Genomic DNA, 83028 nt, shown 5'->3' with positions numbered 1-83028 from the left:
ATCACTTACACCGTGCTGGTAACACCAACCGCAGATGGCGCAGTAACCCTGCAAGTTCCTGCCGATGTAGCCGTGAACGTGGGTAACAATAACAACACGGCTTCTAATACATTAAACATCGTATACGCTGGCACAGCGCCGGTGATCACCGCTGTAGATGTACCAGCTAACGGCATTTATCACACCGGACAGGTGCTCAGCTTCACCGTACACTTCAGCGAAAATGTAATTGCTACAGGCACGCCGTCGTTAGATGTACTCATCGGTGCTAGCACTAAACAAGCTACACTTGTGAGCGGCAGCGGCACCAACGCATTCGTGTTCAGCTACACCGTGCAAAACGGCGATATGGATATGGATGGCATTACCCTCGGCACCACCCTCTCCGGCACCATCCGCAACACCGCCGGTAAAGACGCTGTACTGACACTTAACAACGTTGGCAACACCAGCGGCGTATTGGTGAACACAGCGCATCCGGGTGTAGTAATCAGTACTTCCGCCACTTCACCGGTGATAGCGCCATTTACTGCTACCATCACCTTCTCTGAAGCGGTGACCGGATTTGTCCTGAGTGATATTACAGTAACTAATGCAACACTCAGCAACTTCCAGACTACTGACAATATCACTTACACCGTGCTGGTAACACCAACCGCAGACGGCGCAGTAACCCTGCAAGTTCCTGCCGATGTAGCCGTGAACGTGGGTAACAATAACAACACGGCTTCTAATACATTAAACATCGTATACGCTGGCACAGCGCCGGTGATCACCGCTGTAGACGTACCAGCTAATGGCATTTATCACACCGGACAGGTGCTCAGCTTCACCGTACACTTCAGCGAAAATGTAATTGCTACAGGCACGCCGTCGTTAGATGTACTCATCGGTGCTAGCACTAAACAAGCTACACTTGTGAGCGGCAGCGGCACCAACGCATTCGTGTTCAGCTACACCGTGCAAAACGGCGATATGGATATGGATGGCATTACACTCGCCACCACCCTTTCCGGCACCATCCGCAACACCGCCGGTAAAGACGCTGTACTGACACTTAACAACGTTGGCAACACCAGCGGCGTATTGGTGAACACCGCGCATCCGGGTGTGGTAATTGCAACCAGCGCCCCTTCTCGGGTAAATACCCCGGTAACGATCACCATCACCTTCAGCGAAAAAGTGAATGGATTCACTACCACCGGTATCCTCGCCACCAATGCTACTGTCAGCAATCTGCAAACAACAGATCATATCAGTTATACTGCTGTGATCACCCCACTCACAGATGGTGTTGTTAATGTCAGCATACCAGCAGGAGCTGCCACCAATGCCGGTGGTAATGATAATACCACCTCTAACGCTATTCAGTTTACCTACGATGCAACGCCGCCGGTGATCACCGCCCAAACGTTGAATGTCGACTTCAACAGCCCGGCAGGCACCGTGGCAGGAACCCTCACCGCTACTGACGCAAGCGGCATCATCCAAAACTGGATGATTACCGCAGATGAAAGCGGCGGCGCCTTTGCCATAGATGCCCAAGGTAAGATTACCGTGAAAGATGCAGCGATACTCAGCAGTAAAGCCGGTACCACCGTACGTGTAACCGTTACAGTGAGTGACGGACTGAATACCAGCACACCAACGGTAATTAATATCAATATCTCCCAGGCCTTCGTCAACCAGGCGCCTACCCTGGATCCTGTTCCAGATGCAGGCAATTGCGCCGGTACCACTGAGCATACCATCCAATTAACTGGTATATCGGCAATAGAACCAGGACAAACCTACCATCTCACTGTGGCGGCAGATCAGGCCGACTTTGATGTGCTCAGTGTAGATGATAATACGGGCACCCTGCGCTATCAACTGAAGAGCAGTGTTACCAGTGGCAGCGTGAACGTTACCGTAACCATCAAAGACAACGGCGGCACCGCCAATGGCGGCATAGATACCAGGCAGCGCACCTTCCGCATTACCATTCATCCGCTGCCGGAAGTGAACATCAGCAGCAACAAAGGCAGTACGGTATCTAAAGGAGACATCATTCAGCTCACCGCCACTGGCGGCACCAGCTATAATTGGGCTACCGTAGATGGTATCATCAGCGGACAACAAAGCGCAGTATTGCAAGCCAGGATTATGACAAATACTACTTACCAGGTAACAGTAACCAATACCGCCGGATGCAGCAATACCAACAGCATCAATATCGCAGTGGTAGCCGACTTCAAAGTAGCATCCAACAATATCCTGACACCAAACGGCGATGGCAAAAACGATAAATGGATCATTCACAACATCGACAGCTACCCCAATAATGAAGTGAAAGTATACGACCGCACCGGCAGAATAGTATTCCAGCGCAGAAACTATAACAACGACTGGGATGGCACCATAAACGGACATCCGTTGGCAGAAGGCACTTACTACTTTATTTTGACCATCAGCGGCGATACGAAAACAGCGAAAGGATATATTACCATCATCCGGGACCAGCAATGACCCGATTAAATTATGACACTATGCGTTTTTCATCCGGCATACGCTTTTATAGCAAATACATAAGCCTGCTAGTGCTGGCAATGGCTGGCTTTCTGGCAGGCGGCGCGCAATCACTCAGTAACACGCCCGCCTTATTGGAGCCTTCTGCTACGCAATATTTCCAAAATCAATACCTGGCCAACCCGGCAATGGCAGGTATTGATAGCGGCCTTCATTTAAACGCCGCCTACCGCCGGCAAATGAATGGGATTGATGGCGCCCCCATCTCCAAATTCTTTACGGCAGATGGTTACATCGGCGCCCGTGTGGGCGGTGGCGTGCATATTTTTAATGATCAGGCCGGGTTAATGAACCGTACCCGTGTAGCGCTTTCCTACGCCTACCATCTCCCTTTAGGAGATCGCGGACAGACGCTCCATTTAGGTCTTTCCCTGGCCATGAACTTCCAGCGCATCGATTATAAAGCAGTAAATGGAGATGGCTCCGATCCTTCTATCGGTGCATTCAACCGCCGCGACAACTACTTCGAAGGAGAATTTGGTATGGCTTATACCAACACCCACTGGAATATCCAGGGATCTTTACCGAATATCCGGACCCTTTTCACCGGCGATAATAAGGCGGTAGATGGCGGTACTATTTATTTCACCGCCATCTCCTATAAATTCCTCCCGGAAGGCGCCATCAGCAGCATCATCCCCAAAGTATGCTACCGTGGCGTAAGAGGGTATGATAATATATTTGATTTTGGCCTTCATGCAGGCTTCCTTCACGAAGTAGCGAATGTAATGGCCCTCTATCATACCTCCGGTAGCTTTACCGGAGGTCTCGGCGTTAACATCCTGCAAACGGTAACGCTGCAGGCCATGTACACCACACAAACCAATGGTATGAAAACCTATGTAGATGGTGGTTATGAAATAGGACTTACCGTGAATTTATTCAGGCGGTAACAGCAGAAATTTGTCGCAATTGCCCCGCAAATATACGCACGTACCCCTCCTGCAATCCGCGTATAGGGAATACCTTTGGTATACATTACAGTCATCATTAAATCAATTGCTATGACACCTGCAACTGCGTCTCACAAAAACAAACCGTTAAACAAACAGTTTACGGCCACCCTGTTAAAAAGCCCTGCTAAAGGCGGCTGGACTTACGTCATCTGGCCGGAATCTGTTACTTTCTTTGGTACCAGGGGATTAGTAAAGGTTAGAGGCCTGGTAGATAACTTTCCATTCGAAAGTTCCTTCATGGCCCTGGGCGATGGCACCCATAAACTGCCCATTAAAGCGGATCTGCGGAAAGCCATCGGGAAGGACGCCGGTGATACCGTTATTATCCAGTTAAAAGAACGTATCTAACTGTATTTCTTTTGCAAGAAATTAATGTTAATTTGTTACTATGAACCCGTTCCCCGTAGTAGCAAAAATTTCCCTGCTCCTGGTAAGCGTATGCTGCCTGCTGAGTATCACTGCTTCGGGGCAAAAAAATCCAATGGTCTATCAACATATATTTCAGACCGATCCCTGGCTGAAATACTGGGCCGGCAAGTTGCCGCATTTTGACTTATCTGCATTTCAATATATCCGCACCAGCGATTTTGAAAACAGATTAGAAGACGACCACCTTTCCGATAATGATCGTGAATTCCAACAAACTTTTGGGAAGCTGATCAGTTACACACCTGATAAAAAAATGTACCTGGATTTTTACAGTGCAATGATGGTTTTTGATACGGTTCGTGCAAAAGGAAAGATAACTGTTACCCCTGTTTTTGATGTGGACCAATACCTGTTCATCGGTGACTACCGCCGTCATACGCTGAAACGCCTCATGGTCATGGAATTTTCAGACGGCCTGGAAGAAGCTGCCTGGCTATCTGATAGTACCTTTATTTTGGTGGGCACAAAACATGATGGCGATTACTGTTATCCGTTTATTTATATCGGGAATTTAAAAAGACAAAAATTTGATTATTATCTCCTGAAAAGTAAAAATCATATACCCAATCGTATTTATCGTTCCTTAAAGTGGAACAGGTTGAAAAACGTTAAATTTGAGGAATAGGCGCCACCGCATTTCACCCAGCTATTTTTGTCATGAGAACGCAATTGATTTTACCTCCTGCTCCTATTGCTGATTACATCAGTAGTATCGTCGTAATAGAAAATAATAATATTTTCCGGGAAACAATTTTGCCGCTCATTGCCAAAGGCTATCCCAGCATTGTTTTCCAACTGACAAATCCCTGCCTGACCGCCGGCACGAAAACAGATCACCTGGTATTATACGGACAGAATATAAAGCCTATTCCCTTGCATGTATCCGGGCATGTGACCGTGATTGCGTACTTTCTTTATCCGCACATGCTGAAATTTCTTTTTGAAGCCGATGCCAAAGAGCTGACAGATCTCAGTATAGACCTCAGCCTAACGCCTGTTGCGCGGGCGATGAGCCTGCAGGAACAATTACTCAACGCAAGGGACCTTCATACCCGTTTAAAATTACTGGATAACTATGTGCTAAAGCTGGCGGCCTCCCGGAAGGCTACATCTCCGGAAGCTATTGCCTATGCTACCCGAATTATACAAAACAACCATGGCATCATTTCCCTGCCGGCGCTGCAAAAGGAATTATATGTGACAGAGCGGACATTGCAGCGATTATTTGAATCCCATGTAGGGCTATCTCCCAAAACCTTTAGCCGGATTTGCCAGTTTCATTCCGCCTTGCAACACCTCGAACAAAATCAATTCACAGACATGATCAGCGTGGCTTACGCCAACGGCTATGCCGATCAGAGTCACCTGATCCGCGCTTTTAAAGAATTTACCAACTACTCCCCGCTGGAATACCTGAAAGCAGCCAATGATTTCCCGCGTTAACAGCCTCCCGGAAGATTGTCGGGTTTGTTCTATCATTTGGCTGGGCGCCGCCGTTACTTTGTATCATAAAATCAACAACATATGAGAAAGATAATCGTTTCTGCCTGGGTAACACTGGATGGCGTTTTTGACGCAGACACCATGGGCCAATGGTTCGCCCCTTATGATAGCGAAGACAGAAGAACGTATATCCGTGACGGTATCCTGGATTCCGGCGCCTTCCTGTTCGGACGCAAAACCTACGAAATGCTGGCCCCTTATTGGTCGTCGCTGAAGAACAATGAAATGGGTGTTGCAGATCAACTCAACAATTCGCCTAAATATGTAGTATCTGCTACCCTGCAACAGGCGGATTGGAATAATACCACCATCATCAGCGGCGATATCGCTACCTCCCTAACGCAGCTAAAACAAGCACCCGGCAAAGACATCCAGGTAGAAGGCAGCGCGGCGCTTATCCAATCCCTGTCTGGTTTACAGCTGATTGATGAATATCGTTTCCTGGTACATCCGGTAATTATGGGTAGTGGAAAACGTTTCTTTGGAGAGGGCTTCCAGGTACCAGGATTGGTGTTAACAAAGAGCCAAACGCTTGAGCACGGCGTAGTGGCACTGTATTATACTGCCCCGAAACCAGCATAAAAAAGGAGGAGACACCGGCGATCCGGTGTCTCCTTTTTAATGATCCATCTGACAAGCATGCAGCATGGTTGCTGTGCTTGGTTTTTGCATACGTAAATTATATTAAAAGAAATGTATCACGGAAGTATGCAGTATCTGGCCAGCGGCTGTACCTTCCTTCTTCACTTCTCCATCTACTACAATTTGTACCTTCATCGTAGCTGAAGCATTAGGGCCAACACCACCAATGCTGATGCCTACACTTCTGGCTCCGGCAGGTTGGGTCAGTTCCGGGCTTGTCCACGTAGCACCGCTGAGGTTAGTAGCAGTGGTTATTTCGTTGTCAAATCCGTAACCTACATCCGATAAATTCACACCACTGGAAGCGGTGACCTTCAATACTACTTTGTGGGTTTTTGCGGGTGCATTATCTTTGTCTTTCTTACAGGCTGTAAACAATGCGGCCACCAGTAAAGCGGGGATTAAAATTTTTGTCAGTAATTTCATGATTCAATATTAATAGTATGCCTACTCTTTAATACTACAGTTTTCGGCTTCCCTGTTTATTGACATTTCCGGTTTTGGCTAACAATCAACAGTACATGCACAAAATTAAAATGCTGTATTACAGCCAACAATACCCGGTTACAAGGTTTTCCACCTACCTGTTTCCAGGTATTTTTCACTGCAGATAGGTGGTATCCGCAATAGTTATTATTTTGCTTACATGAGAAAACTGCTTTTCTTCTTATTCTTACTGACAGCAAATCCCTGGTGCCTGGCACAGGTACATTTAAGTGGCCCATCACCAGCAGACAGCCTCGAGAAAATATTAATACAACCCGGACCCGATAGTCTCCGTGCCAGGGCCAGCTTTGCGCTGAGCGACTACTGGACAGCGAAGGATACCCTCAAGGCCATGAAATTCCTCCGGGAAGGCGCGCCATATATCAAAAAACATCCTTACCTGCAGGCACTGTACTACTTTTATGAAGGCCGCCTCCTCAATAAAAGCAACCCGGACAAAAGCCAGCAAAATTATATGCTGACAGATTCCTTACTCCAACACATTAAAACACAGGAATCCTACTTTTTCAGGGCACAAGCCTGGTACGAATACGGACGCATACAGCAACGGAAAGATGATTACAAGGCTTTCGCCGATATTATTCTCAATAGATCTATTCCCCTTGCAGAGCAATCCGGTAACCAGGTACTGGTTGGTAAAAACTACCTGGCACTCGCTATTGTATTTAAAAATGCCAGCCAGTTCGACAAAGCAGAAACCTATTGTTTAAAAACGATCGACATCCTGAAACCCCTTACACCACCAGCTAAGGAACTCATAGATGCCTATCATACCATTGCAGAAAACTATTCCCTGTCCGGGCAGAATGTAAAGGCCAAAGCCGCACTGGATAGCATGTATCCCCTGCTAAAGGCTTATCCCGATTCAGAATATTACCTCGATTACTACGCCGCCGAAGGCATGTACTTTACCATCGAAGGAAAGTTTAACGACGCACTGGCCAGCCTGGATAAAGGCGTGGCACTCGCGCAAAAGCTCGGGTTAAAATATGAGGAACAACGACTGCTGCTACAAAAATTTTATGCCTATTACAACGCCAAAAATTTTGTATCCGCGAAAGATGTACTCACCTACCTGATGAAACAGGAACAGATGATGAGTCTGTCCAGCAATCGTTTACAGCTGTATTATGGTATGGCCGTGACTTACGAAGGCCTGAAGCAATGGGCTCCCGCCTTTGAATGGATGAAACGCTACAGTGAGTTCAGTGATAGCGTAGCGCAAAGTCAGCTAAAAAATGATGTACACGCCCTGGAAATAAAGTTCAGGGATGCTGAAAAAGAAAAAGAAATCACCGCCCTGAAAGCCCAGCGTATGGAGCAATCCCTTGCCGCAAGCAACGGCCGGCTTGTCAACTGGCTACTGGGATGCGCCAGCCTGTTCCTGCTCATTATCCTGGTATTTGCGTTGATCCTTTACCGTAGCAAGAAAAAGCTGATGATACAAAAAGAATTGAGCTATCAGCAACACCTGCACGAAATTGAGCAGCAACAACAATTACAATTCAGCCAGGCCGTATTACAGGGAGAAGAGCAGGAACGCCGCCGCCTGGCGCGCGATTTGCACGATGGCCTCGGCGGGATGCTGGCAGGTGCCAAAATAAATTTGTCGGCCCAGATTGAAGATACCTTCTCTCCCAATCAACGCCAGGAACTCACAAAAATCACCGCGCAACTGGATCATTCCGTCACAGAACTCAGACGCATTGCCCATAACATGATGCCTGTAAACCTGTTGAAATTCGGGTTAACCACCGCGCTGAAAGATCTTTGTGAATCACTGATGACCGACAGCACACAAATCGATTTCCAGGCCCTGGGTATACAAGATAGCCTGAAGGAGGAAGTGCAGCTACATATTTACCGCATTGTACAGGAGCTCTTATCCAATGCTATCCGCCATGCTGCGGCTTCACATATTATATTGCAATGCAGCCAGGATGAAGATCTCTTTTTTATTACCCAGGAAGACAATGGAAAAGGATTTGATCCAACAGTAAATGGCCCTGCGTCCGGCATCGGTCTTAGTAATATCAAAAACAGGGTGGGTTTTCTAAAAGGAAAAATTGACATAGATTCGGCGCCAGATCAGGGTACCACCATAAATATTGAATTGCATGTTAACTAAAAATACCACACTGGCTATCGTAGACGATCATCCGATTGTACTGGAAGGATTGCAACGCCTGCTGGCCAATGTATCCAATATTACCATCAGCGGTTGCTTTACTACAGGAGCTGACTGTATGGCCTTCCTGGAGCAGCACCCGGTTGATATCATTTTACTGGATATCACGCTACCCGATGTAAATGGGATAGAATTATGTAAGGTAATTAAGGAGATGTCACCCGGCACACATGTGCTGGCGCTGAGTAATCATTCCGAACGCAGCATGATCTTACAAATGATTCAAAATGGAGCTACCGGCTATCTGCTGAAAAATATTTCTGCAGAAGAATTAATTGCCTGCATCAGGGAAGCCCTCAGTGGGCTGATTACCTTCAGCAAAGCCGCCAGGGAAATAATGGCACGTCCTTCTTTAGGAGAGCTGAAAGACACCCCGCAATTAACTAAAAGGGAAAAGGAGATTTTGCATTTAATCGCAGAAGGGAAAACCACGCCGGATATGGCGGCCCAGCTCAACCTGAGTCCACTCACCATAGAAACGCATCGCAAAAACCTGATACAGAAATTCCAGGTAAGAAATGTGGCAGCATTGATTAAAACCGCCACACAACAGGGGTTGGTATAAGCGATTTATTTAACGTAAATGTCAGATAATTCGTTGGTCGCATAGCCTTTCTGTTCCCAGCTTCCTTTTATCTTTAGGAGCATAATGATGTAAGGAATGTCTATTAATAACCAAAAAGCTGTTATCACAACAACACTCAGATTTGAAACACCGCTGGCATAGAGTGTGTACATTGAAAATGCCTGGAAGGAAATAAAAACAAAATCAACCACCAATGCAACCAGGATGGCCCATCGTTTTTCCAGCCAGATAAAAAGATTAGCTGCGATCCGCATTATCGGAAAAAGGATTGCCAATACAAGATTTATTATATACCATAGGTCACTCATAAGTTCCGGCGTAAAAGCCCTGAACCTCCAACGGGCATATAGCGTAGCAGCCAACATTAACACTGGCAATACCATAAATACCCACACATAAACCTTCAATGCCTTCGGCATCAGCTTGCGGCGGCGTACCCTGGTTTCCTGTATAAAAACCTGGTCAAAAATAGAGGTAGGTACTTCTGGCATAACTATATAGGTAGATAGTAATCGTATAGGGTATTACGCGCAGCGGAATAACAGGCTGCCCGTGCAAAGCGGCTTTCAGCTATTAATTCAACACATAAAATGCGAGTACCTTCTGTACTTCATACACATTCACTGACTTCGTGAACTGCTTTACAATACTGGGCGCAGCCTCACTGGAAATCCAGATCTTCAGTTCTGCATCCAGGTCAAAAGTCCCTGTTGACTCCACACTAAACCTTGAAATGCTTTTATAGGAAATGCTGCGATATTCCGTTTTACTACCGGTAATTCCCTGTTTATCAATGAGAATTAAACGCTTATTGGTAAAAATAAAGGTATCTCTGATCAGCTTAAATCCGAGTTCAATTTTTTCTGTCTCGATCAACAGCTTTCCATAATCTTTCATTAACTGCTCCTGGCTTACTTCGCCAGCATTGCCCAACAGGCCTGAAAAAAATCCCATATTGAAAAATTGCGTTTAAATGCAACACGCGCAAAGCTATGAAATATGTTCATTTTTCATATAATGACCTGGGAAATTATCTGCCAGCTATTCAAGTATCAGCCTCACTTCATTATTCCTGCGCATATCCGTGCTCAGATTGAATGTTTGAGACTTACGTCCATAGCGGATTCGCAGGGCGGCCGTATTAGGAGGAATTGATCCCAGGTTATCCGCCGTGAACAATAAAATATTCTCGCCGCGCTGTAGCTGAATACGGATTTCCTGCGGTGCCGTTTTTACGGGGAAGCCCGTTACCACCCATTTTCCGTTCAGCGACAGGGAGATGCTGTCGCCATCCTGCACCTTCGTATCCCTCAACTCCAAAATGATGTCCGCTGTATGTACCGGTATAGTGGCTACCGGCACGTTCTCCCGCTGTATAACGGGGTTGTTGGTAGTAGCAGGGCGACGGGCAGGATGATAGATATTCGCTACCAGGAAGGTAGCGTAGGCGTTAGGGCGACTGCTAAAATTGAAGCCATAGGGTCGCTGATCAATTGTAGCCTCCAGCAGTCCTGTGTTAGGCGGCAGATGACCATAATTGTCGGCGAAAAAGATAAAGCAGTTTTTCCCCGTGTCCAGCGGTATAGTTAGTTGACGATTATGATCATTGATTTGTTCCCGGCTAAAAAGGGTACGGCTATTATGCAACAGGGTAACGGTATCTTTATCATACTGCTCCTGGTCTACCACCTTTAGTACCAGCGTACTATCATACGAAATAATGCTATCATAAATGCCGAAGTATACCTGGCTGCGTTCCGGGTGCAGTATCCGTTGCACGCTGGAATCGGCCAGGGGTTTATTGCCGGCTTTAGTAAGCCTGGCAGCGCCCCGGTACAGGAAATCACGCAGCGAAACTTTGGATTGCTGGTAAATTTCATCGTCTTCATCCAGCCCCCACATCCAGATATCAAATTTATCGATCCACATGCGGTTCAATACCAGCGCACCGTCTTTATAGTCCAGTGTACCATTCAGGTACCACATCCAGGGGCCCAGCTTATAAGGCGTTTGCTGCAATGGATATTTATTACGCCCGATGCCAAGCTGTTGTGCATTCTTTTTTGCAAGCAGCAATTCATACCGGCCGGTAAATTCTCCGTATTGCAATTTGATGGTGGCGGGATACAACAAGCCCGCTTCCGGTTCGCCGATATGCAGCTCCATAGTAATAGGCTGCGACATGCCCGGCGGTTTAACAGCCGTACGCCAAATGCCCGTCCATTGATCCGTTTGAGCAATTGCGGGCTGAATAATAATAAGTAAACAGGCTAACAATACAAAACAGTGGTGTTTCACGAAAGATATTTTTTGATATGCTTATTTGACCTTCTTCCCTACTCTCTCTTCCATACCGGCAACGAGATGAATACATTCCTCCAAACGGGTAAAACATACGCTGCCATCTAAGGCCAGGTCTTTTTTGGTGACGTCCACACCGGCCAGGAAAGCTTCCAGGTGCGACAAATACCGGCCCTGCTCTTCATACAGCACTTTATATATCTGTTCGTTCAGCTTATCGCCTTCCTGTTGTACGGGTTCGCTCACCAGGTCGTTTACCCCACGCATGCCTTCCATCACCTTACTCATTTTTTCTTTCAGCAGATCCAGGTTATCGGGATCCTTTTTTCCCGGCGCGATGTTGTGTCGAAACAGGCTATCAGCCAATACTTTCCGGGTTTTCTTGTATACGGTCAGGTCTTCTTTCAGGGCTTCCAGTCCTTGTTTGAGCTGTTCCAGCTTTTCGCTGGAAAAAGATTGTTTGTCTACGTCGTTGCTCACATGTTTGATCCAGGTCAGCAGATCAAAGGTCACATCTGTTACCATGGTATTGGCAGTTTGCGCGAATACAGCTGAAGAAAAGATCAGCAAAAAAACGAACAGGGAACAACCTGCAACTTTCCTGGAAATCATTTTTTTATTCTTTGAAGTGTCTGTAAGAAAATACATTATCTGCCGGAATTATTGAAAATACATAATTTATCAGAGAGCAGAAAATATCCCCGCTGTTTCATCAACAACTAAATACTTCCTATATTTAACCTGCCCGAAGCATCTCCTTACATCAGATTGCTAAACCCTTATTGTCATGAAAATAGCCACGTATAATGTTAATGGCGTAAACGGCCGTCTCCCTGTATTACTTCGCTGGCTGGAAGAAACGGCGCCCGATGTAGCTTGTTTGCAGGAACTGAAAGCCCCGCAGGAAAAATTTCCGGAGCAGGCGATCCGCGATGCCGGCTACCACGCTATCTGGCATGGGCAGAAAAGCTGGAATGGAGTAGCTATTCTGTCGCGCACCGCCGACATAAAAGAACTCCGCCGTGTATTACCAGGCGACCCGGAAGATAGCCACAGCCGCTATATTGAGGCCGAGATCAACGGCCTTATCATTGGCTGTTTGTATTTACCAAATGGGAATCCTGCGCCGGGTCCAAAATTCGACTACAAGCTAAGCTGGTTCAAACGGCTCACCCAACATGCGCTCACCCTGATGGAACAAAACGTGCCCGTGATCTTAACAGGCGATTTCAACGTGATGCCCACAGACCTGGATGTATATAAGCCTGAACGCTGGGTGAATGACGCCCTGTTCCGCCCCGAAACCAGGGAAGCCTTTCATCAGCTGGTAGCGCAAGGCTGGACAGACGCCATCCGGCACCTGTACCCCACCGAAAAAATTTATACCTTCTGGGACTATTTCCGCGATGCCTATGGCCGGAATGCCGGTTTACGCATAGATCATTTTTTGCTGAGTCCGGCGGTGGCGCCGTTGCTCGTAGCTGCGGGAGTAGACAGAGACGTACGTGGCTGGGAAAAAAGCAGTGATCACGGACCCGTTTGGATTGAAATAAAAAATCCTGCTGCACGCTAAGCGCGCAGCAGGATCACAACTATCTGTAATAACCGTGATAATAATGGTGGTGATGGTAAGGGCGGTAATACCCGGTCCTGTCGCGGACTACAAGGCAACTACTTAATCCGGCTATCAATACTACGGAAACAATGAAATATTTAAACGCTCTCATGATTGTCAGGTTTGAAGATACGTGATGAATAATGTAAGGTTAAACATCTGCAGACTGTTTAATTTTTTCGTTGTTATAGTAAATGATAAAACTGTGCCAGACTGAGGCTGCTTCTGTTATCTAATGTTAACGCTTTTTCTCCTCCAACATCGCCACTACGCGGTGTATTTGCAGTTTCATTGATTATTTTCTTATCATTGCAACATGACCTTTTCAGACGCATTGATGACAGCGGCCCGCCGCTATTGTATGGAGCATATTACTTACTGGACGAACCGGTATCAACAGGAACGCACGGGTGAAGATTTTCCGGAGTATACGTATACCGATAATGACTACAACTTATTCCCCCGCTATAATATACTGCAGGCCATACTCGGCGAAATAGAATTGCTGACCGGTCAAAATGATGTGTCACGTGATACCTTAGCAGAAATTGGAAGGACTGCACAACTTCCATTTTCAGCAGAAATAGAACACCCTGTAGAAGCAGCTGCCATCGCGGAAGAGCGGGCTAAATTCATTGATTTCATACACCACATCACCACTGAAGCGCTGGCACAAACGCCACCGCTTCCCTACCGTCGCCGGCTAAACGAAGAAGACAAACAGGCAGTAGATCAGCAATTACTGGAACGCTGGAATTATGATGGTAACTACTGGGATCCGGTTGATCCCAAGTGTCCTACAGGCGTTATCTATCTCCATACCACCCACCTTACTGCCAATGACTATGCGGCACTCACCCATTTTATCAGTGCTTACGCCGCGCCTTATGTATTGGAGATAACAGAAGAAGGTATCATCACAGCTATTCCCTCCGGCGATTTCCGGCCGGAAAAAGAAGAATGTGCTTATTGTGATGAGGATTATAACTGGGTAATTTACTGCTCCCATGAATCAACGATTACTTTTGCGGGAGAACAGCTACAGGCTTTTATCAGGGAATTATTTGCGGGGCGGGAAAACTTATTGCTGGAATAAAAAGAGGGAAATTCTTCCCGGATCATTTTGAATAAATGACGCGGTTTTCGAATTCCCCGGTGACTACCTTTCCATAGATGACTTTCGTCCAGCCATTTTCATAGCCGTGATTATTCGCAATCAGGTAGCCTTTGTGCTGATCTTTTTTAGTGATCTTATGTGCATCAATATAGCGGCCTTTGACTTTGCAGAATACGATATCGCCAATGGCATATTCGCTTGCTTTGATAAAAGTCAGCAGGGTGCCGCTTTTCAGGATGGGCAACATAGAGGTGCCGAAGGCTTTCATTTTTCCGGTACCGATGGCTTCGAGTTCATTTTTTAATCTTTCGTACTTGTTCATTTTGATTTAATTTTTTGGGGATGCATTAAATAAGGGTGATTCCTGTTGTTTTAAAGGGTTAAAAAATAAGCGTACAGCTAATTACTCAGCATGTGCGCCAGTATAGGTCCGCATTTTTCGCGGCAGGGGGCATAAAAATGTCCGTGTTGCCAGTAGGCGGATTTCGGCGATAGTCCCCACCAGAATTCAGCCAGTGCCAGGGGTTCCATTTCATGCTGAAATGCATATTGGAGCAGCTTGGGTGCAGCGCATTCTCCTGCGCCTGCAGGCGGCCTCTTATGGCCGGTAGCGGCAAAAATATCCACCAGGCTTTTTGACTTTCCCGATTTATTCAAAAAATGGTACTGGTCAAAAATTTTATTTTGCAGAGAGATAGAATGATGTTTACGTAAATTTTTCAGGAGATGGATTTCCGCGGCGTTGCCTTGGGGGTCAAACAATTCCAGGGCGGTAATTTCCTCGCTCATTTGCGTTAGTTGGGTCATTCCCGTATTCACGAAACCTCCTTCTGCCAGCGTGTCAAATATGGGCGGTACAAAGCCTGCATGGTGATTAGCACCTGCCAGTTTACCTGAAAATGCCGCCAGGTATCCCAGCTCATCTTCTTTTGTACGAACGGCCAATACACCGAACATCTTTCCTATAATCACCCCTTCTGCATCAGATGACAACCCGAAATTATGCGTCCATTCCTCCTGATACTGCAGATGTGACTGTAGTTTGTCTGCCGCCAGCTGGCATAGCGGGTGCAGGGCATTGTCTATTGAAAAGGTAAGGCCTTCGGCCAGTGCATGAATAGTTGTTGATTCGTCATACGTGCAAAACGCGGATGGTTCCTTTACCACGCTGTGCATTACTATTTTCTCTTAAAATAATGCGCAAATTTAACAAAATTTTCAGAAAATCACTGGCCAGTTCCTTTTTCTTTATAAAGTGAAGCGTATGCCGGCAGAAAGATTCAGGTGAGTCAGGTTCTCTTTTTCATCATCTTTCAGATCAACACTGCTGGTGCCGTTAGACTGTTCTATTTTGATGCTGCTCAACGTTCCTGTGATCAATGATGCCTGGGCGCCTGCAGAGAGATAACGTGTAATGCGGAAATCATAGCCCAAATCCAGGCTAGTGCCAGCCGTACCACCTTTTAAAATCATTTTGTTGATGGCTACTGCTGAGTTATTACGGAATCCCAGATACCCCAGGCCTACATTAGCATAAAAGGCATTGGTTTTGGCTTTGTTATACAAACGGGTACCGAAAATGGCGCCGATAAAGTTGATACTGATATTATCCGAGGTGCTTACGTTACCGCCTGGAATAGGAAATACCCCGCTATTGGAGGCATGAAAACGGCTATACTTCAGCCCTACTCCCATTTTCTCTTGAAAATAATAGGTGGCATCTGCGCCAATGTTAAAGCCAGACTTCAATTTCTTTAGATAATCCCTGGCTTCTCCATTAAACTGCGAACCAATCTTACCAAGCCGGTAACTATAGCCGCCATTCACCGAAATACGAAAGGCAGGGAAGTCCTTTGTTTGCGCTGATACACCCTGCATCAGGGCAGCGCTACATACTACTAATAATAACTTTTTCATACAGTATAGATTAAATAGTAACTAGGTGGTGGCCATGAAAATACGGTATAAATCGTATGCCTGAAGACTTCCCATACTTAATGAACTGATTACCAGAACCACATAACAATCTTTAAGTTGTCAAGCCGCCATCATTGGACCTCAAAACACCTTTCCTGTTAAAAAATAAAATGTTCAATGTATCTTACCCGCTTTTTCAGGCAACCCCGTTGTGGACGCATTAAACTAAACAGTGATCAATGATGGCGAACGAATCTTTATTAAAAACGAAACAACACTTTGAAATTTCAGATGGGTTAAGGGGAATTGCTGCCATCTCTGTAGTCGTATTTCACTTCATGGAAATCATCATTACCGATTATAGCAAAAACTTTATCGGACACGGCTTCCTGGCAGTAGATTTCTTTTTCTGCTTATCCGGGTTTGTGATTGGCTATGCGTACGATAACCGAATAGGTAAAATGGGCATACGTGAATTCTTTATATCCCGTATGATCCGTTTGCATCCGCTGGTCATAGCAGGTAGTGTGTTAGGCTTACTGGGCTTCCTGATCAATCCGTTCGGATTGCCGCCAGCTATTTATTCTGTTGGTGAAATAAGCCTGTTTTTTATCTGCTCCCTGTTGCTGATCCCCTACCCGTTTATGCCTGACCGTTACTTTAACCTGTTTGGATTGAATGCACCGGCCTGGTCTTTATTCTGGGAGTATGTGGCGAATATTTTCTATGCCCTGGTACTTTGCCGGCTACCCCGCCGCTACCTGGTAATATTGACTATCATAGCCGCAGCGGCCATTTCGTATGTAGCTTTTCATACCGGTAACCTGATGGGTGGATGGAGTAAAGATACTTTCTGGCAAGGTTGCGCACGTATCTCTTATTCTTTCCTCGCCGGATTAATTGTGTTCCGTTTTAACTTAATTATCAAAAACAGGTTAGGTTTTATTGGTCTTACCGTACTGCTGCTGGCAGCATTTCTTCAACCCTACTTTACATGGAACTGGCTGGCGGAACTGCTCACAGTACTGGTGTACTTCCCATTGCTCATCGCGCTGGGTGCAGGTGCGCAATTAGCTCCTTCATTGAAAAAGCTTTGTGTTTTTTCAGGGAAAATATCTTACCCGCTATATATGAGCCACTATGCTGCTATGTGGATATTTGCCAACTGGTTCAATGCATATCATCCCAATGCTACACAACTGTCGCTGGTTATTGTCCTGGGAACACTGCTCCTGGTTGGCTTTGGCTGGCTGGTGATGGTGGTATATGATACACCGGTGAGAAGATATTTAACGGCGGGAAGGAAATGATATTAAGGAGCAGAAAGCGTAAAGCAGAAAGCAAAAAGCAAAAAGCAAAAAGCTATTGTAGCGATTGACCATAGCGGATCTTTATACGCACTAGTCACTCGCTACAATAGCTTTTTGCTTTTTGCTTTCTGCATTAGGCTTTCCCAATCACTTCTTTGCGGTGCTTTAATCCCCGGTAATGTAATGCATTAAACATACTGCATCAGCCATTCCCGGGCGACGGCATCATCCGTAAATGATTTCATGGGAATAGGTGGCGTTTTCATAGCGAATACCAACTTCATAATTAAAGCAGATAATCCCGGCTTGGACACCATGGCCATAGCCGTATATACTTCCGGCACCTGTTCACCGGAAAATTGCCGCGTGGCTTTGTCTGGCACCGGGGATTTAGCCAGGTAAATCAATAGCGGCACTTTACGGTTGCCCGTGATCTGTTTCACCAGGGCAATATTGCCGGTAATATTTTCCACTGTTCTTTTAATATTTTTAGAATAAGAATAGAGGATACCAACAGGATCATAATAGTAATCTGCTATTTCACCTTTGATCAGTGGGAGGTGCTCCGGAGGATTCATGTCATGCTATTTTTGTAATGGCTATGCCACCATGATTTTTACTGCGATAAATGTAACGTATAAAAATGGGAACTCCATTGCTACCGCTATTCTGGCCGATAAAGAAAATGTACGCCGGGAATAATCAGATGAGTTGACCTTCCTCTCAACAAAATAATTTCTCTCTATCTTTACTTTGTATATTTTCGCTTTACTGCTAACTTTGCAGGCATATAAACCTATACTGCGACTAATACCAGTATGCCAAACATTTATTTATACCCCAAAAAACTAAAACAATGAGGAAACTCATATTGGGCTTTGCTGCCCTGACCATGCTTATAAGCAGCTGCAAAAAAAAGGACAAAAAAGAAACTGTTACGCCTGCCAATGATTGGTATATTACCACGTCAATAGCTACGCAGGTAAGAGATGGTATAGTGACAAAGAACCAGGACAGCGTTTTGTACACATATAACGCTGATAAAACCCTGCATACGGCCGAAGAGTTTTCTGTCGACAACGGACTAACCTATTATGATTTGCTGACGTTCGTTTATGATAACGGAAAGCTGGTAAAACTGAACCGGCAAAACGGCAGAGTAGAATCGCCTGCCACCATCCTGGAATTCCGGTATGCCGGCAATTTGCTCACCCGTTCCTATGCACCCGGACAAGCTACCACCAACTACGACTCCCTGGTGTATGAGAATAATAAAGTGGTGGCCTTGGTAAAAGTCAGATCAGGGAAAATCGACAAAATACTGGAGTATACCTGGGACGGGAATAGCGTGGCCACTGAGAAGCAATTCAATTGGGATGTGGCTAACCATCTAAAAGTACTTTCACTGAGCCACCAGTATGGCTATAATGATGTGGCGAATGCACGCAAAACACTGGCATTTCCTTATTATTTGCTGGGCGACCAGGGCGGCAGCGCGCACCTGCTTTCTGCACGTGAAATAACCAACCGGTCTACCATCAATACCCTTGGTGCGGAAACAGATTTCATTTCGTATACCCGTGACCGGGATAATCAACAACTGACCGTTGCAGATACCAGCTGGTACAAGGCTACAGCGGGAGGCACCAAAACAGCCGGGTACATTACACGGTATAAGTATACCGACCTCAGTAAATAATCGCATTCCCTATAAAGATGAGGCCATCCTGTTACGCGGGATGGCCTCCTGCTTTATTCCCTTTTCCTGAAAAAAATTTGGGTAACTCAAAAGTTACATATATCTTTAGGTAACTTAAAAGTTACATATCATGGCAAACACAATTAAACATCAATTCTTTTTTCCGCACCCTGCACAGATGGTATGGGACTACCTGACCAAACCGGAACTAATGGAACAATGGTTGATGAAAAACGATTTCCAGCCTGTTGTGGGCCTCGACTTTCAATTCAGAACAGGGCCTATACCCAGCCTGGACTTCGACGGCATTTTCTACTGCAAAGTATTGGAGATCGTTCCCCTGAAAAGGCTGACATATTCCTGGAAATGTGGTCCCGGCGAAGGCAAAATTGCTATTGATTCGGTAGTGAGGTGGCGACTGGAGCCCAAAGACAAAGGCACTGAATTATTTTTAGAACATAGCGGTTTCTCTGAAACTGAAAACCTCAGCATGTTTGCTGCATTGAAAGATGGCTGGTTGAAGAATCTGCATAAAATTGCCGACCGCATAAACACCCTCCAACATGGCCACACCAACGCTTGATGCCTTCCAGGTAATCAGTGATCCCAGCAGGAGAAAAATGCTGATGCTGCTGTCGGAAGATAGTTTAACGATCAATAGCCTGGCCGACAACTTTGATATGAGTCGCCCTGCAGTTTCGAAACATATCAAAATATTGCATACCGCAGGATTTATCTCCATCCGGGATATCGGGCGGGAACGCTACTGTACATTGAAGCCCGATGGGTTCCGTGAATTACAGAACTGGCTCTCTTACTTCGATAATTTCTGGGCATCCAAACTGAAAAAACTGGAAACCTTACTGAATAACAAATTACCTAATTAAAAAACATCCAAATGGCAACTCCTGATTTCAACACTACCTTTGTGGTACCACAAGCACCACATGACGTATTCCAGGCTATCACGAATATTCGTGGCTGGTGGTCCGAAAACATTACTGGTGGCACCACGCAGCTCCATGATGAGTTTTTCTATGAAGTGACTGGTCTTCATACCTGCAGAATGAAACTGGTAGAAATAGTGCCGGACAAAAAAGTGGTATGGCAGGTACTGGAAAATGATTTCACTTTTACAAAAGATAAAACTGAGTGGATTAACACTCATCTCGAATTTGATATCACTCAAAAAGGAAATCAGACAGCCGTTCATTTCACCCATCGCGGGTTGGTACCTGCTTATGAATGTTATGATATATGCCATAACGCCTGGAGTGGCTATATCAACAACAGCCTGCGTGACCTGATCACCACCGGTAAAGGGCAACCCAATCCTAAAGGCGGAGGACTTCCTAAATAACGCATCTAAAAAATTGCACCATGGAAACAGGTATTATCGGTGCCGGCCCTATTGGGACCGGTCTTGCAGCACACCTGGTTAAACTGGCCTCGATAACCTGTGGGTACAGGAGCAACTGGGGTTTCCAGTAGTCAAAGTATTCAATTCCATCTTCGCTGAAAGCCTGCGTGACAAGGGCCCGCCGGCTGGCGATAAAAATCGTATAGCCCTCTACCTGCGCAAAATGCGGGATAAAAAATAATGATGCAGGATGCTGCAAATGCAGATTACTTGTGCGTCCACCTGGCTGGTGGACGCATTTTTTTCAATGCCCTCCTTCCTCCGGAAAAACAAGATTATCAAGTGAAGGAAGATTTTCGGAGTAAGGCGCTACATTCACATTTTTTTATTTACTTTGAAGAAATAGCATACATGAAGCTCCCTTACCTTGTACTAGCCTTCCTGGTATTCTGCTGTGGCCATGTATACAGCCAGAAAGTAGAGATACTGAAAAAATCTGACACCTTTCAACGCAAAAAAAAATCGCGCGAGATAGTTTATTGGAGCAACACCGCTGATACATCAGGGCTGGAATATGTGGCTACCATTTCTTCCACGGCTGTTGCCATGGAAAGCAAAGCGCTTTCAAGGCTGTGCGCTTTAGCGGTACATCGCGGTATGAAATCAGGCGCCAACACATTTATGTTCCACTCCTACACGGACACAGATTCAACGAGGCCGGCATTAACACTCGATTTCTTCTTTGCAGATGACTCGGCACTCCAGCGGAATACAGACCGCGAGGAAAAGAACGTGGTATATATTTTCGGCAACAACGGAAAAGCCATGCCCTTACAAATAAATGGCAAAGATGTAACAATTCCGGCCGATAGTTTTCTCCGTTATGAAACAACCTTTGGCACAGCGCTGAATATCAGCAAAGGCGGTAGTTTCGGCGCATCCATTGGAAATATCCAGGCGGCAGTAGGAAAACCTGCCCTGTATTATGCTGTATCAGGCTTTGGTCTGGGCGGGATGGTACCACCTCCGGGAAGCATAGGCATCTCTTTCACTACCGGGCGAATTACCCCAATGGATCCGCACTTCGCGCGTATGCTGATGGATATGCAAAAACAAAGGAAATACTGATCTTCATTCCTGGTACAATTGTTTATTATTGTAGCTTTCTATCCTGCTACATCCAAAATAATGAATAACGCTGCTTATCATGAGAAAGATAGTTTACCTCATCCTCTCTTTTGTTCTTACCAGTCCGGCCTGGGGACAATCTTCGAAAGTGAATCATTTCATTGACTCCTTTGTAGTTAAAAATAATTTTAACGGTACTATACTGCTGGCAAAAGCGCATAAATGCGGGTATAAAAAAAGCTTTGGGATGGCCAATTTTCAAATGAGTGTCCCCAATACCGTTGATACCAGGTATAAAATTGCTTCCATCACCAAAGCCTTTACTGCTGTATTAATCCTGCAACTCTATGAACAGGGTAAAATTGATTTGAATAAGTCAATCGATACTTATTTGCCGGAGTATAAAGGAGATGCAGCCAATAAAGTAACGGTCGCCCAGCTGTTGAATATGACTTCAGGCATCCGGAATATGGATGATGGCCTAACACTGGAATCAGCACTTAAAAATGGTATGCCTCAATATCAAATACCACATACCACCGATGAAATGCTGTCTCTTTTTAGCAGTGGCAAGCTGGTAAATGAACCAGGCAAAAAGTGGGATTACAACAATGCTGATTATATCATCCTGGGGAAAATAATTGAGCATATTACCGGGAAAACTTTTGAGCAGTATCTCCAGGTGAATATACTGGACTCTTTATTAATGAATAATACCGGTATAGCCTATCAGCAAAAAATTATTCCCAGGCTTGCAGCTACCTATTTCTACCGGGATGATATTAAAACAATGGTAAACGACCTCCCGGTGTACCCGGAAAACTGGTACGCTGCCGGTGCAATGTATTCCACTGCTGATGATATCTTTAAGTTTACCCGTGCACTGTTTGAAAAGAAATTATTGAAACAGTCAACACTCGACCTGATGTTCACCTCAGGACCAGATGAATATGGTTATGGTGTTTGGGTTTACAAAGATTATGACATTCACCATAAACACTATACGATCATAAAGCGGCCAGGCAGTATTATGGGAGCACAGGCCATGCTATTTCATGTATTGGAAAATCAAGCTACCATTATTATCCTGAGTAATACCGGAACAATCAGTTTGGATGACTTTGCAGCAAAAATTGCGGAGCAGATGATTGATTGATATATACAACAACCAAAGCAATAACTGCTATATCACATCTATCCCTACCGGATCAATATATTAGATGCTACCAGGCTATCTACGTATAGCCGTTACTGATGTTCAAGTATTTCTTCCCTGGATGGTTATACAGTTTCAGGTGAACCGGAAGCTTGGAGCGCTGGCATTACTCTCTTCAAATGCTTTGCGGTATTCGCGGGGCGACTGGTCCTGGTAAATTTTGAACTGCCGGTTAAAATAGGAAATATTATCAAACCCGCAGGCATAGCAGATGTCAGCGATTCCCTGATCTGTGCCGATCAACAGTTTGGTAGCATGACTTATCCTTGTTTCATTCACAAATTGCGAAAAAGTTTTGCCTGTTCTTCTTTTGAAGTAGCGGCAAAAGGCCGCTTCACTCATGCAAGCCAATGATGCCGCTGATTTGCTATCTACCTGCTGCTGATAATTTTCCAGTACATATTTAAAGATGCCCGTCAGTTTCTTAGAGTCGGCATCCTTGTAATGCACTTTCCGGGGATCTTCTGTCAATAGCGACAGATGATCTCTATCCTGCAGGGAAAGCTCATCCAGCAATTGTAGCAGCAGGATCAGGTTTTTCATTTGCTGGTTGGGTTGAAACTCGAAAAAAAGATGACGGAGCGCAGCAGGTATTTTCCGGAATTGCAGCCCATGTTCCGAGAGCTGCATCAGGTCTTTTATTTTTTTCAATTCCAGTTTTTCAAAGAATTCTTTACCAAGAAAATCTTCAGAAAATTGTACAATGATAGCGTGGGCCATGTCCTCATTGTTGCCATCAACTGCATTGTCGTTACAAAAACAATGCACCAGCCCGGGCCCAAACATATAAATCTCTCCTTCATTAAAATTTACCACCTTATTTCCTGCATACACCTTTCCAGAACTGCTTACCACCAGGATTAATTCGTATCCATGGTGAAAGTGAAAGGTATTGGTGAAGCGCGGCTGGCAAAACTCCTTGATCACAAAACTGGCATCTTCCGGTGTGGAAATACGCCGGTAGGGCAAGGTGGCAGCGCTGCTTTTCTCAGGTGCTGAGATATGTCTGTAAGCCACTTTCATAACGCTAAATTTGGTACACTATTTATTTTACTACCATCAAAATTGGGATTATGGTAAATATAGTATCAATATCTTGCAAATGAAGTACTTTTATTTCAACTGTAAGCTGAATAAGTTTGCAATACAGTGATGATCTTAAAAATTCCCGTTATAAGCCCACGTAGATAACGCTGTACTGTTGAACGGATATAATAATATCCATACTTACATGTATTTTAAACCCATTCTGACTTATAAACCTGATACGTTATGGAATTAGCGATACACAATTGGATGAGAGCCGAATCGATTGAAACCACCATGCAACGCGTAGCATCGCTTGGATATACCCGGCTTGAAATTGCCGGCGTTCCTGAGCAATATGATACCCAACACATCAGGAAGTTGATGAAGCACCATGGTTTATCCTGCTGGGGTGCGGTCACATTAATGCTGGGAGAGCGCAACCTGCTTGCCCGGGATGAAGCGCAGCGCGGGAGGTCTATACAGTATGTGAAAGATGTAGTGAAGATGGTAAAAGAGCTGGATGGTCATATGGTATCAGTAGTACCGGGAACAGTTGGGAAAATTATCCCTGATGGAAGACCTGACGAAGAATGGAAATGGGCAGTGGAGGCGCTGAAAGAAATTTACAGCTATAGTGAGGCAGCAGGCATATTACTGGGCATTGAGCCAATTAACCGCTTTGAAACTTATTTCATCAACAGGGCTGAACAGGCGTTGGCGCTGGCAGCAGCAGTGGGTCCAAATTGTGGTGTTTGCCTGGATACCTTTCACATGAATATGGAGGAAGAAGACATGTTTGCGGCTATCAGGAAAGCCAAAGGCAAACTGGTAGGCTTTCATGTGGCAGACAATAACAGGATGGCACCCGGTATGGGACATCTTAACTGGGAAAAGATTGTGGCTACTTTAAAAGAGATTAACTACAACGATGTGCTTTCAGTAGAGTTCTGCGCCCCATTGGATCGTACTCCTGCCAACCCATACCCGGATGCGATTGATAACAACCCGGAAAATCTTTCCCCGGAACAGGAAAAATTCCTCGTGGACCATGGCAGTAGTGCCGTTACAGAAGCGTTTTATACCATGCTAACAGCAAAGTCATTTAATACATTATCAAAACTTATTTAAAGAAGCGATGAAAATAGCTAATGTAGAGGCATTTTGGTTACGCTGTCCCGTTCCAAAGGAAAAACAACACACGTCGGACTACGGATTACTGGCAAACTTTGATATGACTTTGGTGGTAGTTACCACAGAAGATGGCTTACAGGGATTTGGTGAAGCCAAGGCTGCTGTGGGATCTTCAGGAGTGTGCGCTTCCATTGTGAATTGTATAGAAAACGAATTAAAACCAATTCTGCTGGGCAAACCTGTCAAAGATATTACCCGTTGCTGGGAAGAAATGTATAACGGTACACGTGATCATTATGCATTGTCGAGGGGCCGCAAATTCCCGGTCCTGGGCAGAAGAGGACTCATGATATCCGCCATGAGCGGTATTGATACGGCGTTGTGGGACCTGAAAGGGAAAATGCTGAATGTTCCTGTAATGGATTTGCTGGGAGGTGCCTGCCGGGATACGATGCCTGCCTATGCCAGTGGCGGCTGGGCTGATGCGGCCAACATTGGCGCACAATTAACCGGCTATACCAGCAAAGGATTCCGCGGTGTTAAAATGCGTGTAGGCATCATGGATAATACGGTACAAAATAGCATAGAAAGAGTGAAAGCTGCAAGAGCCGCACTGGGACCGGATATTAAATTAATGGCGGATGCACACGGCACCTTTAGTGTGCCGGAAGCGAAACAATTCTGTCGCGGCGTACGGGATTGCAACCTTCACTGGTTTGAAGAACCTATTAATCCGGATAACCGGATAGGGACTGCCGAAGTGAGAGCTGCCACAGATATTCCTATTGCGGCAGGAGAAAGTGAGTATACCAGCTTTGATATCAGGGAGCTGGTGGATATCAGGGCCATTGATATCATACAACCGGATGCGGCTATCATTGGCGGTATTTCAGAAGCGGCCCGCGTATCACATATGGCGGGTATACATCAACTGGAATTAGCGCCGCATTGCTGGGGATCGGGATTCTCTTTTATGGCAGGACTCAACGTTGCATTTGCCTCTCCTTCCGCCACTATCATCGAGTTTTCTCTCGGGGGAAATCCTATGATGCATGATTTGATAAACGAAAAAATTACGGTAACAGATGGCGTTATTGTGGCGCCCACCGCCCCTGGACTGGGAGTAAGCCCCAATTGGAGTTTTGTACGGGAGTTTACACAAAAAGTTTAGATTAGAAGATCTCTGAAAATAATTATATGGCTAAAGCACTTAAAATTAACCACGTTACGCTGATCGTCGACAACCTGGAAAAAGCAGGTGCATTCTACCAGCATGAATTAGGTCTGGAACCGCTGGCTGCCTTTAGGTTTGATTACCCGGTGATGTTTTTCAAATTTAATGAAGAACAACAACTGCATATTTCCGAGTGGGAAGATAAAACCTCCTTCCGTGGACATATCTGTGTACAGATAGACGATTTTAACAGCATCTTTTTCCGCATGAAAGAACTGAATGTAATTGATATCCATCCCTGGGGAAAGGTGAGAAAGCTACCCGATGGCGCCATGCAGATGTTTGTACGTGATCCTGCCGGTAACCTGGTGGAAATTTCTTCCAAACCGGGACAGGACATAGACCCGAGGATATTAACCGATGAGTTGTATGAAGAAGGGTTGTATGTTTCCAACAGGAATGATTTCAGGGGATACCGGTCAGATGATGCTACTTTATATCACAAATAACAGATGAAAAAAAACGTATTGTTACTGGAAACAATTGCGGAGGAAGCTTTGCAGGAGTTGCATGCCGCCGTAAATGTATTTACAGGATATGAGGATACCGGTTTGCAGGTAGCATTGGCGCATGGGAATATTCATGCTATCATCACCCGTGGGAAAGGACTTATCAATCAACCATTGATAGATGCCTGCCCGCAACTGGAAGTCGTGGCCCGCTGTGGCATAGGGCTGGATAACGTAGATGTGGCCGCTGCCACTGCGCGAAATGTGTTAGTGATCAATGCGCCCGGCAGTAATGCCGCCACCATGGCAGAACATACATTGAGCCTGATGCTGATGGGCATGCGTAATATGTATACTGCTGTTTTCGAAGTAAAGCAAAACAACTGGAGCTGGCGCAATCAATATACCGGTGATGAGTTAAATGGCAAAACGCTTGGCATATTAGGGATGGGCAACATCGGTCAGCGTGTAGCCCGGCTCGCTGAAGCCTTTGGTATGAGGGTATTATACTGGAACCGATCTGCACGGGATGTGCCATATAAACAAATGGAAATAGAAGAACTGTTGCAGCAGTCAGATGTAGTGAGCCTGCACCTCCCCTTCAATAACGACACCAACGGTATCATAGGCGCAGAACAGTTACATCAGATGAAAGCCAATGCCTGGCTGATAAACACGGCAAGAGGAGCTCTGGTGGATCATGCCGCATTACTACATGCATTGAACACGCAAAAAATTTCAGGTTATGCCGCTGACGTATTGCCAGAAGAACCGCCGGTGCAGTCGCTCCCGGTAGTACAACATCCAAGGGCTATTATTACACCGCATTCCGGAAGTTTAACGATAGAAACGTATAAAAAAATCTGCCTGCTTACGGTGGGAAATGTGATTGCCGCGTTAACAAACAATCATCCCGATCCCAACAGTATATATAATCGCCACGCGCTAACAACTAATAAAAAACTATAGCCAATAAACGCCGTACAATGAGAAAAATTTGCTTTTGTTTATTGTTCCTGTTATGTGCCAACCTGATATTGTCGGCGCAATCTGCACAGAAGAAGCAGCCACTGGTGGTTTTCGTTACCGGTGATCATGAGTACAGCAGTGAGGAAACCTTGCCACTGATAGCCGCTGCACTGGAGAAAGATTATGGCATGAAAACAATTGTGCTCAAAGCGGCACCGGATTATAACAGTGAAGAAAATATTCCAGGGCTGGAAGCACTGGATCAGGCAGACCTGGCGGTTTTCTTTTTGCGTTGGCGCAGGCTGCCACCTGGTCAGCTGGCGCATATTGAAGCCTATCTGAAAACAGGAAAGCCTGTTATGGCATTCCGTACCACCACACATGCCTTTCATTTCCCGGCAGGACATGCCAGCGAGAAATGGAATGCCTTTGGAGAATTTGCTTTAAATGCGCCTCCGGGCTGGGGTGGCGCAGCCCAACATACACATTACGGTCATGAAAGCAGCACTGATGTAAGTATTATTCCCAACCAGGCAAATAACCCAATCTTAACTGGTGTTGCCAAACACTTTCATGTTCGCTCGTGGCTGTACCGCGTATTGCCTGACTACCCTACCAAAGGCTCTACCTGGCTGCTGATGGGCAAAGCAGTGAACCCGGATAAAGCAGCCATAGAAAACCCGGTGGCATGGACCGGTACCAATAGTTTCGGCGGCCGCGTATTTATGACCACCATGGGCCATCCGGAAGACTTCCGGCAGGAACCCTTCCAACGGCTGGTGATAAACGCTATCCATTATGAACTGGGACTTAAAGTACCGCGAAAATGGAAAGGCAAAATTGATATACAGGTACCTTACCGCGTGGCTAAATAAGTAGAGAACATTTTCTGATTCCTGTAAAAATTATTCAAGATGCTGAGCACATGTAAGATCGGTACCCGCGTACCGCTGATGTCCATTCTATTGCTAATAATGATACTGGATGCCTGTAAACCCGAGGCACATGCGCCGCTGACGGTTTCCAAAGATCTACATATTTCCCTGATTGGAGGCAACCTGGGATCAAGAATGACCTACTATGATAATTTTGAAACGGAATTATACATTCGTTATCCGGACTATCAACTCCACATCCGCAATATGTGCGATGGTGGAGAAACTCCTGGCTTTCGGCCACATGCAGGCAGAAATACGCCATGGGCATTTCCCGGTGCAGATAAATTCCGCCCGGAACTGGCAAAAGAAGTGTCCGGTATGGATAATCCCAGCCAGGGCCGTTTTGAAACACCCGATCAATGGCTCACCCGTCTTAAAACAGATGTGATTGTTGCCTTTTTCGGCTACAGCGAATCGTTTGAGGGAAAAGAAGGACTGGATAATTACAAAGCAGAATTAGATGCCTTTATAAAATGGACGCTGCAACAAAAGTATAACGGCACCAGCGCTCCTAAGCTGGCCCTGGTTTCACCGATTGCGTTTGAAAATCTTTCTGATAAATATGATCTCCCGGATGGACGCAGAGAAAATGAAAACCTGGCTTTATATACCGCTGCAATGAAAAAAGTAGCTGCTGCCAACAAAGTATTGTTTGTAGACGCTTTTACCCCATCGTTGCAATGGTATAAGGATACTAAAGAAGAACTGACTGTTGATGGTTCGCAATTGAACGCAGCCGGTTATAAAAAACTCGGCCTGTTACTGGTTGATCAAATTTTCGGCAAAGTAGCTCCCAAAGCGGAAGCCAACAGGGCGTTAGTGCATGATGCGGTGAAAGAAAAAAACTGGATGTGGCTCAATGATTACAAAATTCCTAACGGTGTACATGTCTTTGGACGCCGTTATGATCCTTATGGACCAGATAACTACCCGGCAGAAATAGAGAAGATCCGGCAAATGACGGCGATCAGGGATACCGCTGTTTGGCAAGCTGCGACTAAAGGAACAAAAATGGATATCGCCGCCGCAGATAAAAATACCAAAGTATTGCCGGCCGTTAAAACCAACTACCATCCCGCTAATCCGAAGGATGGCAACCTGCGGTATCTTAGTGGTGCAGAAGCAGAACGCCAGCTTAAAGTACCTCCGGGATACAAAGTGGAGCTCTTCGCTTCTGAAGAACAATTCCCTGACCTGGCTAAACCTATGCAGATGTCTTTTGATAACAAAGGCAGGCTATGGGTAGCAGTAATGCCGAGTTATCCGCACTATAAACCAGGAGATCCCAAACCCAATGATAAAATTATCATCCTGGAAGATACTGACAATGATGGGAAGGCCGACAAAGAAACGATTTTCGCGCAGGGGCTGCACCTGCCTATCGGATTTGAAATTGCACCGGAAGGTGTATACGTGGCACAGGGAACTAATCTTAAAATATTAACCGATACCGATGGTGATGATAAAGCAGATAAAGAAGAAATACTGCTGAGTGGATTTGATGATCATGACACTCATCATAGCAGCCATGCTTTCACGGCTGATCCATCAGGCGCCATTTATTCCGGAGAAGGCGTTTTCCTGCATACGCATGTAGAAACATCTTACGGTACCATCCGCGCCTCCAACGGCGGCTTTTACCGGTATGATCCCCGCCGTCATCAGCTGGAACGCACGGCGCAATTACAGATTCCCAATCCATGGGGCATCGCTTTCGATGACTGGGGGCAACCTTTTTTTGCGGAAACATCCAGTCCGGATATGCGCTGGATGCTGCCCGGAACGGTGCTGCCAAAGTATGGCCAACATACACATAAGTCGGTTCAGTTGATAGAAGAGAAACATAAAGTACGGCCTACCTCCGGCCTGGAATTCGTATCCAGCCGGCATTTCCCGGATTCATTGCAGGGCGATTTCCTGATCAATAATACCATCGGTTTCCTGGGTACCAAAGAGCATACGCTCACCGACGATGGAACCGGCTACAAAAGCCATCATCGCATGGACCTGCTGGTGAGTAGCGATCCCAACTTTCGCCCGGTAGACCTGGAGTTTGCGCCCGACGGTTCTTTATACGTCATCGACTGGCACAACATCCTCATTGGCCACATGCAGCACAATGCCCGTGACCCGCTGAGAGATCACTCACATGGAAGAATATACCGCATCACCTACCCGGCAAGGCCGCTGGTAAAACCGGCACATATCGCCGGCGCCGGTATAGATGAACTATTGGATAATCTTAAAGTACCGGAATACAGAACCCGCTACAGAACCCGCCGCGAACTCAGAGGACGCGACAGTGCACAGGTACTTGCTCACTTGAAAAGCTGGGTGGCACAACTGGATAAAAATGATCCGCGATATGAGCATCACCTGCTGGAAGGTCTTTGGGTAAGCTGGGGACTGGATCGTGTAGATCAGGACCTGTTAAGGCAATTACTCAAAGCCAGGGATTATCATGTGCGGGCAGCCGCGGTGGAAGTAGTACGCTACACCGGCCACCAGGTGAAAGACCAGGCCAACCTGCTGATGCAGGCCGCACAGGATGAAAATAGCCGTGTACGACTCATGGCCATAGTGGCCGCCTCGTGGATAGGCAAAGAAAAAGGTCTCCCTATTTTAGCAGCCGCTAAAAAATTGCCATTAGATGAATGGATGATCCATGCCTATGAAACTGCCGTCGCTCACCTGAAAGGAGAAAAAGTAAAAGAAGCAGCAGAGAACGGCGCTAATACCCGGTTAAAAGGCAAAGAACTGGCATTGTTTAATCAGGGCCAAAAAATTTATGCAATAGAAGGCTATTGCAGGACCTGTCATCAGCCGGATGGCAAAGGGCTGCCCGATTCCGGATTTCCCCCGCTTGCCGGCTCTGCATGGGTAACCGGCAGCGATGAACGATTAATCAAACTGGTGATGAAAGGCATCATGGGGCCTATTGAAGTAAATAATAAAACATACCCCGGACAAGTACCCATGACACCTTTTGGCAGCTTGCTAAAAGATGAAGAAATAGCTGCCGTGTTAACCTATGTCCGAAACTCTTTCGGAAATACCGCAGCAGCTGTTTCTCCTGAAAAAGTAAAACAAGTAAGAAAGGATATAATCAACAAGAAAGATTTCTATTCTCCCCAGGAACTGCTGAAAATACATCCTATGGAAAAGAAATAGCTACATCCCTGTACTGGCGCTAAAACGCGGGCGTCAGTACAGGGAATCATCATACATAACCAGACCCGCATAGCATGTAGCATTTTCCCATTTTAATAAGTTAGGATTCATTATTTATTTAAAACAAAATCACAATCATCAACCAGAAAATCTTCAGCAGCAACACCATTGTATGTTCATTTATTCAAAGCATCTTTCTCAATCATGTATATGGAATAACATTTTCACCTGTTAACTTTTAAATTATGAAACACTTTTCTACGGTAACATTCAAACAGATGGCATTACGCCAGAAAATTATTCATATAGTCCTGTTCCTCTTGCTGGGGGTGGTCACACCAATCCACGCACAAAACGCAACGCTGATGGACGTTCATGGCCGCGTGCTGGAAGAGAGCGGCGCAGGCGTACCCGGTGTGAGCATAAAAGTAAAGAACGTTAACAAAGCCACTACTACAGATGCTGACGGCAGGTTTACCATTAAGGGGGTGCCCGATAATGCGGTACTGATTACTTCCTATATAGGTTACGTTACACAGGAGGTAAAAGTAACGACAGATATGGTGATCACCCTGGTACCGCAGGTAAAAAAAATTGATGAGGTAGTAGTAGTGGGATATGGTACCACCAGGAAATCGGATCTCACTGGTGCAGTAGGTACCGTAAAGGCGGAAACGCTGCAGGAACGCCCCGCTTCATCGTTGAATCAAAGTTTATCCGGCCGCGTTACCGGCGTAAATGTATCCTCTAACTCCGGGCGCCCGGGCGGCAGAACCAATATCCGTATCCGTGGGTCCAGTTCTCTCAGTGTATCTAATAATCCGTTGTATGTAATAGATGGGGTAATACTGAACCCGGTGGATTTACGTAATGGAAGTACGCCTATTGACTATCTTAATCCTAATGATATTGCCTCTATTGAAGTATTGAAAGATGCTTCGTCTACCGCTATCTATGGTGCGCGCGGTGCCAACGGGGTGATTCTTGTTACCACCAAAAGAGGGACTTCCAATGGTGGCAGAATTACCTATGATCCCGACTTTAGTATAGGTGTGCTGCCCCGGAAACTGGCGTTACTCAATTCGAAAGAGTTCTTAGCGGTAGAAGATCTCGCCTATGCCAATGCACAAAAATATGATCCCGTTGGATGGGCCACCGGTACGAAATACACCGACCCCAGGAAAAAACGTACTAATCCAAAATTATTTGATTCGCAGGGAAATCCGCTATACGACACCGATTGGCAGGATCAATCCTTTCAAAAAGCCTTCACCCAAAATCATCAGCTTGGATTTACCGACGGCGATGAAAAAAGAAGTATCGGCGCATTTCTGAATTACCGCACCCAGGAGGGATTGGCAAAAGGATCGTGGCAAGACAGGTATGCCGGTCGCGTTGTTTTCGACAGTAAAATTAAAGAATGGCTGAAAATTGGCGGAACACTGAGCTATACCGATCAACGGGAAAAACAGGTGGACCAGTTAGACGGCGGGGGTATTACCATGATGCGGCAGGTATTGGAAGCACTTCCTATCATCCCTGTAAAATATTCTGACGGATCATGGGCCAGCAACCGGGATTACCCGGGAATGGAAGGCGGCGACAACCCGCTGAGAGTGGCAGCCGACAGGATCTCTATACTGCACACGCAAACGCTGTTGGGAAATATGTTTGCCAATGTACACCTAGCACCTGGACTGGAATTGAAATCTACCGTTGGGGTAAACATCATTAACCAACGGGAAGATTACTTTGCCGCCAAAGGCATGCAGTATATTTCTGATAACGGAAATGCCTCTGTCAATAACAACCGTTATAACTCGTGGCAGTTTGAAAACTACCTGACATACACGCGCGACTTTGCCAAAATACATTCGTTAAATGCCATGGCAGGGGTATCCTGGCAACATATCGACCGTTTTGAAAACCAGGCCAACACAGAAGGCTTTACGGACTCTTATTATCAATACTATAACCTCGGCGCAGGTTCCAGCCCACAGCCCCCCTCGTCTGTAGGTACCGCTAACGGGTTGAATTCTTACTTTGGCCGTGTTAACTATGGCTTCCGCAACAGGTATTTAGTCACCTTTACCGGTCGTATGGATGGCTCCTCAAAATTCGGACGCGATAACCAGTTTGCTTTCTTTCCCTCTGCTGCTCTGGCATGGAGGGTAACAGAAGAAAATTTTATGAAGAATATCCCGGCCATCTCTAACCTAAAACTGCGTGCCAGCTATGGTGCTACGGGGAATTCCGAAATACCACCTTACCGTGCATTGGCAGGACTGGGTAACTATAGCGTGGTTTTTAATGGTGCACGTAATTCCGGTGTGGGAGTAGATCGTATTGCTAACCCGGGACTGCAGTGGGAGAAAACCCAACAGATTGACTTCGGTATGGAGCTGGGATTATTTAAAAACCGGCTGAACCTGGAACTGGATCTCTATCGCAGAAAAGTAGATGGTATGCTGCTGGATGCTCCCCTGCCCTATACTACCGGGCGCGACAAAATTTTCTCTAACGTAGGTAGTATGGAGAATAAAGGAATTGAATTTGGTATCAACTCCACGAACATCCAAACGGAGCACTTCTCCTGGAGTACCACTTTTAATATTTCTGTAAATAAAAATAAAGTACTGGCACTGGCAAATGGAGATATTCTGATGGGCAATGGCGTGGTACGTGTAGGCGAACCCGTTGGCTCTTTCTTTGGAAGAGTAACCCTTGGAACCTGGGGCAGCAAGGAAGCCGACGAAGCCAGGAAATATAATATGTTGCCCGGCGACATCAAATACAAAGACATCAACAATGATGGGATCATCAATGACCTTGACCGAGTTATCATCGGAAAAGGTATCCCCGACGGATACGGCACGTTCCTGAATACCTTCCAGTATAAAGCCTGGTCGCTCACGGTGGATTTACAATTTATGTATGGCAACGATGTACTCGACCGGAGTATACATTCTGCGGAAGACCGCCAGGGCATTGCCAATAGTTATAAAACAGTGCTGAATGCCTGGACAGAAACAAATCAGAACACACAGATAGCGCAGATACGTCCTATCAATGCGTATTATACCACCAATAACGATAGCCATAAAGTAACAGGTGGTTCGTTTATCCGTGGCCGTAATTTGCTGCTCTCCTATGTATTCCCGTCGAAAACTGTATCTGCCATGAAACTCAGCCGCCTTAGGGTATATGCGGCAGTACAGAACTTTTTCCTGGTTACCAAATTCAAAGGGTATGATCCTGAGGTGTCCAATTCCAGCTCACCTTTCGACCAGGGGCTGACGTTGTACGATTACCCCAAACCACGGGTATTTATGCTGGGATTGAATGTTGGATTATAATATTACGCCACCACTTAATTGAAAATCATGAAATCAACAATCATAAAATACGGACTGCTGGTAGTGACAACAGGGGCCTTGTTCCTGACAGGTTGCCGGAAATTCCTGGATGAATCAGATCCCAGCAATTATACTGAAGATACTTATTTTACAAAGCCTGAACATGCCAGGAGCTCTGTAAATGCGGTCTACGCCAGCTTACGGGATCCGATGAGCGGAGATTTTGGCGGTGCAGCCTGGACCATGACAGAATTTGCCACCGGCCAAGCCGCCACCGACCTGGGACAAGCAGTGAACAGCTATTACATAAAAGACCTGCATAATACCGCTGATAACGGTTATGGAGAAAACTACTGGAGAAATTACTACAAAGGTATTGCCAATGCCAATCTCTCCATAGCCAAAATACCAGGTATTAAAATGGATCCGGCAGAGGCTAAACGGTTGCTGGGAGAAGCTTATTTCCTGCGGGCCTGGTATTATTTCAACCTGGTACAAATGTTCGGTAACATCCCTTTAATTACGCAACCTGTTGATTTGAAATCAGACCAGTTACGTCCTAAACAGGCGGCCCCGGAGGAGGTATATAAATTAATTGTAGACGACCTTACCACTGCAGAAAATGCCGGACTACCCTGGACAGATGTGAGTGGCAAAGCCTCCCTGGGTGCAGTGAAATCGCTGTTATCAAAAGTATACCTCACCATGGCCGGATATCCACTGCAAAAAGGAGCCGCCTATTTCGATCTGGCCGCAAAGAAAGCAGGTGAAGTGCTGGACTCCAAACAGTTTAAGTTATTCGATACTTATTACGATTTACATAACCCGGCAAAGAAAAATATAGAAGAGAATATTTTCATGATCCAGTATAAAACACAGGTCATTCCCGGTAGCTGGCAGTCGTTGATTATTCCTTATAATAAAAATATCTCGGCGTATTCTGCGGAAACTGGTGGTATCTATGCTACGGCCGACTTTGTAAAATCATATGACCCGGCCGATTTGCGTGCAAAAGAAGGACAGTTCTTTTTTACTGAATTCACCAACCAGGATGACAGGAATCAAAAAGTAGACCTGGGAGGATTTTTCCTGTATAAACTTTTTGATGTAACCGCACAAACCACTACGGCTAACAGTGATCTGAACTGGTCGTTGATACGCTACGCAGATATCCTGCTGGTGTATGCAGAAGCTTCCAATGAAGTGAATGGACCGGGAGCTGCGGTGTACGATGCAGTAAACCAGGTGCGGAAAAGAGCCAGGATGGCCAATCTTGCAGGACTCACCAAAGAACAGCTGCGGGAAGCCATATGGCGGGAACGCTGGTATGAATTGTGTTTTGAAAACGTTACCTGGTTTGATATGGTCCGCCTTCGCAAAGCATTTAACCTCACTACAAAGGGATTCGACAACTATGTAGGGCATAAATTTTCCTATGGTCCTGTGTTAACAGAAAGAGAGTTGTTGTTCCCCATACCCAGCCGGGAGCTACGGAACAATCCTAACCTGGTACCTACCAAAGGATATTAACGGTGAAAGTGATGTAACCCCAAAAAATGCAGCGAATGACCAGGGCGGATGTTGTCTTTGAACAGGATTAAACTGATTATATTTTTATGATTTAATAAGATGATAGGAAATTGAACAGAAATACATCTGTTGGTATTCTATATCTTTCTTAATCCAGAAAATCTAAATAAAAAATCAGTTTAATCCTGTTCAAAGACAACATCCGCCCTGGTCATTCGCTGCAATAGCTTTCCGCTTTCCGCTTTCCGCTCCATTGAACTTTTCCCTACCACATTTGTTATTCAATACGCCGATGCCAAATCAGCCCGGATAGATTTAAACTATTAAATTATCAAATTAATTGATTATCATTATAACTACAATAGCATAATTTTAGGCCCTGACATATAGGTAAAGTATTTCTTCAATACCCTAAACTCGTACACATGGGACAAGAATCTAACGACATCAGTAAATGCCCGTTTCATAATGGTAGTATGAAACAAAATGTTGGCGGTGGTGGCACCAGGAATCGTGATTGGTGGCCCAATCAGTTAAAGGTGAGCATCCTGCGCCAGCATGCTGCAGAATCCAGCCCGATGAATGCCGACTTCAATTACGCAGCAGCGTTTAAAACGCTGGACCTGGAAGCAGTGAAAAAAGATTTACATGCCCTTATGACGGATTCACAGGACTGGTGGCCGGCAGATTTCGGGCATTATGGTCCTTTGTTTATCCGTATGGCCTGGCACAGTGCAGGCACCTATCGTGTGGGAGATGGCCGCGGCGGCGCCGGTTCAGGACAGCAACGTTTTGCACCGCTGAACAGCTGGCCCGATAACGTGAGCCTGGACAAGGCGCGCAGGTTGCTTTGGCCCATTAAACAAAAATATGGAAACAAAATTTCCTGGGCCGACTTATTAATTCTAACAGGCAACGTAGCACTGGAATCCATGGGCTTTAAAACCTTTGGTTTTGCCGGCGGACGCGCAGACGTATGGGAACCCGATGAAGATGTGTACTGGGGCTCAGAAACCACCTGGCTGGGCGGTGATATACGCTATGCACACGGTTCACCGGGTGTAATAGAAAATCATGGCGTATTAAACACTGATGAGAAAGCAGATGGCGATATTCATAGCCGCAACCTGGAAAATCCACTGGCGGCTGTGCAAATGGGATTGATCTATGTGAATCCCGAAGGACCGGACGGTAACCCGGACCCTATTGCCGCTGCAAAAGATATCCGCGATACTTTTGGCCGCATGGCCATGAATGATGAGGAAACCGTAGCATTGATTGCCGGTGGCCACAGCTTTGGTAAAACACATGGCGCTGCACCTGCTACCCACGTAGGCAAAGAACCTGAGGGCGCCGACCTGGAATTGCAGGGATTAGGCTGGGCCAATAGTTATGGCTCCGGTAAAGGCGCGGATACCATTACCAGCGGACTGGAAGTCATCTGGACAAAAACACCTACCAAATGGAGTAATAACTTCTTTGAAAATCTCTTCGGCTTTGAATGGGAACTGTCTAAAAGCCCTGCCGGCGCCCATCAATGGCGTGCTAAAAATGCAGAGGCATTTATACCTGATGCATTTGACAGTGGTAAAAAGCATATTCCAACTATGCTGACTACCGACCTTTCTTTAAGGTTTGATCCCATTTATGAAAAAATATCCCGGCGCTTCCTGGAACACCCGGAAGAACTGGCCGACGCCTTTGCCCGTGCATGGTTTAAATTAACCCATCGTGATATGGGACCACGTGCACGCTACCTTGGACCCGATGTACCATCAGAAGTATTGATCTGGCAGGATCCTATTCCTGCAGTAAACCACCCACTGGCAGATGCCAATGATATTGCAGATCTGAAAACCAAAATACTGGGATCGGGGTTAAGCGTATCAGAACTGGTTTCCACTGCATGGGCTTCTGCATCTACGTTCCGTGGTTCCGACAAACGTGGCGGCGCCAACGGTGCACGCATTCGTTTGGCACCTCAGAAATACTGGCAGGTAAATAATCCTGCGCAACTGCAAAAAGTATTGGATAAATTAACGGCTATTCAAACCGCGTTTAACAGCTCCGCTGCCGGTGGCAAGAAAATATCACTCGCTGACTTGATCGTACTGGCAGGTGTAGCTGCAGTAGAAAAAGCCGCAAAAGATGGCGGTCATGCAGTGAGCGTTCCTTTCACACCTGGCCGCATGGATGCTTCCCAGGAAGAAACGGACGTAGAATCTGTCGGTCACCTGGAACCTTTTGCAGATGGATTCCGGAACTACCGCAAAGGAAGATCCGGTGTATCCACAGAAGCGTTGCTCATCGACAAAGCACAGCAACTCACGCTGACAGCGCCTGAACTAACCGTATTGATCGGTGGTTTGCGCGCATTGAATGCTAATTTTGATGGCTCCGCACACGGCGTATTCACGGCACGTCCAGGGCAGCTCACCAATGATTTCTTTGTGAACCTGCTCGATATGAATACGGCGTGGAAAGCAATATCGCAGGATAAAGAACTGTATGAAGGCAGTGACCGTAGCAGTGGCGCCAAAAAATGGACCGCTACCCGCGCTGACCTGGTGTTTGGTTCCAACTCAGAACTGAGGGCCGTTGCAGAAGTATATGGCAGCTCCGATGCAGGCGAAAAATTTGCGAAAGACTTTGCCGCCGCGTGGAACAAAGTGATGAACCTGGACAGATTTGATATTGCCCGATAATAAAATAAAAAAAGAAAAAGAGCCTCCATTTTTAAGTGCCCAAAAGTTTAGACACTTTTGGGCACTTAAAAATGGAGGCTCTTTTTTAATGCAGTAATGTTATCATTACAAATATATTTTCCCTTCCATCACTATTACAGATGAACCACTCACCCATATTCCATCCTCCTCTACCACAACAGCAAGGGTAGATGGCTGTGCAACAAATTTGCCCTGCAGAAAAATATAATCTTTGTATTTCTCTATATAACCCAGTTTTTCCAGGTAGCCCGCAAGTGGCCCTGCTGCTGTACCTGTAGCCGGATCTTCATCTATCCCGATGCCGGGGTTGAAAAATCTCGATTCTACAGTGACGCCATCGGCTACACCGTTAGTCGTAAAAAGATAAAATCCTTCAAAACCATATTGCTGTGAGATACGCTTTAACAACCGTTTATTCACGGTCGCATTTTCTAATACAGCCGTATCCCTGACAGGTACCATGAGATGCGCTACTTCCGTTCTGACGATCTGCACCGGCCAATCGTACAATACCAAATCGTCCCGCTGTAATCCAATGGCTGCTGCAATGATATCTTCCGGTACCCCTCCCGCCATGACAGCCGGCTTTTGTTTCATGCCAACATAAGGCAGTTCGTTCCTTGTAGCTATCCGCAATGAAACCGGTATGTCTTTTACTTTCACCCGGGGAGATTGCCCCTGATGAGAGAAAACGTTCCATTGTTTTATCAGTGCCAGGCACACGGCTCCCAGTAAGTTGTGGCCGGCGCCGGCCACCTCATATTTAGCAGGGGTAAAAGACCGTACTTTGAATACTTTTTCTGTTTCTGAATAATATACAAAAGAGGTTTCCGAATAACCAAACTCCCGCGATATGTTGTGATACTGGTCTATCTCCAGTTCATGATCTATACAAACTACAGAAAGCTGGTTTCCTTTGTACGGCTGATCCGTAAATACATCCAATACGTAATAATCAAGTTGTTTCATTTTTGTAAGTGACTGTTTGATTTTCAAAATTAGATAGCAATCCATTATTTTCGCTATGAGTTAACCCGAAGTAACCGGTTACCTCGGGTTAACTATCACATACTTACAATATGAAACAACCAGATCAACAACATACCATCTGCGAACAGGAACTGGCCGCTATCCGCGACAGCCTGGAAGTACTCGGTGGCAAATGGAAGCTAAGGATCATGCGTCATCTCAGGATCCATGCGGCGGAAGGCAACACCTTCAAAAAAATTCAACGGGAAGTGGAAGGTATTTCGGCAAAAATGCTAACCAAAGAATTACAGGACCTTGAATTGAACCTGCTGATCACCCGAACTGTAAGAGATACGAAGCCTGTGAGCGTGAGCTATGCTATCACGCCATATGGACTCAGCGTTTTTACGGTAAATGACAGCCTGGTGGAATGGGGATTAAATCACCGGCAGAAAATCAGGTAAGCATCTATTGAAAAATAACAGCCACCTTCTGCATACTCTGCTCCAGTCCTAATTGCGCAAAATGACTCATACTGCCAAATTCCGCATATTCCGTGACTGTCATCTCGGTGCTGTCATCCCCCAAAGGCCTGAACACTACTACCGTTCTGATATCTGTAGGGAAATCAGCTGGCATGCCTACTTTGGTGGGCTCCGTTTTATTTCCGTCTTTATCCGCCAGGTTCTGAATGAATTCTATCTTTTCAAAAGGAATTATTTTTACATACTCCCAGATAGAATACCATTCCTTCTCTCCCATTTCTTTTGGCGCTCTCATACTCACCAATGATTTACCGCCTTCACGAAAATCGATATCAGCTACCGGTGAAATAAAATCTTTTGGCCCCCACCAACGCTTTACCAGTTCAGGATCTACCCAAACCTGCCAAACCATATCAATAGGTGCATGGAATACTTTTGTTACTTCAATTTGCTTCGCCATATAGATGCGGTATTAAGCATTTTGTAATGCGCCGATATCAAATTTCTTCATCTTCATAAATGCCTGTACTACCCGTTGCCCCTTCTGTGGATCAGACAATAGTGTACCTAATACTTTGGGCACTACCTGCCACGACAATCCGAACTTATCTTTACACCAGCCGCAGTTACCTTCCTTGCCGCCGTCAGCAATGAGTTTGTACCAATAGTGATCAATTTCCGCCTGATCATCACAGGTAATTACAAAAGAAACGGCCTCATTGAAATGAAAGTTATCTCCGCCGTTCAATCCCATAAAAAATTGCCCGTTTAATTCGAAGTTAACCACCATTCCATTATCATTCACAATTTTCGAATTCGGGAAAATAGTACAGTAAAAATCTGCTGCTGCCCTGGCCTGACCATCAAACCATAAGCAGGGATACAATTGTTTTTCCATGAAATTTGATTTTAAGTTATGAGTGAATTATTTTTTCTTCTTTGCTTTCATCTCTCCCAACAGCTCATCCATGGCGGTTAAGCGATTGTCCCACAGCTTTTGATACGGCGCTATCCAGTCTGCTATTTCCTTCATCTTCCGCGGATTTAACTGGTAATGAATTTCGCGCCCCGTTTGGTGCTGATGCAACAATTCACATTCCGTCAGAATCTGAATATGCTTCGATATCGTTTGCCGGGATGAATTAAAATTTTCGGCAATTGCCCCCGGCGTCATTGCCTGTAATGCCACCAAAGCCAGTATAGCCCTACGTGTAGGGTCGGCGATAGCCTGAAAAACATCTCTACGGATTTCCATTATTTGCAGCCATTTGACTGCAATATAATGCAGCTATTTGACTGCGCAAAATTATTTTTTGGGGAGATGAGAAAATGCGGGGCATCTGCTGACTACATCAGTCAAAAAAAGAGTATGTTTACTTATACCTAAACACTACCTATGAATATTGTGAAACTCAAACCGGATGATCAGGACAGAAACAGTGAAGCATGGAAAATGCTTTGTGAATACGTAGACATCTGCGCACGGGAGCATCGCACAGAATTTGCACCACGAGAGTATTTGGGGGACGAGCATTTTCAACGGATCTATACACTGCCCACGACAATCGGGACACTGACAAGCGTAAAAAAAATGCGTTTATATGGTAGCAAGCTGAAAAGAATACCGCCGGAAATAGGTATGATGGCGGCACTGGAAGATTTTGACCCTTATACCTCCCGCGATCTGCACTGGTTTCCGTACGAGATCACCCGCTGCAAACACCTTAAAAAAACCAGAGTGAGCATCCGGAAATTATACGGCAATTTTAAAAATAAAAAACCGTTCCCGGATTTGAATGATTTTCATATCCGATATGATGGGGATCATATGAAGTGCAGTGTATGTGATAAAACAATGCACGATAACCAGGCTAACCAGGTTTGGATAACGTTACAGATAGGCCATGATGACGCCCCATTGCTGGCCAGTCTTTGTTCAAATGAATGCGCACAACAACTGCCAACTCCCCCGCCAGGATATATTCCACACGCACATAAGGGAGGTAACACAGTTGTTTTTCCCAAACATGGTCCGCTTTATTATATGGGAAAATAATCTCAACATCATTTGACCGCGCCTAACCACCCCCCTTCCTGCATCCAATAGGCACAACGCCCAAACCACTCCTCAAACGGGGGTTTACCGAGAAAACCATGTTCGCCTTTTTCATACAAATGAATGGCAGCAGCTACTTTATTCCGTTGTAATGCCTCATAAAACAATAAACTATTCCGCACCAGCACCACCGTATCATCACCGGCATGTACCAGCCATGCTGGCGGTGTTTTATTAGTCACCTGCAACTCATTGGAGAACCATTTTATTTGCGCGGCTGTGGGTGTGGCGCCGAGTAAATTGTTACGACAACCGATATGTCCTACACTATCAGTACAACTGATGACGGGGTATACCAGCAACAAGAAATCCGGGCGCAAACTGATGCCATCCGGATTATTAATCAATGCCTGATCAAAGTGTGTTCCGGCGGTAGCAGCCACATGTCCGCCGGCGGAGAAGCCCATTAACCCAATGCGATGCGGATCTATTTGCCACTGCGCCGCCTGTTGCCGCACTGTTTTAATGGCCTGTTGTGCATCCTGCAAAGGCCCAATGGATGGCTCCCGCATAGTATGCCGGTTGGGCAACCGGTATTTTAATACGAAAGCGGTTACACCCATTTGCGCGAATGCTTTAGCCACCTTCTCTCCTTCCATTTTAATACAAAGCACGTGATAACCACCACCGGGGCAAATAATCACGGCAGCGCCATTTGCTTTACCGGCCGGCGGCCGGTAAATGGTCAGCGTTGGCCGTGACACATGATCTACCAATGTATCCACTACCGGATCTGCCCGCCGCCGTTCTTCATCCGCTACACCGGTAGCATTGGGAATACTGTCGGGGTATAACGGCCACTGTTGCTGTGCATACCCCGCCATTACTTTTAAGCAGAGGAGCAGTAATATTCCTTTCTTTTTCATCAGGTTGTTTTCTAAAGATGAATCTGTTGGCTTCCTGCGTGTAATACAATTTCTTTGCCCTCCCAACTAAATCTGCCGGTAATACCTGCTGGCAGTACCACTGACCCGGTTACACCATGTGCCTTGTTTCGTGTAAGCGACACCGTTATATCCCCCGCCGGATGCGGCAACACCCCTTTCACTTCCTGCAATGCACCCATGGCCGGCGCTATGAGTACCTTTTTAAAACCGGGGGCATCCGGCACAATGCCGCAGATGGTAGCCAGAAAGTCATAATTGGGGCTGGCTGCCCAGGCATGGCAATCGGAACGGGTGGGTTCCGGCTTCTCTGCAAAAGTAGTTAATCCCAGCTGCAGCATATCACGCCAGGGGCCCAGCTGATCGTAATACACATCTGCCATATGCGCTTTTTTCAACGCCTGTGTAAGATAAAAACGATAATAAAAAGTAGCCTGGCTCAATGTTTTATCGGTCAGCACTTTTTGTAATACCTGCGGCAATTCTTTGGATGATAATGCACCGCTGAGCGCCGCCATGATATTGGCATGCTGGCTGTAGCTTTTCCTGGATGGCGCATCAGCCATCACACCCCTGGTGGCATCGAAACAAAGGGAATAGGTATGTGTATTCAGTAATTTGGCCAGTTGCCGCCAGTGCGTTGCATTTTCGGTCTGACCAAAATAAGCCGCCAGCTCCGCTGCCTGTGCTAACGTATACGCATAATGGAGAGTACGGATGGCACTGTTGTGTTCTGCACCACCACTGAAATTCTCGAGGCCAGGTACCCAATCTATAAAACTCCACCAGCTCAATGGCCCCAGCATGCCTGTTTTCGGGTCTATGCCGCGCTCATGCCAGTCGAGCACATCTTTCATGGCAGATAAAAATTGTTTAACAAATGCGTCATCGGGCCTATGCATCCAGTAGTCGTGAATCATCGTGATCCAGAACAGGGAGAAGGTAGGAATCACCTGTAGCCGGTTGCTGGGATAGCGCCCCTGTGGCTGACCTTCAGGCGTGCGGGAATGATAGAAATCCATCAGTGCCTTTCGAACAAGACGGTCATCACCGCTGGTATACAAGGATATCAATGCCTGGATGCGGGTATCGCCTTCATATTGCAACTGCTCATAGTAGGGGCAATCGAAATAGGTTTCACCTGCACATAGTTTCGCGGTGCGCCAGCCCGTTTGCCAGATCTGCAACAGGCTGCTGTCGTTGCAGCTAAAGGCTGCTTTCAGTTGTAACGGATACCCGGTGCGCATACCGTAAATATCTGTAATCACCAGTGGCTCACCAGCGGTGGTCACCTCCAGTTGCAGGTAGCGATACGTGCGGAGCCACAGTGGACGGAACTTCCGGTCAGCTCCGCCATCCGGATGAAAAATATCTGTGTTGCCTTTTATTTCCTTTCCGTTGATGTCATTGCGATTACCTTTTTGCCCGTTCTTATCAAACAGGGCTTCTGCATAGGTCAGTTTTACAACAGCATCTTTACCGCCACTCACCTGTAGTTCAGGATAGGCCACGGTATTATAGGTCTGGTCCAGCAAGAGATGCACCGTGCTATTTGCGGGTACGGTCAACGGATGCTGTCCGTCAGGAAATCCTGTTGGTGGCTGGGCCAGGTCACTGCGCCTGAGTGCGGGTATCCGTTGCCGTGTTTCTTCAAACAACGGGATGCTGCGTGGCGCAAGGGTCCAGTAATTATCCGTGCCGTAGCCTACCGGCGTAGCGCCGGTAGGAATGGTGATGGCATTGGCCCACTGGCTGTCGTCATAGCCGGGTTGTTCCCACCCCCACGGATATACGTTACCACGCACCTCATCACCAGGGCCTACTACGATATAGGCTTGCAGCCGTTCGCTGTTATCTGTAGAACAGGGCGTGTAGGCGCTGTCGTGCAGCACTTTCCAGTCCCTGCCGGTATTCACGGCGGCTTCTTTTGCTGTATTACCCTGCAGCAGGAAAGCGGTGCGGTTAGAGATCTGTGCTACCGGCGCCAGGGTCCCCATATTCCATACCAGGGCAGCGATGGTGTTGTTACCGGAACGGAGATAAGGAGCGATATCAACAGTTTCATAGTACCAGTTGTAGAGGTCGCCCCGTGCGGGACCGCTGCTCACGGGGGTACCATTTACCAGCAAACGGTAACGGTTATCCGCAGTTACGTTTACCACGAAATGGTCCGGCTTTTCGGAAAGCGACCATGTTTTCCTGAAATGGTATACCCCGTATTCCCGGGCGGGTGCACCGGGACAGGCAATCCATGCGGCCGGCCAGATGCCGGTTAAGAGCGATGGGTTAATGGCGGTTGACTGGGCCTGCAACTGTAGCTGGGCTACCAGCGCCATTAACACGGCGAAGAGCGTTTTCATTTTTACCATCCGGTGTTCTGTTCAAGTTTTTTATTCTTGCTGATCTCATCAAAAGGAATAGGCATAAAATACATTTTTTCTGAGAATACTGCAGCCTGTGGATCTACCGGCTGGGTAGTGTAAGAAAAAGTGCCATTGGGTTGTTTGGTGATCACCATGCCGGTTCCCTTTTTGCCATTAAGGGTGCTCACCGCTGTTTTCCATCGGCGCAGATCCCAGTAGCGCTGATTTTCGAAACAAAATTCCACGTAGCGTTCGTTCACAATCAGGTCACGCATGGCATTCTTATCGAGTGTGCCAGGTACCAGGTTGTTTTGAATACCGGCGCGTTTCCGAAGCGTATTCAGGGCATCGTACACACTGGCATCCGGTGTGGAGAGCGCTTCGTTTTGCGCTTCCGCATAGTTGAGCAATATTTCAGCATAACGGATTTCCAGCCATGGCTGCACGCTTCCATAGCCCCAGGTATAGATGGTATTGGATTGATCTGCCATCTTCAGGGTATAATAACCGGTAATGGTATTATATACCTGTGAAGAGGCTACAGAATCATAATCACGGCCGCCTTTGTAGATGAGCAGGGTGATCTCTGTGAGAGTACCACCCAGCATACCCTTTCTTTTCGCACCATTATAGCCTATATCCGCATAAAAGCGATCGTCCCTGCCAACGTATGGGTTAGCGGCGTCAAAGCCGCTGCCGGCGTCTGTAATGCGTTTCCCGTTTTTCATGGGAAACGCGTTGATCAGTTCCTGCAGGGGCGACACATGACCGGCGTCTCCGTTGGCAATGACCAATGGCGATAACATCGCATCCCAGCCATGGTATTTCTCCGGCATTTTATATTGTACTTCAAAGATGGGTTCTTTGTTGTTGGCAGACATATCCTGCCACAGCTGTTTTATATCCGGATACAGGCTATATTGATCCAGGTTCATAACAGCCTTTGCTGCATCAGCGGCTTGTTTCCACAGGGAAGCATCCTTTTTTTCATTGTATAGCGGGCTTGCCTCATACAGCAGCGTCCTGGCTTTCAGCGCCAGTGCGGCACCTTTACCGGCTTTTCCCCGGGGTGCCTGCCCCGGAAGATCCGCAGCAGCTGCGTCTAATTCTGTGGTAATAAAAGTGAAGCATTCAGTCAGGCTATTCCGGCTTACCTGCAGGTCGTCAGTTAAACTTTGTGGTTTCGTGATCAGTGGCACGCCGCCATATCTTTTCACCAGGTTAAAATACTGGAAGGCTCTCAGGAAGCGTACTTCTGCTTTAAGTCGCCTGCGGTTGGCATCGTCAATGGTGGCGCCATCTATCTTCGATAAAAACTCGTTGGCTTTCCGGATGCTGGCGTACAGGTTGCCCCATACGTCCATCGGATTACTGGTGGCATCCCAGTCGCCCCTTAGTACCTGCCACGCTGCTTCGCTGGGATAGTTCGTTCTTGCTTCATCGGTAGCATCCGTGGTGGCGATGTACAAATTGCGGTTCCAGCCCAACAGGTCGTTGTAAATGCCGTTCACAATCAGCTCTGTTAGTCCCGCATCATGCAATGCTTCTTCAGGCGTAATGGCATCCGGGTTGCGCGGATCGAGGAAGTTTTTGCCACAGGCCATACAAGCCAGTGATAACAAAATATATAGATAGTGAAGATGATAACGTTTCATGGCACTCAGTTTAAAAAGTAAGGTCAATACCTGCGTTAAAATTCTTTTGCTGTGGATAGTAGCCACCGGCGCCCCTGGTCACCGCTTCCGGATCAAATTCTTTCAACTGGCTCCAGGTAAACAGGTTAAAGGCAGATACGTATAACCGTAACCGTTGTATGCCTGTTTGTTTCAGCAAAGTATGGGCGAAGTTGTAGCCGAGATCGATGGATTTCAACCGGGCATAGCCGGCTTTACGCAGCCATATTTCCGAATCGCGGTTATTCATAGAGCGGCCACCAATCCATGCCAGTGGGAACCTGGCATTGGGATTATCCGCCGTCCAGCTGTCGGCCAGGTAGGCGAAGCTGTTGCCTTCACTGTTGGTGAACATGGTTCTGGCATCGCCCTGCAGCATGAAGGTGCGCTGCGCAGCGCCCTGTATCAGCAGGTGAAGATCAAATCCTTTATAGCCCAGGCCTGCTGCAAGACCGTACATGATGCGCGGGGTATTGCCATAGGGAGAAAGAATTTCCTGGTCTTTGGCATCTATCTTTCCATCATTATTCAAATCCGCATATTGAATATCGCCGGCTAAGGTATGCTGGCCAAACTGCGTACCCCCGTACCAGTTATCTGCATCTTTTTGGCTTTTAAAAATGCCGAGGGCATGGTATCCCGCCACAAAACCCAGCGGGCGGTTCATTTGTTTCTGGAAATCCAGGGCATTGGCCGGGTCATCGATTTGTGTGACTTTATTGGTGGCAAAACTGCCGGAAAGGCGGATATCATAGTTCACCGGGCCAATGTTGTTATGGTGATACAAACTCAGTTCCCAGCCGTGGCTTTTCATTTGTGCATAATTTTCTGCCGGCAGGCTACGGCCAAAAGTGGCAGGCACCGAGCGCACGCGGCTCCAGAGGATATCTTTTGTTACACGGGAAAAATAATCGAACTCAATGCCCAGCAGTCCTTTCCATAACTCCGCATCCAGGCCGATATTGTTGTTATCCTGCTTTTCCCAGGTGATACCGGTATTAGGATATACGCCATAATTCAGGGAAGACACCGCCTTTCCATCCATAACAGGGCCGCTGCTGGAATTGATATTATAGATATCCTGGAACTGGAAGGCACTGACCCGGTCGTTACCTATAACGCCCCTGGATACACGCAGTTTCAGGTTATTAACGAAACTGAGTGCACTGGCATTTTTAAAGAAGGATTCTTCAGAGATTCTCCAGCCGGCAGATATGCCCGGGAAGAAGCCGAAACGATGGTCAGCCGGGAAGCGGTAAGAACCATCATATCGGAAAGAGCCTTCCAGCAGGTACTTGTCGTGGTAAGCATAGTTTACACGACCTACCACGCTTCGGCGGGCATCCTGCAAAATACCGGTGCCGGTGATGCTCTGGTTAGCCGGACCGCTGTAATACAATTCATCCCGCAGCGTATTGGGGAAGTCTGCTTTCGTAGCCTGCAACTGATCTCCCTGGATGCCGTATTGCTCGTATAACAGCAACGCACCTACGGTGTGACGGTCAAATGTCCTTGCATAATTTAAGGAGATATTATAGTTGGTAGTTGTCATCGGTGTATACGTTTCCGTTAGTGCGGGTGGTTGGCCTACGGCTTTGGTACCGGTAACGTTACCCTGGTTATCTTCGTTATACAACAGGTAAGGGATGGAAAAATACTTATCGAACAGGTGGTCTTTAATTACGGCGGCCATTCCTTTCAGTGATAATCCTTTCGTGATAAAAGGCAGTTGCTGTTCAAAAGAAATCGTACCTGCGTACTGGTTATCCGTGGTATGCCGGTAGCCGGAGCCGTCTACAATCTGCACCGGATGGGGACCATTGGCATTAAAGGGGCGGCCATGTGGTGTATAGGCCGGCACATCTGGCCGGGTACGCAGCGCTTCGGCAAAAATGAAAAACTCATCATAACCGGGTGTGGAGGTCATTCCCTGTTCTCCGGAAAGATTGATGGATACGGTCAGTGTTTTGGTGATATCCGCATCCATATTTGCGCGGAAGTTGTAGCGCCGGTAGTTGATATGTCTGTACATCCCTTCCTGGTCGGTATAACCGAGTGAAGCGAAATAACGCACCGCGCCGGATCCGCCGTTGACCGACAAATGATGTTTGGTTTGCGGGCTGTTTTTCCGGAACGTTTCCTTGTACCAGTCGGTGCCTGTTTTTCCGGATTTAAAATCTGCCAGTTCTGCATCCGTAAACACAGGCTGACTGCCCTGGTTTTTCAATGCCTGGTTGCGGAAAAGCGCATAGTCGTAAGGGCTCATAATCTTTGGATACCCGGTAGGCTGCTGGATGCCGGCCATACCGGAATAGCTGATGGTGGGCTTTCCTGTTCTGCCGCGTTTGGTGGTGATGAGGAATACCCCGTTGGCTGCGCGGGCGCCATATACAGCGGCAGCGGAAGCATCTTTCAATACAGAAAAGCTGGCTACATCTGCCGGATCAATATCCTCCATGGTATTGCGTACCACGCCATCTACCACAATGAGTGGCGTATTGTCGTTCAGCGTACTGAGTCCACGGATCTGCAGGATGGAACCGCTGCCGGGTTTTCCGCTGGGATTGGTGGCAATAACGCCGGGTAAGCGGCCTGCGATGCTGTTGGTCAGGTTGGCAACCGGTTGCTTTTCCAGCTCCCTGCCATTAATGGTGGCCACTGCGCCGGTAAGGTTCACTCTCTTTTGTGTACCATACCCTACTACCACTACTTCTCCCAGCGCAGTGGATACCTCTGCTAATGAAACATTGACCACTGTTCTTCCGCCACATCGTATTTCCTGAGTGGTATACCCGATAGCGGAAAAGAGGAGCACACTTTCGGTGCCCGGAACTTTTAAAACATACTGCCCTTCGGCGTTTGTCTGAACGCCGGTGGTGGTGCCTTTTACCGTTACGGTAACACCGGGCAGCGGATTATTTTTCTCGTCATTCACTCTACCGGATATGGTACCGGTTTGCGCCGCCAATGGGATCGCAAATAGTAGCATACCCATCAACAGTAATAAACAGCAATGTGATACATGCAGGTACAGTGCCCGCCTGGTGTGGATCCTGGTCATAACATAGTAATTAATAACGGTGGTTGTTGCGCTTTGCGTAATGCTTGAAATACAGGTGATGTCTTACTCAGAGCCGATAAATGCGTTGCGCATTTTCATGAAATAAGCCAGCCAGTTCTTTTCGTGTGCCCGTGTTGGTTAGCACTGTGAGTAGTGCATCCAGCCATTGATGATATGTACCAGCCAGCAATACTACGGGCCAGTCGCTGCCAAACAGCAGCCGTTCATACCCGAAGCAGCTGATGGCATGGTTGATATATGGTGCTAATAGTGTTGGTGTCCAGTGAATAGGATCCGCTTCTGTGATCAGCCCGGATAATTTGGCGTACACATTTGGGAAAGCGGCCAGTTGATCTATATTTCTTTTGAATGCATCCAGTCCATTGCCTTTGATATCCGGTTTTCCGAGATGATCCAGTATAAAAACGGTGTCCGGGCAGGCGGCCGTCATTTTTGCTGTAGCGGGCAATGATGCCGGCTTTGCGCTGATATCGAGCGACCAGCCATATTCCGGCAACAATTGCACCGCATCCAGGTAAGCACTGCTACAACACAGGGAGGGATCGTCATCGTACATCCTCCTGATACCTTTTACCAGCGGATTGGCGGCCAGCAACGTAAAGACGTTTCGCACAGAGCGGCCTTGTTCCAATGGCGCATAAGCTACGATGCCCCGGATCCGCTCATCGGTTTGCGCCTGTTGCATCACGAAATCTATTTCACGCAGGTATTGGTCCGGGCGGCAGGCCGCCTGCACAAATACTACGCTGCTAACATTGACTCCCTCTGTGGCCTGCCGGTAATCGGCCATGGTATAACGGCGGTGGATATACGGGAATTCCTGCAGCCATGGATACTCCAACTGCTGCGGATCCCACAGATGCACATGGCTGTCTGTAATGGGTATGTCAGTCAATGGGTGTATCATGAGACGATTGTTTTGCATGCCAGGCTTCCAGTATACGCAGCCAGGGTCCTTCATCAGTTACACAGCCTTCTGTGGCCGATGAAACCGTCAGGCTGTATTTATACAGGATCCCTTTGCAATACTTCAGTGCCGGCGGCTGCCATTCAGATTTCCGCTGCAGGATCTCGGCTTCACCCAACGCTACATTAATCTCATTGCGGATGGCATCTATTGAAATAATATCTCCATCCTGTATTAATGCAATCAGCCCGCCATCATAGGCTTCAGGCGTAATATGCCCGATAACAAATCCATGCGTGCCGCCGGAAAAACGACCGTCGGTAATCACCGCCACACTTTTGCTCAGTCCCGCACCTACCAGTGCGGCAGTTACTTTCAGCATTTCCGGCATCCCCGGGCCTCCCCTGGGGCCTTCGTAACGAATTACTACCACTGCGCCGGGCGCTACTTCCTGCTGCTCTATCGCGGCAATAGCCGCAAACTCCCCATCAAAAACTTTGGCGGGGCCTTCAAATGTTTCGCCTTCTTTGCCGGTAATTTTAGCAACTGCGCCCTGCGGCGCCAGGTTACCATATAATATTTGTAAATGACCGTTACGTTTCAGCGGCTGGCTCATGGGATAAAGGATGCCCTGCGTAGCCCCCAATGGGGCCACATCCCGTAAGTTTTCTGCCAACGTGGCGCCGGTCACAGTGAGGCAGCTACCATCGAGTAATCCATCTTCCAATAACGTTTTCATGATAGCGGGAATTCCCCCTGCCAGGTGTACATCTTCCATCAGGTATTTTCCACTGGGCTTCAAATCTGCCAGCAACGGCGTTTCATCGCTGATGCGCTGAAAATCTGATAACTCCAGCGCTATTTCTGCGGCACGCGCAATGGCAATCAGGTGTAGTACCGCGTTGGTAGAGCCTCCCAACACCATCACCAACCGGATAGCATTTTCAAAAGAGGCTTTCGTTAAAATATCCCGTGGCTTCAGATCCTTTTCCAGCAGGCGATACAGCGCAGCACCCACAGCCAGGCATTCCTTTTTCTTTTCAGCGCTGAGAGCAGGATTGGAAGCACTGTAAGGCAAACTAAGCCCCATGGCTTCTATGGCGGCCGACATGGTATTGGCGGTATACATGCCACCACAGGCGCCTGCGCCGGGACAAGCATTCTGTACAATTCCCTCAAAATCAGCAGGCGATAACTTACCTGCCAACTGTTCGCCATAGGCCTCTAAAGTAGAAAGCACATTGATTTTCCTGTCTTTATAAATACCAGATCCGATGGTACCGCCATACACCAGTATAGACGGGCGGTTCAGGCGACACATGGCCATCACGGCGCCAGGCATATTTTTATCGCATCCCATCACCGTTACCAGTCCGTCATACCACTGCGCACTTACCACCGTTTCTATGGAATCTGCAATGATATCCCTCGAAGGCAGCGAAAAGCGCATACCAGGAGTCCCCATCGTTAACGCATCACTCACCCCGATGGTGTTAAAAATGAGTCCTACCAATCCGGCTTCCGTGATGCCTTGTTTTACCAGGCCTGCCAACTCATTCAGATGAAGGTTACACGGGTTCCCTTCAAACCCCGCGCTGGCAATGCCTACCTGGGCTTTCTCCAGGTCTGCCCGGGTAAGCCCCGCCCCATGCAGCATGGCACGGGAGGAAGGCTGGCTGATATCCTGTGTAAGCACCCGGCTATACCTGTTCAACTGGTGATTCATATGATCCGTTTTTTAAGTGAAAGCAAAGGAATGCCTGCAGTTGTGCAAACAACTGTTACAACGACATCCATAAAGTAGCTGTTATCCGACCAATGTACCTCCTGCATCACTGGAAGCATAGGCTGCTTCCACTACCTGCATGGTCTTATAGGCACTGTTAATATGATTGATTAAAACCGGCGCCGATCCTTCTGCATAACACATCAGGTTGGCCATAGACGCCCCGAAAGCATCGGGCATCCAGGTGCCTTCCAGTTGCACCGATTGCCATTCCGGCGTTTTATTTCCATCCAGCAACACGTATTCAAATGTATCCGGCACCCCGTGCGGGTAATCGATGTTCAGTCCAAGCGTAGTCCTGATCGCACCTTTGGTACCTTCCCATTTAATAAACGAATCCTGGTATTTCAAGCCAAACTCGTGGCCATGATTGGTATTAATAAACGCCCTTACAGCTTCATCATATTCCAGCATAATCACAGAACGCGTAGATGCCAGCTGCATCATTTTGGGATGCTTTACCGTCTTCGCATATACGCTTTTCGGTTCTCCCAAAAAGTAACGCAGGAGATCCATGTAGTGGATACTGTGATACAACATTTCCATGCGGGGGATACCGAATAAAAACTCCCAGAGATGCCAGGGATGGTAGATGTTCATCCGGATTTCCATATCGTGGAGGGTGCCAATGAGCCCCTGGTTGATCATGTCTTTTGCCGCCATCACAGCAGGTATAAAGCGCATCTGGAAATTAACGGCGGCGGTAAATTCTTTTTCACGGCATAGTTGCAGGATGCGGTCGGCGCCTGCAATGTCTTCTCCCATGGGCTTTTGCATGAGCACTACCGCCCGTGGAGGCAGTTGTTCGAGAATACCCGGCAACACCGATGCAGGAACCGCAATATCAAAGATCACCTCCTCCAGCGCCTGTGCTACCAGTTGTGCCACATTATCGTATACCTGTGAAATATGAAACGTATCGGCCAGTTGCTGCGCTTTCTCTATCATGGGATCACAAATGGCCACCACCTGCCAGCCGGCTTTCTGATAGGCGGGCAAATGGGCGCCTCCTACAATGCCTCCTGCCCCGATAATAGCGATGGGCCTGGGATGTATCGGTAACTGCGGTTGATAGTGAATGGTGATCCCTTTTTCCATGGTTCAAATTTCTTCCAAATTAAGCGATCAAACCAACACTTTAAAGGACATTACCTGCACTATTTTGATCATTCTGATATTAATAGCGGGCAAATAGATTATATTAGTACTACCACGGCATTTAAAACCGCCAACGTTATGAAAGCTATTTTGCAGAAAGTCCCCGTTTCCACAGATGCCTCCTTTGCGGTACAGGTATTTTGCTCTCCTTATTTCGATACCCCCTGGCATTTTCACCCGGAGTATGAGCTGGTATTGGTATTACAGGGAGATGGCACCCGCTTTGTGGGCGACAGCATCGCAGACTTTGCCCCTGGCGACCTGGTATTATTAGGTACCAATCTCCCGCACTGGTACAGGAACAGCGCGGCTTATTACACCAATGATCCTGCCCTGCAGGCTAAATCTATTGTGATCCAGTTTAACCGGGAATTCCTGGGGCCTGCTTTTTTTCACCTGCCTGAAACCGCGGCTATCCGCAAGCTGCTGGATAAAGCAGTGCAAGGTATCAGCATTAACGGGAACACCCGTACGCTGTTAGCAGATAAGATGCAGCAAATGGTGCACAGCACCGGGATGGATCGCCTGCTGCAATTATTATCGATGTTGCACATCGCTGCAGGAGCGACCGACAGCCATTTGCTGTCCAGTCGCGGCGCCAGCGGCATCAACGTAAAAGATGCCGAACGCATGAATCGCATTTACGAATTTGTGATGCAACATTTTACGGATCCTATTTCTACCAACGAAGTATCGCAGGCCGTGAACATGAGTCCTTCTGCTTTTTGCCGTTATTTTAAGAAACGGACCCGTAAACATTTCACTTATTTTCTGAATGAATTGCGGATTGGCCATGCCTGTAAATTGTTACAGGAAGATGACCTGAGTATTACTGAGATCTGTTTTATGAGTGGCTATAATAACATCTCATATTTTAACCGCCAGTTTAAAACGTTTAAGAAGAAGACTCCGCAGGCGTTTAAACAGGAGTTTGCGCCGGCGCAGCGGTATGCGTAGCCGCTATTGCTCCTTGTTATATACCGTTATCACGTCCTGAGCAGTAAGAAAATCTGTTTCGGGATGGAGCGACATCAATTTATTTTTTACATACAGCAACTTAAAATGTCCTCTTGAGAACCAATGCGAATTTTCATACCGCACATAATCGAGCAGTGGATCCAAATATATTTTAAATGCATTGGCATTATCCGTATTCACGCGAACAGGCCTTCCCAATAATCTCTCCAATTTTGTTATTACTATAACACTACCTTTCCTTTTAAAATCTTTGCGTATTGTCTGGGTGCTATCCAGGTCTATATTATACACGCCCATCCCTTCTAACAACTGACCAACCGGGTATCTGGCAGTGATATTATTACCGGCTGTATCAAATAGTTGTACAGTTATCTGCGGTGTTCCGGTGTTGGAGGCCACTACATTCCTGATAACACTAAAACTGCTGTCCAGCTCATGAAACAAAATCGTGTCTTTCTTTTTCGTCCAGCTGCCCATTGCAAAGCTTGAATGATTTTCACAACCAGATTCTATATTGTAAATACCATTGGGGAATAAGATAATAGTTGTACTACAAAGGGCATCCGCTTTCGAATAGCGACCAGCTATCTGCCCCCACGTAGTAATTGAAATAAGTAAAGCGCCTGCTAACAGTATAAAAGCATGTTTCATGAGGCAAACGGGATTTTGTTTTCTTACGGAGGAAGATAGTCTTTAATCCGTAAATAAGAAAACCTGTCAAATGAAACTATTCCTCATTTGCATTTATCAATGCTGCCTCCCGAACAAACCAACGATCCATTGTCCGTTGCAATTCCTCCATATCCGGCGTACCATCTGCAGCCCAGGCTACAATGCCATCCGGGCGGATCAATACAACGCTCAGGCCTAAACGATTTTTCACATTACCGGCCATATACTTTACCTGGTGAGCATAAGCGGCTGTTAGTTTTTCCAGGGAGACATTTACTTCAAAGTCGAGCAGTATGGCACGGCCTTCGCGCAGATGTTCTCCTATATCAGTACCATCTTCAAAGGTAAAATTGGGCACGCTGTAACCCGCCAGTGGATGATTTCCATCCATAGTATAATGCGTGGTAATACCCCATATCCGGCCTGCCATGTAGGTCACACCATCGCGGGTATGCATGAGGTCCCGGATAATGGCATATAACGCGCGGGCATGCGGATCCGGATGCATGATGGCAATTTGCGCGCGGGACCAATCCAGTACCTTCTCTCCCACCGGGTATCGTTCGGTATAATAACTATCGAGCAATCCTTCCGGTGCCTGGTGATGAATAGTGGCGGCCAGCTTCCAGCCCAGGTTCATGGCGTCTCCCAGGCCGAGGTTGAGGCCTTGTCCACCTAATGGCGAGTGGATATGCGCAGCATCGCCTGCCAGTAAAATACGGCCATTGCGGTACGCAGTGGCTTGCCGCGACCGGTCCGTCCACGTAGTAGCTACATGTACAGCGGTTATGGTGACGTCGGTATTTGAAATGCGGCGTAATAATGCCTGTACATGCTCTCGGGTAATCGGTTGGGCAGCCTTATGAAAGGCGCCACCATCAAAGTCCTGCAGGATCAGGTAATTGGGTTGCGATAATAAGTACATCCCCGTTTCCGTGACATTACGGCCGGGACGCAGTTTCTCTACATCGGCAATATCCAGCCCTACGGAGTAACCGGTGAAGGTGGGTTCTGTACCGGCAAATTCAAAACCGCCTTTCTTACGTACCGTACTACGGCCGCCATCGCAGCCTACCAGCCATTTAGCATTGAAAGATTGATCGCCTGCCTGCACGGTGACACCATCGGCAGTTTGTCGTATATCCGTTACAGTGATGCCCCTGCGAATGTCTACACCGAGAGCTACTGCACGGCGGGTTAGCACGGTTTCCAGCTCCATCATCCCGGACATTAAATTGGCAGGTGTAGATTCGGGCAAACGATATTTCCATTGGGAAGTATCTACCTGCTGCTGGTGAAAGGTAATACCGGCAAAATGGCCGCCGGGGCCGGTAGCAGGCGGAGCCTGTGCCGTTCTTACGGAATGACTGTGCGGATACTTTGTACGTTTGTGGATCTCCAGCTCATCGAGTAATCCACGACGATATAGTGCTTCTATACTGGGTGCAGAAAGCCCCCGCATACCAAAAGGCAATTGCTTTAACGGGGAAACAGGATCTGCGGCCTTCTCCAATATGAGTACGGAGCAATTGGCCTGCGCCAGTTCAGCAGCCAGGAAGAGCCCTACGGGTCCGGCGCCGGCAATAATGACATCGGGAACAAATGGGTTTGACATAGTGGTTGGTTGGGTTTGTGTTACGTTCATATAGCATGATTGAAGCACAAAATTCCCAAATGCAAAAATATCAGGATTGTATAAACGCGACAAAATTATAGGGAACCACCCGTAGCCCTTTCTTCACATTCCTCGCAAATGCCGCGGGCGTAGTGCCGCTGTAGCGCTTGAATTCCCGGCTCAGGTGCGATTGATCTGTATAGCCCAGTTCATGCGCCAGGCCGGCGATATTAGTATCGGGATTACGCCATAACTGATTTCTGACCTGCTCAAAACGTATCAATGCGGATACATCCTTCACGGTATGCCCGGAAGATTGCTTAAAGTTCCGTTCCAGGGTGCGTACCGTGGCATGTGCGGCAGCAGCTACTTCGCTGACAGGTATATTGCCATTGGCTTTCCGCATCGCTACACCGGCTTTGAATAACATGCTACCTGTGGCCACATGCGATCTTGCTTCCAGGAAATATTGTTTAAGGACGGCAATGGCGGCTGCTATGTTACCTGCAGCTATATGTTCGCGCAGGATGCCCTGCAACTTCGCCACGGGATGCTCAAATATCCGAACGCTGTCCTTATTGGAAGGTAACCCGAGCAAATCGAATACCGTCCACGGAAAGCACCTGACGGCAATAATTTCCAACCGTTGCGGGGAGTAGAAAAAAACAGGTTGATTAAGCAGGCCTACCATAAACGGTGAGGGCAATGACTGCAGATCCCCATTGGGCGCCACGCTATACAGTTCTCCGAAATGAAAAATAATTTCGGTATAGCCATCCGGCATTACCTCGTAAGGCGAAGGTTGTTCACCTGCTTCTCTGCAGTTATACCAAAAGCATTTGATGGTATCCCGTAGTTCCTCCGGAGATTCAAATTCATTATGCAACATGGTTAAAGGTAGTGAATTTGAAGCTTCCGGCATCCTTCATCCGCTACGCACGTGGAGCACTTGAAAAGTTACCTCCCTGCCTGTCCACCTGCTCATTAAAACTGTATACACGCGGTAGAAGCGGGTTTCTCCGTATGTAGCCCGTACACCGTTTACCTGTAAAGGAAAGTCTCCTGCAAAAACCACGTATATTGGTACCAGGAAAAAACCTGTACTGACTATGGCAAATCACTTACTAAAATTCCTGCCTGCACTGCTATTGGCCGTCTTTAGTACTGCTGACACACTTGCACAGGAAACCGATTTTGAAGCACTATCGAAAGTGCCGAGGGATACTACTTACCAATTTCCACCGGATTATAAAATCGCCAGACCAAGGCTGGCTGCTCCTTCATGGGATGAAGACTATGACGCTTATACATCCTTTCTTACACCGGCGATGAAGAAAACACAGGCGTATATGAACTTCCAGGACAAAGGGGTAACCACTGTTGTCACTCCCAATTCCATTATTCCCCATGCACAACTGGACACCACTACAGCAGTGAATGATCCGGGTAAATTAGTGGGCACCTGGCGTATGCTGAAGTTCCGGTCTATCCGGTTTAATGATTCTGTCTATCTCCCTACCCAAACTTATTACCGGCTCCCGGATGTGGTCCTGGACGATAAAAGCCAGGATGACGCCTTTGCGGTGATCACAGATAACAACATTAAAATGTATGTGAAAGAAGCCGGTAAACCCAGCTTCAAAAAAATGATGTCTGGAAAATATAAGGTGGAAAATGGCCGGTCACTGATGATGTACAAAGTATTTAAATCCGACGGCGGGGTTTCCCAATATGGTATTGATGAAAAAGGCCACCTGATTATTAATTACCCGAGCGTCATTGAAAATATAAAAAAGGGAGAATACTTTTCTTATTATGCAGTGATACAACAATACATTTATGAAAGGGTGAAATAACTTTATTTCATAAAAAAAGCCAACGTCCTTACGGATGTTGGCTTTTTTTATGGTTACGCAAGCACTGTCATACCTATTGTAAAAGCCACTCCAGCTTGTACATGTGATGAAAAGAATCATAAGACATTAAATCACTATCCTGTCGGAAATTTACATCCAACTGATCCGGTAATGCTTTCCTCCCGCTGAAAGCATTTTTTAAATTCCAGCCGGTAAGCTCCTGCAGCGGGCCATCTCCAACGGAAAAATAATATTGAAAGTTATCCCTGGGAAATGTTTTTACAGCGGTCATTATCTTTCTTTTATACAATAGCAACCGGGCATTCCTGTTTAAAATCTCGTAGCTCGTGTGTCCAAGCAGCCGGTATGTTTTTCCATCCCGTAAGGTTACTGCAAATATGGAATCCCTGGGAACCTGCATTTTTCCGTTGTCCGCCCGAATGCTCAGGTAAGGCTTCCGTGTATGAAGCTTCATATTGCTATATGCATAATAGCGATGATCGGCCAGATAATCGTTCATAGAGAGATAAAGCCCACCTGTTTTCTGATGGCCTATACCAGCCATTACCGGGGATAACGCCCCTGCCATCAGCAGGGTTGTTAAAAACTGTTTCATAATATGTGATAATTTATACCGCTTGTTTACAATTGAGATGCCTATTATTATTTCTACAGCATGGATACCGGCATCTGTTGATGAGTACAGGATTCCGGCGTACACATCTCCTCAAAAAAAACATATACAGGCATATCAAAATGAGAAATGCAGTCAAAATGAAATAAGCCTGCCTCAAAATGACCGGGTTTCTCATTTTGACATACTTTTCCTTTCCCTTTCAGGCAGACGTTCTAAAATTTCTGGCAGCCGGAATGCTTATTGGATAATGATTTCACAGGTCTGGCACACTAAATCCCCCGCGCAGGCATACAATTGGGAATGTAGTCACCAAATTGTATAAACGAACGAAAAATGAAACGAAGATTTGTAACGTCGCTTGTCCTGACTTTGTCCCTGTCATATGGATATGCGCAGCAAGACACTACCGGTAAAACTCAACCTGTTATTGTAGATGGATCTAATGGAAGATGCTTACCTTCTCCCCTTTCTTCACCTCCATTTCCCAGCGGGGAATGGGTAGGCGGCCCACTGATAGGCGCACCTGCAGACGCCCCCGATTATCCCCTGACCAAACTATTAGGACTTGCGAAAAGTAAAAGCCGGATTAAAATCTATGGATGGATAGACATTGGCGGTAATTTCAGCACTTCTAAAAATTCGAACGCACCTACTTCTTATAATCTTGTACCTAACCGTGTGGTACTGGATCAGGCTATTTTACGCATAGAAAGGCAACCGAATACCGTACAGCAGGATCATGTGGACTGGGGTTTTGTGGTTGATAATATTTACGGTACCGACTATCGTTATACGCTTGCAAAAGGTATTTTCAGTGACCAGCTCTTAAAAAATAACCACTTGTATGGATATGATCCTACACAGGTATATGGTATGCTCTATCTTCCCAAAGTAGCCGAAGGCTTGCTGATTAAGGTAGGCCGCTTTATTTCTCCGGCTGATATTGAAGCGCAGTGGGCCCCCGACAACTACCTGTATTCCCATTCCCTGATGTTTACGGTAGATCCATATACATTCACCGGTGTACACGCCATATTACGACTGAATGCTCACTGGCAGATTTCCGCAGGAGCGCATGCTGGTAATGATATGACGCCATGGAGCAGTTCCGCCAGTTTGAATGGCCTCGCCATGGTACGCTGGGTATCTTCCAATAACCGAAACTCCCTGTATGGTGGTATTAATAGCTTAGGAAAAGGTTATTATAAAGATGCGCACGACAATCTGCAAATGGCAGTAGCTACCTGGGGACATAAGTTCAATGAAAAAATACATATGAATACCGAGGTATACTATATGTGGCAGCATGACGCGGCCGTAGGTGGTACCGCCATTGAAGGCCCGGGGAAAGAATGGTACATGGGTACCGGCTTAGGTAATACCATTCCAGGTATTGCATCTGCCGTAGGCGCTGTAAATTATTTCCAGGTACAGCTATCGGCGAAGAAGGACTACCTGTCGATCAGAAATGACCTCCTGAACGATCCGCAGGGCAATCGTACCGGTTTTGCCACCACCTATACCAGTCATACCATTGGCTGGGTCCATCACTTCAACAACCTGGTCAGGATAAGGCCGGAAGTACGATATGAAAAAGCGTGGAACAACGACGCTACCCCATACGATAATGGAACACGCAGCGATCAGTTTACAGCAGCTATGGATCTCATTGTACGGTTCTGATAAACTCGTTTGATTTTTAATATAGGTTTTATACAACTGCAGGTAATTCTTTACCAGGCAGTTTTTTTATTATGCCATCTTATATTCATCCATTTTCCGGTAAAGGGTAGACAAGCTAATGTTCAATAACCTGGCGGCTTTTGATTTGTTACCGTTTACATAATCCACCACCCATTGTATATGTATTTTCTCCATCACTGCCAGATCAAAAGTACCTGGTTTTTGTTTCACCGGATGCTTATGCAACGTAAACTCCAATGGCAAATCATCCACGGTAAGTGTGTTACCGGTACAAATGATCACCGCACGCTCCATAATGTTTTTCAACTCCCGGATATTACCCCGCCATTCATGCAGCTTCAGATGTTCTATAAACTCACGGCTCATCTGCACTACCTGTGTATTGGATTTTCCGGCAAACTGTTGCAGGTAATAGGAGGCAAATAAAGGGATATCTTCTTTTCTTTCTCTTAACGGCGGCAGCTCAATGGTAAATACATTAAGACGGTAGAACAGGTCTTCCCGGAAACGTCCCTGTTGAATTTCCTGTACCAGGTTGCGGTTGGTAGCGGCGATAATACGTATATCCACCTTCGTTACTTTAGTATCTCCCACCTTTATAAACTCGCTTGTTTCCAGTACCCTTAATAGTTTGGCCTGCAGGTCCAATGGCATCTCACCTACTTCGTCCAGGAAAAGGGTGCCCTGGTGGGCTTCTTCTATCAATCCTTTTTTGTTTTTCACAGCACCGGTAAATGCCCCTGCTTTATAGCCAAAGATCTCGCTTTCTAGTATGTCTTTCCCAATAGCACTACAGTTAATGGCAAGAAAATCTTTTTCTGCCCGATGGCTGGCATTATGAATAGCTTGTGCGAACATTTCTTTTCCTGAACCGGTTTCCCCCAACAGTAATACGGCGGCATTACTGGGCGCTGCTTTCATCGCCAGCTTCCGGGCTTCCCGAATCCCGGCTGAAGTACCCAGCAATGCATCAAATGAGGCGTAGTTATTATTGATTTTTGTTTGCAGTTGTACCACACGGTTTTGCAATTTTACTTTCTCCAGCGCGCGGTGTAACAGTGGAATAATCCGGGCATTATCATTGCCTTTGGTGATATAATCAAACGCCCCGTTCTTTATGGCGCGTACACTATCAGCGATGTTACCATAAGCCGTTAGCAGGATAATTTCAGCTGGCAACTGTTTGTCCCGCATGTGTGTAACGAGGTCGATACCATTGCCATCCGGCAGCATGATATCACTGAGTACTATGTCTATGGCTTCTGTGTGCAGCAGCTGCCGCGCGGCTTTCAGGGTATCACATTCCAGGATACGAAAACCTTCCATTGCAATAATACGTTTCAATAACTGACGAAGTTTCTCTTCATCTTCTACGAGTAAAACCGTACCGGTTGTCATGTTCTGGTGTATTAAAATTGAAAAAAAATTAATGCCGGAGATTGGGAATCAATCCTACTTTTGTTTGTGTGAAATCCAACAATTCACTGCTGATTTGTAAAATTCGTTCCACATCTTCGCTGATGCTATCCAGCAGCGCCTGTTGTCCTTCCTGCAAAGGTCCGGTCCTTTTATCCGATAGTAAACTGAGACTCATTTTCATAGCTGCTATGGGTGTTTTCAGTTCATGCGAGGCCGTGGCGATAAATTTAGTTTTGGCAGCTTCCAGTGCTTCAAAAGCACTGATATCACGCAATACGGTCACCGTTCCCTGGTCGTTGCTGATGACTTCCTTTATGAAGACGGCCGACCCGATCCGCAGCTGCTGATTTGCCGGATGTTTATTGATAGACGCCAGCATTGTGGCTCTATCCCTTAGCTGAGGGCCACATAAATGCATCACCACTTCATTCATAAACAACAGTTGATGATGGGGGTCATAACAAATAATACCATCATTCATCTGGTTGATGATCGTTTCTATCCTTGTTTTCTCCATCTTTATTTTCTCCAGGTTACTATTTTCATATTCATGTAGTTTCTCCGCCATTCGGTTGAATACAATGGCTAATTCGCCTAATTCATCCGTTCGGTTAATGTCAATGCGGGTGTTGTATTTCTTATCTGCAATCTGCCGGATACCGGCAATCAGCTGATGAATGGGATGCGTAACAATATGCGGGTAACTGAAGATAAACAGGATGGATACACTAAGTAGTATCAGGGTAATGACAGATAACGTAAGAATGGCCCGTGAAGCGGCCGCAGATGATATATTATTTTTTCGGATGATGGCCTGCTGGTTAATAGCCGATATTTGCAGAATAACGTGTCGTAGTTCCACTGCCAACTGAGGGTTTTCCGGGTGCAGTTGAAGTTGCTGTACCAATGATGCAGCACGCGCCGTGGCACTATCTTCTCCTGGCTCTGTTACATTTTGTTCCTGTAATAACAGGTTCTGTTTTAGTATCTCCAGTTGTACCGGTTGTTGTTCCAGGGCGCCCAGCATGTTGTTGGAGAACATAATAGATCTGATATTTTCCCGGAGGATAAGGCGCACATCTCCATTTAACCGGTAAATCTGATAAATTCCCTGCATGCTGATCGCCAGCGTCATCAGGAACAGGAAAATCAATCCCAGGGAAAATTTTGTTTTTAAGTTCAGCGACATTTGCATTGAATTGATTGGGTGTACCAGCGGGTCCACCAAACCAATGCCATGTTACGTTAGTGATCTCTTTTCAACTCAATTAACTGACAATAAACAAATTATGAAAATGTCAATACCAGCCATCCCATAACAGGTATACCAAAATGGGAGGGTCTTTTTCATTTTGACATGGAAACAACCTTCTATAACAGGAAGACTCCTGTTATAGAAGGTTGAAAATGCCGGGACCAGGCGCTCCCCTTCTCCCGAAAAAAATAAAAAAACAGGCCTTTACTTCATGGTGAAAGTTTCATCAAAAGAGGTCCTGTGCGTACTTCCGGGCTGATTCATCCAGTATTTCACTTTTAAGGTACGGGTAACCGGATCAAATTTATTTACACCGGAAGGATCTAATTCTGCCGATCTTCCATTGGAAGAAGGCTGTCCGTATTTGTTGATCACACTGATCACATGGTAATTGTTATCGAGATTTAATACCACTCCAAATGAACCGTAGTAAGAATTACCCCCGTTGTTCAGGATCTTATGATATACATCATTGGTCTGATCGTTATCCACTAATTCCAGCTGTGTGGCAGTTACCTGCCGCAGTGTTACATTCCAGGGATAGGGACCAGTGAGGGCGGCATTGGTATTGTCTGTCATTTGCCCGGTGCAGGTATATGCCCCGGCAGCAAGATTAACGGCTACCGTTTGTTGTGCATAAAAAGTATCAATTCCGGCAACGGGTATATAAGCGGTTGTTAACTGAATGGATGAAAGGACGGGCGAAGCATTTTTCAGGGTATCTGCAAACGCCATAGCAGCCAGGTACTTCATGGATCCTGTTGTTCCCGTCGCCGTGGTATAACCTACCGTTGTATATTTACAGAGCGTATCCACAGCCGGGAAATCTAGCAGTATTCCGGACTGGCTGTTGGTGACATTGACCCTTCTGGCCTGCAGGTTATTTTCATACAGTTGTCCCAGGCTTGAGCCGCTCACAATAGCAGATCCGGGAGTAGAAGCGTTCCCCGCTTTATCATAAGCTACAATTTCAAAAGTATATTCACCTTCCGGCAAACCAGGAACAATAACTTTCTGTATCACCTCATTCGTAACTGGTAATTCAAGATGCTTCTCCCGGTTGTTCCAGTAAACTACAAACCGGGTGATGTTAGGATCTTTTGACCGGGTGAATTGTACTTCTACCCGCCCCCGGCCGGAATGTACTGCCAGGTTGGTGGGAACACCGGTATAAAAAATCTCCCCATTTGTCAGATAAGGCATGTACTCATGATCCATTTTTGTACACGCTTGTAGTCCTGCTGTCAACAACAGGGCGTAGATAATATTTTTCATAACAACTTTTTAAAATGCTAACGGATAGGTTTACTTATAGTCACCCATAAATTTCATGGATGCCATTTCCAATCCGGCACCGCCGGAATAATTTTTCAGGATCACCAGCCGGAAATAGCGCATGGTGACTGCCGGCAGCGGAAACGTAAACTCCGAACCATTATTCACTACCTCGTAATCCGCACTATTCAACTGACCGTAAGGAAGACCTGATGGTTTCACCAATTCATACACCCCTCCTATCTGCGTCCAGGAATCATCAAGGGCGCCATTGGGATTAGGATTCATGCTCCCGTATACTTTAAAAAAGCGCAACGTACCGTTTCTGAATTCAGCGCCGCCATTTTGCCGCATCCAGTACCTGAAACGGCTTAACACCACGGGCCGGCCAAAATCGACTGTTACGCGGGCCGGCACGGAATCATTAGGGCCGGTTCCTCCGTAAAAGGCCCAGTCGCCGGACTTGTAAGGATTGGTCAGTGGCACGTTAAGGTCAGAGCCACAGCAGGCCACCTGATCGCCGGGCAACAGCAATGCCTTCATCTTTGTACGATCCAGCTCCTGCTCTTTCATAGATGTTACCTTTGTCCAAACAGTATCTGACACATTACCCCACCTGTCGCGTACAAAAGCGCCGAATTTTCTTTCTATCGGTGAAAATCCACGAAGTGAAAAATTACCGGCCGAATCTTTTGTATAGTTGGTATATACATTCTCTGCTTTCCCGATCGTGTCTACCAGTGCTACCACGGCGATATCAGCGCCTGTCACATTTCTGAACCGAATATTGGCGCCACCGAAATCCGCCAGGATTTCCAGGGAAGACTTTACCGTCAGGTAAGGCGGTGTTTGCGGCGTCACTGTCACTTCCACCGGATCAGACTTTACTTCACTTCTGCTAACCGCATATAACGTTACTTTGTAAGGACCTGATTTTTCAAAACCCAGCACCTTCAGCGTATCAGTGTAGTAGGATGCTTTTACCTGCTGCTTTGATTGCTGGTTAATCATGTAATCGGCCTGTACATAGAGTATTTCGGGGTCTGCAGGGATATCATACATGATCAACGCCCCGCCGGGAAAGTTATTCACCCTTACATTCGTGACCACAGGCGGTTTCTTGTTGCTTTTATAGATGGGCTCGAGGTTGGTACCTGTTTGTTTCTGACACGCGTAAAACGCCACCGCAGCAACCACGGTCATCAGCGCCATTATATACTGCAAAAATTGTTTTTTCATACTTTTTGATTTGATGGATAACAGGGCTGCTACACAGTCCCGCTTCCGGCTACCATAATGGATTCTGAACAAGATTAGGATTAACGTAAAGGTTATCTTCCTTGATAGGCGCCAGGAAGTCTTTATAGGTATTGTGCGGTTGGTAAATAGTTCTTACACCGTAAAATGCAGCCGGTGTGCTTTGCGAAACATTCCAACCGGTAACGGGGCGGTTCATCAGGTCCAGGCGTTTCCATCTGCGCATATTCCAATAGTTCTCCCCTTCGAAAACAAATTCTATCATAGTTTCCTGTTGAATAATGCTACGTAATCCTTCCCTGGTAGATGGTTTGTTGGCATTGCGGGAATGCGCTGCCCAGGACTGTACCACGCCATTTAAACCTGCCCTGCTGCGCACCGCATCAATATATTGATATGCTTTAGCAGATGGTCCCTCTGATTCATTGAGCGCTTCTGCATACATCAGGTATAATGCACTTAACCGGATAGCAGGCCAGGTATAAGCATCTGCCGTATAAGAACCGCCGTCACCGGATGTTTTCCAGCTTACCAGTTTTTTAGGCCAATAGCCGGTAAACGAATACCTGGATAAAGATTGTGCGGAGGAAGATCCCCACATGGTATTTATATACAACAGGTTGTCTTCATTAGAACGCTGTTTGATAAAATAGGAAGATCCATCAAAGGCCAGGTCCGCATAGAAACGATATTCCCTGTTCACATTAAAAGAGGAGGTGGTGTAATTCGGTTTTAAGATACTGCGCATCGCGTCAGGAATGGTGACCAGCTTCGTATACCTGTTACCGTAATCCCAGTTAAGATCCTCATCTATAGGTACGCCGTTGCCGGTATAAAATATTTCGCAGGCATTCATGTTCGCGGCCCACAAGGAATAAGTATAGGAATACACATCATTCCTGGGAGCGCATTCCCGCTGCAATTCTGTGGTAGTACTCTGAGGGAAACCCCATATACACTCCTGGTTCCAGTCTTCCGTAATGGCACAACGGATGTCCATACACTTCTTCGTGGTATCGCCGATTTGCGCGAGGTCGAAAGGTTTTTCAAAATAATACAGCTGAAATCCGGCGCTGTTAGCGGATACAATAGCCGCATTGCAGGCATCTGCCGCCTTTTGCCATTTCGATTTATCAAATGCCGTATTCACGAGTGCCTTTCCATCTTTGTTTTTTAATCCTGCATAATCGGCGTTGCCGTTAAAAAGCGGGCTTGCATTCAGCGTTAATGCATAGGCTTTAATGGCCAGTGCAATAGGCGTTGTAATACGGCCCAGTTCTTCCCGCTGATTAGTGATGGTGGGTGGCAGATCGGGGATTGCTTCATCTACCAGCTGTGCAATATACGCTGCTATATCGTCTACCGGATCACGCTTTACCTTAACGGCTTCCACGTCTGCCGATACGGGAATATTGGTTTTCATTATAGGAAAAGGACCATACATGCGCATCAACAGGAAATGATAGTAGGCTTTCAATACCTTTACTTCCGCGATCCACCTTTTTCTTTCTACCTCTGTCATATCCGGGACCTTGCCTATATTTTCCAGGAAAATGTTGCAGGTACGCATTGCTGTGAACATGGCCAGACCACCGTTTTCTCCATCCCAGTAGTTGGCGATGGGCTTTACTACGTTCTGGTAGTCGTAGCACAACTGCATAATACTTTCCGGAATTCCCGGCGCCTGTGACCCGGGATAAGGTGTGGCTATTTCTCTTGATCCCAGGAAAGTATAATTATCAGCAGGGCTGCCCAGTAATGGCAGATAAGAATAGCAGGTAAACAGGTATTTCTTGGCGGTGGCACGCATCTGGAATGCCTGATCCAGGGTGGCTACGTTGTCCGGAATAATATCGAGGAATTTATTACAGGCAGGGCTAAAGGAAATGATGATCCCCAGTAGCAATATCTTGATCGTTTTCATACTTACTTTTTTCATTGTGAACAACTGGCTATTTAAATGAACAGGTAACACCGACATTAAATACCCGTTGAATAGGATAGCCTAAGCCATTACCGCCCATTTCCACATCCCACAGATTAAATTTGCTGAAGGTGAACAGGTTGGTGCCATTCAGGTAAAACCGTGCATTGGTCAGGCGCAGTCTTCTCATCAGTGGTGTAGGCAGTGTGTAACCTATTTCTACAGATTTGATACGCAACAAGGCGCCATTTCTCATAAACCAGGTGCTGGTTTGATTGTTATTATCCACGATGCTGGTACTCAGCCTGGGCCACAGGGCATAAATGTTTTGGTTGTCTTCACTCCAGTGATTATCTGCCCATACTTTCAGCAGCTGCCGCTGATCATCGATGAATGGTGCTGTAGCTTTGGTATCAATCCAGAATGATTCGCGGGCCAGGCCCTGAAAGAAAATATTGACATCAAAACGATCGTAGCCAGATGAAAATCCAAAGCCATATACTATTTCCGGCGTAGTTGGGAAGCCGATCGGCGCCTGATCCAGCTCACTGATTTTCCCATCTCCGTTTATATCCCTGTATTTAATATCTCCACCCCCATACATACCAAAATTTTGTTTGGGCGAATTTTTAGCATCGAGGTCGTCTACAAACAGCCGCTCTGCAATGTAGCCCCACTGCTGCATAATCGAGTGACCTACGTGTAACTTATTTTGCTCCGGATACGCGGGTTCTTCATACACATCGAAGCGACTGGTGGCATAAGTAAAATTAGCCATCGCCTTAGCCCACCATTTATTGGTGATCTGGTGAGAATAGTCCATCGCCACATCTATACCTTTTGCAGAAGCCTTTCCTACATTGGCACTGAGGCCGGCCGATAATCCCATTGTAGTGGGAATAGATTTACGGGGCATCAGGATATTGGATCTTTTTTCATTGTAAACATCTACTTCCAGGTTCAGACGGTCAAAGAAAGAAGCTTCAAATCCGATATTGGTTTTCGCCGCCTTTTCCCAGGTGATGTCATTGTTGGCATAGCGGGAAATATCAATTCCTGTAAGACTATAATCTTTCAGGGTACCAAATCTCATTCCTCTTATACCACTGTTCATGTCAACATTGGAAAGATAAAAGAAGCGGTCGTCCGGGCTGCCAATAGCATCGTTGCCGACCAGTCCGTAAGTAGCTCTGAGCTTCAATTTGGTTACTATACGCTGGATATTTTCCCAATACTTTTCATTAGACACCGTATAAGCAATGCCTGCAGAGGGGAAGAAGCCGAAGCGCTGCGTTTTGTAGAATCGTTCTGACCCGTTATACCCGAAGTTAAACTCAGCCGCATACCGGTTATCATACAAATAAGTAGCCCTTCCGGATAAGCCCACGTTTCTGAAAGGCAGGGAATTTTGCAAAGTGCCGGCGTTACCGGTAAGGCTGTTTTTCGCTACACCCACCAGCGTACCACTGAAGCCATGTACTTTGTTAAATGTTCTGCGATAGTCTACGGCTAACTCACCATAAAAATCAGACGACAATGTTTTATCACCTTCTGAATAATTGAGGTACTCTGTCCCGGCCGGCGCCTGCGATTGCCCCGCCTCCTGGTTGATAGCGTTCAATGAATAGCCTTTTGTTACGTAGTCGTAATTATAGGCTACATAATAGAATGGATTATACTGCCTCGATACAGAGAAGTAAGCATTGCGCTGAATATTAATTAACCCCCTGGCCGACAACCCTTCTGTGATGAAAGACAGCTTTTGATTCAACGCCAGCTGCGCATTGATGGCAGAACGGTTAAACTGCTTGTACCCTTTCTGCAGGTCTGCATACGGGTTATTATACTTACCATCAGCGGCATTACCGAACATAATATGCCGTACGTATTTTGTTTCCTCAGTAGGTTGATAATACGCAGGGAACAGTACCGGGTTGGATTGCATGATCTGGTTATAAATATCCTGGCCTCCGCTGATAGGGCCGGAATAATCATCAAAGCTCCCGGATATGCGCACAATCATTTCTGTAGACGGCGTAAGATTAACATTCACGTTACTTCTGACAGAATAGGACCTCAATTTGGAATTACTATTGAAGTTGCTCTTCTTATCCATTTTCAATATGCCATTATCCATGTTCATGGCGCCGGATACATAGTAACGGGCAATTTTCCCGCCACCGTTTACAGATAGGTTGTAGCGCTGGTTAAGCGCAGAATTACGAAGCAGCATTTTCTGCCAGTCGGTAGCCGGATATATTACAGGGTCAGTACCCTTCCTGGTATTTTCAATTTTATCTTTCGAATACAGCAATCCGCCCAATGGATTGCGGGTGAGTACCGCTTCATTGGCCAGTTCCATATAGGTAACCGGATCTGCCAGTTGCACATCCCTTGTAGAACGCGACAAAGAATTTTCCGCCCTGAATGACACGTTTGCGGGACCTTCCTTACCTTCTTTTGTGGTAATGAGTATCACACCATTGGCACCTTTGGAACCGTATAATGCCGTAGCTGTAGCATCTTTCATGATGGAAAAGCTGGCAATATCATCCACCTGCAAACGTGCGAGATCTGTAGTAGATGCCTCGATATTATCGATCAGGATCAACGGGGATTTACGATAGCCGAAGGTAGTTACTCCTCTTACAAAAAAGTCCGCGTTATCGAATCCGGGCTCACCGCTCCGCTGATAAGCAATGATACCTGCCAGCTTTCCCGCCAGTGCGGTGGTGAGGTTGCTGCTGGGGATTTTCAATTCACCCGGTTTAATAGATGTTACCGCACCTACTACTTCCGTTTTCTTTTGTTTTCCATGCGCTACCACTACTACCTCATCTACTTTTGCATCCAGGCGTTTGAGCACGATTTGCAGTGGTGAAGCATTATGGACGGTTATTTCCTGTGCTTCATAACCAATAAAAGACACCATTAATATTACACCTGTGCGGGGTGCCTGGATGGTAAAATGACCGCTGGCGTCAGTTGTTACCCCTTTGGCGGTTCCTTTCAACTTTACCGTAGCGCCGGGAAGTGGTGTACCATCTTCACTAACGATGGTACCGGTTATTTCGATGGCCAGCGGCGCTGCCGCAGACGAAGAATCTCTTCCTGTAGTAGTAACGCCGGCAATCATAATCCTGTTTTTAGAGATGGCATACGTTAGGGGCAATCCTTTAAAACAGGCTTTTAAAGCATCCGGCAATGGCGCATTACGCACGTCAATACTGATGCTGCTGGCATTACTGATCAGGTCATCTTCATAGAAAAACCGGTAGCCGGTCTGACGGTTGATCTCTTTCAGCACCGTCTTCAGTGATACATTTTTTCCTGACAATGTAATGCTCTGGCTGTACCCGGTGGCGCTGGCCTGCAAACAAATACAGAGCAGGCCGAAAGTGGCAAACTTCATCATCATCAACAGTTTAATGGTTGTTTTACAACCTGGGTGGGCAAGGAAATGTCCTCGTAAATTCATACATTCGTTTTTTCAACTACTCATTTTTAATGAGTGGATTTGGGTGAAGAATCAGAGACCTCTGAGCATAGCACTCCCTATCCGGATACTATGCCCAGACTATTCGCCCGCATTCAACCGTTCTGTCTCGCACACAGAGCGGTTTTTTATGGGCTGATTTTGGTGATACTTATTATGGCTGTTACTGCGCTATTACTATTTTTCTATCGTTCATTTTATACCTGATACCGGCTGCCTGCATAAAACTGAGTACTTCTTCAATGCTTTCATTACGTCCTACTATCCCTGTAAAACGCTTCTGACTAACGGGTCCTTCATAAGTTACATCTATGTCGTACCAGCGGGAGATCTGGCGCATAATTTCAGAGAGGGTAAGGCTGTTAAAAACGAAATTCCCATTCTTCCACGCCATCACTTCGTCAACGTCAGCCTGCGTAACCTTCGTATTTCCATCCAGCAGCACCGCCTGCTGACCCGGACGTAGCATCACGCTATCCTTGCGGCCAGCTACTTTCACGGCACCTTCCAACAGCGTTACTTTAAGGACGCTTTCATCCGTATATCCGTTTACGTTAAACTTTGTGCCAAGCACCTGTATTTCACCACCCGCCGCTTTTACCCGAAAGGGGGTTTGGTTTTTCTGTATTTCAAAATAGGCTTCCCCTGTTATTTCCACCTGCCTGCTATCTTTTGAAAACGCAACAGGGAAACGGATGGAGGAAACAGCATTCAGCCAGGCCACGCTTCCATCCGGTAATGTAACATGAAAGGTGGTACCTTTTGGAGTGACTATCTTATTATAAAGTACCTCTCCTCCTTTATCAGCCGAGGGATGATAAACCAGTTGTCCATTCTCTTTTTTCAATACCGTATTCCCCTGTTGTGCCACTACGCCCTTACCGGAACTATCCAGCGCAATAGCGGTACCATCAGACAATGTAAGCATCACTTTATTTTTCACAGGAGAAGGCAGGTGATACTGTGCTATTTTCTCCGGATGCTTTTCACGGGCATGATACATCCATCCCGCCACTATCGTCAATGGTAATAATATCGCAGCAGCCCTGAACCAGCGGTTAAAGAAGATAGTACGCCCCTTCTCTTTTTCCTTTACACGGACCATTACCCGGTTGTACATGACCTGCCGGCTTTCCGGGCTGGTAAGGCCGTCGGATGTCCCCGATTCCAATTGATCCTTAATCGTTGTACGCAGGTCATTATCACCTGCAGATAATTGTTTCGACAACGCTCTCTTCGAGATCCTGCCTTCCAGGTATGCTTTTATTATTTGGTGGAATCGTTGCATAATATTTATGTTATCAGTACAGTTGTAGCTGATTCAGATATAAAGACACGCGACCTGGAAAAATGTACCAGTGGAGTTTTACTTTAATGCAAGAAAAATTATAACGAAAAGAAAAGTACGCTCATCTGAGTGTTCATGGAGGTATTCGCGGATAGATTGTGTGGCCCTGGACAGGTGATTCCGGACCGTATTCCTGGATAGTCCTAATTGCAAGGCAACTTCTCCCAGCTTAATTCCATGTAGTTGATTCAATTGATAAATTACTTTTTGCTGGGGAGGCAGGTTATTAATGGCGTTAATAATAAGGCCACGGGACTCTTTCAATACATATTCGCTTTCCGGTGAGCGCAGTCCCTGCGCTTCTTCAGACAATAGCTGTCGCAGGTAATCCTTCTCCAGCCGAAGCCGGCGTAATTCATTCAAAATCCGGTTGCGTGCAATAATAAAGATATAGTCGGCGATGTTTTTAACAGTAGGTAAAGCCGCTCTTTTAAGCCATATTTTTACAAAAACGTCCTGCACTATTTCTTCAGAGAGATGAGCCGATTTTGTATACGTATATGCGACACCGTAAATTCTGTCGGCATAGTGATGAAATAGCTGCTGAAAGGCATTTTCATTTCCCTCCGCCACCAGTTGCAAAAGCTGAGCATTACTAATAGACACCGTATTTGACGAAATCATACCACGTGGAAAGTTGCCTTAAAAAAAGTGTACCAGCTAAAAATAAGGATTATTTATTTCCACAGAAATGCAGGAATACAGAACAAGAGCCAGGAGGTTAACAACAAATAATTTTTTTGCCACAACAGCACATATTTAAAAATCAATACCAGTTAGGTTTCCGGCAAAACAGGCTGTTACGGGATCACTTCAGCAACACATCGGGCGGATCAAAAAAGCATCGTAAATTGATAATATCGCGGCATAATTTTTATTGCTGCAGGGTGGAATAACAGGGAATACGATCCTGTTCCGTTATCATTTTATTCAATCAGCCCTCTTTTAATTGCTTCCTTTACCAACCCCACGGTATTTTTAACATCCAGTTTCTGGTTGATATTCATGCGGTGGGTTTCCACGGTACGCTGATTAATAAAAAGTTTATCTGCTATTTCCTGGCTGGTTAATCCATCAGCTACCAGCTTCAGTATTTCCTTTTCCCTTTTCGTTAGCGGCACATCAAAGATGGAGCGTCGCTGGCCGGTGATACTTTCCTGCAGCAGGATCTTCTTAATGGTATCATCTATATATTCCTCTCCTTCCATCACTGTATCAATAGCTTTAACGATGGTATGTTTATCGCTGTTTTTAATCAGATATCCTTTCGCACCATTGCGAAAAATCTGTTTTACATAGTTGGAATCATCAAAGCTGCTGAAGGCGATAATTTTAATGGTGGCACATTTCTTCAGGACCTGTTTACACAGGTCAATTCCATCGATGCCCGGCATCTGGATATCCATCAGTAACACATCCGGCGTGGAGGTTTCCAGGTAATTGAGCAGTGCCACGCCCGATTGGGCCGTATGCACAATTTCCAGGTGAGGGAAGGCCGCCAGCATGGTTTTCAATCCATCCAGCACCACTACGTGGTCGTCTACAACTGCTAGCTTACATTTATTCATATCGTCGCAATTTCCGTTTTTACAGTGGTCACGTCAAATTCAAGATAGGCGCAAACGCCGTTTTGTTCAGAGGTTTGTATGTCGATTCTGCCATTCAGGGCCCTGACGCGGCTCCGGAGACTTCTCAGGCCCATGCCATCGGTATGACCGTCGTCTGTGAAGCCGATGCCATTGTCTTCAATAGACACGGAGAGCAGGTTATCCTGCTCGCTCACCTGTACCATGGCCTGGGTAGCCTGGGAATGCTTGACAATGTTATTCACCAGTTCCTGCACCATTCGGTATACGGACAACTCAAAGCCATCCGTATAGCGATTGATATCTCCCCAGGAATCATAAATAATCTGCAGGGATTTACTATTGCTGACGCTATTACAATGACGCCGCAAAGCTTCATCCAGTCCATGTTGCAACAGTACTTCCGGCATCAGGTGATGCGAGGTTTTACGGATCTCCGTGGTAACTTCATTCAATAACTTCATTCCCTGCTGATAACCTTCTGTGTTGACCAGGCCGGTGGCATCCGGGACACTGCTGAAATGCATCTTGGTGGCCGCCAGCATACCGGCAACGCCATCATGCAAATCTTTCGCGATGCGGCTACGCTCTCTTTCTTCTCCCTGCATCAATGCCTGCAATAGCTGCAGTTCCTTCTGTTGCTGAATGGCTTCCAGCTTTCGCTCATGCAGCTTCCTTTTGCTGCTGCGTTGGATCACCAGCAGCGCGACAATTAACAATGCCACTATTAAAGCAGCGATGGCGAAATACATATAGTTACGATTCTGCTGAAGTTGAAAATCTTTTTGTGCCAGTTCTTTTTCTTTCTGCACCGTTTTATACTGTGTTTCCAGTTTGGCTACCATGTCTTTGTTTTCCTTACCCGACAAAATATTCTCGTACACATTGGCCTTCTCTATACAATCAAAAGCGCTTTTATAATCACCCAGGGCATATTTGGCATGGGCCAGCTTCTCATAAATATATCTCCCAAAAAAAGCCTGGTTATTAACAGATTCCAATCCCTTCACTCCCTCCGACAAAATCATATCTTCGTCTTTATAAGCTTTTTTGAGGTGATAAGCATCCGCGATATCCAGTACAGCAGACATATAACTAAACGGGTCCACTCCTTTTGAATAATACATCGTCTTTTTGCCGGCCAGCACCGCCGAATCCGCCATCCCCAGCCCCGTGTAGCAGACCGATAATAAATGATATACCCTTGCATATACCGCCGGGCTATTCAACGATTCCGACAAGGTCATAGCGCCTCTTGCATACTTCATCCCTTCGGTAAAATCCTTCCTGACTTCATACACATGCCCCACGCATACCATGGCCATTACAAGATTGGCGGTATCACCTACGCTACCGGCTACACGAATTGCTTTCTGCCCGTATTCCAATGCTTTTGGCAGCTCTTTCATATTACTATACAGCGAAGAAAGATTGGTGATCAGCAACGCATACACCGATAATACCTTCTTTTGTTGTGCCTGTTCATCATGCTCCAGCATGGCATTTTCTACGGCCTGTATTCCCTGCAGATAATAGGTAATGGTACTGTCGAATTTATCCATTTGCCGGAATGCCTGCGCTGTATTGTTATATACCGATATGATATACAATAGCTGCTTCTTTTGCTGATAATAATCCAGGGCCTTCTTATTGGCAGCTATGGCAGCAGGACAGTCATTCAAACTGCTTTTCACGTATCCGATACGCCGGTACGCCAACGCCAGTCCTTCCTCCCAATGCTGCTGTTCACAGATTATTTTTGCCTGTTCAAAAACACGTAATGCAATGGAGTCTTCCTTGTCCAGCAAGGTGGTACCGTAGCTGATCAGGCGACTTGCTTTGGCTGTATCATCCGGCATTCGTTGAATGGCGAACAAAGCGCTATCCTGTGCGTATGAAAATACGGCCACACATAAACCAGCTATCATCGCGATTATTTTCCGCGCATAGCCCTGGATATTATTGGCAAAGCAAGTCATTATATGCTGTTGTTTTTATGAATGTCATTTCGTCGGCATCCGGAAATAGCCTTCTATTTTAGCATTGCCCAGTATGTCGCCGTTTGCATTTAGTTTTGCTCCCTTTTCTATGAAAAATGAACCGCTTACATAAGGTTCCTCCGGCACAGAAAAATGATCGAATTTCAGGTACCCCGGGCTGGGAAGCTCTTCTTCCGCATCACCAATAAAATACGAACTGGTATATTGGTACTTTCCACCTTCAGTATGATAAACGAATCCTGGTAAAAAAGCGGTTAAACTGCTCCCCCACTGTAACTCCGGTTGATTTTGGTCCCACGCAACAGATACATCCATGCCGGACGTATTGCCGCCGGAAATAACAAATGGTAATGAGTCATAGATACAGGCATCTTTTGCAAACTGGATCCAGTTACCGCCGTTGATACGCAATACCACGCCTTCATTGATAACAGAGATATTGGAAATCAGCAATAATTGTCCAGGGCCCGCATTCACTGCTACTGACACGGCTGCACTGCCTCTTCCTCCATTGATCAGTTCCGGAGCAGTATAGTCTGCATATTGTGTTTGGGCGTTCAGCTTTCCTACGCCGGATAAGCGCCAGTTTTTAATTTTAGCATACTCCAGGTCATAGGGCGTTCCAATCGGTGTTTCTTTTCCTGCCGGGGCGCTTAATGGTAACAACAGGTCATCATCCGCAATGTACCGTATCGCCCGGATTTTCACAGTTTCAGTTACCTTGAGCACCGGGTTGCCTGGTATCAGTCGCATCGCTTCAAATTCGCTCCAGTCGCTAAAGTGATCCGTTTGAATCGTCGCCTTTTTTGCGGTGGTATCCAGGTGGCCCCCTCCGACAGATTTCCAGATACCGCGATCATCCTGGTACGCGATACCTTGTACCTGGGGTATTTTCTGCTCTCCTTCGCCATAAATATACGAAAAGGAAATACTTACCGGTTGCTTAAAAATTTTCCCATGCGGCGTTATCCTATAGGCGATACCGTTACCCGCCGGGTTGGTATTGGTGATAGGTTGTATTTCGATGGTAGTATCACCGGATAAGGCGCCCTGCGGGATAGTGATGGTAATTTGACCGTCAGCGGAAGTAACCGTTCCACCGTTCACGCCTATACGTTTGGAGGTAGGAGCTCCTTTGATAATTCCCTTTTCACAAACCACTCCATCTTTGGAGGGAGGTTGCGGTTTCACGGTGTCATCGTGATGAGGCCTGCAGTAAGCACCCAGGACCCAGGTAAGCATCAATAAATAATTTCTATGATGGAAGTTCATTTTTATTTTTTTAGTATCAGGGAAAGAAGATGGCAGGATGGATCCTGCCATCATGCATTAAAAGACGAGTGTAAGGCCCAGTTGTAGTGGAGAAATACCATATCCCAATTCAGCAAAAGCACCGATATGATTGGTAAAAAGATAACGTGCACCGGCATGTATTTCCGCATCTACGTTGCCACCGGAAGTAGTATAATCTTTGGTATAAGCAGCTTCCCCTTCGCTGCCTGGAAACAACTCGGTGTATTTATACGTATAACGCCTGTACACCAATCCTGCTCCTGCATATATATCCAGTTTGGGATTGGAAAGCTTCATCAGCTCATTGAAGTGATAAGATCCCCTGGCAGTAAACATCAAATAAGTGTATTTATCTTCACTGGTAAACTTTCTTTTTACATAACCTATTCCAATACCTGCACTGATGTTTTTAGCCACGCCGTATTCATAGGAAGCGACGATCGGAATGCCGCCGGTACCTACCAGTCCGTAACTGCCAAGGCCTACGCCCAGGTTCAGGTAGCTGCTACCTTTCGCGGTTGACAATAATTCTTTTTTGGGGCTTTGAGCGTTGGCATTACCGATAAAAAACACCGCAATAAAAACGCTCCACAATAGTAATTTTCTCGTTTGCATATTTGTTTGATTATTGATTACAGGCACAAAATTAGGCGGGGAAAAGGCGGGAAATATTTGTACCGTTACTGATCTTTCAATATCAGTATATTTACGGAGAGCGTAGGTTCAAAAACAAACAGCGCCAACGGCCGTTATCCGGCGTGGCGCTGTATTCTACGGCACTCAACAAATGGGATGATTATACTTGCATTATACTAACGGGTAGCCCAAACGAATATGTTATGGCAGCTGTTGCGCTGCTTCCATCTTTTTCTGCATAGTTATCATTTCTTCTACCTGTTGGCGGCTGCCGGCTGCCTGCGTTGTATTGGCAGCCATCATACCGGTTACGGCGCCCAATGCTGCCAGGCCATGCCAGATCCTTTCCTGGCAATCAGCTATCATTGCCAGCAGTGGCTGATCGGCGCCTGTCAGCGCGGCGCCGTTGCCCGTTGCTGCCACCAGTGTATCCAAACGGTACGCGCTTTGCCGGAGCAGCCATTCGTTTTCTTTCCACCACTGATACAAAGCAATATGCCTTTTCCGGAGTACCTGTTGCCGTTTATTATCTGCGGCACTTGCTATTTTCACCATCAGCGCATAGTCAGGCAGCTCTGATAACTCATCACTGTTTTCAAATACCTTCACTTTCTTTGTAGGTACATGGCTGAGTTCCGCATTCATTTGTGCATCAATAGCGAATATCTCCGGGTCGCCGGCGCGTAGGAACTGAACAGGACTCCTTTTCTCCGCTTCTCTAAAAAACAGTGGCCAGTTTACAATTCGTTCGATAGCTAAAAGCTGTTCGTGGTACTTTTTTCCCCGTGCGCTGAAAGCCGCAGCTCCCGCGCTCCACGACAATTTTCCGCTGGATAGTAACGGCCGTCCTTCCATCACCAACGCAAAAATCACCAGTTGCCCTTCTTCATCTATGCCATTGGTGGCGGCTTTATACCGCTGCATCATTTGCTGCTCCTCTATGCTGTAATTATTTAGTAAGCGCTTATTCTCACTTACCTGCTCCACATTCGATTTAAAAAGAGGGAAGAACGAGCGTAGTATTGCTTTCCGCTGTGCTTCCGAGGTAACGTTGGCTGCTTCCTGTTTGCTACCTGCTGAGACGTCTGTAATATCTATTGTGGAAGATGGAACCGGCATTACCGCAAAATAATCTTCGAACTTTGTGTCACCCAGGTGTTGAGTAAAAGCTTTTGATGATATAAAAAGGGACATCATGGCTAAAAAGGGACGATATAATTTTCTATACATAGTTATAGTTTGATAAATTCTACTCTCCTGTTTTTTGCCTTTCCTTCTTTGGTATTATTATCTGCTACCGGCTGACGCGCGCCTTTTCCATCTGTTTGCATCCGGTTTTCATCAATGCCATACTGTGCGTGCAGGGCTGTTTTCACCGCAGCGGCTCTGCGTTTCGACAGATCCAGGTTTCCCGCATCGTTGCCGTCATTATCAGTATGACCAATAATCATCACTTTAACGCCGTTGTTTTCTTTCAGGTTCCTGGCTATTTCCTGCAGTACGCCGGAGCTTTCGGGTTTTATTTTATCCGAGTTAATATCAAACAGGATACCCGTTGTGACCAGCTTTCCTTCGGTGATCAGCTTACTGCGCATGTCGGGTGTTCCTTCTGCCAGGCGGATATTGCTCACGTAATACCCCACGTCATAGCTGGAGCTGCCAGTCTGAAATTCGAACCGGTTGAAAAGGATTTTATCCGGTACTGCCTGGGGAAGATCGTATACTTTTTCTCCGTTGATCCATAACCGGAAGCGTTCTTTTTGCACCCACACCGCGAAATGAATGGGTTTTGCCAGGCACGAAGCAAACTTCGGCAGTTCTTTATTTTCTGACCTGAAGTACCCGCTGTTATTTCCTCCTGAAGTACTTTCCAGGTTGATCGTGGTATGCTCATCTGTATAGGGCTGCAGGGTAAAGCGGATGTCTGCTCTGCTGTCGAAACTGTTATTAAAGAACTGCCGGGCTTTATCATCGTTTGGCGGCACATTCATCAGCCGGATCACCAGGTCTGCATAAGAAGTATTATCCACATTCTCCGGCAAATGCAGTACTGCATCAAATTCGAGGGTAAAGTTGCCGGCACCTTTGATATAGGGAGATACAAAATGGCCGTCTTTCATCAGGCGTAGCCATTGCCCGGGCTGCTCCCGGATGGTAACAGTTTGCCCCTGGTTGTTGGTGCTCCATTTAAGCGGAAATTCTCCCACTACATCCTGGGAAAAATCTTCGGCGTACACCATCGTTTCTCCGGGAATAAAATCGTAGTGGGAGTAGCTTTCGAAGCCAGCGTCCTTCTTTTGAGAGGGTCTGGCTTCTACAGCTGTTTCTTTTTTGTCTGTTTTCTTTTTAGCAGCAGTTCCTTCTTTTTTCACTTCATCTTCTGCTTTATCGATCGCCTTATCCATACCTTCCTCGGTACGTTGCATCGCTCTGTCCTTCACTTTTTGTCCGAACCTGTTCAGGATATCCTGCTGGCACATGCCTGCCAATGGGGAGAAAAACAACAGTGTTACTAAAAACTTTTTCATACGGTTCTGATTTGCTGCAAAACTAGCAGCAGGCGGACCCGGTTTTCTAAGTATAGATACTGAGTTTTAAAAACTAGTAGGGATAACAGGAGAAATATTATGCGCCGGGGTGAAGGGGTTAAATGGTTGCATGATACTTTATTTGGCAGTTTTTGAAATGTAGTAGGCCATCTGGAAATAGGCAGCAGACCAGATGCTGTTGGCGAGGAACTGGATAATTACACCAGGTACAGGAATGAGGGCAAATCCTAATAATGCCATCCAGCCGGTATAAGCGGGCAATAGTTTGCTTTTTTGTACGGCTACGGCCATACAAAACAAACCGATCATAGTGCAGGCCAGCGATATGGCGAAGAAAAATCCCAGGGCGCCATTCATGACGGCAAAAGGAATAGCCTCCCTTACGCCCTCCTGGTAGAGGTGTCCGACAGCGGGGAACAAAAAGTAGCAAATGGCAAAAACGCCGATACCGAGCAACTGGTGCGTAAGGGTAAATAAAAAGCCGGCGAAGGCCCATTTCTCTGCTTTGGACTTTTGAAGGTATAGGTACA

72 protein-coding genes (1 of these 72 cut by a window edge) are annotated in these 83028 nt (G+C 46.4%); 31 read left to right on the top strand and 41 right to left on the bottom strand.

All coding sequences use genetic code 11. The features are described 5' to 3' along the window. The 6 genes from J7623_RS29030 to J7623_RS29005 form a co-directional block, all read left to right on the top strand. Positions 1-2508 (top strand): Ig-like domain-containing protein (locus J7623_RS29030; protein WP_291927925.1); only part of this gene is annotated, 2508 nt, incomplete at its 5' end. Positions 2509-2528: 20 nt separating this feature from the next. Beyond that, complete coding sequence (locus tag J7623_RS29025; RefSeq protein ID WP_291927922.1) at positions 2529-3461, top strand: PorP/SprF family type IX secretion system membrane protein; 933 nt, start codon at positions 2529-2531, stop codon at positions 3459-3461. A gap of 111 nt (positions 3462-3572) precedes the next feature. Continuing rightward, complete coding sequence (locus J7623_RS29020) at positions 3573-3872, top strand: DUF1905 domain-containing protein (protein ID WP_291927920.1); 300 nt, start codon at positions 3573-3575, stop codon at positions 3870-3872. A 40-nt stretch (positions 3873-3912) separates the two neighbouring features. Continuing rightward, positions 3913-4578: a hypothetical protein gene (locus J7623_RS29015; protein WP_291927917.1), complete on the top strand. Its 666-nt coding sequence runs from the start codon at positions 3913-3915 to the stop codon at positions 4576-4578. Between the two features lie 32 nt (positions 4579-4610). Further along, positions 4611-5396 (top strand): helix-turn-helix domain-containing protein, encoded by a 786-nt coding sequence (locus tag J7623_RS29010; protein ID WP_291927913.1) that lies wholly within the window; start codon positions 4611-4613, stop codon positions 5394-5396. 81 nt (positions 5397-5477) lie between these two features. Beyond that, positions 5478-6038, top strand: coding sequence for a dihydrofolate reductase family protein (locus J7623_RS29005; protein ID WP_291927910.1), 561 nt, complete (start codon positions 5478-5480; stop codon positions 6036-6038). Positions 6039-6140: 102 nt separating this feature from the next. Here J7623_RS29005 and J7623_RS29000 read toward each other — a convergent pair whose 3' ends face one another. Then, positions 6141-6524 (bottom strand): hypothetical protein, encoded by a 384-nt coding sequence (locus J7623_RS29000; protein ID WP_291927907.1) that lies wholly within the window; start codon positions 6522-6524, stop codon positions 6141-6143. A 220-nt stretch (positions 6525-6744) separates the two neighbouring features. Here J7623_RS29000 and J7623_RS28995 point away from each other — a divergent pair, with 220 nt between their 5' ends. Both J7623_RS28995 and J7623_RS28990 read left to right on the top strand, forming a co-directional pair. Beyond that, the gene (locus tag J7623_RS28995; RefSeq protein WP_291927904.1) at positions 6745-8733 is read left to right on the top strand and encodes a sensor histidine kinase; all 1989 of its coding nucleotides are present in this window, start codon (positions 6745-6747) and stop codon (positions 8731-8733) included. Continuing rightward, positions 8723-9358, top strand: coding sequence for a response regulator transcription factor (locus tag J7623_RS28990; protein WP_291927901.1), 636 nt, complete (start codon positions 8723-8725; stop codon positions 9356-9358). Before J7623_RS28995 ends, J7623_RS28990 begins: the two co-directional genes overlap by 11 nt. Positions 9359-9363: 5 nt before the next feature. Here J7623_RS28990 and J7623_RS28985 read toward each other — a convergent pair whose 3' ends face one another. From J7623_RS28985 to J7623_RS28970, 4 genes are all read right to left on the bottom strand, one after another. Further along, complete coding sequence (locus J7623_RS28985; RefSeq protein ID WP_291927898.1) at positions 9364-9870, bottom strand: hypothetical protein; 507 nt, start codon at positions 9868-9870, stop codon at positions 9364-9366. 82 nt (positions 9871-9952) lie between these two features. Further along, the gene (locus J7623_RS28980; RefSeq protein WP_291927895.1) at positions 9953-10333 is read right to left on the bottom strand and encodes a PH domain-containing protein; all 381 of its coding nucleotides are present in this window, start codon (positions 10331-10333) and stop codon (positions 9953-9955) included. Between the two features lie 87 nt (positions 10334-10420). Beyond that, positions 10421-11563: a hypothetical protein gene (locus J7623_RS28975; protein WP_291927892.1), complete on the bottom strand. Its 1143-nt coding sequence runs from the start codon at positions 11561-11563 to the stop codon at positions 10421-10423. A 135-nt stretch (positions 11564-11698) separates the two neighbouring features. Further along, on the bottom strand, positions 11699-12328 hold the full coding sequence (locus tag J7623_RS28970; RefSeq protein WP_291927889.1) for a hypothetical protein: 630 nt from the start codon (positions 12326-12328) through the stop codon (positions 11699-11701). Between the two features lie 139 nt (positions 12329-12467). Here J7623_RS28970 and xth point away from each other — a divergent pair, with 139 nt between their 5' ends. Then, positions 12468-13253, top strand: a complete 786-nt coding sequence (xth, locus tag J7623_RS28965; protein ID WP_291927885.1) for an exodeoxyribonuclease III — start codon at positions 12468-12470, stop codon at positions 13251-13253. A gap of 19 nt (positions 13254-13272) precedes the next feature. Here xth and J7623_RS28960 read toward each other — a convergent pair whose 3' ends face one another. Beyond that, positions 13273-13407, bottom strand: coding sequence for a hypothetical protein (locus J7623_RS28960; RefSeq protein WP_291927882.1), 135 nt, complete (start codon positions 13405-13407; stop codon positions 13273-13275). 204 nt (positions 13408-13611) lie between these two features. Here J7623_RS28960 and J7623_RS28955 point away from each other — a divergent pair, with 204 nt between their 5' ends. Then, positions 13612-14391: a hypothetical protein gene (locus J7623_RS28955; RefSeq protein ID WP_291927878.1), complete on the top strand. Its 780-nt coding sequence runs from the start codon at positions 13612-13614 to the stop codon at positions 14389-14391. A gap of 22 nt (positions 14392-14413) precedes the next feature. Here the strand turns inward: J7623_RS28955 and J7623_RS28950 are convergent, their stop codons facing one another. From J7623_RS28950 to J7623_RS28940, 3 genes are all read right to left on the bottom strand, one after another. Next, positions 14414-14734: a S24 family peptidase gene (locus J7623_RS28950; protein WP_291927876.1), complete on the bottom strand. Its 321-nt coding sequence runs from the start codon at positions 14732-14734 to the stop codon at positions 14414-14416. 77 nt (positions 14735-14811) lie between these two features. Then, positions 14812-15579 (bottom strand): pseudouridylate synthase, encoded by a 768-nt coding sequence (locus J7623_RS28945; protein ID WP_291927874.1) that lies wholly within the window; start codon positions 15577-15579, stop codon positions 14812-14814. A gap of 81 nt (positions 15580-15660) precedes the next feature. Further along, a complete protein-coding gene (locus J7623_RS28940) occupies positions 15661-16329 on the bottom strand; it encodes a hypothetical protein (protein WP_291927872.1) in 669 nt (222 codons plus the stop codon). Between the two features lie 239 nt (positions 16330-16568). On the opposite strand from J7623_RS28940, the gene J7623_RS28935 reads away from it, so the two are divergent. Continuing rightward, positions 16569-17639 (top strand): acyltransferase, encoded by a 1071-nt coding sequence (locus tag J7623_RS28935; protein ID WP_291927870.1) that lies wholly within the window; start codon positions 16569-16571, stop codon positions 17637-17639. 188 nt (positions 17640-17827) lie between these two features. Here the strand turns inward: J7623_RS28935 and J7623_RS28930 are convergent, their stop codons facing one another. Then, positions 17828-18217 (bottom strand): STAS/SEC14 domain-containing protein, encoded by a 390-nt coding sequence (locus J7623_RS28930; RefSeq protein ID WP_291927868.1) that lies wholly within the window; start codon positions 18215-18217, stop codon positions 17828-17830. Between the two features lie 278 nt (positions 18218-18495). Between J7623_RS28930 and J7623_RS28925 the strand changes: the two genes are divergently transcribed. The 6 genes from J7623_RS28925 to J7623_RS28900 all read left to right on the top strand — a co-directional run bounded on the left by J7623_RS28925 (position 18496) and on the right by J7623_RS28900 (position 22982). Then, entirely contained in the window at positions 18496-19338 is an 843-nt protein-coding gene (locus J7623_RS28925) for a hypothetical protein (RefSeq protein ID WP_291927866.1), read from the top strand. A 130-nt stretch (positions 19339-19468) separates the two neighbouring features. Next, the gene (locus J7623_RS28920; RefSeq protein WP_291927863.1) at positions 19469-19921 is read left to right on the top strand and encodes an SRPBCC domain-containing protein; all 453 of its coding nucleotides are present in this window, start codon (positions 19469-19471) and stop codon (positions 19919-19921) included. Beyond that, positions 19902-20225 carry a metalloregulator ArsR/SmtB family transcription factor gene (locus J7623_RS28915; protein ID WP_291927861.1) on the top strand — a complete coding sequence of 108 codons (324 nt, stop codon included), beginning with the start codon at positions 19902-19904 and terminating at the stop codon, positions 20223-20225. The genes J7623_RS28920 and J7623_RS28915 overlap by 20 nt, the downstream gene beginning before the upstream one ends. 11 nt (positions 20226-20236) lie before the next feature. Further along, positions 20237-20698 (top strand): SRPBCC domain-containing protein, encoded by a 462-nt coding sequence (locus J7623_RS28910; protein WP_291927858.1) that lies wholly within the window; start codon positions 20237-20239, stop codon positions 20696-20698. 411 nt (positions 20699-21109) lie between these two features. Then, entirely contained in the window at positions 21110-21826 is a 717-nt protein-coding gene (locus J7623_RS28905; RefSeq protein WP_291927856.1) for a hypothetical protein, read from the top strand. Between the two features lie 79 nt (positions 21827-21905). Further along, complete coding sequence (locus J7623_RS28900; RefSeq protein WP_291927853.1) at positions 21906-22982, top strand: serine hydrolase domain-containing protein; 1077 nt, start codon at positions 21906-21908, stop codon at positions 22980-22982. A gap of 135 nt (positions 22983-23117) precedes the next feature. Here the strand turns inward: J7623_RS28900 and J7623_RS28895 are convergent, their stop codons facing one another. Continuing rightward, complete coding sequence (locus tag J7623_RS28895; protein WP_291927851.1) at positions 23118-24065, bottom strand: AraC family transcriptional regulator; 948 nt, start codon at positions 24063-24065, stop codon at positions 23118-23120. A gap of 249 nt (positions 24066-24314) precedes the next feature. Here J7623_RS28895 and J7623_RS28890 point away from each other — a divergent pair, with 249 nt between their 5' ends. The 9 genes from J7623_RS28890 (at position 24315) to katG (ending at position 39554) form a co-directional block, all read left to right on the top strand. Next, positions 24315-25199 carry a sugar phosphate isomerase/epimerase family protein gene (locus J7623_RS28890; RefSeq protein WP_291927848.1) on the top strand — a complete coding sequence of 295 codons (885 nt, stop codon included), beginning with the start codon at positions 24315-24317 and terminating at the stop codon, positions 25197-25199. 7 nt (positions 25200-25206) lie between these two features. Continuing rightward, entirely contained in the window at positions 25207-26373 is a 1167-nt protein-coding gene (locus J7623_RS28885; protein WP_291927845.1) for a mandelate racemase/muconate lactonizing enzyme family protein, read from the top strand. A 26-nt stretch (positions 26374-26399) separates the two neighbouring features. Beyond that, entirely contained in the window at positions 26400-26885 is a 486-nt protein-coding gene (locus tag J7623_RS28880) for a VOC family protein (protein WP_291927842.1), read from the top strand. 3 nt (positions 26886-26888) lie between these two features. Then, a complete protein-coding gene (locus tag J7623_RS28875) occupies positions 26889-27854 on the top strand; it encodes an NAD(P)-dependent oxidoreductase (RefSeq protein WP_291927839.1) in 966 nt (321 codons plus the stop codon). Between the two features lie 17 nt (positions 27855-27871). Then, complete coding sequence (locus J7623_RS28870) at positions 27872-28729, top strand: ThuA domain-containing protein (protein ID WP_291927836.1); 858 nt, start codon at positions 27872-27874, stop codon at positions 28727-28729. 39 nt (positions 28730-28768) lie between these two features. Continuing rightward, a complete protein-coding gene (locus tag J7623_RS28865; RefSeq protein WP_291927835.1) occupies positions 28769-31963 on the top strand; it encodes a PVC-type heme-binding CxxCH protein in 3195 nt (1064 codons plus the stop codon). A gap of 245 nt (positions 31964-32208) precedes the next feature. Then, a complete protein-coding gene (locus J7623_RS28860; protein WP_291927833.1) occupies positions 32209-35319 on the top strand; it encodes a TonB-dependent receptor in 3111 nt (1036 codons plus the stop codon). Positions 35320-35346: 27 nt separating this feature from the next. Further along, positions 35347-36849: a RagB/SusD family nutrient uptake outer membrane protein gene (locus J7623_RS28855; RefSeq protein WP_291927832.1), complete on the top strand. Its 1503-nt coding sequence runs from the start codon at positions 35347-35349 to the stop codon at positions 36847-36849. 425 nt (positions 36850-37274) lie between these two features. Next, complete coding sequence (katG, locus tag J7623_RS28850; protein ID WP_291927829.1) at positions 37275-39554, top strand: catalase/peroxidase HPI; 2280 nt, start codon at positions 37275-37277, stop codon at positions 39552-39554. Between the two features lie 105 nt (positions 39555-39659). On the opposite strand, the gene J7623_RS28845 is transcribed toward katG, so the two are convergent. Beyond that, positions 39660-40544 carry a PhzF family phenazine biosynthesis protein gene (locus J7623_RS28845; RefSeq protein ID WP_291927827.1) on the bottom strand — a complete coding sequence of 295 codons (885 nt, stop codon included), beginning with the start codon at positions 40542-40544 and terminating at the stop codon, positions 39660-39662. A 110-nt stretch (positions 40545-40654) separates the two neighbouring features. On the opposite strand from J7623_RS28845, the gene J7623_RS28840 reads away from it, so the two are divergent. After that, on the top strand, positions 40655-41008 hold the full coding sequence (locus J7623_RS28840) for a helix-turn-helix domain-containing protein (protein ID WP_291927824.1): 354 nt from the start codon (positions 40655-40657) through the stop codon (positions 41006-41008). Between the two features lie 4 nt (positions 41009-41012). Here the strand turns inward: J7623_RS28840 and J7623_RS28835 are convergent, their stop codons facing one another. Genes J7623_RS28835 through J7623_RS28825 form a run of 3 tightly spaced genes read right to left on the bottom strand, consistent with a single transcriptional unit; the run spans position 41013 to position 42284 of the window. Continuing rightward, entirely contained in the window at positions 41013-41489 is a 477-nt protein-coding gene (locus J7623_RS28835) for an SRPBCC domain-containing protein (RefSeq protein ID WP_291927821.1), read from the bottom strand. Positions 41490-41501: 12 nt separating this feature from the next. Continuing rightward, entirely contained in the window at positions 41502-41927 is a 426-nt protein-coding gene (locus J7623_RS28830; protein ID WP_291927818.1) for a VOC family protein, read from the bottom strand. Between the two features lie 27 nt (positions 41928-41954). After that, positions 41955-42284, bottom strand: a complete 330-nt coding sequence (locus J7623_RS28825) for a metalloregulator ArsR/SmtB family transcription factor (RefSeq protein WP_291927815.1) — start codon at positions 42282-42284, stop codon at positions 41955-41957. Between the two features lie 141 nt (positions 42285-42425). Between J7623_RS28825 and J7623_RS28820 the strand changes: the two genes are divergently transcribed. Beyond that, positions 42426-43085 carry a hypothetical protein gene (locus J7623_RS28820; RefSeq protein ID WP_291927810.1) on the top strand — a complete coding sequence of 220 codons (660 nt, stop codon included), beginning with the start codon at positions 42426-42428 and terminating at the stop codon, positions 43083-43085. Positions 43086-43093: 8 nt separating this feature from the next. On the opposite strand, the gene J7623_RS28815 is transcribed toward J7623_RS28820, so the two are convergent. The 7 genes from J7623_RS28815 to J7623_RS28785 all read right to left on the bottom strand — a co-directional run bounded on the left by J7623_RS28815 (position 43094) and on the right by J7623_RS28785 (position 54938). Beyond that, on the bottom strand, positions 43094-44011 hold the full coding sequence (locus tag J7623_RS28815) for an alpha/beta hydrolase (protein WP_291927807.1): 918 nt from the start codon (positions 44009-44011) through the stop codon (positions 43094-43096). A gap of 11 nt (positions 44012-44022) precedes the next feature. Continuing rightward, positions 44023-46389: an alpha-L-rhamnosidase C-terminal domain-containing protein gene (locus J7623_RS28810; protein WP_291927804.1), complete on the bottom strand. Its 2367-nt coding sequence runs from the start codon at positions 46387-46389 to the stop codon at positions 44023-44025. Positions 46390-46391: 2 nt separating this feature from the next. Further along, positions 46392-48047, bottom strand: a complete 1656-nt coding sequence (locus J7623_RS28805) for a RagB/SusD family nutrient uptake outer membrane protein (protein WP_291927800.1) — start codon at positions 48045-48047, stop codon at positions 46392-46394. A 10-nt stretch (positions 48048-48057) separates the two neighbouring features. Next, on the bottom strand, positions 48058-51126 hold the full coding sequence (locus tag J7623_RS28800; protein ID WP_291927796.1) for a TonB-dependent receptor: 3069 nt from the start codon (positions 51124-51126) through the stop codon (positions 48058-48060). Between the two features lie 67 nt (positions 51127-51193). Next, complete coding sequence (locus tag J7623_RS28795) at positions 51194-52054, bottom strand: amidohydrolase family protein (RefSeq protein ID WP_291927793.1); 861 nt, start codon at positions 52052-52054, stop codon at positions 51194-51196. Beyond that, positions 52035-53780 carry a dihydroxy-acid dehydratase gene (ilvD, locus tag J7623_RS28790; RefSeq protein WP_291927790.1) on the bottom strand — a complete coding sequence of 582 codons (1746 nt, stop codon included), beginning with the start codon at positions 53778-53780 and terminating at the stop codon, positions 52035-52037. Before ilvD ends, J7623_RS28795 begins: the two co-directional genes overlap by 20 nt. An 81-nt stretch (positions 53781-53861) precedes the next feature. Next, complete coding sequence (locus tag J7623_RS28785; RefSeq protein ID WP_291927787.1) at positions 53862-54938, bottom strand: Gfo/Idh/MocA family oxidoreductase; 1077 nt, start codon at positions 54936-54938, stop codon at positions 53862-53864. A gap of 138 nt (positions 54939-55076) precedes the next feature. Here J7623_RS28785 and J7623_RS28780 point away from each other — a divergent pair, with 138 nt between their 5' ends. Next, positions 55077-55955 carry an AraC family transcriptional regulator gene (locus tag J7623_RS28780; protein ID WP_291927784.1) on the top strand — a complete coding sequence of 293 codons (879 nt, stop codon included), beginning with the start codon at positions 55077-55079 and terminating at the stop codon, positions 55953-55955. Between the two features lie 3 nt (positions 55956-55958). Here J7623_RS28780 and J7623_RS28775 read toward each other — a convergent pair whose 3' ends face one another. From J7623_RS28775 to J7623_RS28765, 3 genes are all read right to left on the bottom strand, one after another. Continuing rightward, positions 55959-56627 (bottom strand): hypothetical protein, encoded by a 669-nt coding sequence (locus tag J7623_RS28775; protein ID WP_291927782.1) that lies wholly within the window; start codon positions 56625-56627, stop codon positions 55959-55961. Positions 56628-56703: 76 nt separating this feature from the next. Beyond that, entirely contained in the window at positions 56704-58263 is a 1560-nt protein-coding gene (locus tag J7623_RS28770) for an FAD-dependent monooxygenase (RefSeq protein ID WP_291927779.1), read from the bottom strand. 70 nt (positions 58264-58333) lie between these two features. Continuing rightward, a complete protein-coding gene (locus J7623_RS28765; RefSeq protein WP_291927776.1) occupies positions 58334-59152 on the bottom strand; it encodes a helix-turn-helix domain-containing protein in 819 nt (272 codons plus the stop codon). A 220-nt stretch (positions 59153-59372) separates the two neighbouring features. On the opposite strand from J7623_RS28765, the gene J7623_RS28760 reads away from it, so the two are divergent. Beyond that, entirely contained in the window at positions 59373-60119 is a 747-nt protein-coding gene (locus J7623_RS28760) for a hypothetical protein (RefSeq protein WP_291927773.1), read from the top strand. Positions 60120-60192: 73 nt separating this feature from the next. Here the strand turns inward: J7623_RS28760 and J7623_RS28755 are convergent, their stop codons facing one another. Next, a complete protein-coding gene (locus J7623_RS28755) occupies positions 60193-60735 on the bottom strand; it encodes a hypothetical protein (protein WP_291927770.1) in 543 nt (180 codons plus the stop codon). A gap of 354 nt (positions 60736-61089) precedes the next feature. Here J7623_RS28755 and J7623_RS28750 point away from each other — a divergent pair, with 354 nt between their 5' ends. Further along, complete coding sequence (locus J7623_RS28750) at positions 61090-62439, top strand: outer membrane beta-barrel protein (RefSeq protein WP_291927766.1); 1350 nt, start codon at positions 61090-61092, stop codon at positions 62437-62439. Positions 62440-62508: 69 nt separating this feature from the next. Here the strand turns inward: J7623_RS28750 and J7623_RS28745 are convergent, their stop codons facing one another. The 15 genes from J7623_RS28745 to J7623_RS28675 all read right to left on the bottom strand — a co-directional run. After that, positions 62509-63858 carry a sigma-54 dependent transcriptional regulator gene (locus J7623_RS28745; RefSeq protein ID WP_291927764.1) on the bottom strand — a complete coding sequence of 450 codons (1350 nt, stop codon included), beginning with the start codon at positions 63856-63858 and terminating at the stop codon, positions 62509-62511. A gap of 28 nt (positions 63859-63886) precedes the next feature. Beyond that, entirely contained in the window at positions 63887-65068 is a 1182-nt protein-coding gene (locus tag J7623_RS28740) for a histidine kinase dimerization/phospho-acceptor domain-containing protein (RefSeq protein WP_291927761.1), read from the bottom strand. 270 nt (positions 65069-65338) lie between these two features. Then, positions 65339-66409: a DUF4998 domain-containing protein gene (locus tag J7623_RS28735; protein ID WP_291927759.1), complete on the bottom strand. Its 1071-nt coding sequence runs from the start codon at positions 66407-66409 to the stop codon at positions 65339-65341. A gap of 30 nt (positions 66410-66439) precedes the next feature. Continuing rightward, on the bottom strand, positions 66440-67648 hold the full coding sequence (locus J7623_RS28730) for a DUF4959 domain-containing protein (protein ID WP_291927756.1): 1209 nt from the start codon (positions 67646-67648) through the stop codon (positions 66440-66442). A 49-nt stretch (positions 67649-67697) separates the two neighbouring features. After that, on the bottom strand, positions 67698-69590 hold the full coding sequence (locus J7623_RS28725) for a RagB/SusD family nutrient uptake outer membrane protein (protein ID WP_291927753.1): 1893 nt from the start codon (positions 69588-69590) through the stop codon (positions 67698-67700). A gap of 28 nt (positions 69591-69618) precedes the next feature. Then, positions 69619-73068, bottom strand: a complete 3450-nt coding sequence (locus J7623_RS28720) for a TonB-dependent receptor (protein ID WP_291927749.1) — start codon at positions 73066-73068, stop codon at positions 69619-69621. Positions 73069-73249: 181 nt separating this feature from the next. Then, positions 73250-74374 (bottom strand): FecR family protein, encoded by a 1125-nt coding sequence (locus J7623_RS28715; protein ID WP_291927745.1) that lies wholly within the window; start codon positions 74372-74374, stop codon positions 73250-73252. A 78-nt stretch (positions 74375-74452) separates the two neighbouring features. After that, positions 74453-75058 carry an RNA polymerase sigma factor gene (locus J7623_RS28710; protein ID WP_291927743.1) on the bottom strand — a complete coding sequence of 202 codons (606 nt, stop codon included), beginning with the start codon at positions 75056-75058 and terminating at the stop codon, positions 74453-74455. Positions 75059-75360: 302 nt separating this feature from the next. Further along, the gene (locus J7623_RS28705) at positions 75361-76002 is read right to left on the bottom strand and encodes a response regulator transcription factor (protein WP_291927740.1); all 642 of its coding nucleotides are present in this window, start codon (positions 76000-76002) and stop codon (positions 75361-75363) included. Further along, complete coding sequence (locus J7623_RS28700) at positions 75999-77999, bottom strand: ATP-binding protein (protein WP_291927737.1); 2001 nt, start codon at positions 77997-77999, stop codon at positions 75999-76001. Before J7623_RS28700 ends, J7623_RS28705 begins: the two co-directional genes overlap by 4 nt. A 24-nt stretch (positions 78000-78023) precedes the next feature. Further along, entirely contained in the window at positions 78024-79292 is a 1269-nt protein-coding gene (locus J7623_RS28695) for a hypothetical protein (protein WP_291927735.1), read from the bottom strand. 57 nt (positions 79293-79349) lie between these two features. Further along, a complete protein-coding gene (locus tag J7623_RS28690; RefSeq protein WP_291927732.1) occupies positions 79350-79928 on the bottom strand; it encodes a hypothetical protein in 579 nt (192 codons plus the stop codon). A 222-nt stretch (positions 79929-80150) separates the two neighbouring features. Beyond that, the gene (locus J7623_RS28685; RefSeq protein ID WP_291927730.1) at positions 80151-81179 is read right to left on the bottom strand and encodes a hypothetical protein; all 1029 of its coding nucleotides are present in this window, start codon (positions 81177-81179) and stop codon (positions 80151-80153) included. Positions 81180-81181: 2 nt separating this feature from the next. Further along, positions 81182-82477: an OmpA family protein gene (locus tag J7623_RS28680; RefSeq protein ID WP_291927728.1), complete on the bottom strand. Its 1296-nt coding sequence runs from the start codon at positions 82475-82477 to the stop codon at positions 81182-81184. 138 nt (positions 82478-82615) lie between these two features. Continuing rightward, a protein-coding gene (locus tag J7623_RS28675) for a hypothetical protein (protein WP_291927725.1) crosses the window boundary here: on the bottom strand, positions 82616-83028 show its 3' portion. 214 nt of this gene lie beyond the right edge of the window; 413 of the gene's 627 nt are visible here — the last part of the coding sequence; the start codon falls outside the window, past its right edge; it ends in the stop codon at positions 82616-82618.

The sequence above is a fragment of the Chitinophaga sp. genome (assembly GCF_017745275.1).
Taxonomy (GTDB): domain Bacteria; phylum Bacteroidota; class Bacteroidia; order Chitinophagales; family Chitinophagaceae; genus Chitinophaga.
The sequence above is the reverse complement of the archived record's forward strand: the minus strand, read 5'-3'. Positions and strand labels throughout refer to the sequence as shown.

Bases quoted from the DNA above. Each gene is read 5' to 3' on its own strand.
- J7623_RS28690 (WP_291927732.1), bottom strand. From the start codon at position 79,928: ATGCAAACGAGAAAATTACTATTGTGGAGCGTTTTTATTGCGGTGTTT.
- J7623_RS28915 (WP_291927861.1), top strand. From the start codon at position 19,902: ATGGCCACACCAACGCTTGATGCCTTCCAGGTAATCAGTGATCCCAGC.
- J7623_RS28835 (WP_291927821.1), bottom strand. From the start codon at position 41,489: ATGGCGAAGCAAATTGAAGTAACAAAAGTATTCCATGCACCTATTGAT.
- J7623_RS28770 (WP_291927779.1), bottom strand. From the start codon at position 58,263: ATGTCAAACCCATTTGTTCCCGATGTCATTATTGCCGGCGCCGGACCC.
- J7623_RS28900 (WP_291927853.1), top strand. From the start codon at position 21,906: ATGAGAAAGATAGTTTACCTCATCCTCTCTTTTGTTCTTACCAGTCCG.
- J7623_RS28680 (WP_291927728.1), bottom strand. From the start codon at position 82,477: ATGAAAAAGTTTTTAGTAACACTGTTGTTTTTCTCCCCATTGGCAGGC.
- J7623_RS28760 (WP_291927773.1), top strand. From the start codon at position 59,373: ATGGCAAATCACTTACTAAAATTCCTGCCTGCACTGCTATTGGCCGTC.
- J7623_RS29015 (WP_291927917.1), top strand. From the start codon at position 3,913: ATGAACCCGTTCCCCGTAGTAGCAAAAATTTCCCTGCTCCTGGTAAGC.
- J7623_RS28905 (WP_291927856.1), top strand. From the start codon at position 21,110: ATGAAGCTCCCTTACCTTGTACTAGCCTTCCTGGTATTCTGCTGTGGC.
- J7623_RS29005 (WP_291927910.1), top strand. From the start codon at position 5,478: ATGAGAAAGATAATCGTTTCTGCCTGGGTAACACTGGATGGCGTTTTT.
- J7623_RS29000 (WP_291927907.1), bottom strand. From the start codon at position 6,524: ATGAAATTACTGACAAAAATTTTAATCCCCGCTTTACTGGTGGCCGCA.
- J7623_RS28955 (WP_291927878.1), top strand. From the start codon at position 13,612: ATGACCTTTTCAGACGCATTGATGACAGCGGCCCGCCGCTATTGTATG.
- J7623_RS28825 (WP_291927815.1), bottom strand. From the start codon at position 42,284: ATGGAAATCCGTAGAGATGTTTTTCAGGCTATCGCCGACCCTACACGT.
- J7623_RS28740 (WP_291927761.1), bottom strand. From the start codon at position 65,068: ATGTCGCTGAACTTAAAAACAAAATTTTCCCTGGGATTGATTTTCCTG.
- J7623_RS28705 (WP_291927740.1), bottom strand. From the start codon at position 76,002: ATGAATAAATGTAAGCTAGCAGTTGTAGACGACCACGTAGTGGTGCTG.
- J7623_RS28895 (WP_291927851.1), bottom strand. From the start codon at position 24,065: ATGAAAGTGGCTTACAGACATATCTCAGCACCTGAGAAAAGCAGCGCT.
- J7623_RS29020 (WP_291927920.1), top strand. From the start codon at position 3,573: ATGACACCTGCAACTGCGTCTCACAAAAACAAACCGTTAAACAAACAG.
- J7623_RS28840 (WP_291927824.1), top strand. From the start codon at position 40,655: ATGAAACAACCAGATCAACAACATACCATCTGCGAACAGGAACTGGCC.
- J7623_RS28975 (WP_291927892.1), bottom strand. From the start codon at position 11,563: ATGTCGCAGCCTATTACTATGGAGCTGCATATCGGCGAACCGGAAGCG.
- J7623_RS28950 (WP_291927876.1), bottom strand. From the start codon at position 14,734: ATGAACAAGTACGAAAGATTAAAAAATGAACTCGAAGCCATCGGTACC.
- J7623_RS28725 (WP_291927753.1), bottom strand. From the start codon at position 69,590: ATGAAAACGATCAAGATATTGCTACTGGGGATCATCATTTCCTTTAGC.
- J7623_RS28745 (WP_291927764.1), bottom strand. From the start codon at position 63,858: ATGACAACCGGTACGGTTTTACTCGTAGAAGATGAAGAGAAACTTCGT.
- J7623_RS28870 (WP_291927836.1), top strand. From the start codon at position 27,872: ATGAGAAAAATTTGCTTTTGTTTATTGTTCCTGTTATGTGCCAACCTG.
- J7623_RS28720 (WP_291927749.1), bottom strand. From the start codon at position 73,068: ATGAATTTACGAGGACATTTCCTTGCCCACCCAGGTTGTAAAACAACC.
- J7623_RS28715 (WP_291927745.1), bottom strand. From the start codon at position 74,374: ATGCAACGATTCCACCAAATAATAAAAGCATACCTGGAAGGCAGGATC.
- J7623_RS28985 (WP_291927898.1), bottom strand. From the start codon at position 9,870: ATGCCAGAAGTACCTACCTCTATTTTTGACCAGGTTTTTATACAGGAA.
- J7623_RS28695 (WP_291927735.1), bottom strand. From the start codon at position 79,292: ATGAACTTCCATCATAGAAATTATTTATTGATGCTTACCTGGGTCCTG.
- J7623_RS28735 (WP_291927759.1), bottom strand. From the start codon at position 66,409: ATGAAAAATATTATCTACGCCCTGTTGTTGACAGCAGGACTACAAGCG.
- J7623_RS28685 (WP_291927730.1), bottom strand. From the start codon at position 81,179: ATGTATAGAAAATTATATCGTCCCTTTTTAGCCATGATGTCCCTTTTT.
- J7623_RS28755 (WP_291927770.1), bottom strand. From the start codon at position 60,735: ATGAAACAGTTTTTAACAACCCTGCTGATGGCAGGGGCGTTATCCCCG.
- J7623_RS29025 (WP_291927922.1), top strand. From the start codon at position 2,529: ATGCGTTTTTCATCCGGCATACGCTTTTATAGCAAATACATAAGCCTG.
- J7623_RS28845 (WP_291927827.1), bottom strand. From the start codon at position 40,544: ATGAAACAACTTGATTATTACGTATTGGATGTATTTACGGATCAGCCG.
- J7623_RS28980 (WP_291927895.1), bottom strand. From the start codon at position 10,333: ATGGGATTTTTTTCAGGCCTGTTGGGCAATGCTGGCGAAGTAAGCCAG.
- ilvD (WP_291927790.1), bottom strand. From the start codon at position 53,780: ATGAATCACCAGTTGAACAGGTATAGCCGGGTGCTTACACAGGATATC.
- J7623_RS28930 (WP_291927868.1), bottom strand. From the start codon at position 18,217: ATGAATCCTCCGGAGCACCTCCCACTGATCAAAGGTGAAATAGCAGAT.
- J7623_RS28775 (WP_291927782.1), bottom strand. From the start codon at position 56,627: ATGAAACATGCTTTTATACTGTTAGCAGGCGCTTTACTTATTTCAATT.
- J7623_RS28995 (WP_291927904.1), top strand. From the start codon at position 6,745: ATGAGAAAACTGCTTTTCTTCTTATTCTTACTGACAGCAAATCCCTGG.
- katG (WP_291927829.1), top strand. From the start codon at position 37,275: ATGGGACAAGAATCTAACGACATCAGTAAATGCCCGTTTCATAATGGT.
- J7623_RS28810 (WP_291927804.1), bottom strand. From the start codon at position 46,389: ATGAAAACGCTCTTCGCCGTGTTAATGGCGCTGGTAGCCCAGCTACAG.
- J7623_RS28700 (WP_291927737.1), bottom strand. From the start codon at position 77,999: ATGACTTGCTTTGCCAATAATATCCAGGGCTATGCGCGGAAAATAATC.
- J7623_RS28940 (WP_291927872.1), bottom strand. From the start codon at position 16,329: ATGAAAAAGTTATTATTAGTAGTATGTAGCGCTGCCCTGATGCAGGGT.
- J7623_RS28780 (WP_291927784.1), top strand. From the start codon at position 55,077: ATGAAAGCTATTTTGCAGAAAGTCCCCGTTTCCACAGATGCCTCCTTT.
- J7623_RS28990 (WP_291927901.1), top strand. From the start codon at position 8,723: ATGTTAACTAAAAATACCACACTGGCTATCGTAGACGATCATCCGATT.
- J7623_RS28885 (WP_291927845.1), top strand. From the start codon at position 25,207: ATGAAAATAGCTAATGTAGAGGCATTTTGGTTACGCTGTCCCGTTCCA.
- J7623_RS28785 (WP_291927787.1), bottom strand. From the start codon at position 54,938: ATGGAAAAAGGGATCACCATTCACTATCAACCGCAGTTACCGATACAT.
- J7623_RS28830 (WP_291927818.1), bottom strand. From the start codon at position 41,927: ATGGAAAAACAATTGTATCCCTGCTTATGGTTTGATGGTCAGGCCAGG.
- J7623_RS28890 (WP_291927848.1), top strand. From the start codon at position 24,315: ATGGAATTAGCGATACACAATTGGATGAGAGCCGAATCGATTGAAACC.
- J7623_RS28820 (WP_291927810.1), top strand. From the start codon at position 42,426: ATGAATATTGTGAAACTCAAACCGGATGATCAGGACAGAAACAGTGAA.
- J7623_RS28865 (WP_291927835.1), top strand. From the start codon at position 28,769: ATGCTGAGCACATGTAAGATCGGTACCCGCGTACCGCTGATGTCCATT.
- J7623_RS28960 (WP_291927882.1), bottom strand. From the start codon at position 13,407: ATGAGAGCGTTTAAATATTTCATTGTTTCCGTAGTATTGATAGCCGGA.
- J7623_RS28805 (WP_291927800.1), bottom strand. From the start codon at position 48,047: ATGAAACGTTATCATCTTCACTATCTATATATTTTGTTATCACTGGCT.
- J7623_RS29010 (WP_291927913.1), top strand. From the start codon at position 4,611: ATGAGAACGCAATTGATTTTACCTCCTGCTCCTATTGCTGATTACATC.
- J7623_RS28800 (WP_291927796.1), bottom strand. From the start codon at position 51,126: ATGACCAGGATCCACACCAGGCGGGCACTGTACCTGCATGTATCACAT.
- J7623_RS28750 (WP_291927766.1), top strand. From the start codon at position 61,090: ATGAAACGAAGATTTGTAACGTCGCTTGTCCTGACTTTGTCCCTGTCA.
- J7623_RS28875 (WP_291927839.1), top strand. From the start codon at position 26,889: ATGAAAAAAAACGTATTGTTACTGGAAACAATTGCGGAGGAAGCTTTG.
- J7623_RS28970 (WP_291927889.1), bottom strand. From the start codon at position 12,328: ATGTATTTTCTTACAGACACTTCAAAGAATAAAAAAATGATTTCCAGG.
- J7623_RS28710 (WP_291927743.1), bottom strand. From the start codon at position 75,058: ATGATTTCGTCAAATACGGTGTCTATTAGTAATGCTCAGCTTTTGCAA.
- J7623_RS28795 (WP_291927793.1), bottom strand. From the start codon at position 52,054: ATGATACACCCATTGACTGACATACCCATTACAGACAGCCATGTGCAT.
- J7623_RS28815 (WP_291927807.1), bottom strand. From the start codon at position 44,011: ATGAAAAAGAAAGGAATATTACTGCTCCTCTGCTTAAAAGTAATGGCG.
- J7623_RS28880 (WP_291927842.1), top strand. From the start codon at position 26,400: ATGGCTAAAGCACTTAAAATTAACCACGTTACGCTGATCGTCGACAAC.
- J7623_RS28855 (WP_291927832.1), top strand. From the start codon at position 35,347: ATGAAATCAACAATCATAAAATACGGACTGCTGGTAGTGACAACAGGG.
- J7623_RS28935 (WP_291927870.1), top strand. From the start codon at position 16,569: ATGATGGCGAACGAATCTTTATTAAAAACGAAACAACACTTTGAAATT.
- J7623_RS28920 (WP_291927863.1), top strand. From the start codon at position 19,469: ATGGCAAACACAATTAAACATCAATTCTTTTTTCCGCACCCTGCACAG.
- J7623_RS28925 (WP_291927866.1), top strand. From the start codon at position 18,496: ATGAGGAAACTCATATTGGGCTTTGCTGCCCTGACCATGCTTATAAGC.
- xth (WP_291927885.1), top strand. From the start codon at position 12,468: ATGAAAATAGCCACGTATAATGTTAATGGCGTAAACGGCCGTCTCCCT.
- J7623_RS28765 (WP_291927776.1), bottom strand. From the start codon at position 59,152: ATGTTGCATAATGAATTTGAATCTCCGGAGGAACTACGGGATACCATC.
- J7623_RS28910 (WP_291927858.1), top strand. From the start codon at position 20,237: ATGGCAACTCCTGATTTCAACACTACCTTTGTGGTACCACAAGCACCA.
- J7623_RS28730 (WP_291927756.1), bottom strand. From the start codon at position 67,648: ATGAAAAAACAATTTTTGCAGTATATAATGGCGCTGATGACCGTGGTT.
- J7623_RS28860 (WP_291927833.1), top strand. From the start codon at position 32,209: ATGAAACACTTTTCTACGGTAACATTCAAACAGATGGCATTACGCCAG.